The sequence below is a fragment of the Paracoccus tibetensis genome (assembly GCF_900102505.1).
Taxonomy (GTDB): Bacteria; Pseudomonadota; Alphaproteobacteria; order Rhodobacterales; family Rhodobacteraceae; genus Paracoccus; species Paracoccus tibetensis.
Genome location: NZ_FMVT01000002.1, coordinates 1 through 111,301 on the forward strand (window position 1 = coordinate 1; position 111,301 = coordinate 111,301).

107 protein-coding genes, 2 tRNA genes and 1 pseudogene (1 of these 110 cut by a window edge) are annotated in these 111,301 nt (G+C 68.8%); 31 read left to right on the forward strand and 79 right to left on the reverse strand.

The window, feature by feature from the left end; genetic code table 11:
* A pseudogene (locus BLP73_RS02770) lies at positions 1-267 on the reverse strand (transposase); the annotation flags it as partial.
* Positions 268-559: 292 nt separating this feature from the next.
* On the opposite strand from BLP73_RS02770, the gene BLP73_RS19685 reads away from it, so the two are divergent.
* Complete coding sequence (locus tag BLP73_RS19685) at positions 560-844, forward strand: helix-turn-helix domain-containing protein (protein ID WP_245686528.1); 285 nt, start codon at positions 560-562, stop codon at positions 842-844.
* Positions 845-1,484: 640 nt separating this feature from the next.
* Here the strand turns inward: BLP73_RS19685 and BLP73_RS02780 are convergent.
* The 4 genes from BLP73_RS02780 to BLP73_RS02795 all read right to left on the reverse strand — a co-directional run bounded on the left by BLP73_RS02780 (position 1,485) and on the right by BLP73_RS02795 (position 5,963).
* A tRNA-Val gene (locus BLP73_RS02780) sits at positions 1,485-1,559 on the reverse strand.
* A 63-nt stretch (positions 1,560-1,622) separates the two neighbouring features.
* Entirely contained in the window at positions 1,623-1,901 is a 279-nt protein-coding gene (locus BLP73_RS02785; RefSeq protein WP_090740097.1) for a DNA-binding protein, read from the reverse strand.
* Between the two features lie 148 nt (positions 1,902-2,049).
* Complete coding sequence (lon, locus tag BLP73_RS02790) at positions 2,050-4,467, reverse strand: endopeptidase La (RefSeq protein ID WP_090740099.1); 2,418 nt, start codon at positions 4,465-4,467, stop codon at positions 2,050-2,052.
* A 140-nt stretch (positions 4,468-4,607) separates the two neighbouring features.
* Positions 4,608-5,963, reverse strand: coding sequence for an ATP-binding protein (locus BLP73_RS02795; protein WP_090740100.1), 1,356 nt, complete (start codon positions 5,961-5,963; stop codon positions 4,608-4,610).
* A gap of 41 nt (positions 5,964-6,004) precedes the next feature.
* Between BLP73_RS02795 and BLP73_RS02800 the strand changes: the two genes are divergently transcribed.
* The 4 genes from BLP73_RS02800 to BLP73_RS02815 all read left to right on the forward strand — a co-directional run bounded on the left by BLP73_RS02800 (position 6,005) and on the right by BLP73_RS02815 (position 10,514).
* Positions 6,005-6,862: an MBL fold metallo-hydrolase gene (locus BLP73_RS02800; RefSeq protein ID WP_245686529.1), complete on the forward strand. Its 858-nt coding sequence runs from the start codon at positions 6,005-6,007 to the stop codon at positions 6,860-6,862.
* A gap of 60 nt (positions 6,863-6,922) precedes the next feature.
* Positions 6,923-6,997 (forward strand) — tRNA-Asn (locus BLP73_RS02805).
* 168 nt (positions 6,998-7,165) lie between these two features.
* Positions 7,166-9,340, forward strand: a complete 2,175-nt coding sequence (locus BLP73_RS02810) for a site-specific integrase (protein WP_090740103.1) — start codon at positions 7,166-7,168, stop codon at positions 9,338-9,340.
* A 649-nt stretch (positions 9,341-9,989) separates the two neighbouring features.
* Positions 9,990-10,514 carry an outer membrane beta-barrel protein gene (locus BLP73_RS02815; RefSeq protein ID WP_090740105.1) on the forward strand — a complete coding sequence of 175 codons (525 nt, stop codon included), beginning with the start codon at positions 9,990-9,992 and terminating at the stop codon, positions 10,512-10,514.
* A 194-nt stretch (positions 10,515-10,708) separates the two neighbouring features.
* Here the strand turns inward: BLP73_RS02815 and BLP73_RS02820 are convergent, their stop codons facing one another.
* The 13 genes from BLP73_RS02820 to urtA all read right to left on the reverse strand — a co-directional run bounded on the left by BLP73_RS02820 (position 10,709) and on the right by urtA (position 23,063).
* On the reverse strand, positions 10,709-12,343 hold the full coding sequence (locus tag BLP73_RS02820) for a phospholipase D family protein (RefSeq protein ID WP_245686530.1): 1,635 nt from the start codon (positions 12,341-12,343) through the stop codon (positions 10,709-10,711).
* The gene (locus BLP73_RS02825; RefSeq protein WP_090740108.1) at positions 12,336-12,734 is read right to left on the reverse strand and encodes a phage holin family protein; all 399 of its coding nucleotides are present in this window, start codon (positions 12,732-12,734) and stop codon (positions 12,336-12,338) included. Before BLP73_RS02825 ends, BLP73_RS02820 begins: the two co-directional genes overlap by 8 nt.
* Positions 12,735-12,792: 58 nt before the next feature.
* Positions 12,793-13,692 (reverse strand): hypothetical protein, encoded by a 900-nt coding sequence (locus tag BLP73_RS02830; RefSeq protein ID WP_139165875.1) that lies wholly within the window; start codon positions 13,690-13,692, stop codon positions 12,793-12,795.
* Between the two features lie 488 nt (positions 13,693-14,180).
* A complete protein-coding gene (locus BLP73_RS02835; protein WP_090740111.1) occupies positions 14,181-14,372 on the reverse strand; it encodes a hypothetical protein in 192 nt (63 codons plus the stop codon).
* 521 nt (positions 14,373-14,893) lie between these two features.
* Positions 14,894-15,367 carry a DUF427 domain-containing protein gene (locus BLP73_RS02840; protein ID WP_090740113.1) on the reverse strand — a complete coding sequence of 158 codons (474 nt, stop codon included), beginning with the start codon at positions 15,365-15,367 and terminating at the stop codon, positions 14,894-14,896.
* Between the two features lie 67 nt (positions 15,368-15,434).
* Positions 15,435-16,274 carry a c-type cytochrome gene (locus BLP73_RS02845; RefSeq protein ID WP_245686531.1) on the reverse strand — a complete coding sequence of 280 codons (840 nt, stop codon included), beginning with the start codon at positions 16,272-16,274 and terminating at the stop codon, positions 15,435-15,437.
* A gap of 194 nt (positions 16,275-16,468) precedes the next feature.
* The gene (locus tag BLP73_RS02850; RefSeq protein WP_090740116.1) at positions 16,469-16,819 is read right to left on the reverse strand and encodes an FmdB family zinc ribbon protein; all 351 of its coding nucleotides are present in this window, start codon (positions 16,817-16,819) and stop codon (positions 16,469-16,471) included.
* Positions 16,820-16,873: 54 nt separating this feature from the next.
* On the reverse strand, positions 16,874-18,103 hold the full coding sequence (fmdA, locus tag BLP73_RS02855; protein WP_090740117.1) for a formamidase: 1,230 nt from the start codon (positions 18,101-18,103) through the stop codon (positions 16,874-16,876).
* Positions 18,104-18,128: 25 nt separating this feature from the next.
* A complete protein-coding gene (urtE, locus tag BLP73_RS02860; protein ID WP_090740119.1) occupies positions 18,129-18,818 on the reverse strand; it encodes an urea ABC transporter ATP-binding subunit UrtE in 690 nt (229 codons plus the stop codon).
* 10 nt (positions 18,819-18,828) lie between these two features.
* The gene (gene urtD, locus BLP73_RS02865) at positions 18,829-19,578 is read right to left on the reverse strand and encodes an urea ABC transporter ATP-binding protein UrtD (protein ID WP_090740120.1); all 750 of its coding nucleotides are present in this window, start codon (positions 19,576-19,578) and stop codon (positions 18,829-18,831) included.
* Between the two features lie 9 nt (positions 19,579-19,587).
* Positions 19,588-20,793 carry an urea ABC transporter permease subunit UrtC gene (gene urtC, locus BLP73_RS02870; RefSeq protein ID WP_090740122.1) on the reverse strand — a complete coding sequence of 402 codons (1,206 nt, stop codon included), beginning with the start codon at positions 20,791-20,793 and terminating at the stop codon, positions 19,588-19,590.
* A gap of 8 nt (positions 20,794-20,801) precedes the next feature.
* Positions 20,802-21,728 carry an urea ABC transporter permease subunit UrtB gene (gene urtB / locus BLP73_RS02875; RefSeq protein WP_090740123.1) on the reverse strand — a complete coding sequence of 309 codons (927 nt, stop codon included), beginning with the start codon at positions 21,726-21,728 and terminating at the stop codon, positions 20,802-20,804.
* Positions 21,729-21,809: 81 nt separating this feature from the next.
* A complete protein-coding gene (gene urtA, locus BLP73_RS02880) occupies positions 21,810-23,063 on the reverse strand; it encodes an urea ABC transporter substrate-binding protein (protein ID WP_090740125.1) in 1,254 nt (417 codons plus the stop codon).
* A gap of 191 nt (positions 23,064-23,254) precedes the next feature.
* On the opposite strand from urtA, the gene BLP73_RS02885 reads away from it, so the two are divergent.
* Together BLP73_RS02885 and BLP73_RS02890 are read left to right on the forward strand one after the other, a co-directional pair.
* On the forward strand, positions 23,255-26,650 hold the full coding sequence (locus BLP73_RS02885; protein ID WP_090740127.1) for a hybrid sensor histidine kinase/response regulator: 3,396 nt from the start codon (positions 23,255-23,257) through the stop codon (positions 26,648-26,650).
* Entirely contained in the window at positions 26,643-27,542 is a 900-nt protein-coding gene (locus BLP73_RS02890) for a response regulator transcription factor (protein ID WP_245686532.1), read from the forward strand. The genes BLP73_RS02885 and BLP73_RS02890 overlap by 8 nt, the downstream gene beginning before the upstream one ends.
* 44 nt (positions 27,543-27,586) lie before the next feature.
* On the opposite strand, the gene BLP73_RS02895 is transcribed toward BLP73_RS02890, so the two are convergent.
* The gene (locus tag BLP73_RS02895; protein ID WP_175453214.1) at positions 27,587-28,027 is read right to left on the reverse strand and encodes an Lrp/AsnC family transcriptional regulator; all 441 of its coding nucleotides are present in this window, start codon (positions 28,025-28,027) and stop codon (positions 27,587-27,589) included.
* A 123-nt stretch (positions 28,028-28,150) separates the two neighbouring features.
* Between BLP73_RS02895 and BLP73_RS02900 the strand changes: the two genes are divergently transcribed.
* The gene (locus BLP73_RS02900; protein ID WP_090740130.1) at positions 28,151-29,212 is read left to right on the forward strand and encodes an ornithine cyclodeaminase; all 1,062 of its coding nucleotides are present in this window, start codon (positions 28,151-28,153) and stop codon (positions 29,210-29,212) included.
* A 34-nt stretch (positions 29,213-29,246) separates the two neighbouring features.
* Here BLP73_RS02900 and BLP73_RS02905 read toward each other — a convergent pair whose 3' ends face one another.
* The 5 genes from BLP73_RS02905 to BLP73_RS02925 form a co-directional block, all read right to left on the reverse strand.
* Positions 29,247-30,014, reverse strand: a complete 768-nt coding sequence (locus tag BLP73_RS02905) for an ABC transporter ATP-binding protein (RefSeq protein ID WP_090740132.1) — start codon at positions 30,012-30,014, stop codon at positions 29,247-29,249.
* A 9-nt stretch (positions 30,015-30,023) separates the two neighbouring features.
* Positions 30,024-31,136 carry a succinylglutamate desuccinylase/aspartoacylase family protein gene (locus BLP73_RS02910; protein WP_090740133.1) on the reverse strand — a complete coding sequence of 371 codons (1,113 nt, stop codon included), beginning with the start codon at positions 31,134-31,136 and terminating at the stop codon, positions 30,024-30,026.
* Positions 31,129-31,869 (reverse strand): ABC transporter permease, encoded by a 741-nt coding sequence (locus BLP73_RS02915; protein ID WP_090740135.1) that lies wholly within the window; start codon positions 31,867-31,869, stop codon positions 31,129-31,131. Before BLP73_RS02915 ends, BLP73_RS02910 begins: the two co-directional genes overlap by 8 nt.
* Positions 31,866-32,555 carry an ABC transporter permease gene (locus BLP73_RS02920; RefSeq protein WP_090740136.1) on the reverse strand — a complete coding sequence of 230 codons (690 nt, stop codon included), beginning with the start codon at positions 32,553-32,555 and terminating at the stop codon, positions 31,866-31,868. Before BLP73_RS02920 ends, BLP73_RS02915 begins: the two co-directional genes overlap by 4 nt.
* A 67-nt stretch (positions 32,556-32,622) precedes the next feature.
* On the reverse strand, positions 32,623-33,399 hold the full coding sequence (locus BLP73_RS02925) for a transporter substrate-binding domain-containing protein (protein WP_090740138.1): 777 nt from the start codon (positions 33,397-33,399) through the stop codon (positions 32,623-32,625).
* Positions 33,400-33,460: 61 nt separating this feature from the next.
* Between BLP73_RS02925 and BLP73_RS02930 the strand changes: the two genes are divergently transcribed.
* Complete coding sequence (locus BLP73_RS02930) at positions 33,461-34,375, forward strand: MurR/RpiR family transcriptional regulator (RefSeq protein ID WP_090740140.1); 915 nt, start codon at positions 33,461-33,463, stop codon at positions 34,373-34,375.
* Positions 34,376-34,414: 39 nt separating this feature from the next.
* Here the strand turns inward: BLP73_RS02930 and BLP73_RS02935 are convergent, their stop codons facing one another.
* From BLP73_RS02935 to BLP73_RS02955, 5 genes are all read right to left on the reverse strand, one after another.
* A complete protein-coding gene (locus BLP73_RS02935) occupies positions 34,415-36,514 on the reverse strand; it encodes a TonB-dependent siderophore receptor (RefSeq protein WP_090740141.1) in 2,100 nt (699 codons plus the stop codon).
* 115 nt (positions 36,515-36,629) lie between these two features.
* Positions 36,630-37,445, reverse strand: coding sequence for an ABC transporter ATP-binding protein (locus BLP73_RS02940; RefSeq protein ID WP_090740143.1), 816 nt, complete (start codon positions 37,443-37,445; stop codon positions 36,630-36,632).
* Complete coding sequence (locus BLP73_RS02945; RefSeq protein WP_217630628.1) at positions 37,442-38,479, reverse strand: FecCD family ABC transporter permease; 1,038 nt, start codon at positions 38,477-38,479, stop codon at positions 37,442-37,444. The genes BLP73_RS02940 and BLP73_RS02945 overlap by 4 nt, the downstream gene beginning before the upstream one ends.
* Entirely contained in the window at positions 38,476-39,501 is a 1,026-nt protein-coding gene (locus tag BLP73_RS02950) for a FecCD family ABC transporter permease (RefSeq protein WP_090740144.1), read from the reverse strand. Before BLP73_RS02950 ends, BLP73_RS02945 begins: the two co-directional genes overlap by 4 nt.
* Entirely contained in the window at positions 39,498-40,478 is a 981-nt protein-coding gene (locus BLP73_RS02955; RefSeq protein ID WP_090740704.1) for an iron-siderophore ABC transporter substrate-binding protein, read from the reverse strand. The genes BLP73_RS02950 and BLP73_RS02955 overlap by 4 nt, the downstream gene beginning before the upstream one ends.
* 114 nt (positions 40,479-40,592) lie before the next feature.
* On the opposite strand from BLP73_RS02955, the gene BLP73_RS02960 reads away from it, so the two are divergent.
* Genes BLP73_RS02960 through BLP73_RS02980 form a run of 5 tightly spaced genes read left to right on the forward strand, consistent with a single transcriptional unit; the run spans position 40,593 to position 43,979 of the window.
* On the forward strand, positions 40,593-41,615 hold the full coding sequence (locus BLP73_RS02960) for a siderophore-interacting protein (protein ID WP_090740146.1): 1,023 nt from the start codon (positions 40,593-40,595) through the stop codon (positions 41,613-41,615).
* On the forward strand, positions 41,612-42,289 hold the full coding sequence (locus tag BLP73_RS02965; protein WP_090740148.1) for a MotA/TolQ/ExbB proton channel family protein: 678 nt from the start codon (positions 41,612-41,614) through the stop codon (positions 42,287-42,289). The genes BLP73_RS02960 and BLP73_RS02965 overlap by 4 nt, the downstream gene beginning before the upstream one ends.
* The gene (locus tag BLP73_RS02970; RefSeq protein ID WP_090740149.1) at positions 42,286-42,681 is read left to right on the forward strand and encodes an ExbD/TolR family protein; all 396 of its coding nucleotides are present in this window, start codon (positions 42,286-42,288) and stop codon (positions 42,679-42,681) included. Before BLP73_RS02965 ends, BLP73_RS02970 begins: the two co-directional genes overlap by 4 nt.
* A 16-nt stretch (positions 42,682-42,697) precedes the next feature.
* Positions 42,698-43,066, forward strand: a complete 369-nt coding sequence (locus BLP73_RS02975) for a biopolymer transporter ExbD (RefSeq protein ID WP_175453215.1) — start codon at positions 42,698-42,700, stop codon at positions 43,064-43,066.
* A 1-nt stretch (position 43,067) separates the two neighbouring features.
* A complete protein-coding gene (locus BLP73_RS02980) occupies positions 43,068-43,979 on the forward strand; it encodes an energy transducer TonB family protein (RefSeq protein ID WP_090740152.1) in 912 nt (303 codons plus the stop codon).
* Between the two features lie 24 nt (positions 43,980-44,003).
* Here BLP73_RS02980 and pobA read toward each other — a convergent pair whose 3' ends face one another.
* Positions 44,004-45,170: a 4-hydroxybenzoate 3-monooxygenase gene (gene pobA / locus BLP73_RS02985; RefSeq protein WP_090740154.1), complete on the reverse strand. Its 1,167-nt coding sequence runs from the start codon at positions 45,168-45,170 to the stop codon at positions 44,004-44,006.
* An 87-nt stretch (positions 45,171-45,257) separates the two neighbouring features.
* On the opposite strand from pobA, the gene BLP73_RS02990 reads away from it, so the two are divergent.
* Complete coding sequence (locus tag BLP73_RS02990; protein ID WP_175453216.1) at positions 45,258-46,118, forward strand: helix-turn-helix domain-containing protein; 861 nt, start codon at positions 45,258-45,260, stop codon at positions 46,116-46,118.
* Here BLP73_RS02990 and BLP73_RS02995 read toward each other — a convergent pair.
* The 6 genes from BLP73_RS02995 to pcaD are packed head-to-tail and all read right to left on the reverse strand — an operon-like array spanning position 46,079 to position 50,659.
* A complete protein-coding gene (locus tag BLP73_RS02995) occupies positions 46,079-47,404 on the reverse strand; it encodes a lyase family protein (RefSeq protein ID WP_090740157.1) in 1,326 nt (441 codons plus the stop codon). The two genes, BLP73_RS02990 and BLP73_RS02995, sit on opposite strands and share 40 nt — an antisense overlap.
* Positions 47,401-48,243 (reverse strand): 3-oxoadipate:acetyl-CoA acetyltransferase, encoded by an 843-nt coding sequence (locus tag BLP73_RS03000; protein ID WP_090740159.1) that lies wholly within the window; start codon positions 48,241-48,243, stop codon positions 47,401-47,403. Before BLP73_RS03000 ends, BLP73_RS02995 begins: the two co-directional genes overlap by 4 nt.
* Positions 48,236-48,793: a protocatechuate 3,4-dioxygenase subunit alpha gene (pcaG, locus tag BLP73_RS03005; RefSeq protein WP_090740160.1), complete on the reverse strand. Its 558-nt coding sequence runs from the start codon at positions 48,791-48,793 to the stop codon at positions 48,236-48,238. The genes BLP73_RS03000 and pcaG overlap by 8 nt, the downstream gene beginning before the upstream one ends.
* Positions 48,793-49,506 (reverse strand): protocatechuate 3,4-dioxygenase subunit beta, encoded by a 714-nt coding sequence (gene pcaH, locus BLP73_RS03010; RefSeq protein ID WP_090740162.1) that lies wholly within the window; start codon positions 49,504-49,506, stop codon positions 48,793-48,795. Before pcaH ends, pcaG begins: the two co-directional genes overlap by 1 nt.
* Positions 49,503-49,889: a 4-carboxymuconolactone decarboxylase gene (pcaC, locus tag BLP73_RS03015; RefSeq protein WP_090740163.1), complete on the reverse strand. Its 387-nt coding sequence runs from the start codon at positions 49,887-49,889 to the stop codon at positions 49,503-49,505. Before pcaC ends, pcaH begins: the two co-directional genes overlap by 4 nt.
* Entirely contained in the window at positions 49,886-50,659 is a 774-nt protein-coding gene (gene pcaD / locus BLP73_RS03020; protein ID WP_090740165.1) for a 3-oxoadipate enol-lactonase, read from the reverse strand. Before pcaD ends, pcaC begins: the two co-directional genes overlap by 4 nt.
* Positions 50,660-50,742: 83 nt before the next feature.
* On the opposite strand from pcaD, the gene BLP73_RS03025 reads away from it, so the two are divergent.
* A complete protein-coding gene (locus tag BLP73_RS03025; RefSeq protein ID WP_090740166.1) occupies positions 50,743-51,636 on the forward strand; it encodes a LysR substrate-binding domain-containing protein in 894 nt (297 codons plus the stop codon).
* Here the strand turns inward: BLP73_RS03025 and BLP73_RS03030 are convergent.
* From BLP73_RS03030 to BLP73_RS03100, 15 genes are read right to left on the reverse strand one after another with little or no spacing between them, the layout of a single operon-like run.
* Complete coding sequence (locus tag BLP73_RS03030; RefSeq protein WP_090740168.1) at positions 51,633-52,397, reverse strand: SDR family NAD(P)-dependent oxidoreductase; 765 nt, start codon at positions 52,395-52,397, stop codon at positions 51,633-51,635. The two genes, BLP73_RS03025 and BLP73_RS03030, sit on opposite strands and share 4 nt — an antisense overlap.
* 2 nt (positions 52,398-52,399) lie before the next feature.
* Positions 52,400-53,965 (reverse strand): acyl-CoA dehydrogenase family protein, encoded by a 1,566-nt coding sequence (locus tag BLP73_RS03035; protein ID WP_090740170.1) that lies wholly within the window; start codon positions 53,963-53,965, stop codon positions 52,400-52,402.
* The gene (locus BLP73_RS03040; protein ID WP_090740171.1) at positions 53,962-55,263 is read right to left on the reverse strand and encodes a TRAP transporter large permease; all 1,302 of its coding nucleotides are present in this window, start codon (positions 55,261-55,263) and stop codon (positions 53,962-53,964) included. Before BLP73_RS03040 ends, BLP73_RS03035 begins: the two co-directional genes overlap by 4 nt.
* On the reverse strand, positions 55,260-55,772 hold the full coding sequence (locus BLP73_RS03045; protein ID WP_090740173.1) for a TRAP transporter small permease: 513 nt from the start codon (positions 55,770-55,772) through the stop codon (positions 55,260-55,262). The genes BLP73_RS03040 and BLP73_RS03045 overlap by 4 nt, the downstream gene beginning before the upstream one ends.
* Before the next feature lie 59 nt (positions 55,773-55,831).
* Positions 55,832-56,956, reverse strand: coding sequence for a C4-dicarboxylate TRAP transporter substrate-binding protein (locus BLP73_RS03050; RefSeq protein ID WP_090740174.1), 1,125 nt, complete (start codon positions 56,954-56,956; stop codon positions 55,832-55,834).
* Between the two features lie 31 nt (positions 56,957-56,987).
* Entirely contained in the window at positions 56,988-57,869 is an 882-nt protein-coding gene (locus BLP73_RS03055; RefSeq protein ID WP_281179906.1) for an amidohydrolase family protein, read from the reverse strand.
* Between the two features lie 9 nt (positions 57,870-57,878).
* Positions 57,879-58,331 (reverse strand): MarR family winged helix-turn-helix transcriptional regulator, encoded by a 453-nt coding sequence (locus tag BLP73_RS03060; RefSeq protein ID WP_090740176.1) that lies wholly within the window; start codon positions 58,329-58,331, stop codon positions 57,879-57,881.
* On the reverse strand, positions 58,328-59,107 hold the full coding sequence (locus tag BLP73_RS03065) for a crotonase/enoyl-CoA hydratase family protein (protein ID WP_281179907.1): 780 nt from the start codon (positions 59,105-59,107) through the stop codon (positions 58,328-58,330). The genes BLP73_RS03060 and BLP73_RS03065 overlap by 4 nt, the downstream gene beginning before the upstream one ends.
* Before the next feature lie 40 nt (positions 59,108-59,147).
* Positions 59,148-60,995 (reverse strand): feruloyl-CoA synthase, encoded by a 1,848-nt coding sequence (locus tag BLP73_RS03070; protein ID WP_090740179.1) that lies wholly within the window; start codon positions 60,993-60,995, stop codon positions 59,148-59,150.
* A gap of 58 nt (positions 60,996-61,053) precedes the next feature.
* Positions 61,054-62,352, reverse strand: coding sequence for a TRAP transporter large permease (locus BLP73_RS03075; RefSeq protein ID WP_090740182.1), 1,299 nt, complete (start codon positions 62,350-62,352; stop codon positions 61,054-61,056).
* A complete protein-coding gene (locus BLP73_RS03080; RefSeq protein WP_090740184.1) occupies positions 62,349-62,852 on the reverse strand; it encodes a TRAP transporter small permease in 504 nt (167 codons plus the stop codon). Before BLP73_RS03080 ends, BLP73_RS03075 begins: the two co-directional genes overlap by 4 nt.
* Positions 62,852-63,832: a TRAP transporter substrate-binding protein gene (locus tag BLP73_RS03085; protein ID WP_090740186.1), complete on the reverse strand. Its 981-nt coding sequence runs from the start codon at positions 63,830-63,832 to the stop codon at positions 62,852-62,854. The genes BLP73_RS03080 and BLP73_RS03085 overlap by 1 nt, the downstream gene beginning before the upstream one ends.
* 27 nt (positions 63,833-63,859) lie before the next feature.
* Positions 63,860-65,035, reverse strand: coding sequence for an NAD(P)/FAD-dependent oxidoreductase (locus BLP73_RS03090; protein ID WP_090740188.1), 1,176 nt, complete (start codon positions 65,033-65,035; stop codon positions 63,860-63,862).
* Positions 65,032-65,355 (reverse strand): 2Fe-2S iron-sulfur cluster-binding protein, encoded by a 324-nt coding sequence (locus tag BLP73_RS03095; RefSeq protein ID WP_090740190.1) that lies wholly within the window; start codon positions 65,353-65,355, stop codon positions 65,032-65,034. Before BLP73_RS03095 ends, BLP73_RS03090 begins: the two co-directional genes overlap by 4 nt.
* A gap of 11 nt (positions 65,356-65,366) precedes the next feature.
* The gene (locus BLP73_RS03100; protein ID WP_090740192.1) at positions 65,367-66,542 is read right to left on the reverse strand and encodes a cytochrome P450; all 1,176 of its coding nucleotides are present in this window, start codon (positions 66,540-66,542) and stop codon (positions 65,367-65,369) included.
* A gap of 99 nt (positions 66,543-66,641) precedes the next feature.
* On the opposite strand from BLP73_RS03100, the gene BLP73_RS03105 reads away from it, so the two are divergent.
* On the forward strand, positions 66,642-67,535 hold the full coding sequence (locus tag BLP73_RS03105) for a LysR family transcriptional regulator (RefSeq protein WP_090740194.1): 894 nt from the start codon (positions 66,642-66,644) through the stop codon (positions 67,533-67,535).
* Positions 67,536-67,550: 15 nt separating this feature from the next.
* On the opposite strand, the gene BLP73_RS03110 is transcribed toward BLP73_RS03105, so the two are convergent.
* Positions 67,551-68,609: a glycosyltransferase 61 family protein gene (locus BLP73_RS03110; RefSeq protein ID WP_175453217.1), complete on the reverse strand. Its 1,059-nt coding sequence runs from the start codon at positions 68,607-68,609 to the stop codon at positions 67,551-67,553.
* A 308-nt stretch (positions 68,610-68,917) separates the two neighbouring features.
* Here BLP73_RS03110 and BLP73_RS03115 point away from each other — a divergent pair, with 308 nt between their 5' ends.
* Positions 68,918-69,982 carry an acyltransferase family protein gene (locus BLP73_RS03115; RefSeq protein ID WP_175453218.1) on the forward strand — a complete coding sequence of 355 codons (1,065 nt, stop codon included), beginning with the start codon at positions 68,918-68,920 and terminating at the stop codon, positions 69,980-69,982.
* A 19-nt stretch (positions 69,983-70,001) separates the two neighbouring features.
* Here BLP73_RS03115 and BLP73_RS03120 read toward each other — a convergent pair whose 3' ends face one another.
* From BLP73_RS03120 to BLP73_RS03165, 10 genes are all read right to left on the reverse strand, one after another.
* Positions 70,002-71,351, reverse strand: a complete 1,350-nt coding sequence (locus BLP73_RS03120) for an enoyl ACP reductase FabMG family protein (protein WP_245686533.1) — start codon at positions 71,349-71,351, stop codon at positions 70,002-70,004.
* Between the two features lie 90 nt (positions 71,352-71,441).
* Positions 71,442-72,203, reverse strand: coding sequence for an ABC transporter permease (locus BLP73_RS03125; protein ID WP_090740203.1), 762 nt, complete (start codon positions 72,201-72,203; stop codon positions 71,442-71,444).
* On the reverse strand, positions 72,200-72,988 hold the full coding sequence (locus BLP73_RS03130) for an ABC transporter ATP-binding protein (protein WP_090740205.1): 789 nt from the start codon (positions 72,986-72,988) through the stop codon (positions 72,200-72,202). Before BLP73_RS03130 ends, BLP73_RS03125 begins: the two co-directional genes overlap by 4 nt.
* Positions 72,989-72,994: 6 nt before the next feature.
* Positions 72,995-74,002, reverse strand: coding sequence for an ABC transporter substrate-binding protein (locus tag BLP73_RS03135; protein ID WP_090740207.1), 1,008 nt, complete (start codon positions 74,000-74,002; stop codon positions 72,995-72,997).
* Between the two features lie 153 nt (positions 74,003-74,155).
* Complete coding sequence (locus BLP73_RS03140; protein ID WP_090740209.1) at positions 74,156-75,730, reverse strand: GMC family oxidoreductase; 1,575 nt, start codon at positions 75,728-75,730, stop codon at positions 74,156-74,158.
* A 10-nt stretch (positions 75,731-75,740) separates the two neighbouring features.
* Entirely contained in the window at positions 75,741-76,262 is a 522-nt protein-coding gene (locus BLP73_RS03145; protein WP_090740211.1) for a gluconate 2-dehydrogenase subunit 3 family protein, read from the reverse strand.
* A 53-nt stretch (positions 76,263-76,315) separates the two neighbouring features.
* Positions 76,316-76,711, reverse strand: coding sequence for a VOC family protein (locus tag BLP73_RS03150; protein ID WP_090740213.1), 396 nt, complete (start codon positions 76,709-76,711; stop codon positions 76,316-76,318).
* A gap of 89 nt (positions 76,712-76,800) precedes the next feature.
* Positions 76,801-77,094, reverse strand: coding sequence for a ribbon-helix-helix domain-containing protein (locus BLP73_RS03155; RefSeq protein WP_090740215.1), 294 nt, complete (start codon positions 77,092-77,094; stop codon positions 76,801-76,803).
* Positions 77,095-77,207: 113 nt separating this feature from the next.
* Positions 77,208-77,519, reverse strand: a complete 312-nt coding sequence (locus BLP73_RS03160; protein WP_090740217.1) for an ETC complex I subunit — start codon at positions 77,517-77,519, stop codon at positions 77,208-77,210.
* An 89-nt stretch (positions 77,520-77,608) separates the two neighbouring features.
* Positions 77,609-77,935 (reverse strand): hypothetical protein, encoded by a 327-nt coding sequence (locus tag BLP73_RS03165; protein ID WP_217630629.1) that lies wholly within the window; start codon positions 77,933-77,935, stop codon positions 77,609-77,611.
* Between the two features lie 75 nt (positions 77,936-78,010).
* Between BLP73_RS03165 and BLP73_RS03170 the strand changes: the two genes are divergently transcribed.
* Positions 78,011-78,289, forward strand: coding sequence for an I78 family peptidase inhibitor (locus BLP73_RS03170; RefSeq protein WP_090740219.1), 279 nt, complete (start codon positions 78,011-78,013; stop codon positions 78,287-78,289).
* Here BLP73_RS03170 and uvrB read toward each other — a convergent pair whose 3' ends face one another.
* From uvrB to coaBC, 10 genes are all read right to left on the reverse strand, one after another.
* Entirely contained in the window at positions 78,290-80,476 is a 2,187-nt protein-coding gene (gene uvrB / locus BLP73_RS03175) for an excinuclease ABC subunit UvrB (protein WP_090740221.1), read from the reverse strand. It lies immediately after the preceding gene.
* 54 nt (positions 80,477-80,530) lie between these two features.
* Positions 80,531-81,748, reverse strand: a complete 1,218-nt coding sequence (locus BLP73_RS03180; protein WP_090740709.1) for an NAD(P)/FAD-dependent oxidoreductase — start codon at positions 81,746-81,748, stop codon at positions 80,531-80,533.
* Between the two features lie 91 nt (positions 81,749-81,839).
* Positions 81,840-83,051 carry a cysteine desulfurase gene (locus tag BLP73_RS03185; RefSeq protein WP_090740223.1) on the reverse strand — a complete coding sequence of 404 codons (1,212 nt, stop codon included), beginning with the start codon at positions 83,049-83,051 and terminating at the stop codon, positions 81,840-81,842.
* Entirely contained in the window at positions 83,048-83,641 is a 594-nt protein-coding gene (locus tag BLP73_RS03190; protein WP_090740225.1) for a Yip1 family protein, read from the reverse strand. The genes BLP73_RS03185 and BLP73_RS03190 overlap by 4 nt, the downstream gene beginning before the upstream one ends.
* Positions 83,641-84,138, reverse strand: coding sequence for a hypothetical protein (locus BLP73_RS03195; RefSeq protein WP_090740228.1), 498 nt, complete (start codon positions 84,136-84,138; stop codon positions 83,641-83,643). The genes BLP73_RS03190 and BLP73_RS03195 overlap by 1 nt, the downstream gene beginning before the upstream one ends.
* Positions 84,135-85,460: a SufB/SufD family protein gene (locus BLP73_RS03200; protein WP_090740230.1), complete on the reverse strand. Its 1,326-nt coding sequence runs from the start codon at positions 85,458-85,460 to the stop codon at positions 84,135-84,137. The genes BLP73_RS03195 and BLP73_RS03200 overlap by 4 nt, the downstream gene beginning before the upstream one ends.
* The gene (sufC, locus tag BLP73_RS03205; protein WP_090740232.1) at positions 85,460-86,215 is read right to left on the reverse strand and encodes a Fe-S cluster assembly ATPase SufC; all 756 of its coding nucleotides are present in this window, start codon (positions 86,213-86,215) and stop codon (positions 85,460-85,462) included. Before sufC ends, BLP73_RS03200 begins: the two co-directional genes overlap by 1 nt.
* 78 nt (positions 86,216-86,293) lie before the next feature.
* Positions 86,294-87,814: a Fe-S cluster assembly protein SufB gene (gene sufB / locus BLP73_RS03210; RefSeq protein WP_090740234.1), complete on the reverse strand. Its 1,521-nt coding sequence runs from the start codon at positions 87,812-87,814 to the stop codon at positions 86,294-86,296.
* Positions 87,815-87,817: 3 nt separating this feature from the next.
* Positions 87,818-88,897: a cysteine desulfurase family protein gene (locus tag BLP73_RS03215; protein ID WP_090740236.1), complete on the reverse strand. Its 1,080-nt coding sequence runs from the start codon at positions 88,895-88,897 to the stop codon at positions 87,818-87,820.
* The gene (gene coaBC, locus BLP73_RS03220; RefSeq protein WP_090740238.1) at positions 88,894-90,123 is read right to left on the reverse strand and encodes a bifunctional phosphopantothenoylcysteine decarboxylase/phosphopantothenate--cysteine ligase CoaBC; all 1,230 of its coding nucleotides are present in this window, start codon (positions 90,121-90,123) and stop codon (positions 88,894-88,896) included. The genes BLP73_RS03215 and coaBC overlap by 4 nt, the downstream gene beginning before the upstream one ends.
* 213 nt (positions 90,124-90,336) lie before the next feature.
* Here coaBC and BLP73_RS03225 point away from each other — a divergent pair, with 213 nt between their 5' ends.
* Positions 90,337-91,851: a YifB family Mg chelatase-like AAA ATPase gene (locus tag BLP73_RS03225; protein ID WP_090740712.1), complete on the forward strand. Its 1,515-nt coding sequence runs from the start codon at positions 90,337-90,339 to the stop codon at positions 91,849-91,851.
* 160 nt (positions 91,852-92,011) lie between these two features.
* On the opposite strand, the gene BLP73_RS03230 is transcribed toward BLP73_RS03225, so the two are convergent.
* Positions 92,012-93,403, reverse strand: coding sequence for a hypothetical protein (locus BLP73_RS03230; protein WP_217630630.1), 1,392 nt, complete (start codon positions 93,401-93,403; stop codon positions 92,012-92,014).
* 98 nt (positions 93,404-93,501) lie between these two features.
* Positions 93,502-94,950: an IMP dehydrogenase gene (gene guaB / locus BLP73_RS03235; protein ID WP_090740240.1), complete on the reverse strand. Its 1,449-nt coding sequence runs from the start codon at positions 94,948-94,950 to the stop codon at positions 93,502-93,504.
* Between the two features lie 219 nt (positions 94,951-95,169).
* Between guaB and BLP73_RS03240 the strand changes: the two genes are divergently transcribed.
* From BLP73_RS03240 to BLP73_RS03260, 5 genes are all read left to right on the forward strand, one after another.
* Positions 95,170-96,282: an OmpP1/FadL family transporter gene (locus BLP73_RS03240; RefSeq protein ID WP_090740242.1), complete on the forward strand. Its 1,113-nt coding sequence runs from the start codon at positions 95,170-95,172 to the stop codon at positions 96,280-96,282.
* Positions 96,283-96,379: 97 nt separating this feature from the next.
* A complete protein-coding gene (locus tag BLP73_RS03245; RefSeq protein WP_090740244.1) occupies positions 96,380-97,243 on the forward strand; it encodes an ATPase in 864 nt (287 codons plus the stop codon).
* Position 97,244: 1 nt separating this feature from the next.
* Entirely contained in the window at positions 97,245-98,177 is a 933-nt protein-coding gene (locus BLP73_RS03250; protein ID WP_090740246.1) for a homoserine O-succinyltransferase, read from the forward strand.
* Positions 98,174-99,064 carry a polyphosphate kinase 2 gene (ppk2, locus tag BLP73_RS03255; RefSeq protein ID WP_090740248.1) on the forward strand — a complete coding sequence of 297 codons (891 nt, stop codon included), beginning with the start codon at positions 98,174-98,176 and terminating at the stop codon, positions 99,062-99,064. Before BLP73_RS03250 ends, ppk2 begins: the two co-directional genes overlap by 4 nt.
* A gap of 101 nt (positions 99,065-99,165) precedes the next feature.
* The gene (locus BLP73_RS03260; RefSeq protein ID WP_090740250.1) at positions 99,166-100,215 is read left to right on the forward strand and encodes an ABC transporter substrate-binding protein; all 1,050 of its coding nucleotides are present in this window, start codon (positions 99,166-99,168) and stop codon (positions 100,213-100,215) included.
* Between the two features lie 67 nt (positions 100,216-100,282).
* Here the strand turns inward: BLP73_RS03260 and BLP73_RS03265 are convergent, their stop codons facing one another.
* Positions 100,283-100,636, reverse strand: a complete 354-nt coding sequence (locus BLP73_RS03265) for a Rieske (2Fe-2S) protein (protein ID WP_090740251.1) — start codon at positions 100,634-100,636, stop codon at positions 100,283-100,285.
* Between the two features lie 43 nt (positions 100,637-100,679).
* Positions 100,680-101,792, reverse strand: coding sequence for a 4-hydroxyphenylpyruvate dioxygenase (gene hppD, locus BLP73_RS03270; RefSeq protein WP_090740253.1), 1,113 nt, complete (start codon positions 101,790-101,792; stop codon positions 100,680-100,682).
* Between the two features lie 131 nt (positions 101,793-101,923).
* Between hppD and BLP73_RS03275 the strand changes: the two genes are divergently transcribed.
* The 3 genes from BLP73_RS03275 to metH all read left to right on the forward strand — a co-directional run bounded on the left by BLP73_RS03275 (position 101,924) and on the right by metH (position 106,225).
* On the forward strand, positions 101,924-102,379 hold the full coding sequence (locus BLP73_RS03275) for an Lrp/AsnC family transcriptional regulator (RefSeq protein ID WP_245686534.1): 456 nt from the start codon (positions 101,924-101,926) through the stop codon (positions 102,377-102,379).
* A gap of 95 nt (positions 102,380-102,474) precedes the next feature.
* Complete coding sequence (locus BLP73_RS03280; protein WP_090740255.1) at positions 102,475-103,512, forward strand: homocysteine S-methyltransferase family protein; 1,038 nt, start codon at positions 102,475-102,477, stop codon at positions 103,510-103,512.
* Complete coding sequence (metH, locus tag BLP73_RS03285) at positions 103,505-106,225, forward strand: methionine synthase (protein ID WP_090740257.1); 2,721 nt, start codon at positions 103,505-103,507, stop codon at positions 106,223-106,225. Before BLP73_RS03280 ends, metH begins: the two co-directional genes overlap by 8 nt.
* A gap of 129 nt (positions 106,226-106,354) precedes the next feature.
* On the opposite strand, the gene BLP73_RS03290 is transcribed toward metH, so the two are convergent.
* Positions 106,355-107,788 (reverse strand): mannose-1-phosphate guanylyltransferase/mannose-6-phosphate isomerase, encoded by a 1,434-nt coding sequence (locus BLP73_RS03290; protein ID WP_090740259.1) that lies wholly within the window; start codon positions 107,786-107,788, stop codon positions 106,355-106,357.
* Between the two features lie 137 nt (positions 107,789-107,925).
* Here BLP73_RS03290 and BLP73_RS19305 point away from each other — a divergent pair, with 137 nt between their 5' ends.
* The gene (locus tag BLP73_RS19305) at positions 107,926-108,069 is read left to right on the forward strand and encodes a hypothetical protein (protein ID WP_175453219.1); all 144 of its coding nucleotides are present in this window, start codon (positions 107,926-107,928) and stop codon (positions 108,067-108,069) included.
* A 93-nt stretch (positions 108,070-108,162) separates the two neighbouring features.
* Complete coding sequence (gene gap, locus BLP73_RS03295) at positions 108,163-109,164, forward strand: type I glyceraldehyde-3-phosphate dehydrogenase (RefSeq protein ID WP_090740261.1); 1,002 nt, start codon at positions 108,163-108,165, stop codon at positions 109,162-109,164.
* Positions 109,165-109,217: 53 nt separating this feature from the next.
* Here gap and BLP73_RS03300 read toward each other — a convergent pair whose 3' ends face one another.
* Together BLP73_RS03300 and BLP73_RS03305 are read right to left on the reverse strand one after the other, a co-directional pair.
* A complete protein-coding gene (locus tag BLP73_RS03300) occupies positions 109,218-109,970 on the reverse strand; it encodes an SDR family NAD(P)-dependent oxidoreductase (protein WP_090740263.1) in 753 nt (250 codons plus the stop codon).
* A 56-nt stretch (positions 109,971-110,026) separates the two neighbouring features.
* Positions 110,027-110,329, reverse strand: a complete 303-nt coding sequence (locus tag BLP73_RS03305; RefSeq protein WP_245686535.1) for an antibiotic ABC transporter — start codon at positions 110,327-110,329, stop codon at positions 110,027-110,029.
* A gap of 168 nt (positions 110,330-110,497) precedes the next feature.
* On the opposite strand from BLP73_RS03305, the gene pyrC reads away from it, so the two are divergent.
* Positions 110,498-111,301, forward strand: partial view of a dihydroorotase gene (gene pyrC / locus BLP73_RS03310; protein WP_090740267.1) — the 5' portion only. Its footprint extends 240 nt past the window's final position; the window shows 804 of its 1,044 coding nt (coding positions 1-804); it begins with the start codon at positions 110,498-110,500; the stop codon falls past the right edge of the window.

Genomic DNA, 111,301 nt, shown 5'->3' on the forward strand with positions numbered 1-111,301 from the left:
CTTTGCATCCCTGGCGAAATACGCGGTGGCCTTTTTTAAGATGTCACGCTCCTCGGACACCCGCGCCAGCTCCCGCTTCAGTCGCCGGATCTCGGCATCCTTCTCTGTGTCACCCGACACTGCCTTCGCGAACTTGCGCTTCCAGGCATAGAGCGAGTGCGTGCTCACACCGAGCCGCTCCGAAACCTCCTTCGCCGGATAACCCCGTTCCGTGATCTGCGCGACAGCATCGCGCTTGAAGTCGTCAGTGAAATTCCCCGTGCCCATCATGGCCTCCTTGCCTCAAAGCTAGCGAAGAAGGCGTCCACGAAACATGGGGCTATTCAAACTGCCCATAGTCTTCATCGGTGCCGTCGGAAGAAAGCTCGTAACGATCGCGAAAGCGTGTGCAGAATTTGCCAGACATCAGTCGCCGCGACAGGCCGAGAGATAACAATGTCAGACCCGGAGGGTAGCGGCGCTCCGCGGTCATGGGCACTGACTGCATCTCTATGCGAGACGTGCACTTCTTTTAGGACGTCGCGTTGTTAAGTCTTCATGAACTCCCCACCCGACCAGCATGAACGCGCGCAGTATCTTGATGTTGCAACCAACGGAGCAACAGCAACACGCGACCCTTCCCTACGAGACCAGCGCGGCCGCCATCTTCATCGCAGCGCGCATCCACGACCTGGCTTTTCGCAAGAGCCAGGCGGGAATCGCTGCGGAGGCGGGATTTCCCAATGCAAACATGATGACCTTCCTGAAGAACGGTCGCAACAAGATCCCCCTCGACCGGGTGCCATCACTCGCCAAGGCACTCGAAATTGACCCGGCCTACCTGATGCGTCTCGCGCTCGATTAGGCAGTGGGCGCGACTGCAGCGAAGGCGATCACAGAGATCTTCGGGACGCCGGCTACGGAGAACGAGCAGGGGTGGTTGGCTGAGATCCGGACTGCCTCTGGCAATAGCGATCCGCGCCCTTACTGCAAGGTCCCGCGCTGCGCTCCGGGGCATCTTCGGGAAGTAAATCGAGAGAAGCACATGCCACGCGTCGTCTCTCGTCCTGCTGACGACTGGCGAGGCGAAGAAGCACGTGCAGCTTAGCAGATCATCTACACGGGCGGTGACTTGGTCCACACGGGATGAGGGGGCGGACGCGAACAAGCTTGCCGTTCCTGACAGTCGGCTTTGTGGCATAGACTTGGGCCATGTTCAGCCGGACAGCAGACAGAAGTAGCTCTTCGCGAAGCAGGGTTGCAGTTGGCTACAGTAGTTGATGAGAACGGATCACCGGCCACTATTGACGCGACGTCGCACGGACGGTTCGCAGCAAGCTACACCGTTACAAACCAGCTGATATCTAGTTGATTTTACTGGCGCATTCTCAATGTCCAGCCTCACCTTCCCTACTCTACCAAGATGACAGGTCCGGCGATGCGCTGTTTCGGCATGGCCGCAGGCGCCTTATCGATCAAGGAGCCGTGGTGACATCATGAGGAGATGGTGGGTGATGAGGGATTTGAACCCCCGACATCTTCGATGTGAACGAAGCGCTCTACCACTGAGCTAATCACCCGTGACGCGGCTTCTAGCGCCTGCCGGAGGCGGTTGCAAGACCGAGTTCGCCACGTCCGTCAGGTCAGCTGGCGCGGCGGCGCAGGCGCAGCGTGATGACCTGTCCGCCGCGGGCGTCGCGCTCCAGCGCGATGCGCGCCCGGCCGAGCGGCGGCACGGCAAGGGTCTGCCCGCTCTCGAGAACCTCGCCCAGTTCCGCCAGCGTCGCCTCAATGATGTGGCGCGCCTCGGCGCGACGCGCGCCGGTCCGGGCGAGCACCCGGTCGACGAATTCGCGCTTCTGCACCACCTGCGCGACATGGGGATCGCTTCCGCCGCCTGTCACAACCCTGTCCGATTCCACCGTTGACGCCCCCCGGATGTTCAATGGCTTTAGCGTAAGGCAATTTGACGTAACGTCAACGATCAACAAATGTCTATCGGCGGAACTTCGACATGAATCGGCCGGGGCGTGTGTGCCCCGGCCGGTCCTTCAACTTCCAGCACATGTCTCAGTGCGCGACGGCGCTGCCCGAGGTCTCGTCGCGGCGATGCGCGGCGGTGCGGGCCTCTTGCGCGGCCTCCTCGGCGGCCTCGTCCCATTCGACCGGCTCGGGCATCCGTACCAGCGCGAGCTTCAGCACCTCGCGCACATTGCCGACCGGGATTATCGTCAGCCCCTCCTTCACGTTGGCGGGGATGTCGGCCAGGTCCTTCTCGTTGTCCTTCGGGATCAGCACCGTCTTGATGCCGCCGCGCAGGGCCGCGAGAAGCTTCTCCTTGAGCCCGCCGATCGCCAGCACGTTGCCGCGCAGGGTCACCTCGCCGGTCATGGCGACATCCTTGCGGACCGCGATGCCGGTCATGACCGAGACGACCGACGTCACCATGGCGATGCCCGCCGACGGGCCGTCCTTGGGCGTCGCGCCCTCGGGAACGTGGACGTGGATGTCGCGCTTGTCGAATTCCGGGGGCTTGACCCCGATCTCGGGCGCGACCGAGCGGACGAAGCTGGAGGCCGCGTCGATCGATTCCTTCATCACGTCGCCCAGTTTCCCGGTCGTCTTCATCCGGCCCTTGCCCGGCAGGCGCAGCGCCTCGATCTGCAACAGATCGCCGCCGACCGAGGTCCAGGCAAGGCCCGTCACCACGCCGACCTGATCCTCCTTCTCGGCCAGGCCGTAGCGGTGGCGCCGCACGCCGAGATATTCCTCGGCCTTCTCGGGCGTCACCTCGACGGACTTGGCCCGGCCCTTGAGGATCTCGGTCACCGCCTTGCGCGCGAGCTTGGCGATCTCGCGCTCGAGCGAGCGGACTCCGGCTTCCCGCGTGTAGTAGCGGATCACATGGGTCAGCGCCTCGTCGGTCACGCTGAACTCGCCCTTGCGCAGACCGTTCGCGGCGATCTGCTTGGGCAGCAGGTGGCCCTTCGCGATCTCGCGCTTCTCATCCTCGGTATAGCCCGAGAGCGGGATGATCTCCATCCGGTCCAGCAGCGGGCTGGGCATGTTGTAGCTGTTGGCCGTGGTCACGAACATCACGTTCGACAGGTCGTATTCCACTTCCAGATAGTGGTCGACGAAGGTCGAGTTCTGTTCGGGATCAAGCACCTCCAGCATGGCCGAGGCCGGATCGCCGCGGAAGTCCTGGCCCATCTTGTCGATCTCGTCCAGGAGGATCAGCGGGTTGGTGGTCTTGGCCTTCTTCAGCGCCTGGATGATCTTGCCGGGCATCGAGCCGATATAGGTCCGCCGGTGGCCCCGGATCTCGCTCTCGTCGCGCACGCCGCCAAGCGAGATGCGGATGAACTCGCGCCCCGTCGTCTTGGCGATCGACCGACCGAGCGAGGTCTTGCCGACGCCCGGAGGGCCGACCAATGTCAGGATCGGGCCCTTCAGCTTCTGGCTGCGCGCCTGCACGGCCAGATACTCGACGATCCGCTCCTTGACCTTCTCCAGCCCGAAATGGTCGGCATCGAGGATGGCCTCGGCGCGCGGCAGGTCCTTGCGGGTGCGCGACTTCACGCCCCAGGGCAGCGCCAGCAGCCAGTCGAGATAGTTGCGGCTGACCGTCGCCTCGGCCGACATCGGGGACATCGACTTCAGCTTCTTCAGCTCGCCCTCGGCCTTGTCGCGCGCTTCCTTGCTGAACTTGGTCGCGGCGATCTTCTCTTCCAGCTCGGCCAGCTCGTTCTGGCCGTCCTCGCCATCGCCCAGTTCCTTCTGAATGGCCTTCATCTGCTCATTCAGGTAGTACTCGCGCTGCGTCTTCTCCATCTGGGTCTTGACGCGCGACTTGATCTTCTTCTCGACCTGAAGGACCGACATCTCGCCCTGCATCAGGCCGTAGATCTTCTCGAGCCGCTCGGCGATGTCGAGCGTGTCCAGAAGCTCCTGCTTGCGGTCGAGCGCGATGCCCATGTGGCCGGCCACCAGGTCCGCCAGCTTGCCCGGATCGCGCGCCTCGGCGACGGCCGAGACGACCTCTTCGGGAATGTTCTTGCGGATCTTGACGTAACGCTCGAATTCCTCGGTCACAGTGCGCAGCAGCGCGGTGGCGCTGGCCTCGTCGCCAAGCGTCTCCTCCAGCGTCTCGGCCGTGGCCTCGAAATGATCGTCATTGGCGACGAAGCCGGTGATCTCGACCCGCTCGCGCCCCTCGACCAGCACCTTCACGGTGCCGTCGGGCAGCTTCAGCAGCTGCAGCACATTGGCCAGAACGCCGGTGCGGAAGATCCCGTCCTCGGCCGGCTCGTCCACGGCCGCGTCCCTCTGGGCCGCGAGAAGGATCGGGCTGTCCGATTCCATCACGGCCTCCAGCGCGCGCACCGACTTCTCGCGGCCGACGAAGAGCGGCACGATCATGTGCGGGAAGACGACGATGTCCCGAAGCGGCAGCACCGGATAGGTTCCGGAGGTGAATTCCGTCATGTTCTTTCCTTTCCTGCCCGAAGCCGTGGCCCCGTCATGGCAACGCACGACCCCTGCGTCACGCCAATTTATGACGCCACCCCGTTCCGTTCAATATGACGGGTAGAATACACGCGATCTCACCAAACCTAGCGGCGAATCTAGCGCGGAATGACGATCTCGGCCCTCAGCCCGCCAAGCCGCGCCCCCCGCCCGAGCCGCAGCTGCCCGCCATGCGCCCGTGCCACGTCCGAGGCGATGGCGAGGCCCAGCCCCGCCCCCTGCCCGCTCGCGCGCCGCCGCGCCGGATCGAGCCGCGTGAAGGGCCGCATCACCGTGTCGAGGCTGTCCTCGGGAATGCCCGGCCCGTCATCCTCGACCCCGATCCTGAGGCTGCGCGGGCCGACGGCGGCATCCACCTCGACCTGCGTGCCGTAGCGCGCCGCGTTGCCGACGAGGTTCTCGATCGCCCGCCGCAGCATGTCGGGGCGGAAGACGGCGCGCGCATCGGCCGCGCCCTCGAACTGCACCAGCCGCGCCGGCTGGCCCGCCCGTTCGGCATCGGCCAGCACGTTGTCCAGAAAGCCCGCGATCTCGGTCGGCACCGGCGGGCTGTCATGCGCCTCGTCGCGCGCGTAGTCGAGAAAGCCGTCCACCATCCGGTTCATCTCGGCAATGTCGGCCTCCATCGCGGCGATGTCCTCAGCGTCGGGCGGCATGTCGGGCGCGATCATCGACAGGCCCAGCTTCAGCCGCGTCAGCGGCGTGCGCAGGTCGTGGCTGATCCCCGACATCATCAGCTTGCGCTGCTCGTTCTGCCGCTCCAGCCGGTTGCGCATGTCCAGAAAGGCCGTGCCCGCGCTGCGCACCTCGACCGCCCCCGCCGGGCGATAGGGCACGATCCGCCCCTTGCCGTACTCCTCGGCCGCATGGGCGAGGCGCCGGATCGGTCGAAGCTGGTTCCTGAGGAAGATCGTCGCGATCCCCGTCATCAGAAGCGAGGTCACGATCATCAGCACCAGCAGCTGGTGCGGGTTCGAGGCGCTCACGCGCCGCCGGTCGAAGGACAGCGAGAACGGACCGAAATCGCCCTCGATCACGACCTGCACCCGCTTGTCGTCGCTGGCAAGGTCGATGGACAGGATCTCGGGCAGCGCCTCGCGCAGCACCTCGATCACGACCCGGCCCGAGAAGTCGTAGAAGCGTCGCTGGTCCCCCTCGAGCGGCTCGGCCGGAAGCCGCAGCGTCAGCCCGAGCGGCGCCGCGATCGTCTCGCCCGCCAGGGTGGCGACGGCCGAATTCTCGGCCCGCTCGATCCGCCGCGCCACGAAGGCCAGCTCGCGCGCCATGCTGGCGCTCATCTGGCGGGTGACGCCCTCGAAATGGCGCTGCAGGAAGGTGACGCTGACGACCAGCGTGATCACGAAGACCGGCAGGAACAGGATCAGCGCAGCCCGGCCGTACAGCCCGCGCGGGACGATGTTCCGGGCCCAGCCCGTGTCGATCGGGTTCGGCATTGGCAACCTCCTGACGCCGCGGCTAGGCTATCCCGATGGACATGGCAGTGAAAGACCTCGTGCGGGTGCTGGCGCCCAATCCCTCGCCCCTGACGGGGCCGGGCACGAACACCTTCGTGATCGGCGCGGCCGAGCGCGTGGTCATCGACCCGGGGCCGGACCATCCCGGCCATCTTGCCGCGGTGATGGAAGCGGCCGGCGGGCGCGTCAGCCACATCCTCGTGACGCACCCGCATCTCGACCACTCCGCCGGCGCCCGGCGGCTGTCGCAGATGAGCGGCGCGCCGGTGCTGGCCTTCGGCGGCGTCGAGGACGGCCGCTCGCCCGTGATGCGCCGGCTCGCCGGCACGGGCCTGGTGGGCGGCGGCGACGGCCTTGACGCGGGCTTCGATCCCGACCAGCGGCTGGCCGACGGCGCGCTTCTGACCACGCCGGCCGGCAACATCGAGGCACTGCACACGCCGGGCCACTCGGGCGCCCATCTCTCTTTCGCCTGGCGGGACGTGGTCTTCACCGGCGATCTGGTCATGGGCTGGAGCACGACGCTGATCTCGCCTCCCGACGGCGATCTCACCGACTACTTCCGCTCGCTGGCGCGGCTCGAGCATCACGGCGCGGCGATGTTCCTGCCGGCACATGGCGAGCCGGTCCCGGACCCCGCCCGCCGCATCGCCGAACTGACGACCCACCGCCGCCAGCGCACCGCCCAGATCCTCGCGGCACTTACCGAGGCGCCGGGCGACGCCGACAGCCTCGCCCGCCGGATCTACGACCTTCCCCCGTCCCTGCACCCCGCCGCCAGCCGCAACGTCCTGGCCCACCTGATCGCGCTCCACGCTCTGGGAGCCGTTGAAACAGAACGAGAAATCACGGCGCGCAGCTTTTTCTCGTCTGCATGACGAAAATGGCGCCGATCCCTCTGGACGCCCCCTGAACCGCTTGCTATATCGCCCCCGTGTTCCGGCGTAGCTCAGCGGTAGAGCAGTTGACTGTTAATCAATTGGTCGTAGGTTCGATCCCTACCGCCGGAGCCAAGACTTCCGCAAGGCCCTGATCTCGAAAGAGAAGTTCGAGCTCCCTGACGGGAGCCCGGCCCGCTTTGCACAAGTCCTTGCACAGACCCTTGCACAAAGGGGCGTGCGGACCGCCCGCAGACGGGTCTGGCCTGGCCGACGAGAGGCACCTCCAACGCCGGAGGATCCATGCCCAAGTCCCTTCCCCATCTTGAACTCAGGCCGACCGGCTTCTTCTGGCGGCGGCGCGTGCCTGTGGCGGTTCTGCCACGCTATTCAACTTCCGTTTTCTGTTTCCCGCTGAAGACCAACCTCCTGCGCGAAGCCGCAGCTGTCGCCGCTCGCATCACCGCGATCGCCGACATCTGCTTCCGCGCAGAGATCGACGTGCCGCCCGAAGTGATGACCCGCCTGCTCGTGACCTATGCCCGCCTCGAGATCGAGACGGCCGACAGGATCCGTGCCCTCACGGGACCTCGGAGCCGGGCGGCGGCCGAGGCGGCACTCGCAGTCGAGGCCGCCACACGTGCATCGCTGCGCGACTCGCTGCTGCTCTGCGAGCGCGATCCCGCCTTCCGGGCCATCGAGTCGACCGCCCGCCACCTCGGCCTTGTGATCGAAGGGCACGACGAGGACCTGCCCATCCTCGCGGACAGGATGATGCGGCTCATGATCGAGACGAGCGAGGAACGGGAGCGCCGCACGCGTGGCGTGTTTTCTGATCGCCAGCCCTATCTGGAACTGGCGCTCGGTGGACTCTCAGTCACCGGTGCCGACGCTGCCGTGTCTCGTTCAGATGCGCCGGCTGCCGCCTTGCAACCGGCGTCGCATCCAACCTGCTCCACCGCGCCCGTGCCGCAACTGGCAGAGGAGCAGGATGGCGGGGCGGTCGCCGGTCCGGCGACGCTCATGACCCCTGCGAGTGGCGGTACGCCCGCAGCCATCTTAGAGCCCATCTCGGCCATCCTTGACGCCGCGGCACCCGGCGATCCGGTGAAGGATGCCTCGGGCGAGATCCTTTACGCGGATGCCGAGGGACTGGTCCGCTTCACGCCGGCCCGCTGCAAAGAGGACAGTGGCGAGCCGACGCTGCTCGAGATCTTCGACAGCTGGTTCGAAGCGCAAGCTCAAGGCATCGTTCAGCAGGGCGCGCTGCAGATTGTCGACCGGACCGTGGCCGCCCGGTTCGGTCGGAATGCCGACACCACGATGTCCACCCGGAAGATCCTTGCCGCGACCATCGGCGCGCGCCGGGTATCGGAACTGGGATCTGCGGATTGGCAGAACTTCACCACGCTCCTGCTGCGTCTTCCGGCATGTCATGGAAAGTCTCTTCGCGAGCGCGGCAAGTCCTACGACACCCTGGCGGCGGAGGCAGACGCCCGCGACCATGCCGCGCGCGCCAGGGCGGCAGCGCGGGCACGCAAGGAGCGGATGACCCCCGCGCAGGCCGCCGCGCTCGCAGATGAGGGGATGACGCCGCGGCTCTCGCCCCGGACGGTCCAGCGCCACCAGATGACGCTGGCCAGCGCCATCGATCACGCAGTTTCGCATGGCCATGTCACCATGAACACGTTCCGACCCTTCGTGCTGAAGGACAGGACGGTCGCAAAGCTGAAGAAGGGCGCACCTGACACCAAGCGCAAGCTCTGGGGCGACGAATTCAAGCAGCTGCTCGCGACGAAGGTCTGGAATTCGAGGAAGACGAGGATCGACGGCGCCCTTTACTGGGCCCCGCTCATCGCGCGGCTGCACGGGCTGCGCTCGGAAGAGATCCTGCAGCTCCACTGCGACAATATCCTTTCGATGGACGGGATCTGGATCTTCGACATCCTTCAGGGGACCGGGCAGAGCCTGAAAAGCAACAACGCCCGCCGCCTGATCCCGCTCCACTCGCAACTCATCGAACCGGGTTTCCTCGAGCTCGTGGCGCACCAGCGGCAGCAGGGTCAGGTCAGGCTGTTTCCTGAAGCTGTCCGTGGTCGGAGCGCCAAGCTCAGCTACACGTCGAACTTCACCAAGAGGTTCACCTATTACCGCCGCGCTCAGGGCATCTACGACCAGCACATGGACTTCCATGCTCTCCGCGGCACCTTCAACACCTTCATGACAGGATCGAAGACGCCCGATACAGCGCGCCGATATCTGATCGGCCATGACAACCCGGACGTGGGAATCAAGCACTACCTGCCTGAAGGTTTCTCCCTGGCAACACTCCGGGACTATATCGAGGAACAGCGCATCGACCTGTCGATGGTGACAAGACGCTTTGCGGGAGTCCGGAAGTCGCGGCAGGGACCCGTGCTTGCCATCGCCGATGGCATGCCCGTGGATCAACCTTGCGACGCTCGACAGGCATCGTGACGCGGACACAGCTTGGCGCGCATGACCTGATGCAAGACGGAAGGCCACTCGCGTGTGCATGATCACCCCGCGACAGGCGCTCATGTTCGCCTTCGGGCAGTTGCGGAGGTTGATCTTTCCGGGCGCGATGCCGGCCGCGGGCGCGGTGCATATCGGGCCGGACCCGACCGAGGGCGGTGTGTCGGATCCCTGCGATGGAGCATTGGTGGTCTGCGCCAGACCTGCAGATGCCAGCATGCCGCCGCGACCAGCGTGGTCACGAACGAGCGAGACGTGTCCTGTCCCTTCTGTGGATGCGGAATCATCCGCCCGAATCGAGCATCGTTCAAGAAGTTGATGGTGCACGGAAACCGCGCGGTGCACGCCCGGCAGCGCGCGGAGGCCGCGCCCGGCCGGCAGTGGCGAAGGACCGGACGGCGTCGCGCCTTGATGCGCCGAGAAGACACCACGAGCATGGCGCGCGGTAGGCGGGCGCGGGCTCCGGAGCGACGCTGGAGCCAGCTTCCCTACCGCGCCGAGATGATGCAGCGGGCTTGCGAAATTGGCGACTGGAGCATCCCGAATTTTGGTAGAATGGATCATCGGGGGCATCTTCAGCAGACCCCGACTTCAGCCTTGTGATGATGGTAACGATGAACTGGAGCAGTGAATGACAAAGCTTCTTGCAAAGGGCGCGGCCCTTCTGGCCCTCTGCGCCACGCCGGCAATGGCCAACGACTGGTCAGGCTTCTACGCCGGCGCGGGTGCGGGCATGATCGAGGTGGACACGACCGTCGAGGGCGTGAAGGAGAGCGACCCGTCCTACGGCATCCACGGCGGCTATCGCCATGATCTGGGGCAATGGGTTGTCGGCGGCGAGATCGAGCATGACTGGACCGATGTCGAGCTCATCCCGGGGGCGATCACCGCGGATCGGGTGATGCGCCTCAAGGCGACCGCTGGCTACGATTTCGGGCCGGCTCTCGTCTACGTGGCAGCCGGCACGGCGAAGGTGAATGTCGACGGCCTCGGCGACGATTGGGGCGGATTCTATGGCCTTGGCGCGGCCTATGCCGTCGGGGCGCGAGCCAATGTCAGCCTGGAGCTGCTCGAGCACAACTTCTCCGACATCGGCGGCTCGGGCATCGATGCCGACGCCTGGAGCGGCAATCTTAGAGTGTCCTGGAAGTTCTGAGATCCTCCGGCCGGACTGGCGTGTGACGGCCGCCAGATTCCGGCCCACGAGAAAGGCGTGATCCTGCGCGCGATCCTCGGCTTGCTGAGGCAAGCCGAGACAGCCGCCATGGCCTCGGCGGAGCGGGTGGTGCGGTGATGCGGCCCGGAGCCCTACCCTCGCGGCTCTGTCGGCGTCGAGCTCGTGGTGCGAGCCTACAGCATCCACTCCACCGGTAACCAGCTTCCGACCCACACGAAGAGGCGGCGGCCCAGGCTGGCATTCGGCTCTTGGCGGTGGACGATTTGCTCCCCGGCAGGCCCGGTCTCGCGCCACTCGATCCGGCCCTCAGGAGTGGCGCCAACCTCGTAGAAGAGGCGGGGGTCGTCCAGCGCGCGCCCCAGGCTTTCAGCGATGCTCGGACTTGCCACCAGGACGCCCATCTCGGTGTTCAGCGCGGCCGAGCGCGGGTCGAGGTTAAACGACCCGATGAAGATGCGCGTGCCGTCGATGGCAAAGGTCTTGGCGTGCAGACTGGAACTGGACCCGGTGAGGATGCGGGCCAGGCTAAAATCGACATCGCCCTGCCCCTGCCCCGGCTGCGCGCGTAGCTCTTGCACCTGAACACCCTCGCGCACCAGTCGTTCTCGATAGTTCATCCAGGCGGCGTGAACGATGGGCACGTCCGTCGCCTCGAGCGAGTTCGTGACAAGCCGAACCTGCCGACCCTCGGCCGCGAGGTCGCGGAAGAGGGCGCTGCCGGTCCGCCCCGGAATAAGATAGGCAGACACCACGTCGATCTGCTGCTCGACCTCGGTCACCAGGTCCGCAAGCTTGCCGATCAGCAAGTTCTGCTGCGTGGCCCGGCCCAAGCCCTTGGCGGGATCGTCGCTGACCAGCACCGCATCCGTCCATTCCAGAATATCCTCGCCAGCCATGAGCGATTGCAGAAGGGGCGCAGCCGCAATCGCGGCAAGATATTCCGAGCCAAGAACTGACTGCCGCGCCGTCTCTGCAGCCCGTGCCAGCGCCTCGGTCCCCGTAGTTGCCGGCGGCAGGATCAGGTCCGCCGGGTAGGACGAGGCGCTGGACCAGTAGCCGTCGAAATCGGTCGACACGTCCCGTGCGATGGGACCGACGCCCAGAACATCCAGATCGAAATAGGCTACCCCGCTGCCATAGGCGAAGTAGATGTCACCGATGTTGCGCCCGCCAAGGATCGTCGCCACGCCATCGGCGGTCATCGACTTGTTGTGCATCCGCCGGTTCAGGCGCGGAAAGTCGAACCCGTAGGACAGCAGCTTCGGGCGCCTGAGAGTGAAGGGATTGAAGATCCGCACCTCGATGCCCGGATGCGCATGGAGCGCGGCCAGCACCTCGTCGAGGCCCGGTATGCCGTTGTCGTCCAGCAACAGTCGGACGCGCACCCCACGATCTGCCGCCGCCCGCACTTCGTCCAGCAGCAGCCATCCCGTCGTGTCGGTTTGCCAGATGTAATACTGCACATCCAGCGACCTCTCGGCCGCGCGGGCCAGAAGAACGCGCATCGCCAGCGCGTCCCGCCCATCCGCCAAGGGCGCCACGCCGCTGAGGCCGGGGTGGCGTTCGATCATGGGGATCACCGCCGATCCGAGGCGGGTGTCGGTGCTGGCGGGAATGGCCATGGACGCGGCCAGCCCGTCTCGGATCGGCAGAGGATGTGTCAGTCGCAGCGCCAGCAGCCCTCCCGCCACAAGGAGAAGCAGGAGCAGCAGCGCCATCACCCCACGCGCCACGCGCCCGCGCGGCTTGAACGGGCGTCCGACAGCCGGCGCCGCCCCGCCCCCGTCAGGAGGCGTCGGCTTATGCACGTCCCCGCGCACCGGGCGCGTGGCCCAGGCTCTTGAAGACATAGATCGGCAGCAGGATCGTGGCGATCAGGCTGCCCAGCCAGACCAGCAGCGTGGCGGCCAGCCAGTTGGAGATGCCTCCGATCTCCATCGCGGACAGCAAACGGTCGGTGATCCACAGGCCAACGAAGATGGTCACCAGTGCGATGCCTCCCATCACCTGCGGCAAGCGCTTGGCCGCCATCCTGGAGATGAGCGGCCCGAGGACCGCCTGCAGAACCGAAAAGAGGATCACGACCAAAAGGAACGAGAGGACGTCGATGCGAAAGCCTGGCAGGATCGTCGCTGCCAGCAAGAGCCCGACCGCATTTGCGGCAAGATACGCAAGCGTCGAAAGGAGCATTCGAACCATGCTACTACCTCCTGCACATGACTAAACATACATCAAGAACCGGCATCGGGCCACTGATTCAGCGCGATCGCGACCCATTTGTCGCCCGATGCACGTCATTCGGGCCGCTGCGCGGCTCCAGCCACAGCCGGTCCAGGACCAGACCGGCCAGCACGACGATCCCGAGGGCAGCTGCGACCGCCTCGGCCCGGAACAGCGCGTCCCGCATCGTGGGAGCGGTTCCCAGCAGGACGGAGAGCGTGGTCATGGCCGGGCCGATGGGCCGGGCATGCAGCATGAAGCGCAGGCCAAGGACGGCCGCTGCAATCGCCAGCGCGACCCGCAGCAGTCCGGGCGGATGCACCGCCTCGATCAGCAGCGCGGCACTGACCCCGAGCGCGGCGCCGGTCCCGTAGCGCATCAGGGGCGCGCGCCGCTGCCCGAACGGCACGAGCGCCCGCGACATGAACAAGACCGCAATCCAATGCCCGTGCTGCGGCGCGCGCAGCCCAAGGATCAGCGAAAGAGTCACCCCGAGGCTGAGAAAGAGAGCAAGGCGCAGCCCCTGGGCCCGCGACAGCCTCTGCGGGGGGATGACCGACCAGAGGGCAAGATGGCCCATGACGACGGCGCCGGTGGCGGCCCCCAGTCCCGCCATCGCCAGCGCCGGCAAGCCGGTCGGGGCCCCCGAGGCGAAGACCAGCGTGACTCCGAGCATGACGATGATCGCGATCCGGGTGCCGCGCGCCGCGGCCTCGATTCCCGCCGCCGCGCACAGTGCCGCGCACAGCAATGCGTAGGCCCACCAGCCGGGCCAGACCAGAGCAAGCGCCAGCGCCGCGACCAGCCCCGCCCCGCCCATTGCCGCACCGCGCATCCCGGCCGCCGCACCGCCGAAGGCGCAGCATGCAAAGCCGGCCAGCGCCGCGACGGCGCCAGTCGGTCCGGCGAGGACATGGCACGGGATCGCAAGCGCCAAGGCTGCCCCCGCGATGACAAGGCAATGGCGCCAGGGCAAAAGTACGTCTGCCGTGCTTGTCCGTGCTTGCTGCATCCCCACCTCAAGCCAGCTGCGGTCGCGACTTTGCAAGGGTCCGCCGACTCCGCGTCGATTTCAACAGCGTTGCTCCGCGCGAGGCAGTCGCAAAGACTGGAGCAGATCCCGGACGGACGGGCGTCGCCCTGTCACAGCCGGATCGACTTCAGGCCAAGATGGTCCCGGAGCGGCGCCCGAGGTTCTGCCGCGTCTCGAACCCGGCCACAGTCCCGACCTGCGAACGAGAGGTCATCGTGCAAGCAGGCGCTCTATCAAGGACCGTGCAGCGCGCATCTGAACCCCGGCATGCGTCCGCAATTCCTCGCCGCCATGGCGACAGAAGCCCCGGCAGGCGCGCAGGTTGCCTGCCGCCTTAGGTGGACTGCGGATGAAGAACGACTGCAACCCGGTGCGGGTGAGCGCGATCCGAATCAGAAAGCGGGAAGCTCGATCCGCAGCCCGCGGGTCTTGCGGAATTTCTCGAGGGCCTCCGCCCGCCGGGGGTCCTCGCGCGCCTCATCCTCCAGCCGGCGCAGAACAGCGGCGTTCAGGCTGGACGCCCGCGCCACCAGGCTGTCGATATCGGCCATGAAGGTATCAGCCTCGGCAAGCTCGCCGGCCATGAAGAGCCGGGCATCTCCGTCTGCAAGGCGCCGCTCCTCGCGCGCGAGGCGCCCGAGATCGCTTCATTGCAATGCACGATGTTAGACAAATCAGGTGCATCTGGTCGCCAGAGCTTGAAACTTGCGCTTGACACCAAGGCATTGCAAGGAAGTGCAAAAATCTCTCGGACCCTACCGCCGGAGCCGAAATCGAAGTAAGTTGCTGCCTCTGTGCAGGATTACGAGACTGGGCGTCTCAACTCGAAGACTTCGTGCTTATCTAGCTGCGCAAGGCGTCCGTAGCAGTGTATTCCCAGACTCGAAGATAGGGCTGACTCCCGCCTCTGACGTGCACACTTGCGGCTCTCGGTAATCTGCCGCGGCTCTTAGTTCGCGCCTGGCGCCAACCGCTGAGATCGTTCCTCTGCTTCTCGCTGCACATTCACGTCCCAACCAACGCGAAGCTTGACGAGCCGCCTCGCCAAGACGGCCGCCCTGATCTTCGCCGCAGGTGCGACGCCTACCATGGCGAGCATGCCTTCCTACCAGTGCCGCGTCCCGGGCGCGCCCTTGATGTTGCCCTCAAGATTGGGCGTGACCCACCCGCCGTAGAAGTCGCCCGGCTGCGGCGCGACTTGCAGATTTCCCACCCATGCTTCGTCCACCAGTCCGGCATAGAAGGCGACATGGCCCGCGAGCGCGGCGTATGCTGCGGCAGGGCGATCATAGGCCCATGCCGCGCGTGGGGCCGCCGCGCCCTTGACCAGCACGTCATAGTAGCGCGCGGTCCCCTTCCATTCGCAGAAGCTCGTCCCCGGTGCCGGGCGAAGCGTGGCCATCACGTCGTCGGGCGGCAGGTAGTAGGTCGGCGCGTGATGCGTCTCGAGCACACGCAGGGCGCGGGTCGTCTCGGCCACTGTGGCGCCGCCGAGGACGATCCTGATCCGCTGCGGGACCGGCTCCAGTCTCGGCGGGCGCGGATAGGACTGGACGTTCTCGCGCGGAAGGTCCGTCATGCGGCGGCTTCCCCGGCGTGGCACGCGCGCACCCCTACCGCGATCCCGACATCGGCGAACCTGACCATCATTCCGGGGACGGCAGCGGCTGAAGGCTTCGAAGGTAGAGGATCACGGCATCGACATCCTGATCCGTCATCTTCGCGAAGTAGTCGTAGGGCATCGGCGGCATCATCCGCTCGCCGTTCGGCCGGATGCCCTGGGTGATCATGGCCTTCAACTCCGCGTCCGAATGATCCGCGAGACCGTCCTCGGGATGAGGCGTCAGGTTGGTCGCCACCGCGAGGCCCCAGGGGCCCTCGAACTGGAACCCGCCCGCGAAGGGATGCGTCTCGATCATCGCCCCCTGCGGGCCCGGCGCGGAATGGCACTCGACGCAGTGCGAGACGGGGCCCGCCAGATAAGCCCCGTATTCGATGCTGACGCCTTCGACCGGGTGGGTGACCGTCTCGACCGGCGGGCCGTAGGCGGGCGGAAGCGGGATGTTGTAGACGCTTTCGGGCTGCTGTCCCTCCACCTCCGGCACCGTTCTCAGATAGGCGACGATCGACAGCAGGTCGTCGTCCGACAGGCCGCGATAGACCGCGAACGGCATCGGCGGCCCGATCAGCGTTCCGTCCGGCCGCACGCCTTCGCGAATGGCTTTTGCCAGTTCGGCGTCGGACCATCCGCCGATCCTTGCGGCCGGGGTGATGTTCGGAGCGTAGGCCCGGAAGGCCGGACTGTCGACCACCAGTCCGCCCCCCAGCAGACGCGACAGGTCCGGCCCGTCCCTACCAGTGGCCGTATGGCAGTTGCCGCAGGCGGCAGGACCGGTGACGAGATACTCCCCCCGCTCGACCGACGGCGCCGCAGAGGCGGCCGGGCAGTTGAGCAGGGACAAGGCTGGAAGTGCGGTCAGGAACAAGCAACGCATGATGCTCAAGCCTCACAGATGGCCGTGACGACGACGGCAAGGCGAAGTGTATCACGTTCTGCTGGGAATGCACGCGCTGCATCCGGCGCATGGGCTGCCTTGTGCAACGATTTCAGCCATCAGCGACTGGACCCGCACGTCCGTTCCGGCGGCACGCGGGTCCGGCTTCCGGCCGCATGGCGTCGCTAGTGCGAGATCATCCAGGGGCGCTTGGCGGGGAAGGACTTCGAGCCGTCCGGGCGGTAGAACGTGCCGGACGATCCCTTGCTGCCGGCTCCGGAGCAGCAGCCGCAGCCCGGGCCGTGGGCGGCGCCGCCGCCCTTGCTCAGACGGCGGGGGCTGTCGGCGCTGCGCTCGTTGGTGGCGAAGGCGGCGCGCCGGCCGCCGTCCATGCGCGCCAGGATCGGCGCCGTCAGCAGGGCGCGCGGGCTGCTTGTGCCGCAGGACGGGCAGGCCGAGGGCTGGTCGTAGTCCGCCATCGCCGCGCGGGCCTCGAAGGGGCCGCAGGCGGCGCAGAGGTAGTCATAGCTGGGCATGGCAAGCCTTTTCGTTGATTGAGGCGCGGCGGGCGCTGCGACCCGCCGATGGCGTCACAGATCGGGCGCGAGGGGGACATCCACAGATCCGTCGAGATGCATGACCGGCCCCGAGGAGTTGGGCATCATGTCATGGGCGAAGATGTCGGTCGGCAGCCACAGGGTTGCGCAGGCGTTCGGGATGTCGACCACGCCCGAGATGTGCCCCTGGACGGGCGCTGTTCCGAGGATCGCGTAGGCCTGTGCGCCGGTATAGCCGAACTTCTTGAGATACTCGATCGCGTTGAGGCAGGCCTGCCGATAGGCGACATGCACATCCAGATAGTGCTGCGTCCCGGACTCGTCGACCGAGATCCCCTCGAAGATCAGGAAGTCGTCGTATCTGGGGGCCATCGGGGACGGCTTGAAGATCGGGTTGCGGATGCCGTATTTCGCGCAGCCGTCCTTGATCAGGCTGACCTTCAGGTGAAGCCAGCCGGCCATCTCGATGGCGCCGCAAAAGGTGATCTCTCCGTCTCCCTGGCTGAAATGCAGATCGCCCATCGAGAGGCCGGCACCCTCGACATAGACCGGGAAGTAGATCGTCGAGCCGCGGGACAGGTCCTTGATGTCGCAGTTGCCGCCATGCTCGCGCGGGGGCACGGTGCGCGCGCCCTCGGCGGCAGCCTTGTCGCGGGCCTCGCCGGTCAGCGCGCCCATATGGGCCGACTGCGTGTTCGGAAGCGCCGCCAGCGGCGGCACCCGCGCGGGGTCGGTGTCGAACAGGGCCTTCTCGCGGCTGTTCCACATGTCCAGCATCTTGCGGTCGGGCAGGCAGCCGATCAGCCCCGGATGGATGAGGCCCGCATACTTCACCCCCGGCACGTGGCGCGAGGTGGTGAACATGCCGTGGAAGTCCCAGATCGACTTCTGGGCCTGCGGGAAATGGTCGGTCAGGAAGCCGCCGCCGTTCTTCTTCGAGAAGAAGCCGTTGAAGCCCCACTGGCTTTCCTCCTTGGCGCCGATGTCGAGGATCTCGACCACCAGAAGATCGCCCGGCTCGGCGCCCTTGATGCCGATGGGGCCGGACAGGTAGTGCACCTGCTCCAGCTCGACATCGCGCACGTCGGCGGCGTCGTCGTTGTTGGCGATCTGCCCGCCGGTCCAGTCGTAGCACTCGATCTTGAACTCGTCGCCAGGCTCGACCCAGACCGCGATGGGGATGTCGGGATGCCAGCGGTTGTGGATCTTCTCGTTGGTGTGCGGGCTTTCCGCGAGGTCCACGGAGATGAGGGTATCGGCCATTCTTGGATTGCCTCCTGTTGGCGGGTCAGACGGAAAGGAAACGGGCGACGCGGGCCTCGTCGAGGCCGGCGCGCGGGGCGTCGTGGACGATCTGGCCGTTCTCGATCACCATCACCCGGTCGGCGACGTCCAGCGCGAAGCTGAGCACCTGCTCCGAGATCAGGATCGACAGCCCGCGCTCGTCCCGGATGCGCCTCAGCGTCCGCGCCATCTCGCGGATGATCGAGGGCTGGATGCCTTCGGTCGGCTCGTCCAGCAGCAGCACCTTTGGGTCCGAGGCGAGCGCGCGCGCGATGGCCAGCTGCTGCTGCTGGCCGCCCGACAGGTTGCCGCCGCGCCGCGCCTTCATCTCGCGCAGGACGGGGAACAGCTCGTAGATGTCACCCGGCACCTGGCGACGGCCGGTCACCGTCAGGCCCGTCTCGACATTCTCCTGCACGGTCATGGCCGAGAAGATCATGCGGCCCTGCGGCACATAGGCAAGACCATGTGCGACCCGCTGGTGGGGGCGCATCGCGCCGATCGGCGCATCCCCAAGCAGGATGTCGCCCGCCTTCACCGGTACGATGCCCATCAGCGTCTTCATGAGCGTTGTCTTGCCCATGCCGTTGCGGCCCATGATCACGACGATCTCGGCCGGGGCGACCGGCAGATCGATGCCGTGCAGCACCTCGCTTTCGCCATAGGCGGCGCGCAATCCGTTCACGTTCAGCATGATCGCCCCCTTAATGGCCCAGATAGACTTCGATGACGTCGGGATCGGCCTGCACATGGGCCATCGAGCCTTCGGCCAGCAGCTTGCCGCGGTGCAGGACCGTGACGCGGGTGGCGATCTCCTCGACGAACTTCATGTCGTGTTCGACCACGATCACCGAGCGGTCCGCGATGATCCGGTTCAGCAGCTCGGCCGTCTTCACGCGCTCGGCCACGGACATGCCCGCGACCGGCTCGTCCAGCATCAGCAGCTGCGGGTCCTGGATCAGCAGCATGCCGATCTCCAGCCACTGCTTCTGGCCGTGGCTGAGATGGGCGGACTTCTGGTCGAGGTGATCGGACAGGAAGATCACCTCGGCCACCTCCTCGATGCGCTCGCGCACCTCGGCGGTGCGGCGGAAGGCCAGCGCGCCGAAGACGGAGTAGCCGCGCGGATAGCTGATCTCGAGGTTCTCGAAGACCGTAAGGTCCTCGTAGACCGACGGGGTCTGGAACTTGCGGCCGACGCCTGCATGCACGATCTGGTCCTCGCGCATCTTCAAAAGCTCCATCCCCTTGAACTCGACCGAGCCCGAGGTGGCGCGGGTGCGGCCGCAGATGAGGTCCAGCACCGTCGTCTTGCCGGCACCGTTCGGCCCGATGATGACGCGGCACTCGTTGGGGGCGATGTAGAGGTTCAGCCCGTCCACCGCCTTGAACCCGTCGAAGGACACGGTTAGGTCCTCGACCGACAGGATCAGCCTGGGGTTCTCAATGCTCATGCTTGCACCTCATTCGGCCGGGGCCGCTGCGGGCGACGTGCCGGCGGGACTTGCTGGAGGCATCGGCTTTTTCGGCGCTGCTGCGGGGCTCGGGACCTGCGGTGGCACGGGGCGCCTGCGCAGCCGTGCCGGCAGTGGCGCCACATGGCGGTTCCAGAGGCCGGCTAGCCCCTCGGGAAAGAATAACACCACCGCGATGAAGAGGCCGCCAAGGCCGAACTGCCACAGCTCGGGGAAGCTCTCCGAGAAGCCGGTCTTGGCCAGGTTGACCAGAAGGGCACCCCAGACCGCGCCAAGGATCGAGTGGCGCCCTCCCACGGCGCAGAAGATCACCATCTCGATCGAGGGCACGATGCCGACGAAGCTGGGCGACATGAAGCCGACCTGGAGCGTGAACATGGCCCCGCCGATGGCCGCGAAGGCCGCGCCGACGCAGAAGACGAAGATCTTGAAGGCGGCAACGTCGTATCCGGAGAAGCGGACGCGGTCCTCGCGGTCGCGCATGGCGATCAGCAGCCGGCCCGCCTTGGAGCGGCGGATGAACTGCGCGATCCCCAGGCAGGCAAACAGCAGGACGCCGTTGACGAGATACAGCACCTCCTTCGCGTCGTCGGTGCGGATGTCCCAGCCCTTGAGCGTGCGCAGGTCGGTGATGCCGTTCACGCCGCCTGTGTATCCCTGCTGGCCGATGATCAGGATCGTCAGGATCGCGGCGATGGCTTGGGTGATGATCGAGAAGTAGACCCCGCCCACCCGCCGGCGGAACATCGCCATCCCGATGACGAAGGCGAATGCGACGGGCACCGCGACCACGGCGACGAGGGTGAAGGTCAGCGAATGGAACGGCTCCCACCACCACGGCAGCGCCGTCACTTGGTTCCAGTCCATGAAGTCGGGAATGCCCGGCGTGGACTGGATGGCCGTGGCCTCGGGAGTCGAGGCCTCCAGCTTGAGAAACATTGCCATGCAGTAGCCGCCAAGGCCGAAGAAGACGCCCTGCCCCAGGCTGAGGATGCCGCCGGCGCCCCAGCACAGCACCAGCCCCACCGCCACGAAGGCATAGGTCAGGTACTTGCCGTAGAGGTTCAGCCGGAACGGATCGAGGATCGCCGGCAGGACCAGGAAGATCAGGATCGCGAGGATCGCGGCGCCTGCCAGTTCGGTCCGGGTCAGGAAGCCGCGAGTGGGCGAGGCTGCAAGGGTGGTGTCACGCATGGTTCGCCTCATTTCCGCAGCTTGAGGGTGAACAGGCCCTGCGGGCGCAGCATCAGCACGCCGACGACGGCCAGCAGCGTCAGGACCTTGGCCATCGAGCCAGAGAGGAAGAATTCCAGGAAGGACTGCGTCTGGCTGATCGTGAAGGCCGAGGCGATGGTGCCGAGCAGGCTGGCCGAGCCGCCGAAGACGACCACGAGGAACGTGTCCACGATGTAGAGCTGTCCCGAGGTGGGCCCGGTCGAGCCGATCATCGTGAAGGCCGAACCGGCGACGCCCGCGACCCCGCAGCCGATGCCGAAGGTCAGCCGGTCGGTCCTTCCGGTGTTGATGCCGGTCGCTTCGGCCATGGTGCGGTTGGCCATGACCGCACGCACCTGAAGGCCCCATTGCGACCGGTAGAGCAGCAGGTAGACCCCGGCCGCGATGACGATCGTCAGCACCATGACGAAGAGCCCGCTGATCGGGACCTCGATCATGTTGGTCAGCGGCAGCGAGCCCATCATCCAGGACGGGACGGTCACGCCGACCTCGCGGGCGCCGAAGACGCTGCGGTAGGTCTGCTGGAGGATCAGCGACAGGCCCCAGGTCGCCAGCAGCGTGTCGAGCGGCCGGTGATAGAGCCGCCGGATCAGCGCCCATTCGACCACCATCCCCAAGGCTCCGGCCACCACGAAGGCCAGCGCCATGGCGACGAAGAAATAGATCCCGAAGAGGCCCGGCAGCCAGGTCTGGAACAGCCCCGACATGAGGTAGGTGACGTAGGCGCCCAGGATCATGAACTCGCCATGGGCCATGTTGATCACGCCCATCTGGCCGAAGATGATGGCCAGCCCCAGTGCCATCAGCACGAAGACGGAAAACAGGATCAGGCCGGCAAATCCTTGCATGGCAAAGATCGATCCCAGCTCGCCCCAGCTGTAGTCGGCAAACATCGCGCACCTCGCGTCGGGGAATGGGGCGGATGCCGGAGGCCGGCACCCGCTGTCGAACGGCGCTCGCCGGAGGGTTCGCGCCTACTGGTAGCCTTCCGGGAAGGGGTCCGGCTCGACCAGTTCGGCGGTCTCGAAGACGACCTCGTACTGGCCGTCGGGCATCGCCCGCCCGACGCGGGTCTTCGACCACAGGTGGTGGTTCTCGTGGACCTTCACGTAGCCTTCGGGCGCGGTGTCCATCTCGATCCCGGGGCTCGCCTCGCGGATGCGGTCGATGTCGAAGCTGCCGGCCCGTTCGACGGCCGCCTTCCAGAGCCACGGCCCGAGATAGGCGGCCTGCGTCACGTCGCCGATGACGATGTCCTGGCCCCACATCTCCTTGAAGGCCTGCACGAAGGCGGCGTTGTTGGCGTTGTCCAGCGACTGGAAGTACTTCATGCAGGCATAGGCGCCGGCGATGTTCTCTCCGCCGATGCCGAGAATCTCGTCCTCGGTGACCGAGATGGTCAGCAGCAGCGGCGCCTCGCGCGTCAGGTCGATCCCCGCCGCCTGCAGCTGCTTGTAGAACGCGACGTTCGAGCCGCCCACGACGATCGCGTAGATGACGTCGGGCTTGCGCAGCTTGATCTTGTTGATGACCGAGTTGAACTGGGTGTGGCCAAGCGGATAATACTCCTCGCCGACCACCTCGAGCCCCAGCTTCTCGATGTGCTTGCGGGCGATCTTGTTCGACGTGCGCGGCCAGATGTAGTCCGAGCCGAGCAGGTAGAAGGACTTCGCGCCCTTTGTCTGGGTCACCCAGTCAAGCCCCGCGAGGATCTGCTGCGTGGCTTCCTGGCCGGTGTAGATGACGTTCGGGGACTCCTCGAGCCCCTCGTAGAAGGTGGGGTAGTAGAGCATCCCGTTATGCTGCTCGAAGACCGGCAGCACCGCCTTGCGGCTGGCCGAGGTCCAGCAGCCCATGACCGAGGCGACCTTGTCGTTGACCAGCAGCTTGCGCGCCTTCTCGGCGAAGGTCGGCCAGTCAGATGCGCCGTCCTCCTGGATGAACTTGATCTGCCGCCCGAGCACGCCGCCCTGCGCGTTGATCTGCGCGATGGCGAGCTTCTCGGCCTGGACCGATCCCGTCTCGGAGATCGCCATGGTGCCGGTGACCGAATGCAGAATGCCCACCGTCACCTCGGTGTCGGTGACCGCGAGGCCGGTGGTGTTGACCGTGGCCGTGGGGAAGTCGGCGGCCTTCAGATGCTTGGGCAGGAACAGCGCCGCAGTCAGCGCGGCTGACCCGGCAAGGAAGCTGCGGCGGGATGGCGGAGAGGGTGGTTTGGGGGGCATGGCGGGCTCCTTCTGGATGGCCGGCGCGGTGGGAAAACCGCGCCCTGACCCTCAGCCTGCAAGGAGATGCCGCACCGCGACATACGTCGAATGACGTATGCCGACTCGCAGTTTTGCCGCTACGCTGACGACCGTGCCACAACCCGCGCGCCAGCCGGAAAACTGCGCGGGAACAGGAACAGGGGACCCGGATGGCAGAGGCCTTCCAGGCGACGCGAGAGCGGCGGCAGTACAGCCGTTGGGTCGCCGACGAGACCATCGAGGACTTCGCGCTGCGCTTCACCGCGCGCCGCGCCCGGCGCTGGTCCCACGGGCGGGTGGCGAACACGGCCATCGGATCGATCTCGTTCCTCGCGCTGGAGGCCATCGGCGCGGCCGTCACGCTGAGCTGGGGGTTCGACATCGCGGTGGCGGCGATCCTGTGGGGCGGGCTGATCCTCTTCGTCACGGCGCTGCCGATCAGCTACTACGCCGCGCGCTACGGCGTGGACATCGACCTTCTGACGCGCGGGGCGGGCTTCGGCTATCTCGGCTCGACGCTGACATCGCTGATCTACGCCTGCTTCACCTTCATCTTCTTCGCGCTGGAGGCCGCGATCCTGGCCACGGCGTTGAAGCTGGTCTTCGGCATCCCGGTGTCGATCGGCTACGTCCTGTCGTCGCTCGCCATCATTCCGCTGGTGATGCACGGCTTTCGCCGGATCTCGGCCTTTCAGGCCATCACCCAGCCCGCGTGGATCGTGCTGCACGTGCTCCCGTTCCTGCTGATCGGGCTGGGCGATCACGACTTGCCAGACTGGACCGGCTTTGCCGGGCAGGCAGGCGGCACGACGCCGAGCGTCCTGGCCTTCGGCGCGGCCTCCGGCGTGGTCCTGGCGCTGATCGCGCAGGTGGGCGAGCAGGTGGACATCCTGCGCTTCCTGCCCGAGCCGCGCAGCCGGCGCGAGCACCTGCGCTGGTGGCTGGCGGTCCTGTCAGCCGGCCCGGGATGGGCGGTGCTGGGCACGGTGAAGATGCTGCTGGGGTCGTGGCTGGTCACGCTTGTGCCCATCGCCGCCGTCAGTTCGAACCTGAGCGAGGCCATCGATCCGACGCAGCTATATCATGCCGCCTTTTCCCTCGCGCTTCCCGAGCCGGCGCTGGCACTGGCGCTGACGGGCATCTTCGTGATCCTGTCGCAGCTGAAGATCAACGTCACGAACGCCTATGCCGGCTCGATCGCGTGGTCCAACTTCTTCTCGCGCATCACCCATGCTCATCCGGGCCGCGTCGTCTGGCTGTTCTTCAACGTGGCAATCGCGCTGCTGCTGATGGAACTTGGCGTCTTCGCGGCGCTCGAGGTGACGCTGTCGGTCTACTCGCACGTCGCCCTGGCCTGGATCGGCGCGCTCTTCGCGGACCTGACGGTGAACAAGCCCCTGGGCCTGTCCCCGCGCGGGATCGAGTTCCGCCGCGCACACCTCTACGACATCAATCCGGTGGGAACAGGCGCGATGTTCGGCGGCACGCTTCTTGCCATGCTGGCCCATACCGAATTTGCAGGCGCGCAGATCGAGGCGCTGTCGCCCTTCGTGGCGCTCGTCAGTTCAGGCGTGCTGGCCGTGCTGATCGCGTGGGCGACCGGCGGGCGCTACTACATCGCCCGGCCGGCGCCCGTCTTGGAGGGGGACTCCGTCCAGTGCTGCCTTTGCGAGTACAGCTTCGACCGCGAGGACATGACGAACTGTCCCTTCTACGCGGCGCCGATCTGCTCGCTCTGCTGCTCGCTCAACGCCTCCTGCGGCGATGCGTGCAAGCCCGAGGCGCGGCTGGACAACGTGCTGCGCCGCTTGGGCGAGGCGCATCTTCCCGCGCGCCTGATCGACGTCCTGGATCAGCGCCTGGTCCGGTTCGGCGTCGTGACCATGATGCTGGTCGCCGCCGCGGGGGGTGTCGTGCTGGTCATCCGCCAGACGGCCGCAGCAGGCGATCTGGCCGCGCTGGACGCGGCGCTGGCCCTGATCCTTGCCAGTTCCGTCATCATCATCGGCATCGCGGTCTGGCTGTTCCTGCTGACCGGGGAGGCAAGGCAGGCAGCCCTGCGCGACAGCGAGCGGCAGACCGAGCGGCTGCGGCGCGAGATCCGCGCCCATGAACGCACCGACCGCGCCCTGCAGGCCGCCAAGGAGCAGGCCGAGGCCGCCAGCCAGGCCAAGACCCGCTACATGGCGGGCCTCAGCCACGAGCTGCGCACGCCCCTGAACGCCATCTACGGCTATGCCCAGATCCTGGACGCCGACGCCCGGATGCCGCCGGACCGGCACGAGGCGGTGCGGGCGATCCGCCGCTCCAGCGAGCATCTGGCAGGTCTGATCGAGGGGCTTCTGGACATCTCGAAGATCGAGGCGGGCCGGCTTGAGCTGACGCGCACCCGGGTGAACCTGCCCGACCTCCTGCGCCAGATCGTGGACATCTTCCGCGACAGCGCCCGCCGGCAGGGGCTGGACTTCCGGGTCGAGCCGCTGACGAAGCTTCCCGAATGGGTTCTGGTCGACGAAAAGCGCTTGCGCCAGATCGTGATCAACCTTCTGGCCAACGCCTTTCGCTACACGCGCGCGGGCGGCGTCACCCTGCGGATCGGCTGGCGCAACCAGGTCGCGACCATCGAGGTCGAGGACAGCGGCATCGGAATCACGGCCGAGGACCTCGAGCGGATCTGGAACCCGTTCGAGCGCGGCCGCGACCCGGCGCTGCCGCGCGGCACGGGGCTTGGCCTGACGATCACCCGGCTGCTGGTCGATGTTCTCGGCGGAGACATCAGCGTGACCAGCACGCCCGGGCGGGGCAGCCTGTTCCGGCTGAAGCTGTATCTGGCCGAGGCGCCCTCGCCGCGCGTGCACTCGGACCAGGTGCCGATGCGCGCGCAGGCGCAAAGCTACGACGGGCGGCGGCGGCTGGTGATGATCGTGGACGACGACCCAGCCCACCTGTCCCTGATGCAGACATACCTGCGCCAGCGGGGCTTCAACACGGTGACGGCCTCGCATGCCCTTGCCGCGCAGGACCTGCTGGGCGAGCTGCGTCCCGACCTGTTCCTGGTCGATATCGACATGCCCGGCCTCGATGGCTGGGGGCTGGTGCAATGGCTGCGGGTGAACGGCCATCCCGCCACGCCGGTCCTCATCCTCTCCGGCCATGCTCTCGAGGCGCAGTCGGGTGCGCCGGATCTGCGGCTGCATGACGGCTTCATCGCAAAGCCCCTCATCCTCGACGACCTGCTCTCGCGCATCGACGGGCTGTTGAAGCTGGAGCGTCATGCCTTGGACGCAGAAGCCGTGGCGGATCGCGCGACGGCCACTGCGCTGCTGTCCCCCTCGCCGCCCTCTGTCGCCGCGCAGGGCGCGCGACTGTCAACCGATGACCTGGCGGCCCTGCGGGAAATGGCGCGGATCGGCCACCTGCGCGGCCTCAGAACAGCTTTGGCCGCCGCAGCGCCGCCGGCCGGCCTGCGCGAGCAGCTGGACGCGGCGCTGGAGACCGCAGATTTCGAGAGGTTCCTGGATGTTCTTGACGAGCATGCCGACGACGCGGCCTATCTCCGTGACTGAGCGCGCGGCGGCGCAGGTGGCGCTTGTCGTCGACGACGATCCCGCATCGCTGATGATGGTCTCGGATGCGCTGGAGGCGGTGGGGATCACGACGCTGACCGCCCGCGACGGTCAGACCGCATTGCGCTTTGCAGAGCGTCTGGCGCCTGACATCGTCCTGCTGGACGCGATGATGCCGGGCCTCGACGGGTTCGAGACCTGCCGCAGGCTCAAGGCCCCGCCCCTGTCGCTGGACGCGCCGGTCATCTTCATGACGGGACTGACCGAGCAGTCGAGCGTCGTGCTCGGCCTTCAGGCGGGCGGCGTCGACTATGTGACCAAGCCGTTGCAGATGGACGCCCTGATCGCGCGCATCGGCGTGCACCTCGTCAATGCCTCGAGGCTCGCCAGCGCGCATCAGGCGCTGGAGGCGACGGGGCGTGGCGTGGCCGCCTTCTCGCGCGACGGCATCCTGACCTGGGCCTCCGCCCATGCGCAGGTGCTGCTGGCGGCCGATCCCGGTCTTCTGCACGACGGCCGTGCCGCGGCTGCATTCGCACGTTGGCTTGCAAGCCTCTCGGCGACCCCTCTCTCAGAGGCGGGCGCGCATCTGACCCCGGCGCTTGTCGTGGACTATCTTGGCACGACCCCGGCAAGCGATACCCTGGTGTCGGTCAGCGCGCGCGACCAGCGCTGTCCCCAGGAGATCCTGGCCACCCGCTTCGGCCTGACCGAGCGCGAGGCAGAGGTGCTGCTGTGGGTCACGCGCGGGAAGACCAGCGCGGATATCGGGCAGATCCTGGGCCTCAGCTGGAGAACGGTCAACAAGCACCTCGAGATGGTGTTCCAGAAGATGGGGGTCGAGAACCGCACCTCGGCCGCCGTCCTAGCGGACCGTGCCTTGTCCCGCTAGATCCGCAGGTCACACGCTTGGCCCCACGTCCCCCACCGCAAAGCCTAACCCAGACCACGTGACTGCGCGCGGCGCGTGCTGAGGAGAAGGTTCGTCTCGGACGTCACCACGCCGTCGAGGTTGCGGATGCGGCGCAGGACCTCGTCCAGTTCGGCCAGCGACTGCGCCGCAAGGTCCACCACCAGGTCCCACCGGCCGTTCGTCGAATGGACCGCCGTCACCTCGGGCATGCCCGCTAGGCGCGCCATGATGCGGTCGCCGCCGCGGCCCTCGATCCCGATCAGCATCAGCCCGCGCACCGGTGCGTCGGCCACGTCGCCGCGGGTGATGGCGGTGAAGCCCAGGATCTCGCCCTGCGCCTGTAGCCGCGCAAGGCGCAGCCGCACCGTCGCCCGGCTGACCCCGAGCCGCTGCGCCAGCATCTGCACCGATGCCCGCCCATCGCGCCGCAGCTCGGCGATCAGCCGCATGTCCACGTCGTCCAATTCGGCGCTCCTTTGTGCCAATCTGCGCCATTCGCTGCCCGATCCGGCAGAATGTCCAGTTGAAACCTGCCCGTCCTGCGCCCGATCCTGAGGCTGATGCCGCAAGCTTTTACAGGAGAGACCATGTCCCTGCCCTCGCGCCACGCCCTCGTGCCCTTTGTCAGCGTCGATCACATGATGCGTCTCGTCCTGCATATCGGGATCGAGCGGATGATGGTCGAACTGGCCGACGCGATCGAGGCCGACTTCCGCCGCTGGCCCGAGATCGACAAGACGCCTCGCGTCGCCAGCCATTCCGACATCGGCGTGATCGAGCTGATGCCGACCTCGGACGGGCAGCAATACGGCTTCAAATACGTGAACGGGCACCCGTCGAACACGCGGCGCGGGCTGCAGACCGTGACGGCGTTCGGCGTGCTGGCCGATGTGGCGACCGGCTATCCGGTGCTGGTCTCGGAGATGACGATCCTGACGGCGCTGCGGACGGCGGCGAGCAGCGCGATGGCGGCGAAGTGGCTGGCGCCCCGCGGCAGCCGGGTGATGGCGATGATCGGCAACGGCGCGCAGGCCGAGTTCCAGGCGCTGGCCTTCAAGGCCGTCTGCGGGATCGAGGAGGTGCGCCCTTACGACATCGACCCGGCCGCCACGCGCAAATGCGCGGCGAACCTTGCCGGGCGCGGGCTGCGGGTTGTGCCCTGCGCCACCGCCGAAGAGGCGATCCTGGGCGCGCAGATCGTCACGACCTGCACGGCGGACAAGCAATACGCGACGATCCTGACCGACAACATGGTCGGCGGGGGCGTGCATATCAACGCGGTCGGCGGCGACTGCCCGGGCAAGACCGAGCTGGCGCCCGCGATCTTGCACCGCGCCGGCATCTTCGTCGAATACCCGCCGCAGACGCGGATCGAGGGCGAGATCCAGCAGCTGGACCCCGACCATCCGGTGACCGAGCTGTGGCAGGTGATCGCGGGCACCGCGCCGGGGCGCCTGGATGCCGGGCAGGTGACGCTGTTCGACAGCGTCGGCTTCGCAATCGAGGATTTCAGCGCGCTGCGCTATCTGCACGCGCGGCTGGCGGGGACGGGGCTGTGGCTGGATCTGGACATGATCGCGGACCCGGACGATCCGCGCGATCTTTTCGGCATGATCTGCCGGGCCGAGACCGCGGCCACCGCCGCCTGAGGCCCGCGCTTCCCCTCGCCGGGGAGGCGCTTGCTCATGCGGCCTGCGCGGCAAGGAACCCCTGAAGCCGCTCGGTCGAGGGGCGGCGCAGCACCTCGCGCGGATCGCCCTCTTCCGCGATCACGCCCTGGTCGAGGAAGATCACCCGGTTCGAGACCTCGCGGGCGAAGTTCATCTCGTGCGTCACCACGATCATCGTGCGGCCCTCCTCGGCGAGGCTCCGCATCACCCGCAGGACCTCGCCCACCAGTTCGGGGTCCAGTGCGCTGGTCGGCTCGTCGAACAGCATCAGCTCGGGCTCCATCGCCAGGGCGCGGGCGATCGCGACGCGCTGCTGCTCGCCCCCCGACAGGAAGCCCGGATAGGCGGCGGCCCGATGCGCGACGCCGACGCGGGCGAGGTAGTGATCGGCCCGCTCGGCCGCCTCGGCCTTGGACAGCCCGTGGACGCGGATCGGGCCCAGCATGACGTTCTCGCGCGCGGTCATGTGGGACCAGAGGTTGAACTGCTGGAAGACCATGGTGACCCGGGCGCGGAAGGCGCGCAGCTGCGCCTCGTCCGCGACGACCAGATCGCCCAAGCGGTCGCGCCTGCAGGTCAGGGCTGCGCCGGCGAAGGCGATCTGCCCCTCGGTCGGATGCTCGAGGAAGTTGAGGCAGCGCAGGAAGGTGCTTTTCCCCGACCCCGAGGCGCCGATCATCGAGATGACGTCGCCTCGCCCGGCGGTCAGGCCAAGGCCGCGCAGCACCTCGCGCGTGCCGAACTTCTTGCGGATGCCCGAGGCTTCTAGAAGTGCGGTCATGGTCCCTCCTTACGGGCTGAGCAGCAGGCCGTCGCGGAACGGGACCTGCCCGGCGATCTTGCCGAGGCGCTTGCCGGCCTCGGCGATGCGGGTGGCGGGGCGGGCGTAGAAGACGCCCGAGGTGCTGGCGCGGACTGGCGTGACCTCGCCGCTTGGCAGGTCGGTGATCTCGGCGACGATGTCGCCCGCCGCCACCGTCTCGCCCAGGGCCACGGCGTATGAAAGCAGCCCGGCGACGGGGGCGAGCAGCGCCTCGGACCCCGCCAGCGGGGTGGGCGCGCAGGCGGGATCGGGCAGCGAGACCAGACCCGAGACGACGCCCAGATGCGTCAGGTAATCCACCAGCGCGTCCGCGTCCCCTGCCCCCAGCTTCCGGCAGACATCCGCGCGGCCGCGCAGCTCGACCGTCGCGCTGGCGCAGCCGAGCGGAATCGGACGGTCCGGGAAACGCGCGGCCAAGGCGGTCCAGGGGCCGGAGAGCGCCTCGTCGAAGGGGTGCCCGCCCGACACCTCGGCCAGCAGCACCGCCCGGCAGCCGGTCAGCGCGGCGAGGGGGGCCAGCCGCTGCCATGCGGCGGGCTGGGTGTAGAGGTGCATCTCGGCCTCGCCGTCGCAATGCAGGTCCAGCACCACGTCGGCACCGAGGGCGAGGCCCATCAGGTGGTGGCGCAGCACCTCGGCCGGGCCGACCGGGCGGCGCGCGGCCAGCGCGGCGGCCAGCGCCTCGCGAATGGCAGCGGTGTTGGCCGCCGGATCGTCCGTCAGGCGCGGCGCGACGGCCTCGGCCGCGTCGGCCGTCAGTTCGGGATAGTCGCGGTTGAAGTTGCGCCCGTCATAGAGATCGAAGCGCCCGGAATGATCGCCGTGCAGCACCTGCCCGAGGCCGAGGGGGTTGGCGAAGGGCACGACCGTGACATGGCCCGTCAGGCGGCCCGCCGCCTCGGCCTCGGCCAGCCGGTCAGCCAGAAGGCGCGCGGCCATCATGCCCGGCCCCTCGTCCGCGTGCAGGCCGCCCTGGACATGGACATGCGGCCGGGCGGCCGGATCGCCATAGGACAGGGTCAGAACGTCGTGGCGGCTGCCAGCCCCCCGTCCGGGGAAGGAGAAGACGCGTTCACGCATGGAGAGGGGCCTTTCGGGGTTCGGCCTGCGCCGGTGTCGCGCTGGCGCGCGGGTCGAGGTGGCGCAGGAAGTGACGTTCCAACAGGCGGAACATCGTGGTCAGAAGGACGGTCAGTCCCAGGTAGAACAGCGCGGCCAGGCCGAAGCTTTCGGGGATCACCAGGTAGTTGGTGTAGACGTCGCGGCCCACGCGCAGGATCTCGACGATGGTGACGGTGCTGGCCAGCGCGGTCGCGTGCATCAGCTGCACGATCTCGTTGCCGTATTGCGGCAGCGCGCGGCGCCAGGCACCCGGCCAGAAGACGTCGCGGAAGACCTGCGCGCGCGTCAGGCCCATGGCGCGGGCAGCCTCGATCTCGCCCGGCGGCGTCGTGCGGATCGCGCCCGCGAAGATCTCGGCCGTGTAGGCGGTGGTGTTCAGCGTGAAGGCGAGCCAGGCGCAGAACCACGGATCGCGCAGCAGCGGCCAGAGCGCGCTGTTCCGGATCAGCCCGAACTGCGGCAGGCCGTAATAGATGATGAAGAGCTGCACCAGCAGCGGCGTGCCGCGGATCACATAGGTGTAGCCGAAGGCCGGCCAGGACAGCCAGCGGCTGCGCGCGGCGCGGGCGACGGCCAGCGGCACCGCCAGCAGCAGTCCCGTGATCGCCGAGGCGATGAGCAGGATCAGCGTCATCTGCAGCCCGTCCCAGAAGACGGGCAGCATCTCGCGCACGAGGGTCCAGTTGATCATCGCGCCGCCTCCGCCCGCACCCCGCGCGAGACGCGCCGGTTCAGCGCCCCGAGCGCCAGGATCGAGACGGTGGTCACGCCAAGGTAGATCACGCCGATCAGCGCGTAGAAGGTGAAGGGCTCGCGCGTGGCCGCCGAGGCCAGCGAGGCGCGGTGCACCATGTCGTCGAGCCCGATGATCGAGACAAGCGCAGTGGCCTTCAGCAGCACCAGCCAGTTGTTGGTGAAGCCCGGGATCGCATGGCGGATCATCTGCGGCAGCACGATGTCGCGCAGCACCTGCCCCCGCGTCAGGCCGATCGCGTGGCCCGCCTCGGCCTGCCCGCGGGGGATGGCGAGGATCGCGCCGCGGAAGGTCTCGGTCAGGTAGGCGCCGAAGACGAAGCCCAGGGTGATGGTGCCGGCGGCGAAGGCGTTGACGTCGACATAGCCCCAGCCCTGCGCGGTGGTGAAGCGATTGAGAAGGATCTGCCCGCCATAGAAGACGATCAGCATCAGCAGAAGGTCGGGCAGCGCGCGGATCACCGTCGTGTAGGTGCCCGCCACCGCCCGCAGCACGGGCGAGGCCGACAGCTTGGCGGTGGCCCCCATGAGCCCGAAGACCGAGGCGACGGCCAGCGAGACCAGCGCCACCGACAGCGTGATCCGCAGCCCGTCGAGGATCATCGGCAGATAGCCGTGGAACATGCTCGTTCCTCCAGGTTCGGCGCCTGTGTCCGGGAAGCGGCGCCCCGCGGCCGGGGCGCCCGTGGCGTCAGTTGCGGGCGTGGGGCGGGGTGATGTCGAAGTCGAAATACTGCTCCGCCATCTGCGCGTAGCGCCCGTCCTCCATGATCGCGGCCAGTGCCTCGTTCACGCGGCCGCGCAGGTCTTCGTCGCCCTTGCGCATGGCGATGCCGACGCCGCCGTCCACGCTGTCGGTCAGGGTGATCGTCTCGCCGACCTGCGCGAAGCCCTCGCCTTCGGGCGTGTTCAGGAACGCCTCGGCCGACACGACCGAGGAGCCGAAGGCGATGTCGCCGCGCCCCGCGGCCAGTTCCAGATAGACCGCCGGCTCGCGGTCAACGGCCAGGATGCGGCTGTCCGGGTAGGTCGCGGCCAGATACTGCGCGCGCGGGCTGTTGCGCAGCACGATGATCGTCTTACCGGCCAGCTGCTCGGGGCTGTAGCCGTCGAAGGCGCCCTCGGCCGCGACGAAGCGCGAGGGCACGTCGTAATAGGGGTCCGAGAAGTCAACGACTTCCTTGCGGGCGTCGGTGATCGTCATGGAGGCCACGATCATGTCGAACTTGTTGGCCGACAGTGCCGGGATCATCCCGTCCCATTCCTGCTGGACCAGCGTGCACTCGGCCTGCATCTGCGCGCAGACGGCCGCGGCGATGTCGATGTCGAAGCCCGACAGCGTTCCGTCTGGCGCCACCTGGCTGAAAGGCGGATAATTGCCCTCGACCCCGATGCGGATCTGGTCCTGGGCGAGGGCGGGCGCGGCGCATGCGAGGGCAAGCGCCATTGCGACGATCTTCGTGCGCATGGCAGTCTCCTGTTGAACGATTGGTCTTGTTGTGGCTGATTAACTTTCATGAGTGTGAAAAATGAAAAATGATCCGTCAACAAGATTTTCGTCCTGGTCGGCCGGCGCGGCGCGGCACTTCGCGGAAAGCGCGCTTGGCCGGCAGGTCGCCGCGCGGCTGAGCGCCGGCTCGCGCTCGCAGCAGGGCCTGTCGGACTTCGTGCTGCGCGATCCGGTCTTCGTCGCCACGCACGGGATCGAGGACGTCTCGCGCGCCTCGGGCATCTCGGCCAGCACCATCAGCCGCTATGTCCGCGAGTTGGGGGTCGAGAATTACGCCGCCTTCCGCGCCGAAGTGGCCGAACGCGTCCACGCGCTGATCGCGCCCATCGCCAAGCTCGAGGATCGCCTGGCCGAGGGCGGCGCGGCGGCACCTGCCGCGACCTCGCTGGCCTCGGCGCAGGCGCAGATGGAGGCGCTGAGCGATCCGGCGACGCTGGAGGCGCTGCGCGAGGCGGTGGCGATGCTGCGCGGGGCGCGGCAGGTCTGGGTAATGGGCTTCGGCCTCTCGGCGCATCTGGCCGCGATCCTGGCCCTCGGGCTGCAGCCCTATCGCGACGGCATCGTGAACGTCGTGCAGTTCGGCGGGACCGAGGTCGCGGCAGGGCGCCTGATGTCCGCGGCCGAGGGGGATGTCGTCGTGGCGATCTCGTTCCCGCGTTATTCGCAGGACGTCACCGATCTGGCGCGCATCGCCCGCGGCATGGGCAGCCGCATCCTGGCGCTGACCGACTCGCCCGCCGCCCCGCTGGCGCGGCAGGCCGATCACCTGCTGCTGGCCCCGGCGCAGCATCCGGTGCTCAGCTCCTCCTGCCTGCCGGGCCTCGCGCTGATCGAGGCGCTGCTTTCCGAGTTCCTCCTGTCCGATCCCGCCCATGTGGAGCGGGCGGGCCGGCTGGCGGCCGTCATGTCCGCCTATCTTGCAGGCGACGGCTGACCGCCGGCGCCCGCTGTCTCCTCTCCGCCCGAACTCCGGTCAGAACCGGCTGCGCAGCGTCAGGGCGATCTCGCGGCCGGGGTTGTAGTAGTCCGCGCTGCCGCGGCCGACGACGTGCTTCTCGTCCGTCAGGTTGTGGACGTTCAGCGACAGCTGCGCGCTCTCGGTGATGTCGTAGCTGTAGGCGGCGTCCAGCAGCAGGGCGGCCTCGCTGCGGCCGTTGTTGTTCTGGGTGTTGTAGAAATAGCTTCCCGTGTAGCGGGCACCGAGGCCGAAGGTCATGTCGCCCCGCGCCCCCGCGCCCGCCAGCCGGTAATCCACCCAGAGGGAGGCGGCGTGGTTCGGCACCGAGCCCATCTCGTTTCCGGTCACGTCGATGCCGAAGACCGGGTCCGAGCGCAGCACCTCGCTGTCGGTGTAGGAGTAGCTGGCCGTCAGCGTCACCTCGGGCGTCAGCTCGGCCTTGGCTTCGAGATCGAGGCCGCGGACGCGGATCTCGCCCACCAGCTCGCGGTCGAAGGTGTCTGTGTTGACCACGGTGATGTTCGTCTTGCGAAGATCGTAGAGGGCGGCGCTGAAGAGGGCGTTCATTCCCAAAGGCGCGTATTTCACCCCCAGCTCGTACTGATCGCCGCGCTCGGGCTCGATGCCGATGGCGGGCGGGGCGACAGATTCGGCATAGCTCGCATAGGCCGAAAGCTCGGGCGTCGCCTTCCAGGTCAGCGCGGCGCGCAGCGAGGTCTCGGCGAAGTCGTCGCGGCTGTCGGTGCCGGCGATGAAGCTCTCCTCGCGCAGGTCCAGCCGGTCGTGGCGCGCGCCGAGCGTCAGGATGTAGCGGTCGTCCAGCGACAGGTTCTGCTGGGCGAAGATCGCCTTGTTCGTGGTGCTGCCGCGCCGGTCGAGATAGGGCACCAGGCTGTCCGGTCGTCCCGAATAGACCGGATCGCGCGGATCGATCGGCGTCGCCGCCGCGAAATACGAGGTCTGGCGCGAGGTCACGTCCCGGTATTCAAGACCCGCCAGCGTGCTGCTGTCGATGCGCCCCAGCTGGCGGTCGTATTGCAGGATGACGTTGCCCGCCCGCTCTTCGGCATTGCCGTCGGTGGCGATGTAACCGCGCCCGACAGGGAAGCTGCCGTCCTCGCCCGCGATGTAGACATAGCCGTAATCGTCCGACGTGTTGCTGCCGCGCAGGTTCGAGCGCAGGGTCAGCCCGCCCCCGAGGTCATGCTCGACGATCACCGTCGCCGTGTTGCGCGCGACGTCGAGATAGTTGAACTCCGGCTCGCCAAGGAAAAGCCCGCGGTCATAGTCCCCGCCGCGCGGGTAGCCGCCGCTGTTCGGCGTCGCGTCCTGCGTCAGGCGGTCCACGATCAGGCTGACCGAGGTCACGTCGCTCGGCTGCCAGGTCAGCCCGCCCATCAGGAAGCCGGCATCGTCGCGCGAGAAGTCGTATTCGCGGGCCGCATCCTTCACCCTGCCCGTCAGCCGCCAGGAGAGCGTCGCATCCGGCGTCAGCACATCTCCGACATCGAAACCCAGCTCCTTGCGGTCATGCGAGCCGACGGTGGCTGAAAAATCGCGCAGGCGCTCGGCCCGCGGGCGCTTGGTCACGAAGTTGACCGAGCCGCCGGGATCGGCCACGCCGAAGAGGGTCGAGTTGGCGCCGCGGATCACCTCGACGCGGTCATAGGCCAGCGGCTCCTCGCGGATGCCACGCATCGAGCCGAGCGTGATGCCGTCGCGATAGGTCGAGGCCTGGAAACCGCGGAGCAGGAAGTAGTCGTTGCGGTCGTCGGTGCCGTAATAGTCGGTGATCGTGCCGGCCGAATATTGCAGCACGTCCTCCAGCGTGCGGGCGTCGCGCCGCTCGATCTCGGCGCGGGTGATGACCGAGACCGAGGCCGGGGTGTCGAGGATGCTAGTCGCCACCTTGCCTCCCACCGCCATCTCCTGCGCCACGATGCTGGTCGCGTCGTCGTCGGTGCCCGCCGCCTCCAGCGTGATCTCGGGCAGGCGGATGACCGGCGAAAGGCGCGTGCCGGCGGCGTCCTGCGCCAGGACGGGCGAGACGAGAGCGATGGAGGCGCAGCAGCAAAGCAGGATGCCGCGGCGGTGCCGCAGGTTCTGGAGGGACATGGCGATTCCTTAGTGAAACGATCTGGATTGGCTTTATGTCCGCATCAAGACGGCGACAAGCTGCACTGACTGCAAACCACGGCCGCCGTTGCTGAAAGGTGACAGATTCAGTCGCCTACTCGGCGGCTGTCCGCGCAAGCCGGTGTCGGCCGATGGGCAGCATCATCGGGCGGCCCGAGACAGGGTCGCGCATCACCTGCGCGCTCAGGTCGAAGACCTCGCGGATCGTGGCGCTGGTCAGCACCTCGGCCGGGCTGCCTTGGGCATGGACGCGGCCGCCGCGCAGCGCGATCAGGCGGTCGGCGTAGCGGGCGGCCAGGTTCAGGTCGTGCAGCACCATCACGATCGTCGTGCCGCGCCGCGCATTCAGATCGCAGAGCAGGTCCAGAAGCTCGATCTGGTGCGTCACGTCGAGGAAGGTGGTCGGCTCGTCCAGCAGCAGCAGATCGGTCTCTTGCGCCAGCGCCATCGCGATCCAGGCGCGCTGGCGCTGCCCGCCCGACAGCTCGTCCACCGCCCGCTCGGCCAGGTCCGCGATCTGCGTCGCCTCCAGCGCCGCCGCCACGGCCGCATCATCCGCCGGCCCCCATCGCGAGATCAGCCCGTGATGCGGATGCCGCCCCCGGCCGACGAGGTCCGCCACCGTGATCCCCTCGGGCGCGATGGGCGACTGCGGCAGAAGGCCGAGGACCCGCGCCAAGGCCCGCGTCGGCATCTTGTGGATCGCCTGCCCGTCCAGCGTCACCTGCCCTCCCTGCGGCCGCAGGAGCCGCGACATCACCCGCAGCAGCGTGGACTTGCCGCAGGCATTCGCCCCGACGATGGCCGAGATGCGACCGGGCAGCAGGTCGAGGTCCAGCCCCTCGATGATCCTGCGCTCGCCGTAGCCGGCCGAGAGGCTGCGGACCTGAAGCTGGTGATGAGCGGTCATGACGAGCCTCCGGTGCGGTTCGCGCGGATGATGAGCCACAGAAGGAAGGGCGCGCCGAGCGCCCCGGTGACGACCCCGACCGGGTAGCGCGCCGGCAGCAGGAACTGGCCGGCATAGTCGGCGCCAAGGACGAGCACCGCCCCGACCAGCGCCGCCGGGACCAGGACCGAGCCGTGCGGACCGGTGATCCGAAGCGCGATCGGCCCGGCGAGGAAGGCGACGAAGGCGATGGGCCCGGTGATCGAGCTGGCGACCGCGATCATCCCGACCGCGCCCAGCATCACCGACAGCCGCACCGCCGCGACGCGCACGCCCAAGGCGGCCGCCATGTTGTCACCCATGCGCAGCATCTCGAGGTCGCGGCGCCGCGACAGGATCAGCCCGCCGCACAGCACGAGCGCGGCCAGAAGCGGGCCGGCCTGCTCGATCCGGGCGGCGTTCAGGCTGCCGCTGAGCCAGCGCATCGCCTCTTGCAGCGACCAGGCGGGCGCGCGGGCGAGGGCATAGGCGATGAAGCTGTGGATCATGGCCGAGATGCCGATGCCGACAAGGATCAGCCGCGCGCCGGTGACGCCGTTTCGGAAGGACAGAAGGTAGATCAGCAGCGCGACGCCCATCCCGGCGGCGATGGCGAGCACCGAGACGGCGGCCCCGTCCATCCCCAGGAAGACGATGGCGAAGACCGCCGCCGCGCTGGCCCCGGCGCTGACGCCGATGATGTCGGGGCTGGCCAGCGGGTTGCGCAGCATCACCTGGAAGGCCGCGCCGCCAAGGCCGAACGAGGCGCCCGCCAGCACCGCGACCACCGCCCGCGGCAGGCGCAGCTGGCCGACGGTGAAGCCCGCGCCCGGCACGTCATGGCCGGCCAGAACGCGCAGCACCTGCGACGGCGGGGTGAAGCTCTGCCCCAGCATCAGCGTCAGGGCGAAGGCGCCAAGAAGCAGCGCGGCCAGCGCCAGGGTGACGGCGCGGCGGCGGGCGCTGCGGGACCGGCGGCCGGCGGCGAGGCCGGCGATCAGGGTGGCCCCGCTCACAGCTCGCGCACCCGCTGGCGGCGGACGATCCAGATGAAGACCGGCGCGCCGATGAGCGCGGTGACGATGCCGACCTCCAGCTCGGACGGGCGGGCAATGAGGCGGCCGGCGATGTCGGCGGCCAGCAGCAGTCCTGCCCCGCCAAGCGCCGAGGCGGGCAGCAGCCAGCGGTGATCGACCCCCAGCAGCAGCCGCGCCAGGTGCGGCACGACCAGCCCGACGAAGCCGATCGGCCCGCAGGCGGCGGTCGCGGCGCCGCTCAGCAGGATCGCCGCCAGTGCCGCCGCCGCCCGCGCCAGCGCGACCTTCTCGCCAAGGCCCGCCGCCAGATCGTCGCCGAGCGCCAGCAGGTTCAGCTTGCGCGCCGAGAGCATGGCAATCGCCAGCCCCGCCAGCAGGAAGGGCAGGACCAGCCAGATCCGCTCCATCGTCGCGCCGCCGACGCCGCCGACCTGCCAGGACCGGATGCCGCCCGCGATGTCGGCCCGCGGCAGGACCACCGCCAGCGTCAGCGACGAGAACGCGACCGAGGTCGCCGCCCCCGCCAGCGCCAGCTTCAGCGGCGAGGCCCCGCCCCGCCCGAGCGAGCCGACCGCATAGACGAAGCCCGCCGTCACGCCCGCGCCGAGGATCGCGAGCCACACATAGCTGGACGCCGCGCCGATCCCGAACCATGCGACGCCGATGACCACGGCCAGCGCCGCGCCGTTGTTGATCCCGAGGATGCCAGGATCGGCCAGCGGGTTGCGCGTGACGCCCTGCATGATCGCGCCGGAAAGGCCAAGCGCCGCCCCCGCCAGCGCCGCCAGCGCCGTGCGGGGAAGCCGCACCGTCACCGCCGCCTGCCCGATGGTCTCGGCCCGTCCCGCAAGGCCCGCCAGCAGATCCGCCAGCCCCACGCCGCGCGTGCCGATGGCGACCGAGGCCAGCGCCAGCAGCCCGACCAGCCCCGCCGCGGCCAGCAGAACGGTGCCGCGGGCGGGGCGCGCGCGGGGCGCGGGGTGGATCGCGGCCGCGCTCATTCGCCGGCGCGGGCGGCTTCGGCCAGAAGGCCGACGTAAGCGTCCAGCACCCAGGGGATCGACAGCGGCGTCGGGTTCGCGCCCGTGCCGACCGCGTCGCTGCCCAGCATCACCAGCGCGTCCTTCTCGACCGCCGGCATGTGCCGCGCGAGGGGATCGGCCCGCAGCGCCGCCCGCAGATCGGGCCCGCCATAGGTGACGAAGATGTCCACGTCGTCGAAGCTGTCGATCAGCTCGGCGCTGACCTCGCCAGCATACTGGCCGGGGCGCGTCGCCGCGCGCACGCTCTGCGGCATCGCAAGACCCAGGTCGGCGAAGAACTTCACCCGCGTGTCATTGGCCGAGTAGAAGCGCATCACGCTCAGGTTGGTCGTGTCGAGATGGGTGATGAACATCGCCGACTTCCCCTCCAGCGCGGGATGCGCCGAGGCGGTCTCGGCGATCTGCGCCTCCAGCCGGGCGATCAGCGCCGCGCCCTCGGCCTCCAGCCCCAGGCCCGCGGCGTTCAGCGCGATCATCTCGCGCCAGTCGGTGGACCAGGGCGAGTCTGGATAGGCCACAACCGGCGCGATGCGCGACAGCGTGTCGTAATCGGCCCGGCTGAGGCCGGAATAGGCCGCCAAAATCACGTCAGGCGCGCTGGCCGCGACGGCCTCGAAGTCGATCCCGTCGCCCTCGTCGAAAAGCGGCGGCGCCTCGGCCCCCAGCTCGTCCAGCCTCGCCTTGACCCAGGGCAGCAGCCCGTCGCCATCTTCGTCCCCGAAGCCCGCGGCCGCGAAGCCCACCGGGACGATGCCAAGCGCCAGCGGCACCTCGTGATTGGCCCAGGCCACCGTCGCCACGCGCTGCGGCGGCGCGGGAATGACCGTCGTGCCGAAGGCGTGCTCGATCTGGATCGGGAAGGCGGCAGCCGGAGCGGCGGCGAGGCTGGACAGGGCTGCGGGCAGCAGGATCGCGAGGCTGGACAGGCGCATCATCATACCTAAGTTTTTTTCTCACCTTTCACCAGAAGATGCCATTGTCAACGCGCCGGGCTTATGTTTACAGAAATAGTCGGGCAGCCACGGCGCTGCCGCCGCAAGAGGTGAGCGATGTCCCAGATCAGCATGCACCGCGCCGAGGGTGTGGTTTCCTCGGCCTCGGGCGCGGCCGTCGCGGCCATCCGCGCCCGCGCCCTGTTGTGGGAGGCGCCGTGCGAGGAGCACCCGGACCGGCTGGTCATCTCGCTCTGGGGCGGCAAGGTGGCGCTTCAGGCACAGCAGGGCGATCTGCGCGTGACGCTGGAAGGCGTCGAGCCGCGGCAGATCGGGCTGTTGCAGGACATGGTGACCGAGGTCCTGTCCGAGGCCGGCCTGCGCGTCGCGTGGGACCGCGTCGATGCGGGTGCGCTGGCCCCGGGCCTGTCGGTGATGACCGTGCTGCGCGTCAGCCAGCCGAGCCCCGGCTTTCTGCGGGTGCGCCTGCAAGGCCCGGATGCGGCGCGCTTCGGCCTCAACGGGCTTCACTTCCGTCTGCTGCTCCCCCGCCCAGGACGCGCGCCGGTCTGGCCGCGCATCGTCGCCAGCGGGCGCACCGAATGGCCGTCCGGCCCCGACAGCCTGCACCGGCCCGTCTACACCGTCGCGGCGCAGGCCGGCGACTGGATCGACTTCGACATCTTCCGCCACGCGAACAGTCCCACCTGTGACTGGGCCCTCTCGCGCCCCGAAGGGTCGGAGGTCGCGATCATCGGCCCGGGCGGCGGCTGGTGCCCGGAGGGGCCCCGGCTGGCCCTTTTCGGCGACGAGACCGCCCTGCCCGCCATCCGCCGCATGCTGGCCTTGGCGAAAGGCGAGGTTCGCGCCCATCTGCGCGCCGATCCCGCCGATCTGGGGCCGCTGGCGGGCGATGCCCGCGTCACCCGCTGCAAGGACCTGATCGGGGCGCTGGAGGCAAGCGAGATCCCGGCCGACAGCCATGTCTGGTTCGCCACCGGCAGCGCCGAGGCCCGGGCCGCCCGGCAACTGCTTCTAGCCCGCGGGATCGCCCGCACCAGCTTCGATGCCATCGCCTACTGGGATGCGCCGGATGCCGAGCGTCCCGCCGCGCCCAAAGTGAAGGAAGACCGCACATGACCTCGCTTCTGGACAGGCTCGCCAGCCTGCCCCTCTTCGGCCTCATCCGCGACGGCGGCTGGACGATGTGGCTCATCGCCGCGCTGTCGGTCATCACGCTGGCCATCGTGCTGTGGCGGCTCTTGGCGCTGTGGCGGCTCGGGGTCTGGGGCGGGCGCCACGCGCGCCGCGCGCTTCAGCTCTGGTCGGCCGGGCGCACCGCCGAGGCGATCGCCGCGGTCCGCGGCCGACCCTCGGCCCGCGCCCGCGTCGCGCAGGCCGCCATCGGCACCGCGCTCGACCCGCGCTTCGACGAGGCCGCCGCGCGGGAAGAGACCGCCCGCGTTGCCCGCGGCACCCTCTACCGCGCACGCGAGGGGCTGCGGGCGCTGGAGCTGATCGCGACCATCGCGCCGCTGCTGGGCCTGCTCGGCACGGTGCTGGGCATGATCGCCGCCTTCCAGGTCCTGCAAAGCTCGGGCAACCAGGCGGACCCGGCCGCGCTGGCCGGCGGCATCTGGGTCGCCCTGCTGACCACCGCCGCCGGCATGGCCGTCGCGATCCCGGCCGGGGTGGCGCTGTCCTGGTTCGAGAGCATCGCCGACCGCCTGCAGGCCGATCTCGAGGATCTGGCGACGCGCATCTTCGTCGCCGCCCCCACCGCGCCCGTGCCCCTGCGCGAGGCCGCGGCATGAGCCTTCACGGCTTCGATCTGGGCCCCCGGCGGCGCGCGCGGCGCATGTCGCTGACGCCGATGATCGACGTCGTGTTCCTGCTGCTGATCTTCTTCATGCTGGCCTCGCGCTTCGGGATGGACGCGGTCCTGCCCATCGCGGGCGGCGCCGAGGGGGCGGCCAGCGACTGGCAGGGCGCGCCGAGGCTGGTCGACATCGCCCCGGCCGAGCTGACGCTGAACGGCGCCGTCATCGCGCCCGAGGCGCTGCCGCTGGCGCTGGCCCCGCTTCTGCCCGAAGCGTCATCCCCGGTCATCCTGCGCCCGCGCGCAGGGGCGGACCTGCAGCGCCTGGTCGATGTCATGGACCTGCTGACGGCGGCGGGCCTGACGAACCTCATCCTCATCGAGTAGCCCGATGCGCATCGACATGCCCCCCCGGCGCCCGCGCGGCGAGACGATCATCCCGATGATCAACGTGGTCTTCCTGCTGCTGATCTTCTTCCTGCTGACCGCCCAGATCGCGCCCCCGACCCCCTTCCCGCTGACCCCGCCCGCCAGCAGCGCCGAGCTTCCCGGCGCGGCGCGCGATGTCCTCTTCGTCTCGGCCGACGGCACGCTGGCATGGAACGAGGCGCGGGACGCCGCGGTTTGGCCCGCCATCGCCGCACGGACCGAGGAAGGCCCGGTCGAGATCCGCGCCGATGCGGGCCTTGCCGCCGCGACGCTCGCGGCGCATCTGAAGCGGCTGCGCGAGGCCGCGGGCACCGAGGCGCGCCTTGTCGTGAGCGGAGGCTGAGATGCGGCGCATCCTCGAGACCGCGGGCCTTTTCACCATCGCCGCCGCGCTGCATGTCTCGGCCGCCGCGATCATGCTGCCCGAGCAGCTGAAGCAGGGCGAGCCGACCGAGACACCCTCCGACGCGCCCTCCGCCGCGGTCGCCGCGGGCGGCGCCGAGATCGAGGCGATGGTCGAGGCTTGGGACGCCCCGCCCGAGGCCGAGATCGTGCAGGACCTGCCCGCGCCGCTTGCGCAGCCAGAGGCTGTCCCGGATCAGCCGGCCCCTGCCCCCGAAGCCCCTCCCCCGCCTCTGACCGCGCCTGCCATGGCGCAGCCGGTCCCGGCGCCGGCACGGCCGAATCTGCCCGAACCACCCGCCCCGCCCCGGATCGATCCGGCCCAGCTTGACCTTCCCGAGCTGCGCGACCTCTCGCCGCCGCAGGTCCAGCCGAGGCTCGCGCTCGACGTGTCGGCCCGCCCCGAGCGGCGCCCGGACCGCCGCCAGGCCCGCGCCGCGCCGCAACCGCAAGCGCAGCCGCAGGCGCAGGCGCAGGCGCAACCGCAACAGCCCGCCCGGCAGTCGCAGGCCGGATCAAGCCAGTCCGCGCCCCAGGCCGGCAGCGGCGGCGTGAGCGCGAGCGAGCGCGCCAGCCTGATGTCCCAATGGGGCGCCCAGATCCGCAGCTGCATCAACCGCAGCGCCCGCGCCCCCCGCGGCCTGCGCGGTGGCGGGCAGGTCGTCCTGTCGCTCAGCATCGGCCGTGACGGCGCCGTGCGCGGCGTCGGCCTTGCCGCCTCCTCGGGCCAGCCGGCGCTGGACAAGGCCGCGACCGAGGCCGCCCGCCGTGCCGGCCGCTGCCCGGCCGCGCCCGCGGGCCTCGCGGAACCCGCCTATGCCTTCGAGCTGCCGATCAGCCTCGCGAGCCGGTAGCGCAGCCCGCGCGCCGGTCTGCGCCTAGAACGCAAGGCCGGTGTAATTCTCCGCGAAGGCCTTCCGTGCAGAGGGGGAAGTGTGCAGCATGTCCAACTCGGCCTGCTGCATCCGATGGTCAAAGGCATCGTGGCCGGGGAAGCGGTGCATCATCGTGGTGACGGACCACGAGAAGCGCATCGCCTTCCAGACCCGGCGCAGGGCGCGGTCGGAATAGCTATCGATCCCGCCCGTGTCGCCTGCATGGGCCGCGATCAACCCCTCGGCAAGATAGCCCACATCGGAGGCGGCGAGGTTCAGCCCCTTCGCCCCGGTCGGCGGCACGATATGCGCGGCGTCGCCGCAGAGGAACAGCCGCCCCCACCGCATCGGCTCGGACACGAAGCTGCGCAGCGGCGCGATGGATTTCTCGATCGACGGCCCGGTGACCAGCCGGCCGGCCACCGCCTCGGGCAGGCGGGCGCGCAGCTCGGTCCAGAAGGCGTCGTCGGACCAGTCCTCCACCCGGTCGGTCAGCGGCACCTGGATGTAGTAGCGCGACAGGCGCTCGTTGCGCATCGAGGCAAGCGCGAAGCCGCGCGGATGATTGGCATAGAGCAGCTCGTCCAGCAGCGGCGGGGTGCGCGACAGCACGCCGAGCCAGCCGAAGGGGTAGACCTTCTCGTATTCCCGGCGCTCGCCTTCCGGAATCGCGGCGCGGCTGACGCCGTGGAAGCCGTCGCAGCCCGCGATGTAGTCGCCGTCGATGCGGTGCTGGCGGCCGTCCTTGCGGAAGGTGACATAGGGCGCCTCGCCGCGCAGATCGTGCAGCGCCACGTCCTCGACGCCATGCACATGCGTCGCGCCGATGGCATCCTGCGCCGCGTAGAGATCGCGCGTGACCTCGGTCTGCCCGTAGACCATCACCCGGTGCCCGCAGCTTTCGGTGAAGTCGACGCGGAACATCTGCTGGTCATGGGCGAGGTAGCAGCCGTCATGGGGATGGCCCTCGGCATCCATGCGCGCCCCGACGCCGGCCTTGCGCAGCAGCTCGACCGTGCCATGCTCCAGCACCCCGGCGCGGATGCGGCCGAGGACGTAGTCGCGGCTCTGCCGCTCGAGCACGACGGTCGCAATGCCCGCGCGGTTGAGCAGCTGCGACAGCAGCAGGCCCGCCGGGCCGCCGCCGATGATGATGACCTGGGTGCGCATGTCCGTCTCCTCCTGCGCCTTCGTTCATAGCAGGGGGCGGCGGCGCGTCCGATGGACGGATCGGGCAGATCATGGCACTCTTCGGCCATGACGGCACCCGATCCCATTCCCGCCTGGCAGCTTTACGGCGAGCACACGCCCTTTCCCGACATCCTGCACCTGGAGCGGATCGTGGACCGGGCGGCGGGGCTGGACTGGCGCATCAACCCGCACCGCCACGCCCATCTGGCGCAGGTGTTCCTGCTGGAGCGTGGGCAGACGGCCTTTACCGTGGATGGACAGACAAGGCAGGTGCCGACGCCCGCGCTGCTTTTCCTGCCGCCGGGAACGGTGCACGGCTTCGCCTTCTCGGCCGGGACCGAGGGCTGGGTGCTGACGCTGCCCGCCGCCGCGCATCCCGATCTTTTCGGCGAGGGGGCCGAGTTGGCCCTGCTGACAAGCCGGCACTTTTCGGCCGCAGCGCCCGCGACGATGGCACAGCGGTTCGCGGCGCTGGCGGAAAGCTGGCAGGGCACGGGGCCGCTGCGCCAGACACGGCTGCGGGCCGAGGTGACGCAGCTCTTCTGCGAGATCTTCGAGGCCGAGGCGCGCCACCGCCGCCCTGCCTTGCCCGACCCGCGCCTTGCCGCGTTCCTCGACCTCGTCGCCCGCCATCACGCCGAGCAGTGGAGCGTCGCGCGCTATGCGGCCACGTTGGGCATGTCCGTCCGCAACCTCGCCCGCATCTGCCGCGAGGGGGCCGGACAGGGACCGCATCAGCTGGCCGAGACGCAACTGATGCGCGAGGCCTGCCGGCTGCTCGCCTATACCCGGATGCCGGCGCAGCAGGTCGCCTTCCACCTCGGCTTTCAGGATCCCAGCTACTTCAACCGCCGCTTCCGCCGCGCGATGGGCGTCTCGCCCGGCGTCTACCGGCGGCGGCTGGAGGAGGGTCCGGCGGCAAGCTGAAAGGCCCGCGCCTCGTCCGGCGCCGTGCCCAGCATCCGCCTATCGAGCACGCCGCGCCAGTCCATGCCGGGCCATTCCGCCGCGGCCAGCTCCAGCAGGTCGCGCTGCTCCGCGAGCGCGCGCCGGCTGAGCGCGCCGACCTGCGCCGCCGCCTGCTCGCGCGGCAGCAGCCCGGTCTCGGCCAGGGCGAAGGTCAGCGCCTCGGCTTGGATCGTGCCGTGGCCGGCGTTCAGATCGGCCGCCATCGCGGCGGGATCGGGGGCAAGTCGCGCCAGCACCTCGGCGGCGCGCAGCAGCATCGCGCCCGTCCCCATCGCCACCTGCGGCAGGACCAGCCATTCGGTGAACCAGGCCGCGCCGTCCCGCTGCTGGCGATGGACCCCGGTGCCCTGAAGCACGGCCGCCGCGCCGAGCGTTGCGCGTGACAGCGCCGCCAACGCCGAGGGACCGACCGGGTTCTGCTTCTGCGGCATGGTGGACGAGCCGCCCGCGCCCTCGATCCGCACGAGCCCCAGGCCGGATTGCGTCATCAGCAGCAGGTCCTCGGCCATCTTGCCCAAGGATGCGGCCAGCCCCGCGGCCCAGCTCGCCAGCGCCACGATCCCGGCACGGTCGCTGTGCCAGCTGCGGCCGGGATCGCCGAGGTTCAGCGTTTCGGCCAGCGCGGCGCGGACCTCAGGCCCGGCCTCGCCCATCGCCGACAGCGTGCCCGCCGCGCCGGAGAGCGAGACACGCAGCAGCCGGGGGCGCAGCGCGTCCAGCGCCTGCGCGTGCTCCAGCAGCGGCCAGCCCCAGCCCGCCGCCACGGCGCCGAAGCTGGTTGGCACCGCGACCTGCCCGTAGGTCCGCGCGGCCATCGGCAGATCGGAATGATCGGCCGCCAGCCGCGCCAGCGCCGCCGTGAGATCCGCCAGCCGCTCCTCCCAGAGGTCCAGCATCTCGCGCAGCCGCAGGGCCAGCGCGCTGTCCATGATGTCCTGGCTCGTCGCGCCCCAATGGAGATATTGCGCCGCGTCGCCCCCGATCGCCATGCGCATGGCCTTTACAAGACCCGGCACCGGCACGCCATCCTTCGCCGCGGCCGCGGAGAGGCTTTCGGGCGCGACCCGCAACCCGGCGCAGGCGGCGGCGATGGCCGCGCCGGCCTCGGCCGGGATCAGGCCGACCCGCCCCTGCACCTCGGCCAGCGCCGCCTCGACGCGGATCATGGCGGCAAGCTCGGCCTCGGGGGCCAGCAGCGCTTCGGTCTCCGGGTCGCCGAAGAGACCGGCGTGCAGCGGGTTCATGCGTCCGCCGGCTGCTTCAGCCCGAGGATGTCCCGCGCCTGCTGCCAGGTCGCCACCGGCCGGCCGTTCCGCGCGCAGATCTCGGCCGCGCGCTTCACCAGCGCCGCGTTCGAGGGCGCCAGCGTGTCGCGATCCAGCCGCACGTTGTCCTCCAGCCCCGTGCGCGCATGGCCGCCCGCGCCGATGGCCCACTCGTTCAGCGTCAGCTGATGCGCGCCGATCCCGGCGGCGCACCACGGGGCATCCTCGCCGAAGAGGCGCTTCACCGTTCGGATGTAGTAGTCGAAGACGTCTCGATCCACGGGCATCGCGTTCTTCACGCCCATCACGAACTGCACATAGGGCCGCGTCTTGAGCCGTCCGTCCTTCCACATCGTGTGGGCGTGCAGGATGTGGCTGAGGTCGAAGGCCTCGATCTCGGGCATGACGCCGTGGGTCGCCATCTCGGCGGCCAGCCAATCCACCAGGTCCGGCGCGTTCTCGTAGACCCGCGTCGGGAAGTTGTTCGAGCCGACCGCGAGGCTGGCCATGTCGGGGGCAAGCCGCAGCATCCCGCCGCGCTCTCTACCCGCGCCAGAGCGGCCGCCGGTGGAGAGCTGCACGATCATGCCCGGACAGTGCTGGCGGATGCCCTCCAGCAGGCGGGCGAAGCGGTCGGGATCGGCGGTGGGCCTCCCCTCGTCGTCGCGGACATGGGCGTGGACGATGCTGGCGCCGGCCTCGAACGCCTCGTGGGTGGACTCGATCTGCTCGGGGATCGTGATCGGGACGGCCGGGTTGTTCGCCTTGGTCGGCAGGCTGCCGGTGATGGCGACGCAGAGGATGCAGGGATCAGACATCGAGGAACACCGTCTCTTTCTCGCCTTGCAGATGGATGTCAAAGTTGTAGGCGCCGCTCTCGCCGGTGGCGATCAGGCTTTCGCGGCGGTGGGGCTGCTCGATCAGGTTCAGGACCGGGTCGGCGGCGTTGTCCGCGTCGGGGAAATACATCCGCGTCTGAAGGCCCACGTTGATCCCCCGCGCCACCAGCCACAGCGACAGATGCGGGGCATGGCGGCCATGGGCGCCGGGGCGGATCGTGTTCAGCGTGAAGACGCCCGTCTCGAAATCGGGGACCACGCGGAACCAGCCGCGGAAGTCTTCGGGGCTGTCAGCATAGCGCCCGGAGGCATCGGCCTGCCACACCTCGATCAGCACGTCCTTCACGGGCGCGCCCATGCCGTCGATGACGCGGCCGGTGACGGTGATGCGCTCGCCCGGCACGCCCTCGGGGACCGGGTCGAAGCCCAGCTCATGCTCGTAGATGTCGAAGCCCGCCGCCGCCGGGGCGAGGCCGATATGGACATAGGGCCCCGCCGTCTGCGAGGGCGTTTCCTTGAGGTAATCCATCAGTTCCCCTCCGGCCGGTTCTCGAAGAAGGTCGAGCGGCGGCCCCTCAGCACGATGTCGAAGCGGTAGGCGAGGCAGTCGAGCGGTTTCGCCTCGTTCAGATCCAGAGGCGCGATCAGCGCCTCGATGGCGCGGGGATCGGGGATCGACTTCACAATGGGGCAATGGGCGATCAGCGGGTCGCCCTCGAAATACATCTGGGTGATGAGGCGCTGGCCGAAGCTGTGCCCGAAGACCGAGACGTGAATATGCGCCGGGCGCCAGTTGTTGACCCAGTTGCGCCAGGGATAGGCGCCGGGCTTGATCGTGCGGAAGGCATAAGCGCCGTTTTCGTCGGTCAGGGTGCGGCCGCAGCCGCCGAAATTCGGGTCGATGGCGGCCAGATACTGGTCCTTCTTGTGCCGGTAGCGCCCGCCCGCATTGGCCTGCCAGATTTCGACCAAAGTGTGCGGCACGGGGCGGCGGTTCTCGTCCAGCACGCGGCCGTGGACGATGATCCGCTCGCCCACCGGATCGCCGCCCTGCGCGTAGTTGGTGATCAGGTCGTTTTCGCCCGGCGCGATGTCGCCATGGCCGAAGCGGGGGCCGCTGAGTTCCGAGGCCGTGGCGTCAAGCGACAGCATGGCCTGACGCGGGCTGCGCGCGACCGAGGTCTTGTAATCGGGCGCAAGGGCCGGCGGGTGCCACGTGCGGTCGCGTTGATAGAGGGTCACTGGCTGTCCTCCCGGTCGGCCTCGGCGAAGATTTCCTTCGCCAGCTTGATCGCGTGGTTGGCGCGGGGCACGCCGGCATAGATGGCGACATGCAGCAGCGCCTCCATCACGTCCTCGCGGCTGGCGCCGGTGTTGGGGATCGCGCGCAGGTGCAGCGCCAGCTCGCCATCGTTGCCAAGGCCTGCCAGCAGCGCAATCGTCATCATCGACCGCTCGCGAAGGCTGATCGTGTCCCGCGACCAGACATGGCCCCAGGCCGCGTCGGTGATGAGGTCCTGGAAGGGCCCGTCGAATGGGGTCGAGGCCGCCTGCGCGCGGGCGACATGGCCGGCGCCCAGGACGCGGCGGCGGGTGGCGGTGCCGGTGTCGGAAAGCTGGCTCATGCGTGCCTTTCGAGGAAGGGGATCAGGATGGCGGCCATCGCGGCCGGGGTCTCGACGCAGGGCAGGTGGCCGGCGCCGTCGATCAGGTGGAACTCGGCGCCCGCGATCAGGTCGGCCGTCGCGCGCACCAGATCGGGCGGCGCGGCGCCGTCCTGCGAGCCTGCGATGACCAGGGTCGGCAGGCGCAGGGCGCGGGTCGCCCCGGTCTGGTCGCTTGCGGCGAGGGCGCGGCAGGCGGCGATGTAGCCGGGCGCGCCCGTGCGGGCGAGCATGTTGCGCCAGAGCGCCAGCTGGGGCGAGGCGCGGAAGGGGGCGGCGAACCAACGCTCCATCACAGCATCGGCGATGGCTTCGGTGCCGCCCGCCTGGACCGCCGCGATGCGCTGGTTCCAGCTGTCGGCGTTTCCCAGCTTGGCGGCGCTGTTCGACAGGACCAGCGCGCGCACGAGGTTCGGCCGCTCGGCCGCCACGACCTGCGCGATCAGCCCGCCGATCGAGCAGCCGACCAGCGTCACCGGCCCGCCCGCCGCCTCGATCACGGCCACCGCGTCGGCGGCGTGGGCCGCGATGGTGCTGCCGTCCCAGAGGTCCGACAGGCCGTGGCCCTGCTTGTCGTAGCGGATGACCCGGAAGCCGGACAGATGCGGCATCAGCCCATCCCAGAGCCGCAAATCGGTGCCGAGCGAATTGAGCATCAGCAGCGCCGGCGCTCCATCAGGGCCGTCGATTCGGATATGCAGCGCACCGCCGGGGCGCATCAGGGCTTGCATGGGCTCTCCTCCTTTCCATAACCTAGCACCGAGGAAACCGCGCCGATAATGCAAAATCGGCCCTGATCCATAACCGCAGGCTCATGCATCCCGCCATCAAGCTGCGCCATCTCCGCGCCTTTCTGGACATCGCCGCCAGCGGCAGCCTGACGGCGGCGGCGCGGGCGCAGGGGATCACGCAGCCCGCCCTCAGCCGCAGCCTTGCCGAGCTGGAGGACCTGCTGGGCGCGCCCCTGTTCCTGCGGCAAGGACGCCGGCTGCATCTGACCGAGGCCGGGGCGGCCTTCCGCGAGGCCGCCGCCCGCGCGCTGCAGATGCTGGACGCCGGCGCGGCGGCGCTGCGTCCCGGTGCGGGGGCCGGGCGGTTGCGGGTCGGCGTCCTGCCCACGGCGGCCGGGCAGCTTTTCCCGCGAGTCGCTTTGGCCTTCGCCCAGCGTGCGCCTCAGGTGACGCTGGCGGTCGAGACGGGGCCGCATTCGCATCTGGTGAGCCTGCTGCGTGCGGGCGAGATCGAGCTGATGATCGGCCGCCTTCCCGAGCCCGGCGACATGGCCGGGTTGCGTTTCGATCACCTCTACGAGGATCGGATCGCGCTGGTCTCGCGCGCGGCCCATCCGCGGATCGGGCAGCCGGCCGAGGCGGCGCTGGCGGCCTGCCCGCTGATCCTGCCGCCGCAGTCCGCGCTGATCCGCCGCGCGGTCGAGGATTACCTGCTGGCCCGCGACATCCGCGCCGCGCCGATGATCGAGACGGCGGCACTGGCGGTCGGGCGCGGGGTGCTGGCCGGCTCGGACGCGCTGTGGTTCATCTCGCACGGGGTCGTCGCCGACGAGTTGGCGCGGGGGGTGCTGGTCGAATGGCCGACGGGCGCGGCGGCACTGGCGGGCGCGGTGGGCCTGACCCGGCGGCAGGCTGACACAGCCAGCCCCGCCTTGGAGCTGCTGGTCCGGCTGACGCGGCGACTCGCGCGGACCTAGCGCGGCGCCAGCCGCACCGCGCCGTCGAGGCGGATGATCTCGCCGTTGAGGACCGGGTTCTCGGCGATGTGCTGGACCAGCATGGCATATTCCTCCGGCCGGCCCATGCGGGCGGGAAAGGGGATGCCGGCCTCAAGCGAGGCGCGGACCTCGCCGGTCAACCCGGCGCTCATCGCGGTCTCGAAAATCCCCGGCGCGATGGTCATGACGCGGATGCCGACGCGCGCCAGTTCCCGCGCGGCGGGCAGCGTCAGTGAGGCGATGCCGCCCTTGGAGGCCGCATAGCCCGCCTGCCCGATCTGCCCGTCCTGCCAGGCGACCGAGGCGGTGTTGACGATCACCCCGCGCGCGCCGTCCGCATCCAGCGGCTCGGCCGCCGCCATGCCGCGGGCGGCGATGGCCAGCACGTTGTAGGTGCCGATCAGGTTGACGTTGATCGTGCGCGCGAAGGCATCAAGGTTCAGGTCCCCGTCCCGCGGCAGGATGCGGCCCGCCGTGCCGATCCCGGCGCAGTTGACCACGATGCGGGGCGTGCCGAATCGGTCGGCGGCGGCGGCGAAGGCGGCCTCGATGGCAGCGGGGTCGGTGACATCGGCCCCCTGCCCCAGCCCGCCGATTTCGGTAGCAACGCGCCCCGCCGCCTCGGCATCGCGGTCCAGCACGACCACCTTTGCGCCCTGCGCCGCCAGCCGCCGGGCCGTCGCCTCGCCGAGCCCGCTGGCCGCGCCCGTGACCAGCGCCACGCTGTCGTTGATCTGCATGTTCAGGACCTTTCTTCGAATGACATGGCGGCCCACGCCTCGGCCATGTGCAGCGCCAGCCGCTGCGGCGCCGTGGCGAGGAACGGGCGGGGGTCGTCGAGGCGCATCGACAGCCAGGCCTGCACCGCGACCCAGCCCGCCCGCATCGCTGGATCGGCGGCGGCCAGTTGCGCTGGGCGGGACGCTGCGCGCAGGTCTTCGGCGAAGGCGGCGAAGACGTCCAGCAGCGCCAGCCGTTCGGGCGAGGCAGCGCATTCGGCGCGGGCGCGGGACAGGAACACCTTCAACCCGCCGGCGCTGAGCGCCTGCCGCAGCAGGAAATCCTGCGCCTGCATGCCGGTCGTGCCCTCGTAGATCGCAAAGACGCGGGCGTCGCGCAGGGCCTGCTCGACGGGATGCTCGCGCGTGTAGCCCGCCCCGCCAAGGACCATCATCGCGGTGCCCGCCGCGTCCGAGGCGAGTTCCGCCCCGAAGGTCTTGACCAGCGGCAGCGTCAGCGCACAGAGGCGGGCGTCATCCTTGCCCGGCAGATCCGCCAGCACGGCCGTCTCCAGCAGCGCGAGGCGGAAGAGGTCGATCCGCGCGGCCAGCCCGTCCAGCTGGCGGCGGATGTCGGGATGGGTCGCAATGGGCACTGGCGGGGCGTCCGGGGGGCCGCCTTGGCAGCGCTCGGCGGCGTAGGCGCGGGAATGGGCGAGGCAGCGCAGCGCGACGCCGAGGCCCTGCGTTCCGACCGTCAGCCGCATCTGCCGGATCATGGTGAAGAGCTGCGGCAGGCCCCGCCCCTCGGTGCCGATCAGGCGGGCGGGGGCGTCCTCGAACAGCAGCGCGCATGTGGGCGAGGCGTGAAGGCCCATCTTCTCCTCGATCCGGGTGCAGGTGACGCCGGGGCCGCGCTCGACCAGGAACAGGCTGAGGCCGCGGGTGCCGGGCGCGTCCGTGCTGCGAGCGAGGACGCAATGGCCGATGCGCTCGGTCAGGTCGTGGTCGCCGAACGAGATCCAGATCTTCTCGCCGCCGATCCGCCAGCCGTCCGGCGTGCGCACCGCCCGTGTGCGGATGCGCCCGACATCCGAACCTGCGCCGGGCTCGGAGATGCAGATGGTCGCCGTCCGCTCGCCTGCGGCCAGCGCCGGCACCCAATCGTCCCGTGTTTCGAGGTCTCCATGTTCGGCCAGCAGCCGCGCCGCCGCGCGGGTGCTGCCGGCGGCCATCATCAGCGCAGGGGAAGCGCGCTCGAAGGCCGGGTTGACGGCGGCGAAGACCGCCAGCGGCAGACCCGCACCGCCAAGCGCCTCGGGCAGTTCCAGCGCCAGCCAGCCGCCGTCAGCAAGGGCCGCGAAGGCGTCGCGTGAACCGGGCGGCAGGGTCACGCGCCCATCCGCCAGCCGCGCCCCGATGCGGTCGCCCTGCGCGTCTTGGGGCCAAATGACGGCGGCGGCGAGGCGGGCGGCCTCGTCCAGGATCGCGGTCAACGTGTCGTCGTCGGGCCGCCCCTCCAGCGCGGACCAGCCCGGCGTGCGGGCCAGCGCGTCCAGCATGGCAGCGTTTTCCTCCGCCCAGCTCATAGCAGCGCGGGCAGGAACATGACGATGGCCGGGAACAGGATCACCAGCGCGACCACCACCAGATCGGCGGCGATGAAGGGGGTCACGCCCCGGAAGATCTGGCCGGTGGTGACGTATTTGCCCGCGACCCCGCGAATGACGAAGCAGTTCATCCCGACGGGCGGCGTGATCATCCCGATCTCGAGCAGTTTGACCAGGAGGACGCCGAACCAGACGAGGTCGATCCCCTCGGCACGGAAGACCGGCAGCAGGACCGGCAGGGTGATGAGCATGGCGCCGAACGGCTCCATGAACATGCCGAGGATGAGGTAGATCACCACCACGATCAGCATCAGGTGCAGGAAGCCGAAATCCGCATTGCTGACGAAAGAGGCGATGTAGCTGGACATGCCGGTCAGGCCGAGAAAGCGCGTGAACATCGCCGCCCCCACCCCGATGATGAAGAGCGAGGCCGAGGTCAGCAGCGTCTCGGTCAGCGCGTCCCGCATCACGGTCAGCGTCAGGGTTCGCGTCAGCGCGGCGATCAGGATGGCCCCGCCCGCGCCGATGGCCCCTGCCTCGGTCGTGGTGAAAAGGCCCGAGAAGAGGCCGCCGAAGACCATGGCCATCAGCGCCAGCACCGGCCAGACCTTGACCAGCGCCTGGCCCATTGGCAGCACGTTGCCCTGCGTCGGGCGCGGGGGCGCGATGTCGGGACGCAGCCAGCAGGTGATCAGCACGACGATGCAATACGAAAGCGCCGTCAGCAGCCCCATCGCGATGCCGCCGAGGAACACGCGCAGGACCGAGGTTTCCGCGAAGACCCCATAGACGATCATCAGGATCGAGGGCGGGATCAGCGCGCCGAGCGTGCCGCCCGCCGCGATGGCGCCGGCCGCGAAGCTGGGGGCGTAGCCGGCGCGCACCATCTCGGGGATGGCGATGCGGCCCATCGTGGCGGCGGTGGCGAGCGAGGAGCCGCAGACCGAGGCGAAGCCCGAGCAGGCGAAGATGGCCGAGATTGGCAGCGCGCCGGGAATGCGGCGCAGGACGGCCTTCGCAGCCTCGAAAAGGCCCGTGGTCATGCCCGAGTGATAGGCGATGAAGCCCATCAGCAGGAACATGGGCACGGCCGACAGCGTCCAGTTGGCGACGAAGGAAAAGGGCGTGTTGGCGATGATGCCGATGGCGGGCTCGATCCCCAGCATTGCCGCGACGCCGCCGAAGGAGACGGCGATCATCGCCAGCGCGACGGGCACCCGCAGGGCCAGCATCACGAAGAGGACGGCGATGCCGACGAAGGCGGTGGTGATGCTCATGCGGCGGGCTCCATATCGTCCGCGGCGGGCTCGGGCCAGATCGCGCGCAGCGTCGTGACCAGCGCGGCCAGCGCGAGGCCCACGGGCGGCAGCCAGTAGGCAGGCCAGGTCACCACGCGGACGCCGTTCGTCAGGATGAAGCTGCCATTCGCGCTGTTGGTCAGCGCCGTGCGCAGCGTGACCCAGGCCAGCACCGCGTAGATCACCGCCGAGATCACCGTCACCATCCGGTCCGAGACCGCCTGCACCCGCGGCGGCAACATCCCGTGGACGACATCAATGCGGACCATGCCGCCTTGCCGCTCGACCCAGGCCAGCGGCAGGAAAGCGAGGCCGACCATGTAGTAATGCGTCACGATCTCGTAGGTGGCGGGGATGGGCGTGCCGCGCAGGCTGCGCAGCGCCACATCGACCGAGACATGGACCAGCAGCGCCAGCACCGCCAGCCCGCCGATGGCGGTCAGCAGGGCCAGAAGCCCGGATTGCAGGTGCCGGATGGCAGGGGGCATGGCAGCCTCGCGGAATGGGGGGCGCCGTGCGGCGCCCCGTGATGCGTCAGGCCTGCGGATCAGCCGCCATAGGTCGCGAAGTCGACCTGCGACCAGACCTCGTCCTGCAGGCGGGCGGCGATTTCGGCCGGCTCGAGCCCGTCCACGATCCCCTCCCACTTCTCCAGAAGGCTCAGGAAACGCGCGACGTGGTCGCTCGCGTCGTCGATGCCGAAGTTCTCTTGCGCGAGGCGGATCGCGGTCTCGCGCTCGGTCGCGGCGAACTCCTCGACCGCCTGGATCAGCGAGGCGTCGGCCTCGACAAACTCGATGCCGGCGCCTTCGGCGGCCTCGATGGCCTCGGTCGGCATGTCATAGCCCCACCGCTGCGTCATGTCGGCGTTGGCGAGGTTCGCGGCCTCGGCCAGCGCCTCCTTGTCCTCTTGCGACAGGCTGCCCCAGGTCGCCGAGGAGACGGTGAAGTTCGACGTCGCCTGATAAAGGCCGAGCGGCAGTTCCGTCACATGCGTCACCAGCTCGATCAGGCGGAAGCTCTGCAGGTCCGCGACCGAGGCGATGGAGCCATCGATGACGCCCTGGCTCATCGCCTCGAACGTGTCGTTGACCGAAATCTGCGCCGGGGTGGCGCCGAAATGCTCAGCGAGGCGTGCCCAAGGCGCGCCGCCGGTGCGCAGGCGCATCCCGCGCAGGTCCTCGGCGGTTCGGACGGGGCGGGTGGACAGGATCTCGTAGACGTCCGAGGTCCCCGAGCCCAGATAGACCAGGTTGAAGCGGCGCAGCTCGTCTTGGCAGGGCTCGCAGGTGACGATGAATTCGGTCATCGCGGCGCCAGCGGCGTGGGGATTGCCGGGGATCAGCGACAGCTCGCCCGCCAGCGCCATGAAGGGCAGCTCGGCCGGGTAATAGAGAGGCAGGAGGTTCCCGATCTCGACGATCTGGCTTTGCAGCGCGTCCTTCATCTGGCCGAGGCTGGCGACCTCGGGCCCCAGGATCGTGGCGCCGAGGCGGCCGTCCGAGGACTCCGCCAGATAGCCGAGGAAGTTCTGGTACATCACCCCGTTCGAGGGGTGGCCCGGCGGCGTGCCGGGGGCGGCGCGCAGGGTGCGGTCCTGCGCGGCCGCCGGCAGGGCCAGGGCGGTGGTCACGGCCAGCGCCGCAAGGGCGCGTCTCGTCAGGGTCGTCATCGGTCAACTCCTCCCAAAGTTGGTGAATATGTCAGAGCTTCAGCAGCTTGCGCGCATTCTCCTTGAGGATCAGATCGCGCACCTCGTCGCGGAACGGCGCCTTGGCGAAATCGGCCATCCAGCGGTCCGGCGTGATCGCCGGCCAGTCCGAGCCGAAGAGCATCTTGTTCTTGAGCAGCGTGTTGGCGTAGCGGACGAGGATCTCAGGGAAATACTTGGGCGACCAGCCGCTGAGGTCGATATAGACGTTCGGCTTGTGCTGGGCGACGGCCAGCGCCTCTTCCTGCCAGGGAAAGGACGGGTGCGCGAGGATGATGGGCATGTCGGGGAAATCGACGGCCACATCGTCCAGATGCATCGGATTCGAGTATTTCAGCCGCATCCCCATCCCGCCGCGCATCCCCGAGCCGACGCCGGTCTGGCCAGTATGGAACAGCGTGATCGCGCCCTCATCCGCGATCGCCTCCAGCACCGGGTAGATGGCACGGTCGTTGGGGAAGAAGCCCTGCATCGTCGGGTGGAACTTAAAGCCCTTGACGCCGAAGTCGCGCACCAGCCGCCGCGCCTCGCGCGCCCCTGCCCGCCCCTTGGCCGGGTCGATGGAGGCGAAGGGGATCAGGATGTCGTCATTCTCGGCGCAATGCTGGGCGACCTCCTCGTTGGAATAGCGGCGAAAGCCGGTCTCGCGCTCGGCATCGACGGGGAAGATCACGGCGGCGATGCGGCGCTCGCGGAAATAGGCGGCGGTCTGCGGGACGGTCGGCAGCATCCCCTCGCCGCCCGCCGGGTTCTTGAAATAGCGCGCCATCGCGGCTTGGAAATCATTGTAGCCGTCGTCGCGATGGGTGCAGCAGGGCTCTTCCGCGTGGGTGTGGATGTCGATGGCGATGATGTCGTCGAGGTTGATCGGCATGGGCCCCTCTCAGAAGGCGAGCTTGCGCAAGAGCGCCAGCAGCGTGTCGTATTCGTCTTGCGCCAGGCCGATGGAGTCGGCGGACGAGACGCCAAGGAAGGTCTCGCGGTGGCGGGCCAGATGGGCGCGGCCCGCATCCGTCAGGTTCAGCGTGACCGAGCGGCGGTCGCCCTGCGGCACCAGCCGGCTGACGAGGCCCGCATCGATCAGGCGCTGGACGACCTTGGTCATGTGCGCGGGCTTGATCAGCAGCGTTCGCGCGGCGACGCCCTGCCGGATGCCGGGATTGAGGTCCAGAAGCCACAGCAGCGTCATCTCGCCGGGGCGGACATCCGTGCCCTCGAAGGCGGCGAAGAAGCGGTCGTAATGGCGCACCTGCGCCAGCCGCAGCAGAAGGCCGAAGATGCTGGGCAGCTCGCCCAGCTCGGGCGCTTCGTCCAGGTGGCGCTGATGGGCGGTCACGCCGCGCCTCCGGGTCGGGCGACCTTGGCGGCGCGCTTCTCGAGAAAGGCGTTCAGGCGCTCCTCGGCCTCGGGCGAATGAGCGGTGAAGGCCGAGACGAAGCTTTCCACGAACAGGCCGTCCGAGGCGGCCATGTCTGCGATCCGCGGCAGGGCATGGATGATGGCGTAGTTCGACATCTCGGCATTGGTGGCGGCCTGGGCGGCCAGCTCCACCGCCCGCTCCAGCGCGCCGCCGGCGGGGGTGCGAGCGCTGACGATGCCCCACAGCTCGGCCGTGGCGACGTCGATGCTGCGGCCGGTCAGCATGAGGTCGGTCATCCGCGCGACGCCCATCAGCCGCGCCGTGCGGACCGAGGCGCCGCCGCCGACGAAGATGCCCCGCTGGCCTTCGGGCAGGGCGAAGAAGGCGGTCTCGTCGGCGATGCGGACATGGGTGGCCGAGGCCAGCTCCAGCCCCCCGCCGACCGTCGCGCCGTGCAGCGCCGAGAACCACGGGATGCGGCCCAGCTGGATGCGGCCGAAGACGTCGTGCCAGCGGCGCGAGTTCAGCATCCCCTCGAAGGGCGATTTCTTCACATGCTCGCCCAGATCCAGACCAGCGCAAAAATGCGGGCCGTGGCCGAAGATGACGGCGGCTTTCGCCTCGGCCTCGGCGCGGGCGATCAGGCCCTTCAGTTCCTCCAGCACGGCGTCCGAGATGGCGTTGCGCTTGGCGGTCCGGTTCAGGCCCAGCAGCGCGACGTCCCCGCGCATCTCGAAGGTGATATGGCTCACGGCAGCTCTCCGATTGTTGGCGGTAGTATCCGTGGAAACACTATCCATGTAAAGCATCTTCGGGAGCTTTCGGCAGGATCACCTCGGCCCCGTCCGATGCCAGCCTTTCCGCCAGGTCCGGCCGGCCGTTCCGCACGGCGCGCTGGTTGACCGAGCCCTTGTCCGTCACCTCGCCCTTCTCAAAGCTCAGGGGCTGGTCGATCAGCATCGCGCGAGTGATCCGCAGCGACATGCCGCGGTTCGTGGCGTTGTAGGCCGCCAGCCGCTCGGCCAGCGCGCCCCTCAAAGTCGGATGGGCCAGCAGCGCCGGCTCGTCCAGGCTCGCGCCGCCGGGCACAAGCCGCTCGATGGCGGGGCGGAAGGGGACTAAGAGGGCGGAGAGGGCGTCCTGCCCCTCGCCCAGGATCACCGTGTCGCGGATCAGCCCGCCCATCGCGTCGATCAGCTTGGCGCGCAGCGCGCCGACGCCGACCCAGGTGCCGGTGGACATCTTGAAGTTCTCGGCCACGCGGCCGTCGAAGAAGAAGCCCTTGGACGGATCGCCCGGCACCGCGAAGCGCAGCGCGTCGCCGAGGCAATAGAAGCCCTCATCATCGAAGACCTCGGCGGTCAACTCGGGGTTGCGCCAATAGCCCGGCGTGATGTTCGGGCCCTTCACGCGGGCCTCCCACTTGTCCTCGACAGGCACCAGCTTCAGCACCAGATCGCGCGCCGGCAGGCCGACATTGCCCGCCTCGCTGGCCGGGTCGGTGTTGAAGATGGCGAAGGGCGCGGTTTCGGTCGAGCCGAGGCCGCTGGTCAGAAGCACCCGCTGGCCGTGCAGCTGCTTCGACAGCCCGTCCAGCTTGTCCCAGGTGTGCCGCCCCATCGCGGCGCCCGCGTAGAACATCACCTTGAGGTCGTGGAAGAAGTTGCGGGCGAGGGCGGGGTCGGCCTCCATCGCCTCGGCCAGCATCTCGTAGCCGAAGGGGACGTTCCAGTACCAGGTCGGGCGGATCTCGCGCAGGTTGGCGATGGTCTGCCCGAACGCCTCGCGCGTCGGGCGCCCGCCGTCAATATAGAGCGTGCCGCCGTTATAGAGCGTGACGTTGAAGACCTTGTTGCCGCCCGCGACATGGTTCCAAGGCGACCAGTCCAGCACCACCGGCGGCTCGTCGCGCAGATAGGCGAAGCAGTCGGTCGATTGCTCGGCGTTGGCGCACAGCATCCGCTGCGTCGTGATCACGGCCTTGGGCGTGCCCGTGGTGCCCGAGGTGAACATGAACTTCGCCACCGTGTCCGGCCCGGTCGCTTCATGCGCCTCGCGCAGCGAGGAGCCGGGCGTCGTGGCCAGCAGCGCGTCCAGCGTCAGCGTGACTGGGCCCGCACGGCCGATGACGGGCAGCCCCGCCAGCACGCCGCCAAGCGCGGCGGAAAAAGCGTCCGCATCCTCGGCATAGACCGCGCCCGGCGTGATCTGGTCGCGCACGGCGGTCAGCTTGCCCAGCTCGCCCGATGCCAGGGAATAGGCCGGCGAGATCGCCGCCGAGGGGATGCCCGCATGCTGCGCGCCAAGCGCCACCAGCGCATGGCCGACCGAGTTGCGCGACAGGATCAGCAGCGGCCGCTCGGGCCCGAGGCCGAGGTCCAGAAGCCCCTGCCCGATCGCCTGCACATGACCCGCCAGCTCGGCATAGGTGACGCCGTGCCAGGCGCCATTCTCATTTCGCTCGGCCATCCACAGCCGGCCCGGCGCGGACTCCGCCCAATGCGCGATCCGGTCTGACATCCGTGCGGGATAGACGCCAAGCGCGTCCTTCTGCCAGACGAGGATCGCGCCGTCCGCCCGTTCCTCCCACTCGATCTGGGGCGTCCACAGGCGCACAGGCCGGATCGTCGAATCAGTCATGCAGCATCCTCCCACAGATAGTATACACAGAAACTATCTCTGCGTGTAGGAAAAGCGGTCACATCATTCCCGGCAGCCACAGGGCGATCTGCGGAACGGCGATGATGATCAGCAGGCACAGCAGCATGGCGAACCAGAAGGGGGTGACGCCGCGGAAGATCTCGGACAGGGGGACGTTGCGGGCGACGGACTTCACGATGAAGACGTTGATCCCGACGGGCGGCGAGATGAGGCCCATCTCCAGCGTCAGGACGACCAGCACGCCGAACCAGATCGGGTCGATCCCCAGCTGCAGGATCACCGGCATGAAGATCGGCAGCGTCAGGACCAGCATCGCCAGCCCCTCGAGGAAGCAGCCCAACACCAGGTAGATCGCCAGGATCACCAGCAGCGTGCCGTAAAGGCCCAGATCCAGCGTCACCAGCATCCCGCTGACCTCGGCCGGCAGGTGGCTGAGGGCGATGAAGGGGTTGATCAGATGCGCCGCGATCAGGATCAGCATGACCGAGGCGGTGGTCACGATGCTGCTGCGCGCCGCCTGCCAGAAGCTGGCCAGCGTCAGGCTGCGGCCGAGGGCGCCGATCAGGATGACGAGGGCGGCGCCGACGCCCGCGGCCTCGGTCGGCGAGAAAATGCCGCCATAGATGCCGCCGATGGTCACCAGCACCACGGACAGGATCGGGATCGCGCCGACGAAGGCGCGGCCCTTCTCGGCCATCGTGGTGGCGGGACCTTTCGGCCCCATCTCGGGCCAGATCCAGCAGAGCAGCATCACTGTCAGGATGAATAGCGTCAGCAAGAGGATGCCGGGCAGCACGCCCGCCATGAAGAGGCGCCCGATGCTCTGCTGCGTCAGGATCGCGTAGATCACGAAGCCGGTCGAGGGCGGGATCAGGATGCCGAGCGTCCCCCCCGCCGCGACGACGCCGGTCGACAGGCGCGGGCTGTAGTTGAAGCGGTCCATCTCGGCCAGCGCGGTCCGGCCCATGGTCAGGGCCGAGGCGACGGACGAGCCGGACAGCGCCGCGAACCCGCCGCAGCCGATGACGGTCGCCGAGGCGAGCCCGCCCCGGATCTGGCCGATGCAGGCATAGGCAGCGTCGTACAGCTTGCGGCTCATGCCGGTGACGCTGGCGACGTTGCCCATCAGGATGAACAGCGGCACCACGATCAGCTCGGCATTCGAGGCGAGCGCGAAGGTTTCCGAGGACAGGAGGCCCATCGCGGCGGGCAGGCCGTTCAGCAGCCAGATGCCGGAAAAGCCCACCGCGAACATGGCGAAGGCGACCGGCACGCGGATCAGCAGCAGCACCAGCAGGATGACGAGGCCGAGCGTGCCGGCGAGGACCGGGCTCAAAGCGCGCCCTCCGCCGATTTGCGCGGCGCGCCCGCCAGCAGGAGGCCGGCCCGCATCAGCAGCGCCAGCACGGTGACGCCCGAGAAGGCGACCACAGCATACTGGAACCACGCCAGCGGCAGGCGCAACAGGTTCGTCGAGAGGTTCAGCATCTGGCTCAGCTGCGCGCTGTTCCAGATCGCCCAGGCAATCAGCGCGAAGATCACCGCGCCGAGCAGCGCCGAGGCGATGTCGATCACGCGGTTCAGCCACTCGGGGAAGGACCCCTCGAAGATGTCGACCACGATATGCCCGTCCAGCCGGTCGCAAAGCGCCATGCCGCCGAAGACGATCAGCACCATGGTCATCGTCACCATGTCCTGCGCCCCGTAGAGCGGGCGCCCGAAGTTGCGCCCGATCACGTCCACCAGGATCACGCCGACGACGAACAGAAGCCCCGCCGTGCCGACAAAGGCGGACAGGCCGATCAGCCTGTCCGTCCAGCGCGTGAGCGCCTCCATCACTGCCCGCGCATCGCGGCCAGCGCCGCCTCGCCGCCGACATCGGCGATATAGGCGTCGGTCACCGGCGCCAGCGCGGCGTCGAAGGCGGCGATCTCGTCCTCGGACAGGTCGATCACCGTGGTGCGGTCCGAGGCGCGGGCGGCGTCGATCCCGGCATCGGCGGTGGCCTTCCATGCCTCTTCGGCGCGGCGCGACAGCTCGGCGCGCATCTCGGTGTCCAGCGCGGCCTTCGCCTCGTCGGGCAGGCCGTCATAGGCGGCCTTGTTCATCACCGTGAAGAAGCTGAGCCGGCCGAGGTTCGCGCCGAGTGACATGGTCCCCACGACCTCGTCCAGCTTGAAGTCCGACATGACCGAGGCGCCGCTGACCAGCCCGTCGATCAGGCCGGTCTGGAGGCCGTTATAGACCTGCGTGATCGGCAGCTGCACCGGAGTCGCGCCGAGCGCCTCGATGGCCTCGGCCGCGGCGGCGCCCGAGACGCGGATCTTCAGGCCGCGCAGGTCCTCGGGCGCGCGGATCTCGCGGTCGCGCATCATCAGGACGTTCGGCTCGGAGCCCCAGAGGGCCAGAACCTCGGTCATCGGGAATTCACTCGCCAGCTCGCCCTCGAAGGCGCGCCACATCGCCTCATGCGCGGGCTGGTCCAGCTCCAGCGCGCCGGGCAGCTCGACGATCATGCTTTTGGGGAATTGCGACGAGGTGTAGCCGGGCAGGCCCCAGCCCATCTCGGCCGTGCCCTGCACGACGCGGACATACTGGTCGGCCGGGCCGGCGCCCAGCTCGCCGCCATGGAAGGCGCGCAGGGTCACGGCGCCGCCGGTCCCCTCTTCCAGCGCCTCGGCCAGAGGCTCGATCTGCGAGGCGGTGATCGTGTGCATGGGCGCGGCCCAGTTGGCATAGCGCAGCTCCTGCGCGTGGGCCGAAACCGTCAGCGCCAGGGCGGCGGCCGAGGAAAGGATCAGGGTCTTCAGGGTCATGATGTCCTCCCAAACATCTTGTGGTGGTCAGGCGGCGGTCTTCAGGACCGCGGCCTTCAGCTCGTCCAGGCTGACGGGCGCGTGGCCAGCCAGCAGCCGGCGCGCCCGCATATGCGCGCCTGCTTTGTTCACCGTCTCGAGCGCCGCAACGCCGATCGCATCGACGCGGGCGACGATCCCGTCGGCGAGGATCTCCTCGTGCGCATCGGCTCCCGCAAGCCCCGCGATCTGCAGCTTGCGGTCGCCCTGATCGGACCAAAACCACGGCACGGCGGCGTAGGACGCCGTAGCACCCTTGGCGATCTGCGCCGCGATGAGCCTTGCATGATCGGTCGCCGCCTGCACGCTTTCCAGCCGCACCTGCCGACCGCTGCGGGGGTCCGGAAAGCTGGCGCAATCGCCAAGCGCGAAGATCGCGGGGTCCGAGGTCCGCAGCTGCGCGTCGAGGCGGATGCCGTTCTCGACGGCAAGCTCCGCGGCCTCGGCCAGCTCGGTATTGGGACAGACGCCGGCGGCCAGCAGCACCGTGTCGGCGGGGACATGGGCGCCATCGGCCAGCGTCACGCCGGTTTCATCGACCGCCACGGCGGGCTGGCCCAGATGGACCTCGGTGCCCCAGTCATGGTGCAGCATCGCGAAGTAGCGCGACATCAGCGGCGAGACGACGCGCGCCATCAGCCGCTCTGCCGCCTCGATCACCGCGACCTGATGGCCCAGCTTGCGGGCGGCGGCGGCAAATTCCAGACCGATGAACCCGCCCCCGATCACCGCGACGCGGCGGGTGCTCGCCAGAACCTCGCGCAGACGCCCGGCGTCAGCGAGGGTGCGCAGGTCCAGCGCCCGGTCCAGCCCCGCGATCGGCGGGCGCAAGTTGCGGGTGCCGGTGGCGAGGATCAGGCGGTCGTAATCCAGCCGCCCGCCGGGCAGCACGACCCGACGCGCGTCGCGGTCTATGGCCTCGACCGTGGTCGAGTGCAGGTAGGTGATGTCCTTCGCCGCGAAGAAGCTTTCGGGCCGCAGGACCAGCGCCTCGGCGTCGCCCGCGGCCAGATAGGCCTTGGAGAGCGGCGGGCGCTGGTAGGGCAGGCCCGGCTCGGCGCCGATCAGGGTAACGGGGCCGGTGTAGCCCTCCTGCCGCAGGCTGATGGCAGCCTGAAGACCGCCCTGCCCTGCGCCCACGATGATGACGCCCGGCTGGCTCAAAGCTGCTCCTCGGGCAAGTGGACGACGAGGCCGTCGAGGTCCGCCGTCAGCTTGATCTGGCAGGACAGGCGCGAGAGGGGCGTGACCTCGGAGGCAGCGCCCTCCAGCATGTCGTCCTCACCGTCCTCGCGCGGGCCGGTGCGGTCGGCCCAGGCCTCGTCCACATAGCAATGGCAGGTGGCGCACATCATCGCGCCGCCGCATTCGCCGACAATGCCGTCCACGTCATTCGCCACGGCGGCCTTCATCACCGACGTGCCCTCGGGCGCGTCGATCTGGGTCTGGCTGCCGTCGGGTGCGACGAAGGTAAGCTTGACCATGGAATTCTCCTTCAGTTCAGGACGACCGGCAGGTTGATCGGGCCGCGGAAGCCGAAGCCGCGCCACTGGACCGCCTGCCGGTCGGGGAGGGTCATGTTCGGGAAGCGGTCGAAGAGCATCGGCAGGATGATCTTGCCGACCGTGCGCCGCGCGACATGGGCGCCGGCGCAGTGGTGCGGGCCATTGCCGAAGGACTGGTGGGGGTTCTTGTCGCGGAAGACGAAGAAGTCCTCGCCGTTCTCGAACAGCTCCTCGTCCCGGTTGGCGGATGCCTGGATGGTCATCACCGTCTCGCCCTTGGGGATCTCGAAACCGCCCAGCTCGGTGTCGGCGGTGACGAGGCGCGAGCTGGCCTGGATAGGCGCCACCCACCGGATGGCCTCCTCGAAGGCAGCGCTCCAGGCGCCCTTCGCCTTGACCTCGGCCAGCTGCTCGGGTTTGTCCAGCAGACCGAAGATGGCGGTCGCCATCGCGTCGCGCGGCTCGTTGATGCCGCCGCCGATTGCGATCTTGAGATTCGCGCGGATCTGGCTCAGCGGGATCGGGTTCTCGGCCGTCAGCATGACCGAGAAGGCCGACCCGTCCGGCTCGGCGATGCGCTGCGGGGCAAGGCGCGCGAACAGCGCGTCCATCTGGTCATTCGCCTCGTCCGAGGCCGCGAAGGGCTCGGGCCGCCAGCCGAAGTTGCCGGCCCCGTCGATCAGCCGCTGCGACCAGCGCTGCATCTCGTCATCCGTCGCCTCGGGGATGCCGAGGATATGGGCGAGGATGCGCGCCGAGAGCGGGCCGCAGAGGGTCGCGAACAGGTCCACCACCTCGCCCCGCGGCAGGCGGCCGATGTAGTCGGCAGCGAGCTGCTCGTAAAGCGGGCCCCAATCGCTGTTGATCCGCTTGGGCGTCAGCGCCGGGTTGATCGCCCGCCGCTCGGCCAGATGCGCGTCGCCGTCCTTGCGCATCAAGGTATGGGCGCGAAAGGCCGGCTTCATCGGCGTGTTCGGATCGTCGCTGCTGAAGAGGATGGGGTCGTCCTTGACCAGCTTGGTCAGCGCCGCCTTGGTCAAAAAGGTCCGCCGCGCCGAGGCGACGCGCAGCACCGGCGCTTCGGCGCGCAGGCGGCGATAGATCGGATACGGGTCCAGCGTCAGCTGATCCAGCGTGATCTCGGTATCCAGCGGTGCAAGCGCCATGGGTCCCCCTTCTCCTCCGGTGCAGACAATAGCCAAGCGGCCATTGCCGAACCAGCCGATAGGTTTATTATCTGCCATCAACAGATTTGATGGTGCCACATGACGCTGGACCCCCGCATGCTGGACTTCACCGCGCTCGAGACGCTGCGGCTGGTCCATGACCTCGGCTCGTTCACGGCCGCGGCCGAACGGCTGGACGTGAACCAGTCGGCGGTCAGCTACACCATCGCCAAGTTGCGCGGCTGCTTCGGCGATCCGCTTTTCGTGCGCGAGGGCGGACGGCAGGTGCCAACCGAGCGATGCGAGCAGCTTCTGGCGGGCGCCCGGCAGATGCTGGACCTTCTGGACAGCATGGCGCAGGCCGACCGTTTCGCTCCGGCCAGCGCCACGCAGACCGTCACCATCGCCTGCAACTACTACGAGCGCATCCTGCTGATCCCCCGCATCGTCGCCGCCCTACGCGCCGAGGCGCCGGGCATGTCGGTCCGGGTCATCAACGCGCTCGGCGACGGGCACCACCGCCTGCTCTCGCGCGAGGCGGATGTGCTGGTCGGCCCCTTCGGGCGCAGCGAGTCGGGCTTCCACACCCGCCGCTTCCATGCCGAGGAATATGCCTGCCTGATGGACCCCGCCCACCTGATGGCCGGCAGGCCGTTGACGGTCGAGGACTATTTCGCCCTGCGCCACGTGCTGATCGACTATGGCGGCGGCTGGAAGTCGGCCTATCTGCAGGAACTCGAGGCGGCCGGGCATCGCCTGACGCCGACGCTGACCGTTCCCAGCCCGGCCGGGCTTGCCGAGCTGCTGTCAGGCTCGAACCTGGTGGCCACTGTCCCCCGGCGCCTCGGCGCGCGGATCGCGGACCGCCTCGCGATGAGCGACTGCCCCTTCCGCGGCCGGTTCGACCTTTGCGTGGTGTGGACGGCGCGCACCAATGCCTCGGCGATGCACCGATGGCTGCGCGAGGTGATCCTGGCCAACTGCACCGGCTGACCCGGCGCGGCGCGCTCAGGCCGTGGTTTCGGTCAGCCCCATGAGGTCGAGGCTGTCGTTCAGGTCCGCGATCGAGACCTGGTAGCCCGCCGGCGTCGGATCGACCACCATGAACCCGTAGCGCAGCCCGGCGGCGGCGCAGTAGCCGACCTGGGTCATGGTGCAGCGGTCGCCCTGCACGAATGTCATGAGCCGCGCCCCTGGCTGCATGCTGAAATAGAGATGGTTCAGGTGGCTGCCGTCCACGCTGACCACGAACTCCGCGTCGCGGAACCGGGCGTAGATCTGCTCTGCCGAGGCGCCGGCAAGGTCGAAGACCTCGAAGCCACGGCGCCTCAGGGTGGCGATGACGGCGTCCTCGTTGGCGACAAGCCGCACGGCACCCGTCGCGCCGCGACGGAAGTAGACGCGCCGCCCCCCTGCCCGACCACCACCAAAGGATGCCTCGAGCCGGCGGCGCATCTCGGCATAGCGCCGGCGCTTGCTGCTGCCCTGCGAAAAATCATCGTAGATCGTCAGCCGGTCCACCCGAAGCAGGTCCCATGGCTCGGGCGCAAGACCAAGCGCCGCGGAATATTCGCCGGCATGCGGCCATGCGGCCGGCTTCGTCAGCAGCAGCGCCTCGTCCTCTTGCCGCAGAAGCGCGGTCGCGCAAGAATCCTGTAGCCAGTGTCCGAAGAACTGGTGGCTGACGCCGGACATGCAGTAGATCGCCTGCGGCACCCGCCTGATGTGGCGCGTGGCGATGAAGGAGGGCTGCAACTCCTGGATGCGCAGCGAGCCTCCTTGATGTTCCACCCCCGCCGCATGAACAAGGCAATCCTCGAGCACGTAGCGAACCACCGGCATGTGAACCAGGTCGTCCCGCGTGGCCAGCGACAGCTCGTAGTCGCCGGAGGGCTTCCCTGCCGCCCCTGCCCGCGCCTTCTCCAGCTGGCTGGGCAGGAAGGCGGGCGGAATGTGGCGCTCGCGCTCCTCCGCCTGCTCGATCACCGTTTCGACCGCCGCGGCTGCCAGGTCCCTGGTCCGGACACGCCGGGCCGCCAGCTTGTTCGTCAGGGGTCGCAGTCGCATCGACAAGGCGCTGTCGCGCCGAAGGACCTTGTTCATCTTCACACTCGCCAAACCAACCGCCTCCATCTGTCGGCTTGGCAGCCTTACTGGCAAGAAATTTCAGCATCTTTTTGAACTTGTGGTTAATGCGGGGTGCCGCGCATGGCGTCGCCAGATGTCCTCCGAGCGACTGCACCCGGGACCGCCGCACGTCCCGGACTTAGGTCAAATCAGAGGCAAGCTTCGTTATCGCCGAAGGACCTTTGCAGATATTCATCGTCCTGGAAGTCACGCCGGTCGCGCGCCGCGCTCAGGATATGGAAGACGCCATGCAAGCTCTGCCGGATGCGGTTCAGGCGCGGGTCAACTATGACAGCTTCGATGGGCTGCGGGGCGTCACCGCCCTTGCCGTCGTCATCTACCACATGGCGCCGCTGGCCGGGACGGGGCAGATCATGCCGCATGGCTATCTGGCGGTGGACCTCTTCTTCGTCCTGAGCGGCTTCGTGATCGCCGAGGCCTACGGCCCCCGGCTGAGGGCCGGGATGGGGCTTCGCAACTTCATGGCCGTCCGGCTGATGCGCCTCTACCCGCTGTTCTTCCTTGGCCAGGTGCTGGGCTTCGCGGTGATGGCCGTCACCGGCCATGACCCGGCTGCCTTGGCGCAGGCCTTCGCCGCGGGCGCGCTTTTGCTGCCGCTGCCGGTTTCCTTCGGCGAGATCGAGCTGATCTATGCGCTGAACTCGCCCTCGTGGTCGCTGTTCTTCGAGCTGGCGATCAACCTGGCATTCGTCTTCCTGGTCCTCGTGACGCGGAGGAGGCTGGTGCAGCTGATCCTGCTCAGCGCGCTGGCCCTGGTCGCCACCGCCCTGCGCTACGGTAGCCTGGACGTCGGCTGGAACCTTGGCAACTTCGCGGGCGGCGTGCCGCGGGTGGCTTTCTCGTTCCTCGTCGGCATGGCCCTGGCGCGCAGCGCGCCGGCGATGCGGACCGGAAACGGCGTGCCGCTGGTGCTGATCCTCGTGGTGCTGACACTTTTCGTCATGCCGGTCACGGCGTGGTGGTTCGACCTGCTGACCGTCGTTGTCGTCCTGCCGGCGGTGGTCTACGCGGCGGCGTCCCGGCAGCCCACGGGCTTCGTCTCGCGGATGAGCCGGCAGCTGGGCCGCATCTCGTACCCCGTCTACATCATCCACGCGCCGCTGCTGCATCTGGGCGACTGGCTGATCCGCACGTGGCATGTGCCGCCGGCGCTTCACGGGCTGGCCTGGGCCGCGGTCCTCGCGATCATCCTGCTCCTGTCCGAGCTGGCGGTGTCGCATTACGACCAGCCGGTGCGGCGCGGCCTGCCGCGCGTGCTGGACCTGATGCGCCGGCCGGGCCGGCCGGCCTGAACCGGCCGGCGCCCGCGCCTCAGCCGCGCGCGTCCGCGATCAGCTGGCGCGCGACCTGGTCATGGTTGATCCAGAGGACCGGCCCTGCGGGCGCGCCGAGCTCGTTAAAGATGATCCGCCCCGTCGCCGCCACGACATGCTGGCTGAGCAGGTCGCTGATCTGGGCCTTGGCGCTCTCGTGCAGCGCGAGGACATCGGCCGAGGTGCCGACGGTCAGCTCGGCCTGTTCGGGGCTGTTGGCGCGCGGCCACGAGGCCGGGTCGAAGAACGGCTGCATCGTCTCGTGATCCAGATAGGCGGTGACCTTGGCGAGCAGGTCGTCCAGCTCGGCCCCCTCCTTCAGAAGGTCCGCGCAATCCTGCCAGAGGCTCTCGGTCCAGTCGCCGCCGCCCTCCTTCTTCAGCGCCAGCAGCAGCGGCATCAACGACAGCTCGATCCCGGCGAAGACGTCCGAGGAATTCGTGCGGATCTCGGGGCAGTTGAAGACCGTGGCCATCACGCCTTCGGCCCAGGCCTCCTCGGCGATCCGCTCGAGCCGCATCTTGGCATAGCCCTGCGTGTAGTTCGGGTAGGTCTGCCAGCGGTAGCCATCGCCGATCAGCACCTCGGTCCCGTGATAGCCGTAGGCGCTGTAGCGCACCTGCCCGCCCGAGGCCGTGATGCGCGCGCGCAGCGCCGCGCTGCCCTCGATGAGATAGGCGAAGGTGTTGGCCGAGACCTCGTCGAAGTTCTGCAGCAGCATCTTGCCGAGATCGCTGTTGACCAGGTCGTCCGAGGACATGTGGCGCGCGCCGCGCCCCTTGTAGATGCGGTTCGCGATGACGAGGAACACCTTGGACTTCGGGATGCCGCCCGCCATGGTATGGGCGAAGATCACGTTGCGCCCGTCCGGGATCATCCCGTCAAGCTCGGCCATCACCTTGTCGAGCGTGGTCCTGAACCGCTCGACGCCGCGCTGCCGGCACGCCTCGACATGCGCCCAGTCCAGCTTGTCGTCCTTCCAGGTCTCGATCGTCATGCGGTTCAGCAGTTCGGTCGGCGTCGGGCTGCCCTCGGGCGCGTCCTGGTCGAACCCCGCCATCAGCGGCGCGTTCACGATGCGCCCGCCGAGATTCGCCTCGGCCTCGGCCAGCTCCGCCTCGGTCAGCGCGCGCAGGCGGCCGGCCTCGTCGCGGCGGCCGACGGTGATGCCGAGGATCTGCATCCCGGCCTTGCGCGCCTCGTCCACAAGCCCCGTGGCGTAGCCTCGTCCGAAAAGCTCGCCGAAGAGGACGAAGACGTCGCCTTCCCCGAACAGCGTGTTCTCGTTCATGGCGGTCTGCGGCGTGGGGCGCTTCATGGGGTCCTGCGGCGTTGCTTCATGTGACATGGCTCTGGCCCTAGCAGAGTCCGAGACGGAAGACACCACGTCACAGACGCTGCTGCAAGAGCATCCGGCGGAAGGGCGGGCGCAGCCGGGTCAGGCGGGGCTGCGATCCGCCCAGCCCGCGAAGACCCGCTCGAGCGCGACGACGATGTAGTAGAGCACGATCCCCAGGAAGGCCAAGGCGATCAGCACCGCGAACATCAGCGGGTAGTCCGAGTTGATGCGCCCGCTGTCGAACAGCGCGCCGAGGCCGCGTCCGTGGGGCGAGACGATCTCCATCAGGTTGGTGCCGATGAAGGCCAGCGTCACGGCGACCTTCAGCGCGCCGAAGAACTCGGGCAGGGTCTTCGGCAGCGCGATCTTCCAGAAGATGGTCAGCTTGCTGGCGCCGAGCGAGCGCAGGATGTCGCGGTATTCCGGCTCCAGCGTCGAGAGGCCGATCGAGACCGAGACGGCGATGGGAAAGAAGCTGATGAGGAAGGCGATGAGCACCGTGTTGAAGTCGTGCTGGCCGACGAACATCAGCGCGATGATCGGCACGACGGTCGCCTTCGGGACGGCGTTGAAGCCCACCAGCAGCGGGTAAAGGGCGTCGCGCATGGTGCGCGAGAACCCCATCACCACGCCGAGCGCCGTGCCGAAGATCACGGCAAGGATCAGCCCGGCGACGGTGCGCCAGAGGGTCTGCCAGCCCATCTCGATGAACAGCCAGCGGAAGCGCCAATAGGCCGGCGGCAGGTCCGAGGGCGCGGCCATGCGGTAGCGCGGCCAGCCGTTGAACCAGACGAGGAACTCCCAGAACAGCAGGAACAGGACGATGGCGACCAGCGGGACGGCGATCTTGCGGGCGCTCATGCGGCGGCCTCGTGCCGGCCCTGCGCGATCTGGATCTGGTGGCGCAGAAGGTTCAGCCGGTCGGCCGCCTCGGGCGTATAAAGGTCGTCCAGCGTCCGCCCGGTCCCGCCCGGCACGTCCATGCGGTATTGCGCCGTCGCGGGGCGGCCCGAGAGGACGATCACCTCGTCGGCCAGGAAGATCGACTCGCGCAGGTCATGGGTGATGAGCAGCGTGGTGAACGGCTCCTCGCGGCGCAGGGCGTGCATGGTCTGCCACAGATCCTCGCGCGTGAACGCGTCGAGCGCGCCGAAGGGCTCGTCGAGGATCAGCACCTCGGGCTTGTGCACGATCGCGCGGCAGAGCGAGGCGCGCTGGCGCATGCCGCCCGACAGCTCGGAGGGGCGCTTGGCCTCGAAGCCCTCGAGGCCAACCAGCGCCAGCAGCTCGCGCGCCCGTGCCTCGCGGTCCCGGCGCGCCATGCGTGGGGCGACGATCTCCAGCGGCAGGATCACGTTGTCGAGGATCGAGCGCCATTCCAGCAGCACCGGGTTCTGGAACGCCATCCCCACGGTCGAGCGGGGGCCGCGCACCGGCTCGCCGTGCAGGAAGACCTCGCCCCGGTCGGGCTTCATCAGCCCCGCGATGAGCCGCGTCAGCGTGGACTTCCCGCAGCCCGACGGCCCGACGACGGCGCAGAACGCCCCCGTCGGGATTGCCAGCGACAGATCGTTCAGCACGGGCAGCGGGCCGGCAGGCGTCTTGTAGGCATGGGTCACATGCCTGATCTCGACCGTGTTCTGCATCCCTCGTTACTGCATCGACAGGCTGCCGTCATCCGGCAGCCAGGCATCGCTGAAGTAGAGCGCAGGATCGGGATCGTTCTGGAACTCGTAGGTCAGCTTGATCTGCTCGACCGCGTTGGCCATCCGGTCCGGGTCGATATTGCCCATCCCGTTCTCCATGACCCAATCGGTCATGACGTTGGTCTCCATCGCCAGTTGCAGACGCTCCAGCTCCAGCGCGGCATCCATGCCCGGGTTGCGGCCGGTCAGCGCCTCGATGGCGGCCTCGGGATCGGCGGCGGTCGCCTTCCAGCCCTCGGCCACGGCGCGCAAGAAGCCGGTGACCGCCTCGGGGTTGGCCTCGGCGAAGTCCGTGTTCACGATGACCGCGTTGCCATAAAGGTCCACGCCGTGATCGGCCATCAGGATGACCGAGATGTCATCCTCGGGCACGCCGAGCCGCTTGGTGTTCAGGAACGAGGTGAAGGAGAAGCCCGTCACGGCCGCGACCTGCCCCTCGGCCAGCATCGGCTCGCGGGTCGGAAAGCCCACCGGCTCGACCGTGATCTGGTCCATGTCCAGATCGTTCTCGGCCGCGAAGATCGGGAACTGCGCCCAGGCTCCGTCGGGCGGCGGCGCGCCGAGGGTCTTGCCCATCAGGTCCGCCGGCGCCTCGACGCCGAGCGACTTGCGCCCGATCACCGCGAAGGCGGGCTTGTCGTAGATCATCATCGCCGCGATCACCGGCGCGCCGGGGTTCTGGTCGAGGAACCGCACGAGGCTGTTGATGTCGGCGAAGCCCACCGGGAAGGCGCCCGTCGCGACCTTCGGGATGGCGTCCAGCGAGCCTTCGCCCGCCGTCACCTCGACCGACAGCCCCTCGGCCTCGAAAAGCCCCTGGTCGACGGCGACGAAATAGGGGGCCGACGGGCCCTCGAAGCGCCAGTCGAGCGCAAAGGGCATCGCGGTGTCGGCCAGCGCCGCCCCCCCGAGCAGAAGCGTGGCGAGGGCCGTGGCGACGGGTTTGAGCAGCATTCGGGAACCTTCCTGAGGGACGTCTTTTGCCGCTATCGTGGGCAGAGCCGCCGGACGCGTCAAGCGCCGAGGCCCTTGTACCAGCCGTGGTTCCGCCGGACTGCCTCCAAATGTAGCAGATCGGCCGGCGCCGCGTGGCGCCGGCCGGAGGTCTTACAGATTGCCCGCCGACATCTCGCGCGCGATGTGGTCGGCCTGCCGGATCGCCAGCGCGACGATGGTCAGGGTCGGGTTCTCGGCCGCGCCGGTGGTGAACTGGCTGCCATCGCTGACGAAGAGGTTCGCGATGTCGTGGGTCTGGCCCCACTTGTTCACCACCCCGTCCTCGGCCCGCTCGGACATGCGGTTGGTCCCGAGGTTGTGGGTCGAGGGATAGGGCGGCGTCGGCAGCGTCCGCGTGGCGCCCATCGCGCGGTAGATGGCCTGCCCCCGCTCGTAGGCGTGGTTGCGCATCGCCACGTCGTTCGGGTGGTCGCTGAAATGGACGTTGGCGACCTTGAGGCCGAACTTGTCCACCGTGTCAGACAGGGTGACGCGGTTCGTCTCCTGCGGCATGTCCTCGCCCACGATCCACATGCCGGCCATGTTCTCGTACTGATCGAGCGCGCTGGTGAACTCGCGCCCCCAGCTGCCGGGGTCGAGGAAGGCCGCCATGAAGGGGATGCCGAGGCTCAGCGTCTCCAGCTCGTAGCCGCCGACGAAGCCGCGCGAGGGGTCGTGATGCGCCTCGTCCTGGATGATCCCGGCCATGGTCGTGCCGCGCCACATCCGCACGGGCTTCTCGAAGATCCCGTAGACCGAGCCGGTGGTGTGCCGCATGTAGTTGCGCCCCACCTGACCCGAGCTGTTCGCAAGCCCGTCCGGGAACATGCTGGAGGCGCTGTTCAGCAGCAGCCGCGGGCTCTCGAAGGTGTTGCCCGCCACGGCGACGATCCGCGCGGCCTGGAACTGGAGGTTGCCGTCCTTGTCGAAATACTCGACGCCGGTGACGCGGCCCTCGTCATTGTGCAGGATGCGGGCGACATGGGCATGGTCGCGCACCTCGAGATTGCCGGTCGCCTCGCCCTTCGGGATGTCGGTATATGCGGCCGACCACTTGGCGCCCCATTTGCAGCCCTGGAAGCAGAAGCCGGTCTGCTGGCAGGCCGGGCGCTCGTCGTTGTCGACGGAGTTGATCGCCATGTGCCCGGTCGAGACGCGGCTGTAGCCGACGGCCTTCGCGCCCGCCTCGAAGACCTTGTAGTTGTTGTTGCCCGGCAGGCCGGGGAAGTTGCCGGTGCGGGTCACGCCCAGCTTCGCCTCGGCCTTCTCGTACCAGGGCGCCATCTCGGCATGATCGATCGGCCAGTCCAGAAGGTTCGCCCCCTCGACCGCGCCGTAGGTGGTCAGCGCCTTCCACTCATGCTCCTGAAAGCGGATCGAGGCACCCGCCCAGTGGGTCGTCGTGCCGCCCACGGCCTTCACGATCCAGGCCGGCAGGCCGCTGAAATCGCGCGCCACGCGCCAGTCGCCGCTGGTCGTGCGCGGGTCGGTCCAGGCCAGCTGGCCGAAGCTTTCCCATTCGTCGTTGATGTAGTCCTCGGGCAGGTAGCGCCCGCCCGCCTCCAGCGCCACGACCTTGACGCCCTTCTGCGCCAGCTCGTTGGCCAGGACCCCGCCGCCCGCGCCGGTGCCGATGATGACGACCACGCTGTCGTCGGTCAGTTCGAATTTTGCCGCCGTTGCCATGTCCGCCTCCTCAAAGCCAGTCGATGTCGTCGAAACCGCGGTACATGTAACCGCCCTGCGAGAAGCTCTCGCCCTCGTATCCGAAGATCGGCCACACATCTTTCTGGTTGTAGAGCCCGGTCACGAGGCCCCCGCGCACCGTCTGGAAGAAGTCGCTCTCCTCGATGCTGCGCAGGATGGCGACGCGGTCGGCTTCCCACCCGGCGCCAAGGTAGCTGTCGAACCCCGCCTCGCGGGCGGCGGCGTCCAGCGCCTCGATCCCGGCGGCGACCATCTGCGCCTGTTCGGGGCTGTCGTAGCCCTTGATCGCGACGGCGTAGAAGCGGTCGCCGATCCGGTCGTGGGGATAGATGTCGCGCGCCATCTGCAGCAGCGTCGCCATCTGCTGCTCGGTGACGTTTCGCACCTCGACGGCCCAGGCTCCGTTGGGCGCGGCGATGAAGCCGGCCCCCGTGACGGCCAGCGCCCCGGCCGCCACGGCGCGGCTCAGCAGCGCGCGCCGGGTCAGCCCCTGTTTCCTCAGTTCCTGCATGGGTCCTCCTCCCCTTGATTGTTGCGCCCGGCCCTCCCCCAAGGGCAGGCGCGTTACTTGTAGCGGCCTGCCCTTTGCAGGACCTCGATCTCGTACCCGTCCGGGTCCTTGATGAAGAAGAAGCGGGCGATCACCTCGCCGCCGGGCGCGAAATCGACCAGCTTGCGCGGCGCGAAGCCGGCATCCAGCATGCGCGCATGTTCCGCGTCCACGTCATCGACGGAAAAGGCGACATGGCCGTAGCCGTCGCCGAGGTTGTAAGGCTCGGTCCGGCCCTTGTTCACGGTCAGCTCCAGCTCGGTCGCGCTTTCGGCGTTGGCGAGGTAGATCAGCGTGAAGCTCTCGAAATCCAGCCGCTCGGCGACCTTCAGGCCGAAGGCGCGGTCGTAGAAATCGACCGAGGCCGCCTCGTCCAGAACGCGGATCATCGAGTGGATATACTTGGCCATGAGGCCCCCTTGTCGTGACTGTCCTGAGAATCAGCCTAAGGGGCGCGGGCGCGGCAGGGGTAGTATCAGGCTACTACAGGCGCGAAATCCTACTCGGCCGCGATGGCGGTGATGCGCGGCGCCTGTTCTTCGCCAAGGTGGATCGTGCAGGCGCAGCGCAGAAGCGAGGTGAAGTTGCGGGCCTCGCCATGCAGCTCGAGCACCTCGGCATGCAGCTTCGAGATGAAGGCCGGGGTGCTGACCCCCTCGCGCGCGGCGATCTGGTCGAGGATGCCCCAGAAGGCCCGTTCCAGCCGGATCGAGGTGGACTGCCCGTTGAGGCGCAGCCGGCGGGTGACGGTCTCGTAGCGGTCGGGATGCTGTCCTGCGAAGATCTGGCACATCAGCTTGATCTCTGGCCTTGGGTCCGGGCGACCAGATTGCGCCGATCCCGCGCCAAAATCAACGCCGCCCGGACGGGACGGCGCTCACACTTTCGTCGCTGGAGGGGGCGGCCTCAGTGGGTCCAGGGCATCCGCCGGTCGGTCGCGAAATTCTCGCCATAGCCGCGCGGGCGCACGTTCGGGGCGCGGCGGTGCGGCACCTGCACGACATAGTCCAGCTTGTGCTCGCGCGCGTAATCCTCGGCCTGCTTCAGCGTGTCGAAGCGCAGACGGACCTGCGCCTGCGTGTCGCGGCTGCTGGTCCAGCCCATCAGCGGGTCCAGCTCGCGCGAATCCTTGGGCGGGAACTCCAGCACCCATTTCCGGCTGCGGGCGCTGCCCGACTGCATCGCGTTGCGGGAAGGCTGGTAGATGCGCACGGTCATGCGGCTCGTCCTCTGGCTGATCCGACCGAGTTATGTGGAAAAGCCGCGTCCGGTTCAAGCCCCCTGGCCGCGGATGCGGCGCCGCCGCGTCAGTCGGCCGCCTGAGGCGCAAGCCGCACCGAGGGCGTGAAGGCGCCCGACAGCTCGGCCGCGCCGCCCTGCTTGTCCATGACGCAGACCATCACGGCGCCCGCTTCCGGTCCTTCGCTCACGTGCAGCAGCGCGATCCCGTAGCTTTCGCTGCCGAAGGGATCGACCGAGATGTCGGCCGCCGCACCCTCGGGCAGAAGGGCGAGGCAGGCCGCCTCGGTGCGGTCGCGGAACTCCTGCCACGCCTCTTCCGTTGAGGCGAAAGCCGCGCCGCCGGCCGCTGCCACGATACCTGCCGCCAGAAGACCCTTGATCCGCATCGACATGCTGCCGCCCCTTCCGAAAAGACCGACGGTGAAGCTGGCACAGAACCGGCTCCGACATCAAGAAGGTGATCCGAGATGACACGACACCTGCGCCACCTGCCGCCCCTGCTTGCCGCGACGCTGCTCGTCTCGGCCTGCGCGGCTGGCCCCTCCTACACCGTCGCCGCCACGCGATGCGATCCCGCCCAGCACCAGGCGCTGGTCGGGCGCAACATCGGCGAGACCTTCCTGCCCCCCTCGCTTCGCGTGCGCGAGATCTCTCCGGGGCAGATGGTCACGCAGGATTACGACCCGGCGCGGCTGAACATCTTCATGGACGTGAAGGGCTGGATCGGCCGCGTCAGCTGCGGCTGATCACCCCCGCCGCTTCGAGCGCTTGTTGCCGCCCCGCTGGCCGGCCCGTCCGGCCGTCGAGCGGCCCGAGCCGCGCATCGCGACCTCGGCCGCTTCCTCGACGGCTGACTGCCGCGCCATCGGGTCGTCCGAGATCGCCAGGTCCACCGCCTCTAGCCGCTTTACCTCGTCGCGCAGGCGCGCGGCTTCCTCGAACTCCAGGTTCTCGGCGGCCTTGCGCATCTGCTGGCGCATCGCGTCCAGATGCGCCGCGAGGTTCGCGCCGATCAGGGGCTTGTCCACCTTCGTCGTGATGCGCGACTGGTCCGTGTCGCCCTGCCAGAGGCCCGCCAGCACATCGTCCACGTTCTTGCGGACGGTCTGGGGCGTGATGCCATGCGCCTCGTTATAGGCCATCTGCTTCTCGCGCCGCCGCTCGGTCTCGGCCATGGCGCGTTCCATGCTGCCGGTAATGCGGTCGGCATACATTATCACCCGGCCCTCGACGTTGCGCGCCGCCCGGCCGATGGTCTGAATGAGCGAGGTTTCCGAGCGCAGGAAGCCTTCCTTGTCCGCGTCCAGGATCGCGACCAGCCCGCATTCGGGGATGTCCAGCCCCTCTCGCAGGAGGTTGATCCCCACCAGCACGTCGAAGGCGCCGAGGCGCAGGTCGCGCAGGATCTCGATCCGCTCGATCGTGTCGATGTCGCTGTGCATGTAGCGGATCTTGATGCCCTGCTCGTGCAGGTATTCGGTCAGGTCCTCGGCCATGCGCTTGGTCAGGGTCGTGACCAGCGTGCGGTAGCCGGCGGCCGTCACGCGGCGCACCTCGTCCAGCAGGTCGTCCACCTGCATCTCGACCGGGCGGATCTCGATCTGCGGGTCCAGAAGCCCGGTGGGGCGGATGATCTGCTCGGTGAAGACGCCGCCGGTCTGGTCCATCTCCCATTGCGCGGGGGTGGCCGAGACGAAGACGGATTGGGGCCGCATCGCGTCCCATTCCTCGAACTTCAGCGGGCGGTTGTCCATGCAGCTGGGCAGGCGGAAGCCGTGCTCGGCCAGCGTGAACTTGCGCCGGAAGTCGCCCCGGTACATCGCGCCGATCTGCGGAACCGAGACGTGGCTCTCGTCGGCGAAGACGATGGCGTTGTCGGGGATGAACTCGAACAGCGTGGGGGGCGGCTCGCCGGGGGCGCGGCCGGTCAGGTAGCGGGAGTAGTTCTCGATGCCGTTGCAGACGCCGGTCGCCTCCAGCATCTCGATGTCGAAATTTGTGCGCTGCTCCAGCCGCTGCGCCTCCAGCAGCTTGCCCTCGTCCTGAAGCTGCTTCAGGCGGCCCTGAAGCTCGGCTTTGATGCCCTTGACCGCCTGCTGCAGCGTCGGACGCGGGGTGACGTAGTGGCTGTTGGCGTAGATGCGGATCTGCTTGAAGCTGTCGGACTTCACGCCGGTCAGGGGATCGAACTCAGTGATCGCCTCAAGCTCGTTGCCGAAGAAGTCGAAGCGCCAGGCGCGGTCCTCGAGGTGGGCGGGCCAGACCTCGACCAGATCGCCGCGCACCCGGAAGGCGCCGCGCTGGAAGCTGGTGTCGAGCCGCTTGTACTGCTGCGCGACCAGCTGGCCCAGGAACTCGCGCTGGTCGTAGCTCTGCCCGACGATCATGTCCTGCGTCATGGCCGAATAGGTCTCGACCGAGCCGATGCCGTAGATGCAGCTGACCGACGCGACGATGATCACGTCGTCGCGTTCCAGAAGCGCCCGAGTCGCTGAGTGGCGCATCCGGTCGATGGCCTCGTTGATCTGCGATTCCTTCTCGATATAGGTATCGCTGCGCGGGACGTAGGCTTCGGGCTGGTAGTAGTCGTAGTAGCTGACGAAGTATTCCACCGCGTTGTCGGGGAAGAAGCCCTTGAACTCGCCGTAGAGCTGGGCGGCCAGCGTCTTGTTCGGCGCAAGGATGATGGCCGGGCGCTGCGTCTCCTCGATGACCTTCGCCATCGTGTAGGTCTTGCCGGTGCCGGTCGCACCCAGCAGGACCTGGTTCTGCTCACCCTCCAGCACTGCAGCCGCCAGCTCCTTGATCGCGGTGGGCTGGTCGCCCGCCGGCTTGAACTCGGACTGCATCACGAAGCGCTTGCCGCCCTCCAGCTTGGGGCGGGTGACCTCGATGGGGCGCATCACCGGGGCGTTCGTGTTGTTGTGACCCATGAGGTTCCTGATCCGTTCGAGGCTGCCCCAAAGATGTGTCTGCCGGGCCGGAAGTCAACCGCGCGAGAGCCGTGCGGGTTGCAGTTCCGTCCAGCCCTGCCCGCCCGACAGCTCGTCCGCGAGGATCTCGGCCGTCACCGGGCCGAGGGTGAAGCCTTGGTGCCCGTGGCCGAAATGCGCCCAGAGGTTCGGCTGGTCCGGCACCCGGCCCACCAGAGGCAGCATGTCCGGCATGCAGGGGCGGCGGCCGGTCCAGGGCTCGGCCTCGACCGGGGCGCCGATGTCGAACAACTCGCGCGCGGCCTTTTCGCCATGTTTCAGCTGCGGGGGCGAGAGGCGCGGATGGGGCGTCAGCTCGGCGGCCGTCGCGATCCGAAGGCCCCGGCGCATGGGCGACAGGACGACCGAGTTGCCGAAATCCGCGATCGGGTGATGGGGCGGCATCTCCATGTGGTAGTGCCGGTGATAGCCGCGCTTGTAGACCATCGGCACCTTGAGCCCGAAGCGCTGCGTCAGCATGGGCGACCACGGCCCGAGGGCGATAACGGCATGTTCGGCCTCGACCTCGTCCGCGACCCAGGCCGCGCCCTTGCGGTGCAGGTCCCCGGCGTCACCGTTCACGATCCGCCCGCCGCGCTTCTGGAAGAGCGCCGCGTAGGAGGCGACAAGTCCGCCCGGATCGGCGCAGTTCCAGCTGTCAGACCAATGCGTCGCGCCCTCGACCTGCACCTTGATCGCGGGCTCCAGCGCGCGCAGCTGCGCCCCGTCCAGCAGTCGCGCCTCCACACCGAACTCGGTCCGGAACCGCTCGGCCGTGGTACGGGCGGTGTCCATCTTCGCGGGCGTGCGGTGCAGCTCGATATAGCCGTTCTTGCGGATGATGTTGCCGGCGCCCGCCGCCTCGATCAGCGGGCCGTGGCGGTCGGTGGACTGCCGGATCAGCTTGCCCCAGGTGACCGAGGCCCGCCGATGCGCCGCCGGCAGCGAATTCATCGCGTAGCTCCAGATCGCGCCCAGCTGCGAGACCAGCCCCGCCGGCGTCCACTTGACGTCGAAGCCCCGGCCCATCGCGATCTGCAGCAGCGCCCCGGGGGCCAGCGGCATGGCATAGGGCTCGACGGCTTCCGTCTGGATCAGGCCGGCATTGCCGTAGCTGGTCTCGCGCCCCGGCACGCCCCGTTCGACGATCGTGACGTCATGCCCCCGCGCCTGAAGGGCCAGCGCCGTCGAGACGCCGACCATGCCCGCACCCAAGACCAGAACCTCGGCCATCGCCGCCTCCATCACCGTACCGGCTCAGCGATGCGGCGGAATGCGTGAGGGGACAAGTATTCTTCGGCGACGGCCAGAATCTTTGCAAGATTCAGGCGAAAAGCTCTCGGCAGAAGGTCAAACCTTCGACCAGCGCGTCCACTTCTGCCTTCGTGTTGTACATGCCGAAACTGGCGCGGGCGCTGGCGGTGACGCCGAAGAACTCCATCAGCGGCATGGCGCAATGGCTGCCCGCACGGACGGCGATGCCCTTCTTGTCGAGGATGGTCGAGATGTCATGCGCATGCGCCCCCTCCATCGTCATCGAGAAGATCGCGCCCTTCTCGGGCGCGTCGCCCTGAATCTGCAGCCAGTTCAGCTCGCGCAGCCGGTCGCGCGCATAGTCGCGCAACCCCCGCTCATGCGCGGCGATGTTCTCCATCCCCAGGTCCATCATGTAGTCCAGCGCAGCGCCCAAGCCGATCTGGTTGACGATGCCGGGCGTGCCCGCCTCGAAGCGCAAGGGCGGGTCGGCATAGGTGACCTCGTCGCGCGCCACGGTGCGGATCATGTCGCCGCCGCCGAGGAACGGGCGCATCTCGGCCTGCCGCGCGCGGCTGATCCAGATCGCGCCCGAGCCTGAGGGACCATAGAGCTTGTGCCCCGTGATGCAGAAGAAATCGCAGCCGAGCGCGCCGACATCGACGGGCATGTGCACGGCAGACTGGCTGCCATCGACCAGCACCGGCACGTCGGTGCCGCGCGCGATGGCGGCGACATCCACCACGGTGCCGGTGACGTTCGACATATGGGTGACGGCGATCAGCTTCGTCTTCGGGCCCACGGCGGCCAGCACCTTCTCGGGCGGCAGGCTGCCATCGGGCTCGGGCTCGACCCATTTCAGGACCACACCCTGCCGCTCGCGCAGGAAATGCCAGGGCACGATGTTGGCGTGATGCTCCAGCACGGACAGCACGATCTCGTCGCCCGCCTGCATCCGCGGCGCGGCCCAGCCATAGGAGACGAGGTTGATCGCCTCGGTCGAACCCGAGGTGAAGATCACCTCGTCCTCGTGCGGGGCCTTCAGGAAGCGGGCAATGGTCGCGCGCACCTTCTCGTAATTGTCGGTGGCAAGGTTCGACAGGAAGTGCAGGCCCCGGTGGACGTTGGCGTATTCGCCCTCGTAGGCGCGGGTGATCGCGTCGATCACGCAGCGCGGCTTCTGGGCGCTGGCGCCGTTGTCCAGGTAGACCAGCGGGCGGCCGTTGACCTGCCGGGACAGGATCGGGAACTCGGCACGAACGGCGTTGACGTCGAAGCTCATTGCGGCATCTCCGGCAGAAGGCCAAACGAGGCCGCGAAGAAGGACATGATGAAGCCCATCGCCAGAAGCGTGGCGAACATCACCAGCAGGATCTTCGGCCCGCTGGAAAAGCCGTGCAGCGCCTTCACGAACTGCACGGTCAGCCAGAGGAACAGCGCGATGGCGATGATCCCCATGATCGCCGCGGCGCCCGGCAGGACCAGCGACAGGACGATCTGGACGACCTGCACGATCAGCAGGATGACCTCGATCCAGACGGCCAGCAGCAGCGCGTCCTCGAACCGGCCGTGGCCGCCGAACATACGCCCGACACCCGCCATCAGCCAGGCGCCGATGACGATGGCCGCCAGCTGGAAGCCGGCCAGGACCAGCGGCTGCTGGCTGAGGGCGAAGGTCGGGACCTCGGCGTCCTCGGGCACCGGGAAGAGCTGCGCCGAGACGAAGGCCAGGATGCCCGAGACCGAGACCGCCAGCAGCAGCCCCATCCAGCGCGCCGACATCGGCCAGCCCTGCGACAGAAGCAGATGCGCGGCCTCCTCGGGGTTGCGGAAGGTGAGCCGGACCAGCCCCTTGAACATGTCGGTCGTCATCAGTTCCGCCTTGCCAGCGCCGCAATCCCGGCGCCCCAGATGAAGAGAAAGCCGAGGCCCGCGACCACGCGCGTCAGCGTCAGCGCCGGACCCGGCCCGATCATCCCCGCGACCAGCCCCGAGAGCAGCATCGCCGGCGCGACGGCCAGCAGGGCCCAGAACAGCGCGAGCCGGCTTTCCCGCGGCGCGAGCCTTCTGGGCGCGGCGCGCGAGATCAGCGCCACGAGGCCCGCGACCCCGTAGGCCAGCAGCGGCATGATGAAGATCACCGCCATCAGCGAGCCTGCCATCCGCGCGTCCAGCGGGATCGAGGGGTCGATCTGCGCCGCCCGCGCGTTCATCGGCGCCTGCGCGATCAGGAAGATCAGCATGGCCAGCATCAGGACCGCGATCAGCACGCGGTCCGGCATGCCAGCGAGGCCCCGCACCACCCGGCGCGGGGCCCACCAGCTTTCCAGCACGCGGTGGACCATCCCGGTCCCCGCGGCTGGCGTCATATCGCGGCCTGATCCGTCAGCCATGCGTCCAGGGCTTCGTTGATCTCGGATCGCAGCGCCTCGTCCTCGACCTCTTCCAGCGCGTCGGCGAGGAAGGACAGGACCAGGAAGACGACGGCGCGCGCATGCGGCACACCGCGCGAGCGCAGGTAGAACAGCGCGTCCTCGTCGATCGCGCCCGTGGTCGAGCCGTGCGAGCACTTCACGTCGTCGGCGTAGATCTCCAGCTCGGGCTTGGCGAGGAACTGGCTTGCCTCGTCCAGCAGCAGCGCCTGGCTGATCTGGTAGCCGTCGGTCTTCTGCGCGCCAGGCTTGACCAGGATCTTGCCCTGGAAGACGCCGGTCGCGCCGTTCTTCAGCACCTTCTTGAAGACCTGCCGGCTTTCGCAGCGCTCGGCCCCGTGGGTGATGAAGATGGTGTCGTCGTGGTGGAAGGGCGCGGCGGATGCATCGCCCAGAGCGGCGGCCGCGATATGCGCCACCGCGTCGTCGCCGGCGATGTCGATGACGCCCTCGTGGCGCATCTGCGTGCCGCCCACGGCCAGCGAGAAGCTCTTGAACTGCGCCTCGGCCGCGACGCGGGCGAAGATGTGCGCGACCCCGGTCTTGGCATCCCCGGCGCGCTTGGCCGCGATGTGGTGGAAGCGGGCGCCCTGCCCCAGATCGGCCTCGATCACCCCGTTCGAGCGGGCGCCGGTCGCCCCCGTCTCGAGCAGCGTCAGCTCGGCCCCCGGCTCGAGACGGATGGTGTGGTGCCACATCGCGTCCGCCTCGGCGCTGCCGCGGCGGTGGATGATGTGGATGGGCCGGGCGGGCTTGCCCGTCACGCGGATCAGCAGCCCGTCCGTGGCGAAGCCGGTGTTCAGCGCCGCGAAGGGCCGGCGCACCGGCTTTTGCCCGGCGGCTTCCAGCGTGCCGTAGAGGCCCGCCGCCCAGTCCGCGCCGTCCGCAAGGCGCGAGATCTCGACCCCGTCCAGCGCCAGCGCATCCGAGGCATCCGCATCGAAGACGCCATCCACGAAGACCAGCCGCAGCCGCTCGGTCGTGCCGAACAGGGGCGAGTCGCCGGCGCCGCTCAGCGGCAGCGCCGTGGGGCGAGGCGCGTTGAACGGACGCGGGTCGGTGTAGCGCCAGTATTCGTCGCGCGGGCCAGGCAGCCCCATCTCGCGCAGCCGCGACAGCGCATCCTGGCGGGCGGCGGCGAGCGTGTCCTGCGGCAGCGTCAGCTCGGCCAGCCGCGCGTCCAGCGCGCCGGCGGGCTTGGGGGCGCCGGCGACCTCGGGGGTCTGCTGCACCTTGGTCTGGAGGGCCGTGTCAGCCATCAGCCGGCCTCCGCCAGAAGATCGCCGTAGCCGTTCTCTTCGACTTCCAGCGCCAGTTCCGGCCCGCCCGACTTCACAATGCGGCCGTTCGACATGATGTGCACCACGTCCGGCTGGATGTGGTTCAGAAGGCGCTGGTAATGCGTGATCACAAGGAAGCTGCGGTCGGGCGAGCGCAGCGCGTTCACGCCTTCGGAGACCAGCCGCATCGCGTCCACGTCGAGGCCCGAGTCGGTCTCGTCCATGATGCACATGCGCGGGGCCAGCATGGCCATCTGCAGGATCTCGTTGCGCTTCTTCTCGCCGCCCGAGAAGCCCACGTTCACCGGGCGCTTCAGCATGTCGGGGCTGATCTGCAACTCGGCCGCCTTGGCGCGGACCTCCTTCAGGAACTCGCCCGAGGACAGCTCGGTTTCGCCCCGCGCCTTGCGCTGCGCGTTCACAGCGGTCCGCAGGAAGGTCATGTTGCCGACGCCGGGGATCTCGACCGGGTACTGGAACGCGAGGAACAGGCCGGCGGCGGCGCGTTCCTCGGGCTCCATGTCCAGCAGGCTCTCGCCGTCCAGATGCGCCTCGCCCTCGGTCACCTCGTAGCCGTCGCGACCCGACAGGACATAGGACAGCGTGGACTTGCCCGACCCGTTCGGCCCCATGATCGCATGGACCTGACCGGCGGGGACCTCAAGCGACAGACCCTTCAGGATCTGCTTGTCCTCTTCCTCAAGCTTGACGTGCAGGTTGTTGATTTTCAGCATCTTTCCCTCAAACGGCGAAGGCGCCGCTGCGGGCGCCGTGTGGGCGGGGGGCCGGGCGCTGTGCCCGGCCGGAATGGATCAGCCGACCGAGCCTTCCAGCGAGATCGCGACAAGACTCTGGGCTTCCATCGCAAATTCCATCGGCAGGGCCTGCAGCACCTCGCGGCAGAAGCCGTTCACGACCAGCGCGACCGCCTCTTCCTCGTCCATGCCGCGCGAGCGGCAGTAGAAGAGCTGGTCGTCATCAACCTTGGAGGTCGTCGCCTCGTGCTCGACCCGGCTCGAGGTGTTCTTGACCTCGATATAGGGCACGGTATGCGCGCCGCACTTGTCGCCGATCAGCAGACTGTCGCACTGCGTGTAGTTGCGGCTGTTCGTGGCGCGCGGGTGCATGGTGACCAGCCCACGATAGGTGTTCTGCGCCTGACCCGCCGAAATGCCTTTGGACACAATGCGCGAGCGGGTGTTCTTGCCAAGATGGATCATCTTGGTGCCCGTATCGGCCTGCTGCCAGTTGTTCGCGATGGCAATCGAGTAGAACTCGCCCTGGCTCTCGTTGCCGCGCAGGATGCAGGAGGGGTATTTCCAGGTGATCGCGCTGCCGGTTTCCACCTGCGTCCACATCACCTTGGCCCGGTCGCCCCGGCAATCGGCGCGCTTGGTGACGAAGTTGTAGATGCCGCCCTTGCCGTCCTCGTCGCCGGGGAACCAGTTCTGGACGGTCGAGTACTTGATCTCGGCATCTTCCAGGATCACCAGCTCGACCACCGCCGCGTGCAGCTGGGTCGTGTCGCGCTTGGGCGCGGTGCAGCCCTCGAGATAGCTGACATAGCTGCCCTTGTCGGCGATGATCAGCGTGCGCTCGAACTGGCCGGTGTTCTCGGCATTGATGCGGAAATAGGTCGACAGCTCCATCGGGCAGCGCACGCCCGGCGGGATGTAGACGAAGGAGCCGTCCGAGAAGACCGCGCTGTTCAGCGTCGCGAAGTAGTTGTCGGACTGCGGCACGACCGAGCCGAGATATTTCTTGACCAGCTCGGGATGCTCGCGGATCGCCTCGGAGATCGAGCAGAAGATGACGCCGGCCTTGGCCAGCTCGTCCTTGAAGGTCGTGCCGACGCTGACGCTGTCGAAGACGGCGTCCACGGCGACCTTGCGGCCCTCGGCGGGCGCGGCCTCGGCGCCCTCGACCCCGGCCAGGATCATCTGCTCGCGCAGCGGGATGCCCAGCTTGTCATAGGTCGCCAGCAGCTTCGGATCGACCTCGTCCAGCGACTTCGGCTTCACTTCCATGCTCTTGGGGCGGGCGTAGTAGTACTGGTCCTGGTAGTCGATCTTGGGATAGTTCAGCAGCGCCCACCGCGGCTCGGTCATGGTGACCCACCGGCGATAGGCTTCCAGCCGCCAGTCCGTCATCCATTGCGGCTCGCCGTTCTTTTCCGAGATCAGCCGGACGATGTCCTCGTTCACGCCCTTGGGCGCGTATTCCATCTCGATCTCGGTGTCCCAGCCATACTTGTAGCTGCCCATGTTCTGGACAGTCTCGACCGTTTCGCGGTCGACGCCTTCGCGCACGTCAAGATCGGTGGTTGCCGTCATCCTCTATCCTTCCTCGGTGGCCTTGGCGCGGGGTGCCCCGGCCATGCCATTCCTGTCGCGCCAGCGTGAATACGCGGTTTCCCACGCATCCGCAAATCGGTTCAGCTGATCCTCGTCCAAAGCCGGGCTTATGGAAATCCGGATGGCCGATTGGGCCTGCTGATCGTCATATCCCATCGCCTGCAGCACCCCGCTGGCCCGGACCTTGCCGGACGAGCAGGCCGAGCCTGCGGAAACGGCGAAACCCGCGAGATCCATCTGCATGACCTGCGTCTCGCCCTTCCAGCCGGATGTAAGAAGACAGGTCGTGTTCGGCAAGCGCCGGGCGCCTTTTCCTGCAACGATCAGCTCGGGAAAACGGCCCGTCAGCCGCGCCTCGAGCCGATCGCGGCGGGCAGCGACCTCGTCCCAGAGGCCCGCTTCCAGATCCGCTTGCGCGGCCCTCGCGGCGGCCGCGAAGCCGAGGATGCCGATGAGGTTCTCGGTTCCCGCGCGGCGCCCCTGCTCCTGCCCGCCGCCCTTGAGCATGGCGGACAGGTCGGTGCCCTTCCGCAGGACCAGCGCTCCGATGCCCTTCGGCCCGCCCAGCTTGTGCGCGCTGACAAGGCCGGCCGTCACGCCCAGCCAATTGAAGGCAAATGGGATCTTGCCGAAACCCTGGGTCAGGTCCGAGGCCGCCAGACCCTCGGGCAGGGCTTGGATCACGCCCGTCTCGCTGTTCGCCAGCTGCAAGGTGGCGCCTGCCGGCTCGTCCACCGTGACACGCCCGTCCTGGTCCACCGGCAGCACCGGCCGGCACCAAGCCTTGACCGCGTCGTGTTCCACCGGCGCGCAGGCAAGGTCGCGCCCGACCAGCACCATCGCCGCCGCCTCGGTCGCGCCCGAGGTGAAGACGACATCCGCCCCCTCGGCGCCCAAGGCGGCTGCGACATCCTCGCGCGCCCTTTCCATCGCCATCTTCGCCGCCCGCCCCTCGGCGTGGACGGACGAGGGGTTTCCCGCGACATCCATCGCCGCGATCATCGCCTCCCGCGCCTCGGGGCGCAGGGGGGCGGTGGCGTTCCAGTCAAGATAGGCCCTCATGCCAGCGCCTCGGCGATGCGCAGGGCGAGGCGCTGCGCCACCTCGGCCTTGGGCAGGCGCGGCCATTCCTCGGCGCCATCCGCGTGGATCAGGGTCACGGCGTTCTCGGTTCCGCCCATGATGCCGGTGGCGGGGCTGACGTCGTTGGCGACGATCCAGTCGCAGCCCTTGCGGGCCCGCTTGGCCGAGGCGTGGGCGATGACGTCATGCGTCTCGGCCGCGAAGCCCACGACCAGGGCCGGCCGCGCCGCGTGGTGCGACAGCCAGGCGAGGATGTCCGGGTTCTCGACCATCTCCAGCTCGGGCGGGCGGCCGCTGCCATCCTTCTTCATCTTGCGCTCGGCCGCCGCGGCAACGCGCCAGTCTGCCACCGCCGCGGCCATGACAGCCGCATCGGCCGGCAGTGCGGCCGCCACCGCCTCCTGCATCTGGAGGGCCGTCTCGACGCGGATTACCTCGACGCCGGCGGGCGGTGGGACCTGCGCCGGCCCGGTCACGAAGCTGACCCGCGCGCCGAGATCGCGCAAGGCGGCGGCGATGGCGGTTCCCTGCGCGCCCGAGGAGCGGTTCGCGATGTAGCGCACCGGGTCAATCGGCTCATGCGTCGGCCCCGAGGTCACGATGACGTGGCGCCCGGCCAGAAGGGCTGGCTGGACCTGCGCCTCGGGCAGCAGCTTCAGCGGGCTACCGGGAAGAGCCGCACGGATCGCCGCCACGATCGCCTCCGGCTCGGCCATGCGGCCGGGGCCGAACTCGCCGCAGGCCATCTCGCCCTCGTCCGGGCCCACGGTCAGGATGCCGTCGCCGCGCAGCGTGGCGAGGTTGCGCTGCGTTGCCGGGTGCTGCCACATCCGCACGTTCATGGCCGGCGCGATCAGCACGCGCTTGTCGGTCGCCAGCAGCAAGGTCGAGGGCAGGTCGTCCGCCATTCCCTGCGCCATCCGCGCCATCAGGTTCGCCGTCGCCGGCGCGACCACGACCAGATCGGCCCGGCGCGAGAGCTGGATATGCCCGATCTCGGCCTCGGCCGCGATGTCGAAGAGACCCTCATGCGCCGCCTCGCCCGCAAGCACGGACAGGGACAGGGGCGTGACGAACTCGGCCGCCGCGCGGGTCAGCACCGGCGTCACCGCCGCGCCTTCCGCCCGGATCAGGCGGATCAGGGCCGGCACTTTGGTGGCCGCGATCCCGCCGCCGACGATCAGAAGTATCCGCTTGCCCTGCATGGCCCGTCCTTTCGGTATGCTGGCTAGATAGCTGCACGCCGGCGGTGCCGCAAGGAAGCGGGGGCGCTGCCCCGTCGCCGGCTGGTTCTTGAACCAGTGGCGAACCGCCGGCAACCCCCGGGATAGTCTTGCACAGAAGATGGAGGGAGGGCGGGCGTTAACCGTTCCTTAAGCGCGTCACGTTAACCATCTGCCAGCAAGACGGAGAAGATGATGGTCGCGCTGGCCTATGGGGTCGCTTTCGAAGGGGTCGAGCCGCGGCTGGTCGAAGTGCAATGCGCGCTGAGCGCCGGGTTGCCGGGCTTCGGCATCGTCGGCCTGCCGGACAAGGCGGTGAGCGAGGCCCGCGAGCGGGTGCGGGCCGCCTTTGGCGCCCTCGCCATCGCGCTGCCCAACCGGCGCGTGACGGTGAACCTGTCGCCGGCGGACCTGCCGAAGGAGGGCTCGCATTTCGACCTGCCCATCGCGCTGGCGGTGCTGGCGGCCCTCGACATCGTCCCGCGCGAGGAGGTCGCGCGCTGCGTGGCCTTGGGCGAGCTGGCGCTGGACGGGCGCCTGGTCGAGGTGAACGGTGCCCTGCCCGCCGCGCTGGCGGCCTCCGAGGATGACCGGGCGCTGATCTGCCCGAAGAGCTGCGGCAACGAGGCGGCCTGGATCGAGTCTGTCCCTGTCCTCGGCGCCGCCAGCCTGCGCGAGGTGGTCGATCACCTGACGGACCGGGCGCCCCTGGCTCGCGCGACGCCGGGCGCCTTTGACGGCGCGGTGCGGCCGGGCTGCCTGTCGGAGGTGAAGGGGCAGGAACGCCCGAAGCGCGCGCTGGAGATCGCGGCCGCGGGGCGGCACCACATGCTGATGATCGGCCCGCCCGGGTCGGGGAAGTCGATGCTGGCCTCGCGCCTGCCCGGGCTCATGCCGCCGCTAACGCCGCGCGAGGCGCTCGAGACCTCGATGATCCACTCGCTGGCCGGCACGCTGCCCGAGGGAGGGATCTCGCGTCAGCCGCCGTTCCAGGAGCCGCATCACACGGCCTCGCCGGCCGCGGTGGTGGGTGGGGGCCGCGGCGCGGGGCCGGGGCAGATCAGCCTCGCGCATAACGGAGTTCTGTTTCTCGACGAGCTGCCCGAGTTCTCGCGGCAGGTGCTGGACACGCTGCGCCAGCCCATCGAGACGGGCGAGGTCGTCGTGGCACGCGCCAATGCCCATGTCCGCTATCCCTGCCGCTTCCTGCTGGTGGCGGCCGCCAATCCCTGCCGCTGCGGCCACCTGGCCGACGCCGCCCGCGCCTGCGCGCGTGCGCCGGGTTGCGGCAGCGACTATCTCGGGCGGGTGTCCGGTCCGCTCATGGATCGCTTCGATCTGCGGCTGGAGGTGCCGGCCGTCGCCGTCACCGATCTGGAGCTTCCGGCGCAGGGCGAGACCTCGGCCGAGATCGCCGCACGCGTCGCGGCAGCGCGCGAGATCCAGGCGAGGCGGTTTGAGGGGCTTGAAGGAGTGCGCGTCAATGCCGAGGCTTCGGGCGCGCTTCTCGACGAGATTGCGGCGCCCGACGCGGCCGGGCGCGAGCTGATCCACAAGGCGGCGGACCGGCTTGGGCTGACCGCGCGCGGCTATCACCGCATCCTGCGCAGTGCGCGCACGGTCGCGGACCTCGAAGGGAGCGCCAGGGTCCACCCCCATCACCTCGCCGAGGCGATCAGCTACCGGCTGCCCTTCGTGGCCGGGGGCTAAGCCAGCGGGCAGCCAGCGGGCGGCCGGGCGGCCCTTTCTTCTGCGGCGCGTCACAGGTCACGCGGCAGAGGGTGACCCGGTCCTCCACGCAATCGTCCGTCGCCTATCCCTTGATCACATGCACTCCGGTGACGAACGCTGCAACAGTGGTGGCGGCCCTCTAGAGGACCCGCCCCAGAAGGATCGCCCAGCCCGACATGATGACCCCGAGGACCAGCGCATAGGCACCGTTCCAGCGCAGGCCGGCCTGCCGCGCGGGTTGGCCCGACAGACTGCCGAGCAGCAGGACCGAGGCGGTGAAGGGCGAGGTCACGCCGCTGATCGCCCAACCGCCGGTGACGGCGACGACCAGCGCCGCCGGGTGAAGGCCAAGCGCCTCGGGGCTGGGCAGAAGCGGCAGGATCAGCGAGGCGGCGAGGATCGGGTTCATCCCCGCCTGCCCGGCCACGGGGATCAGCCAGACCAGCACGACCAGGATCACAGGGGCGGGCACGGCCGCCAGGTCGAGCCCCGCGCGGTCCATCACCGGCGCCAGCAGATGCGCGCCGAGATGGCCGATGAACGCGGCCATGAACAGAAGGACGATCTCGCCGCGATAGCCGGGCAGCTCCTGCGTGACGAAGCGGGCGACGCGCCGCGCCGTCCCGCGCGCGCTCGCCAGCTGCAGCGCGATCCATCCTAGCGCGAGGCAGGGCACGACCAGCATCACCGCGCCGACGACGCCCACGCCGCTTGCAACGTCCACCGCCGCGACCGCCGCGGCGATGATTGCCAGCAGCGCCAGCAGCGGCCAGAGGCTCGCCAGCCAGCCCGCCGCCTGCGGCAGCCGCTCGGGCGGCGGTGCGCTGAGCCGGGGCTTGAAAATCCAGTCCATCAGCCAGCCCGTGCCCATCACCAGCGCCGCGCTGACGAGGCAGGGCAGGATCACCCGGCTCCACGAGGCGCCCGGCACCAGCGTCGTCGCCAGCACGACCGAGAAGGCGACGGGCGACCAGCAGAGCGTCGCCGCGAAGCCGCGCTGGATGGCAATCAGCATCCGCCTGAGGCGGTGGTGGCGCAGCTCGGGGTCGGCAAGGCCGGCCGTCGCCTGCACCGCGAGCCCGCCCAGAAGCGAGATCGCCCCATACATCAGCACCAGCCCGAAGAGATGTCCCCCGGCCGTGAGCGCCAGGTAGCGCCGGCCGGGCGGCTGCTCGGCCAGGAAGCGTCCGCAGCTCAGGATCGCCTCGGACCCGCCCGCCGCGGCGCGGATCGTGCCGAGCGCGGTGAAGAGGGCCACGATGAAGGCCCCGCGGCCCAAGGCGTCCAGCAGCGCGGTCGCTCCGCCCTCTGTCAGGGCCAGCGCGGCGACGGTCTGGGCAAGGCCGATGGCGACGAAGATCAGGCGCGCGGGCGCGACATGCAGGCAGAAGCAGGCGAGCGCGCCGATGGCTGCGGCGGCCGCGGCCAGCTGCGCGGCAGCGGTGCCGAGGAACTGGCCGAGGATCACGCAGATCATCACGGCGATCGTCAGGACGCCGCCGAGGGCGAGGGACGGTTGCCGCTCTGTCACCACCGTCCCCTGCGTCCTGCCGCCCTGCCCCGGGACGTTCTGCCCGGCGCCACCCGAACCGCGCGCGGGCTGGCGGTTCCCCGGCGCCGTCGGGCAGGTCACCCGAGCCGGTAGTTCGGGCTCTCGCGGGTGATCTGCACGTCGTGGACGTGGCTCTCCTTGAGGCCGGCGCCGGTGATGCGGACGAACTGGCAGCCCTTGCGCATCTCCTCGACGGTCGCGCAGCCGGTATAGCCCATCGCCGCACGAAGGCCGCCGACCAGCTGGTGGATCACCGCGCCGGCCGAGCCCTTGTAGGGCACCTGACCCTCGATGCCCTCGGGGACCAGCTTGTCCGAGGCAGCGTCCTTCTGGAAGTAGCGATCCGCCGAGCCGCGCGCCATCGCGCCAAGGCTGCCCATCCCGCGATAGGACTTGAAGCTGCGGCCCTGGTAGAGGATCACTTCGCCCGGGCTCTCGTCGGTGCCGGCGATGGCGCTGCCGACCATCGCGCAGCTTGCGCCCGCCGCGATGGCCTTAGCGAAATCGCCCGAGAACTTGATGCCGCCATCCGCGATGATCGGCACCTCGCCCGCGGCCGAGGCCGCATCCATGATCGCCGTCAGCTGCGGCACGCCCACGCCTGCGACGATGCGCGTCGTGCAGATGCTGCCCGGCCCGATCCCGACCTTGACCGCATCGGCGCCCGCGTCGATCAGCGCACGCGTCGCCTCGGCCGTGGCGACGTTGCCGGCGACGACCTGCACCTCGTTCGAGAAGCTCTTGACCCGCTCGACCGCCTTGGCGACCCCGGCCGAGTGGCCATGCGCGGTGTCGATGACCACCATGTCCACCCCGGCCTCGATCAGCGCCTGGCTGCGCTCGAAGCCCTCTTCGCCCACAGTCGAGGCGGCGGCGACGCGCAGCCGGCCCAGATCGTCCTTGCAGGCCAGCGGGTTCAGCACCGCTTTCTCGGTGTCCTTCAGCGTCAGAAGGCCGGTCAGCTTGCCGTTGCCATCGGTGATCAGCAGCTTCTCGATCCGGCGCGCCTTCATCAGGCTGATCGCCTCGGCGCGGTCGGCAGGCTCGCGCAGCACGGCGAGGTTGTCGGCGGTCATCATCGCGCGGACCGGCGTGCGGTCGTCCTTGGCAAAGCGCATGTCGCGGTTGGTCACGATGCCGACGACGCGGCCGGCCTCGTCCACCACCGGAAAGCCGGTGACGCTGTAGCGCTCCTGCAGGGCCTTGGCGTCGGCCAGGGTCTGGTCCGCGCGCAGGGTGATGGGAGCGTAGACGATGCCGCTCTCGAAGCGCTTCACGCGGCGGACCTCGGCGGCCTGCTGCTCGGCCGTCAGGTTGCGGTGGATCACGCCGATCCCGCCCGCCTGCGCCATCGCGATGGCCATCCGGCTTTCCGTCACCGTGTCCATGGCCGAGGAGAGAAGCGGGATGTTCATGCGGATGGCGCGGGTGACATGGGTCGTCACGTCGGCCGTCGAGGGCATCACCGTCGAGGCGGCGGGAACCAGAAGCACATCGTCAAAGGTGAGGGCCTCGCGAATCTGCATGGGGGGCATCCTTGCGGCGATTTCGTTTGGCAGTTTCCCCTTTCACGGGCAGCGGGCTTTGTCCAGCCATCATCTGCGGCAGGCGAAGGCGTGTCCGGCAGGTCACGCGGCGGATGTATTCTTGACGCGGACGTTACGTCAGCGATGGCGGGGAATTGATCGATTGCTCGGTGCCGCTAGTCTGGTTTTGCGGGATCTCGGACCCGATGGGAGGAAAACATGAAAAAGATGACGACGGGGATCGCCGCGCTGCTGATGGGCACCGCCCCGGCGCTGGCGGGCGGGATCGAGCGGGCGCCGCAATCGCTCGCGGCGCTCTTCGAGCCTGGCAACTATGCGGAACTGAGCTTCGGCGGTGCGGACCCCACCGTCTCGGGCACGGACGCGGCCGGCTTCGACACGGGCGACGTGGCGCAGGGATACGGCTTCGTCGGCCTTGCCTACAAGCAGGAGGTCAGCCCGAACGTCTCATTCGGCGTGATCGTCGAGCAGCCCTTCGGCGCCGACGTCCGCTATCCCGACGGGCCTCCTGCAGGCAGCGGCTCGCCGGTGCTGGGCGGAACGGCGGCGCGCGTCGACTCGACGACCGTGACGGCACTGGCCCGCTACCGCATGGACAACAACATCTCGTTCCACGGCGGTATCCGGGCCTCGCGCGCAGATGCCGAGGTGACGCTGAGCGGCGCAGGCTACGGCGACATCTCCGGCTACAACGTCCGCATGGACCCCTCCTGGGGCACGGGCTACGTGATCGGCGCGGCCTACGAGATCCCCGACATCGCGGCCCGCATCTCGCTGACCTACAACTCGAAGATCACGCATGACTTCGACACGCGCGAGAACATCCTGCCGGGCGCCGTGACCACGACCGAGGTGAACACGCCACGCTCGATCACCCTGGAAGGGCAGACTGGCGTTGCTGCGGACACGCTGGTCTTCGGCTCGATCCGGTGGGTCAAGTGGTCCGAGTTCCAAGTGCGTCCCGCAGAGTTCTCTTCACTACCAGGTCTCTCGGCCGGCCTCGTCTCGCTTGAAGACACGACCACCTACACGCTCGGCGTCGGACGCCGGTTTACGGACAACTGGTCGGGCTTGGCCGCCTTCGTCTACGAACCGACGGGCGACGACCTCGTCTCGCCGCTGGCGCCCACCAATGGCCGCAAGGGCGTGACGCTGGCCGCGATCTACACGATGGACAACATCAAGATCACGACCGGCATCAACTATTCGAAGCTGGGCGATGCCCGTCCGCAGACGGGCGGGGCGCCGCGTGCCCAGATGGAGGACAGCGATCTCTGGGGCATCGGCGTCCGCGTCGGCTACAGCTTCTGATCGAGGCTCCGCGACCACGGCCCCGCCCTCACCGGCGGGGCCTTTTCTTTGCGCGGCCCGGCCATTACCTAGGGCCGCACGTCAGGAAGGGGCCGGAATGATCTATCGCAGCGCAGAGGAATGGCGGTCGGCCCCGGCCAAGCGCATCGTCCTGTTCGGGATGTCTGGCCTCGGCAAGACGCATCTTTCCTCGATGCTGCGGGGGACGGGCGAGTGGTTCCACTACAGCGTCGACTACCGCATCGGCACCCGCTACATGGGCGAATACATCGCCGACAACTTCAAGCGCGAGGCGATGAAGGTCCCCTTCCTGCGCGAGCTGCTGCTGTCCGACAGCGTCTACATCGCCAGCAACATCACATTCGACAACCTCGCGCCGCTGTCCACCTATCTCGGCAAGCCCGGCAGCCCTTCGCGCGGGGGCCTGCCCTTCGACGACTACTGCCTGCGCCAGAACCAGCACCGGCGGGCCGAGATCGCGGCCCTTCTGGACACGCGCCATTTCATGGAGCGGGCGGGCGGCATCTACGGCCTGCCGCATTTCGTCTGCGACAGCGGCGGCTCGATCTGCGAGGTGGTGGACCCCGAGGACCCGGCCGACCCGGTGCTGGATGCGCTGTCGCGCGATCTGCTGCTGGTCTGGATCAAGGGCAGCGAGGCGCACACGGCCGAGCTGGTGCGCCGCTTCGACCGCGCGCCGAAGCCGATGTACTACCAGCCCCAGTTCCTGGAACGCGCCTGGATCGCCTACCGGGTCGAGAAGGGGCTGGAGGAGGGCGAGGTCAATCCCGACGACTTCATCCGCTGGACCTATGCCCGCGCCCTCGCCCACCGCCAGCCGCGCTATGCCGCGATGGCTCGGCGCGGCGTGACGGTGCTGGCCGAGGAAGTCGCCGAGGTGACGCAACCTTCCGATTTCGACGACCTGATCGCGCGGGCCATCGCCCGCAAGGACCACTGACATGCCCATCACGCTGAACGAGAACCTGCCCGCCTACCGCATCCTCTCGGACGAGGGGGTGATGGTCATGAGCCCCGGCCGCGCGGCCACGCAGGACATCCGCCCGCTGCGGATCGGCCTTCTGAACCTGATGCCGAAGAAGATCCAGACCGAGAACCAGTTCGCGCGGGTCATCGGCGCCACGCCCCTGCAGATCGACTTCCAGCTCATCCGCATGTCGGACCACGAAAGCCGCAACACCGCCGCCGACCATCTCGCCAGCTTCTACCGCCCCTTCCGCGAGGTCGAGGCGAGCGGCGAGAAGTTCGACGGGCTCGTCATCACCGGCGCCCCGGTCGAGCACCTGCCCTTCGAGGAAGTCACCTACTGGGACGAGTTGACGCGCGTCTTCGCCTGGACGCAGAGCCATGTCCATTCCACCTTCGGCGTCTGCTGGGGCGGCATGGCGATGGCCTATCACTTCCACGGCCTGCCCAAGCACATGCTGGGCGGCAAGGCCTTCGGCTGCTTCCGCCACCAGAACCTCGCCCCGGCCTCGCCCTATCTGCGCGGTTTCTCGGACGATGTGCTGGTGCCCGTGAGCCGCTGGACCGAGGTGCGCCAGGAGGACATCGACGCCCGGCCGCGGCTGCGCACGCTGCTGGCCAGCGCCGAGGTCGGACCCTGCCTTCTGGAGGACACGGCGCATCGCGCGCTCTACATCTTCAACCACCTGGAATATGACAGCACCACCCTCAAGGAGGAATACGACCGCGACGTGGCGGCGGGGAAACCCATCGCGGTGCCGGCGAATTACTATCCGGGCGATGATCCCGCGCGCCCGCCGTCGAACCGCTGGCGCAGCCACGCGCATCTTCTCTACGGCAACTGGATCAACGAGATCTACCAGACCACCTGGTACGACATGAGCCGCATCGGAGAGCCCCAGCCATGACCCGCCCCGCGCCCGTCCCCGAACTGCCGCTGGTCGGCGCGATCTCGGACTACCTGGACCGCGACGCGCCCGAGGAGGTGCGGCGGGCCGTGCGCGAGGGGACCAAGCGCGAGATCCTGGACGAGAGCTTTCCCTATGACTGCATGATGCCGCGCGAGGATTACGACGCGGCGATGGAGCGCCTTCAGCTTCAATTGGTGCGGATGATGCATGGCGTCGCCGCACAGGGCCGGCGCGTGGTGGTCCTTTTCGAGGGGCGGGACGCGGCCGGCAAGGGCGGCACGATCGGGCGCATCCAGCAGAACCTGAACCCCCGCAACGCCTATGTCGTCGCCCTGCCGAAGCCGACCGAGCGCGAGGCGGGGCAGTGGTACTTCCAGCGCTACGTGGACTGGCTTCCGGCGGCGGGCGAGATGGCCCTGTTCGACCGCAGCTGGTACAATCGCGGCGTGGTCGAGGAGGTCTTCGGCTTCGCCACGACGGCGCAGCGCCGCACCTTCTTCCGCCAGCTTCCCGATTTCGAGCAGATGCTGGTCGATGACGGCGTGATTCTGGTCAAGCTGTGGCTGAACGTGGGCCGCGCCGAGCAGCTGCGCCGCTTCCTCGCGCGCGAGCGCGATCCGCTGAAGCAATGGAAGCTGAGCCCGGTCGATGTCGAGGGCCTCGGCAAGTGGGACGACTACAGCGCGGCCATCGCCGAGACGCTGAGCCTGTCGCATCTGCCCGTCGCGCCCTGGACGGTGATCCGCTCGGACGACAAGCGGCGCGCCCGCATCGCCGCGATCCAGACGCTGCTGCATGCCGTCCCCTTCGACGGGCGCGACCTGACGGCCATCGGCACGCCCGATCCCGTCATCACCGGCGGGCCCGAGATGCTGCGCATCTAGGCGGGTCAAGGCTTCGTGCACAGGCGCTTGCCGGCAGGTGCTTGCGCGGCGCGAGCACCGACCTTAGCCTTCGGTCAAACTGCAACAGGAAGGTCCGCCCCATGCGTCTTGCGCCCGCCTCGCTTCTGGCCGCGTCCACCGCCGCTTTCGCCCTGCCCGCCCTCGCCGCCGATCCCGAGCTGACCGTGCTCGATTGGGCCGGCTTCGATGTCCCCGAGATCTTCCAGGCCTATATCGACCAGCATGGGCAGGGGCCGACCTTCTCGTTCTTCGGCGACGACGACGAGGCGTTCCAGAAGGTCGCCTCGGGCTTCCGGGCCGACGTGGCCCATCCCTGCAGCCAGATGGTCGGCAAGTATCGCGACGCCGGCCTGATCGAGCCCTGGGACCCGGCGCGCATCCCCAATTTCGAGCAGATCGACGCGCGCTTCCTCGACAGCGAGGTCTTCCGCGACGACCAGGGCGTCTGGTTCATCCCGACGGACTGGGGCGCGACCGCCATCGCCTACAACACCGAGAACGTGCCGGCCGAGGATGTCCAAAGCCTTCAGGTCTTCGTGAACCCCGCCTATCAGGGCCGCACCTCGCTGCCCGACAGTGCGGACGATGTCTGGGCGCTCGGCTATCTGGCGACAGGCACCACCGATTGGGACGACGTGACCGACGAGCAATTTCAGGCCGCCGCCGACTGGCTGCGCCAGGCCCATCAGAACGTCGCGGCCTACTGGTCCGACCCCTCCGAACAGGCGCAGCTGATGGCCTCGGGCCTTGTGGACGTCGCGTGGTCGTGGAACGACGGCGTGGTCTATCTGCAGGGCGACAACTACCCGGTCGGCTTCCAGCGCGAGGCCGAGGAAGGCTCGTCGACCTTCTTCTGCGGCTTCGTGAACCTGGTGAACGGGCCGGGCAGCGAGGACAAGGCCTACGACTTCATCAACGCTTGGCTGGAGCCCTCGGCGGCCAAGGGCCTGCTGGACGCGATCGGCTACGGGCATACCTCGAACGCGGCCATGGCGACGATCGCGGACGAGCCGGCAGTGGCCGAGGGCCTGGCCGAGATCGACGTGCCGGTGCTGGCGCAGACCCCGAACGATCCCGAGCAGCGCCAGCGCCAGCTGGCCGAGTTCGAGCGGATCAAGGCCGGGTTCTGATCGGTGCTGCCGGACCGGGGGCTTCGCGCCCCCGGACCCCCGCGGGATATTTTTGCACAGAAGATGATCAGGCGGCGATCACGAGGTGGTCGCCGATCTGCGTGACAGGGACCGGGTCGAGGCCGCAATCGGCGCCGGCGATGGCCTCGCCGGTGGACTTGTCGAAGCTGGCGCCGTGGGCGGTGCAGAGGAGCCTCAACCCGTCCGCCGACAGCAGGTTCGTGCCGCGGTAGTCCAGCGGCAGGTACTGGTGCGGGCAGGCGTTGACATAGGCGCGGATGGTGTCGCCGTCGCGCAGGACCAGCAGCGGAAAGCTGCCGCGCGCGGTCGTGACGGTCAGGGGGTGGACGGTGGTGATCTCGGTGGCCGCGCAGATGCGGGTGCCGGGCACGGGCGCGCTGCTGTAATCGGTCCAGGCCATGATGGTGGGCGCGGCGGCCTCGGAGCCGCCGCGCCCCTCCTCCCTACTCGGCCGGCGCGGCGGTCAGGACGCCGCGGCGGATCTGGTCTTCCTCGATGGATTCGAAGAGCGCCCGGAAGTTGCCCTCGCCGAAGCCGTCGTCGCCCTTCCTCTGGATGAACTCGAAGAAGATCGGGCCGATGACGGTCTTCGAGAAGATCTGCAGCAGGATGCGCGTCTCACCCCCGCCCACGACACCCTCGCCGTCGATCAGAATCCCGCGCGCCTTCATGCGCTCGATCGGCTCCTCGTGGCCCTTCACGCGGCGATGCGACATCTCGTAATAGGTGTCGGGCGGGCCGGGCATGAACTCCATCCCCGCCTCGGCGATCTTGTCGGTGCCGGCGTAGATGTCGTTCGAGGCAATCGCGATGTGCTGGATGCCCTCGCCCTTGTACTCGCGCAGGTATTCCTCGATCTGGCTGTGATCGTCGGTCGACTCGTTGATCGGGATGCGGATCTTGCCGTCGGGCGAGGTCAGGGCGCGGCTGACGAGGCCGGTCTGCTTGCCCTTGATGTCGAAATACTTGATTTCGCGGAAGTTGAACGTGTCGTGGTAGAACTTGTACCACGTGTCCATGTTGCCGCGGATCACGTTGTGGGTCAGGTGGTCGAGGTAGTAAAAGCCGAAGCCCTCGGGGCGCGGGTTCGCCTCACCCAGCCAGTCGAAGTCGGCGTCATAGGCGCTGCCCGTCTCGCGGTAGCGGTCGATGAAGTAGAGCAGCGAGCCGCCGATGCCGTGGACGGCGGGCGCCTCGATAGATTTGCCGGGGCCGGTGTATTCCGTCGCGCCGAGGTCCAGCGCCCGCTTCAGCGCGACCTGCGCGTCCACCACGCGCCAGGCCATGGCCGGGGCGCAGGGGCCGTGCTCGTCCACAAACTCAGCGCCCTGGCTGCCCGACTCGGCGTTCAGCAGGTAGTTGATGTCGCCCTGACGGTAGAGGGTGATGTTCTTTGTCTTGTGCTTGGCCACGGGCGTGAAGCCCATCTGGCGGAAGATGCGGTCCAGCACCTCGGGCTGCGGATGGGCGTATTCGACGAACTCGAAGCCGTCGGTGCCGGCCGGGTTGGCCGCGCTGATGGTCGCCTTGGGGGCGTCGTGCGGGAACGGACCCATGCTGTATCCTCCTGTTCGCTTGGTTCATATGATCCCGCATCTGGCGTGCAAGAGGTGTGCAAAGGCGGCAAGTCAGCGAGCTGCCGCGCACGGAACTTGCAACATGACGCGAACGGATGCACGATCCGCGCATGGATCGCTTTGACGCCGCCCTCCTCGCCGCGCTTCAGCGCGACGGCGCCCTGACCAACGCGGCGCTGGCCGAGATCGTCGGCCTCTCGGCCAGTCAGGTCTCGCGCCGCCGGGCCGCGCTGGAAGGCGAGGGGATCATCGAGGGCTACAACGCCCGCCTCTCGCCCGCCCGCATGGGCCACGGCTTTCGCGCCATCATCCGCGTCAACCTGCGCGGCCACGGACAGGGGCGCGAGGAGGAGTTCGCCGCCTTCGTCGCCAGCCAGCCGATGATCCGCTCGGCCTTTTCAGTGTCGGGGGACGCGGACTACATCCTCGACATCAGGGCGCGGGACCTCGAAGGCTTCGCCGATTTCGTCCACCGCCACCTGCTGCCGCATCCGCAGATCGCGCAGGTCCGGTCCGAGATCGTGCTGAAGACGCTGAAGGACGAGCGCGGCGTTCCGCTGCCCTGACTTGAGCGGGTTTCATGATCTTCTGCCGCAATATGAATTTGCCGGCCGGCCCGCGCGCGCTTATATCACGGACTTCACGACGGAAAGGCCCCGCCATGCCCCTGCCCCTGTCCCCTGCCTTCAAGGCGCTGAACGACGCCGCCGCCAGCCGCATCCTGATCCTCGACGGCGCGATGGGGACGCAGATCCAGCAGCTGGGCCTGAAGGAGGACGACTATACCGGCCACGGCTCGGGCCATGTCTGCCGCCACCACTCGGACCATCCGCAGACCGGCAACAACGACCTTCTGATCCTGACCCAGCCCGAGGCGGTCGAGGAGATCCACTACCGCTATGCCAAGGCCGGGGCGGACATCGTCGAGACGAACACCTTTTCGGCCACGACCATCGCGCAGGCCGATTACGGGATGGAGGGCGCCGTCCACGACCTGAACGTCGAGGGCGCCCGCGTCGTCCGCCGGGCGCTGGACCGCGCCACGGCCGAGGATGGCCGCCCCCGCTTCGTCGCAGGCGCCATCGGGCCGACGAACCGCACGGCCTCGATGAGCCCGGACGTGAACGATCCGGGCTACCGCGCCGTGACCTTCGAGGATTTGCGCCGCGCCTATCTGCAGCAGGCGACCGGCCTCATCGAGGGCGGCACCGACATCATCCTGATCGAGACGATCTTCGACACGCTGAACGCCAAGGCCGCCATCTTCGCCTGCATCGAAGCGATGGAGGCGCATGGCCAGCGCATCCCCGTGATGATCTCCGGCACGATCACCGATGCTTCTGGGCGCACCCTGTCGGGGCAGACGCCGACGGCCTTCTGGCATTCGGTCCGCCACGCGAACCCTTGGACGGTGGGCCTCAACTGCGCGCTCGGCGCCGCCGCGATGCGCCCGCACCTAGCCGAGATGTCGGCGGTGGCGGACACGCTGATCTGCGCCTATCCGAATGCCGGCCTGCCCAATGCCTTCGGCCAGTATGACGAGGGCCCCGAGGACACCGCCCGCCAGGTCGCCGACTTCGCCCGCGAAGGGCTGGTCAATGTCGTCGGCGGCTGCTGCGGCACGACTCCCGATCATATCCGCGCCATCGCCGAAGCCGTGAAAGGCTTCGCCCCCCGGAAGGTGCCCGCTTATGCCTGATCGTTACCTGCGCCTCTCGGGCCTCGAGCCGTTCGTCCTGACCCCCGACATCCCCTTCGTGAACGTGGGCGAGCGGACGAACGTCACCGGCTCTGCCCGCTTCCGCAAGCTGATCAAGAACCGCGACTATGCCGCCGCGCTGGACGTGGCGCGCGACCAGGTCGAGAACGGCGCCCAGATTATCGACATCAACATGGACGAGGGGCTGATCGACTCGAAGGCCGCGATGGTCGAGTACCTGAACCTCATCGCCGCCGAGCCCGACATCGCCCGCGTGCCGATCATGATCGACAGCTCCAAGTGGGAGGTGATCGAGGCGGGTCTGCAGTGCGTGCAGGGCAAGCCCGTCGTCAACTCGATCAGCATGAAGGAGGGCGAGGAGCAGTTCCGCCATCACGCCCGGCTCTGCCTCGCCTATGGCGCGGCGGTCGTGGTCATGGCCTTCGACGAACAGGGCCAGGCCGACACCGCCGCCCGGAAGATCGAGATTTGCCAGCGCGCCTACAACATCCTGGTGAACGAGGTCGGCTTCCCGCCCGAGGACATCATCTTCGACCCGAACATCTTCGCGGTGGCGACCGGCATCGAGGAGCACAACAACTATGGCGTCGACTTCATCGAGGCCACGCGCTGGATCCGCCAGAACCTGCCCCATGCCCATGTCTCGGGGGGCGTGTCGAACCTCAGCTTCAGCTTCCGCGGCAACGAGCCGGTGCGCGAGGCGATGCACGCAGTCTTCCTCTACCACGCCATCCAGGCGGGGATGGACATGGGCATCGTCAACGCGGGTCAGCTGGCGGTCTACGACCAGATCGACCCCGAACTGCGCGAGGCCTGCGAGGACGTGGTTCTCAACCGCCGCCCCGACGGCACCGAGCGCCTGCTGGAGCTGGCCGAACGCTTCCGCGGCGACGGCGGCGGCGCCAAGCGCGAGAAGGACCTGAGCTGGCGCGAATGGCCCATCGAGAAGCGGCTGGAGCACGCGCTGGTCAACGGCATCACCGAATATATCGAGGCCGACACCGAGGAGGCCCGCCAGTCCGCCGAACGCCCGCTGCATGTCATCGAGGGCCCGCTGATGGCGGGGATGAACGTCGTCGGCGATCTCTTCGGCGCCGGCAAGATGTTCCTGCCGCAGGTGGTCAAATCCGCCCGCGTGATGAAACAGGCTGTCGCCGTCCTTCTGCCCTACATGGAGGAGGAAAAGCGCCTGTCCGGCGGCGAAGGGCGCGAGACCGCCGGCAAGATCCTGATGGCGACGGTCAAGGGCGACGTGCATGACATCGGCAAGAACATCGTCGGCGTCGTCCTCGCCTGCAACAATTTCGAGGTGATCGACCTCGGCGTGATGGTCCCGCCGCAGAAGATCCTGCAGGTCGCGCGGGACGAGAAGGTGGACATCATCGGCCTCTCCGGCCTCATCACCCCCTCGCTCGACGAGATGGTGCATCTGGCCTCCGAGATGGAACGCGAGGGGATGTCGATCCCCCTGCTGATCGGCGGCGCCACTACCTCCAAGATCCACACCGCGGTCAAGATCGCCCCCCGCTACATCCGCGGTCAAGCGGTCTACGTGACCGATGCCAGCCGCGCGGTCGGCGTCGCCTCGGCGCTCCTCTCCCCCACGCAGCGCGCGGACTACATCGCCAAGACCCGCGCCGCATACCTGGAAGTCGCCGAGCGCCACGAACGCGGCGAGGCCGCAAAGCAGCGCCTGCCGCTGGCCGCCGCGCGCGCCAACGCGCTGAAGATCGACTGGTCCGCCTATACCCCCACCACGCCCAGCTTCACCGGCACCCGCGTGATCGAGGACTGGGACCTGGCCGAGATCGCCCGCTACATCGACTGGACCCCCTTCTTCCAGACATGGGAGCTGAAGGGCGTCTATCCCCGCATCCTCGAGGACGAGAAGCAGGGCGAGGCCGCCCGCCAGCTCTTCGCGGACGCGCAGGAAATGCTGGCCCGCATCATCGAGGGGACGTGGTTCAAGCCCCGCGCCGCCCTCGGCTTCTGGCCGGCCAACGCGGTCGGCGACGACATCCGCCTCTGGACCGACGCGGCGCGCCGGACCCCCCTGACGACCCTCCACACCCTGCGCCAGCAGGTCACCAAGCGCGGCGACCGGCCGAACGTTGCCCTTTCCGATTTCGTGGCCCCCGAGGGCATCCCCGACCATGTCGGCGGCTTCGTCGTCACCGCTGGCCCCGAGGAGACCGAGATCGCCGCCCGCTACGAGCGCGCGAACGACGACTACGGCTCGATCATGGTCAAGGCCCTCGCCGACCGCTTCGCCGAGGCCATGGCCGAGATGCTGCACCAGCGCGTGCGCCGCGAGTTCTGGGGCTATGCCCCCGAGGAAGCCTTCGCGCCGGCCGAGCTGATCGCCGAACCCTATGCCGGCATCCGCCCTGCCCCCGGCTATCCGGCCCAGCCCGACCACACCGAGAAGCTCACCCTCTTCAAGCTGCTCGATGCCGAGGCGCACACGGGCGTCACCCTGACGGAAAGCATGGCGATGTGGCCCGGCAGCTCGGTCTCGGGCCTCTATATCGGCCATTCCGACAGCTACTATTTCGGCGTCGCGAAGATCGAGGAGGACCAGGCCCGCGACTACGCCGCCCGCAAGGGCTGGTCCCTGGCCGAGGCGGAACGCTGGCTCGCCCCCCTCCTCAACTACGATCCCGCCAAGCGCACGGCCGAAGCCGCCGCCTGAGCAAAGCGTGGCCGCCCCTGCTTTGGTCTCCAAATATCCCGGGGGGTGCGGGGGGCTGGCCCCCCGCCTCCGCCGGCCGCGCCAGCGGCCGGCAACAAGTCTCTCGACAGCCGCGCCAGCGGCCGGCGATCAATCCGCGCTGCTGCGGGAATAGACATCCTCGTAGCGGATGATGTCGTCCTCGCCCAGATAGCTGCCCGTCTGCACCTCGATCAGCACCATCGGCACCTTGCCGGGGTTCTCCATCCGGTGCACCGCGCCCAGCGGCACATAGATCGACTGGTTCTCGGTCACCAGCGTCACCGTCTGGTCCACCGTCACCCGCGCCGTGCCCGACACCACGATCCAGTGCTCGGACCGGTGCACGTGGCTCTGCAGCGACAGGGCCGCGCCGGGCTTCACGACGATGCGCTTGACCTGGAAGCGGTCGGCCAGCGCCAGCGTCTCGAACCAGCCCCAGGGCCGGTGATCGCGCGGAAAGGCCTCGGCCTGCTTGCGCCGCTTCTCCTTCAGCGAACTGACGGCCTTGCGCACCTCCTGCGCCCGGCCCTTGTCCGCGACCAGCACCGCGTCCGACGTTGCCACGACCACGAGATCCCGAAGCCCGATCCCGACGACCTGCAGATCCTCGCTGTCCGAGCGCAGCAGAACATCGTGGCAGTCGATCGCCGTGGAATGGGCATCGGCCACCACGCCGTCGGCCGAGGGCGCCGCCGTCAGCTCCTCGCGCCAGAGCGCGTCCCAGCCTCCAAGGTCCGACCAGCCCGAGGAGAAGCGCACCACCGACAGGTTCGCCGCCTTCTCCATCACCGCGTAGTCGATGGACTGGTCCTCGACGCCCTCCCACGGCCCGCGCGCGAGGCGCAGGAAGCCGAGATCCGGCACCGCGCCATCCACCGCCGCCTCGACTGGCTCGAGATATTGCGGCGCATGTGCCCGAAAAGACTCGATCATCGCCCGCGCCGAGAAGAGGAAGATCCCCGCGTTCCAGAGGAAGTTGCCCGCTGCCAGCATCCGCGCGGCGCTGGCGGCGTCGGGCTTCTCGACGAAGCGCGCCAGCGGCTGCGGCCCCTCGCCCGTGCCCGCCAGCTCCAGATAGCCGTAGCCCGTCTCCGGGCGGTCGGGGGTGATGCCGAAGGTCACGATCCGCCCCGCCCGCGCCGCCTCGGCGCCCGAGCGGACGGCGGCGGCAAAGCCCGCCGCGTCCGGGATGACGTGATCCGAAGGCGCGACCAGCAACAGCCGCTCCGGGTCCTCGGCCGCCGCCATCAGCGCCGCCGCGAGGATCGCGGGCGCCGTGTTGCGGGCCGAGGGCTCGATCACCACCTGCCCCGGCGCGATGCCCGCCTGCTCCAGCTGCTCCATGACGATGAAGCGGAAATCCGAGGCGGTCAGCACCATCGGCGCGCCGAACCCCTCGCCCGAGAGGCGCCGGGCCGAGGCCTGGAACAGCGTCTCGTCCCCCATCAGCGGCGCGAACTGCTTTGGGAACCGCTTGCGCGAGACCGGCCACAGCCGGGTTCCCGATCCGCCTGCCAGCAGCACCGGCGTGATTGTCTGCATCCTGTCCCCCGGCGCCACGCGCCTCTTGCCTCGATCAACCTGCATCAGGCCTGACATAATCGCGCCTGATCGCCAAGGGGAAGGCTTGCCGGACCGCCGCGGCGGGGCGATAAGTCGGCGGCAACGTCCGGGACGCCATGACAAACCAGATCGCCATCGCCCTCCTGATCCTGATCGCGCTTGTCCTTCTGGCAGATCACATGTGGCTGCACATGAACCTGCCGCTGTTCATCGCGCGCCAGACCGACCAGTTCATCGAATATCTCAGCTTCTGGCGCTGAAACCGTTAGCGCACCCAGCCATCTGGGCGTTTGCATCGCCCATTCTTGTTGGCTAGACGATGGGCAACCGTCATCTGTCGAGAAGGATTTCCCATGGCAGTCAAGGTCGCCATCAACGGCTTCGGTCGCATCGGCCGCAACGTCCTGCGCGCCATCATCGAATCGGGCCGCACCGACATCGAGGTCGTTGCCATCAACGATCTGGGCCCGGTCGAGACGAACGCCCACCTGCTGCGCTACGACAGCGTCCACGGCCGCTTCCCCGCCACCGTTACCGTCGACGGCGACAGCATCGACGTGGGCCGCGGCCCGATCAAGGTGACCGCAATCCGCAACCCGGCCGAGCTGCCCTGGGGCGACATCGACGTCATTATGGAATGCACCGGCATCTTCGCCAGCAAGGAAAAGGTGCAGCCGCACCTGTCCACCGGCGCCAAGCGCGTGCTGATCTCGGCCCCCGGCGACAATGCCGACAAGACCATCGTCTACGGCGTGAACCATGACACGCTGACCGCGGACGATCTGGTCGTCTCGAATGCCAGCTGCACGACAAACTGCCTGTCGCCGGTGGCCAAGGTGCTGAACGACACGATCGGCATCACCCGCGGCTTCATGACCACGATCCACAGCTACACGGGCGACCAGCCGACGCTGGACACGATGCACAAGGACCTCTACCGCGCCCGCGCGGCGGCCCTGTCGATGATCCCGACCTCGACCGGCGCGGCGAAGGCCGTCGGCCTCGTGCTGCCCGAGCTGAAGGGCAAGCTGGACGGCGTCGCCATCCGCGTGCCGACGCCGAACGTCTCGGTCGTGGACCTGACCTTCGAGGCAGCCCGCGACACCTCGGTGCAAGAGATCAACGACGCGATCCGCGCTGCAGCAGACGGCCCGCTGAAGGGCGTTCTGGGCTACACGGACGAGCCGCTGGTGTCCTCGGACTTCAACCACGACCCGCACAGCTCGGTCTTCCACATGGACCAGACCAAGGTGATGGAGGGCAAGCTCTGCCGCATCCTGACCTGGTACGACAACGAGTGGGGCTTCTCGAACCGCATGTCCGACACCGCGGTGGCGATGGGCAAGCTGATCTGAGCCTTGCGTCAGGGGAATTCAGAGGGGCGGCAGGGCGACCTGCCGCCCCTTTTCTATTCGGCGTAGATCATCCGGGCGGACATGCCGCCGTCCACGACGAAGCGTTGGCCGGTGACGAAGCCCGCCTCGTCCGAGGCGAGCCAGGCGACCAGCCCCGCGATGTCCTCGGGCCGGCCGACACGGCCGACCGGGTGCTGCGACTTGTCGGTATTGGAGTGCTCAGGCTCGGTTCGCCCGCTGCGCTTCTGCCAGGGGCCGGTCTCGATCCAGCCGGGCAGGACCGCGTTGGCGCGGATGTCGGGGCCGAGGCTGACCGCCAGCGCATGGGCCAGCGCCACCAGCCCGCCCTTGGCCGCGGCATAGGATTCCGTCTGCGGCTCAGATTGCAGCGCACGGGTCGAGGCCATCAGCACGATGCTGCCCTTCCGCGGGCGCAGCAGCGGCACGGCCCCGCGCACGCAGAGGAACGCGCCGGTCAGGTGGCTGTCCTGCCAGCGGCGCCAGTCGGCCAGCGACATCTCCTCGATGGGGCCGTTATACGGGTCGGCCACGCCGGCATTCGAGACCAGAAGATCCAGACCATCGCCGCCCAGCCACTCGGCCACCGCGCGAAAGCCGGCCATGACCGAGGCTTCTTCGCCCATGTCCACCTGCACCGTCAGCAGCTCGGCGTCATCCGCTTCAAGCTCGTCCAGCGCCTCGGCGTCCAGGTCGAAGGCGGCGACTCGCCAACCGTCGCCGCGCAGGCGCTGCACAATTCCCTTGCCGATGCCCTGCGCGCCGCCCGTGATCAATGCCGTCTTCATGTGATGCCCCCGCTTTTTCAAAGGGGCCAACCCGCCAGCGCGGAGGGCGTTCCGGCTCAGACCTTCACGCGGCCGAGGCGGCGGGAATTGGCGCGGGTGCGCTTGCCATAGGGGCGCAGGGCTGCGGCCATGACGCGCTCGGCGCTGGCGCCCTTGCCGGCGGCCGAGGCCATCGCGAAGAGCGATTCGCTCGCGGCGGCCTGCTTCTCGGCGACCATGCGGAACGGCTCGCCCGGGGCCTGCGCCATGAAGCCCATCATCCCGGCCATGCGAAGGCCGATGACCATCTGCGCCTCGATCGCCATCTGGGCGAATTGCATCACCAGCCGCAACTGCTCGACCGGAAGGTTCAAGGGCATGCCGAGTTTCATGAGCGTTCCAATCTGCTGTTGCGGACACCGAAGCGGGACCGACAACTTAACTAGGTGCAGCAGCAGCCGGGCGACAAGCCCCACCAACGGACATGGCGGGCGGAATCTTCGCGCGCCTTCTTGGCAAGCGCGGCGCGCCGGGTATAGAGGCAGGCCATGACCGACAGCATCACATTGCGCCGCCCCGACGACTGGCACCTGCATCTGCGCGACGGCGTGATGCTGCAAGCCGTTGCTCCGCACTCGAAAGACTTCGGCCGGGCGATCATCATGCCGAACCTGGTGCCGCCTGTCGTCACCGGCGCTCAGGCCGCCGCCTATCGCGACCGGATCGTGGCAGCCCTGCCGCAGGGTGCGGCGCTTCAGCCACAGATGACGCTCTATTTGACCGATGCGACGGAACCCGCCGACGTGGTGGCCGCCTTTCGCGCGGGCATCATCCGGGCGGTGAAGCTGTATCCGGCAGGCGCGACGACCAACTCGGCCTCGGGCGTGACCGACTTCGCGCGCGTCCAGCCGGTGCTGGAGGCGATGGCCGAGGCCGGCGTCACGCTGTGCGTGCATGGCGAGGTGACGGACCCGGCCATCGACATCTTCGACCGCGAGGCGGTCTTCATCGACACCGTGCTCGACCCCCTGCGCCGCCGCACGCCCGGCCTGCGCGTCGTGATGGAGCATATCACCACCGCCGAGGGCGTGGCCTATGGCCGCGCGGGCGGCGAGGATCTGGGCGCGACGATCACCACGCATCACCTCGTCATCAACCGCAACGCCATCCTCGCCGGCGGCATCCGCCCGCATTATTACTGCCTGCCGGTGGCCAAGCGCGAATCCCACCGCCTTGCCCTGCGCGAGGCCGCGACCTCGGGCGAGGGGCGCTTCTTTCTCGGCACCGACAGCGCGCCGCATACGGATGCCGCGAAACTTCAACCCTGCGGCTGCGCCGGCTGCTTCACCGCG

Bases quoted from the DNA above. Each gene is read 5' to 3' on its own strand.
- BLP73_RS19685 (WP_245686528.1), top strand. From the start codon at position 560: ATGAACGCGCGCAGTATCTTGATGTTGCAACCAACGGAGCAACAGCAA.
- lon (WP_090740099.1), bottom strand. From the start codon at position 4,467: ATGACGGAATTCACCTCCGGAACCTATCCGGTGCTGCCGCTTCGGGAC.
- BLP73_RS02795 (WP_090740100.1), bottom strand. From the start codon at position 5,963: ATGCCGAACCCGATCGACACGGGCTGGGCCCGGAACATCGTCCCGCGC.
- BLP73_RS02800 (WP_245686529.1), top strand. From the start codon at position 6,005: ATGGCAGTGAAAGACCTCGTGCGGGTGCTGGCGCCCAATCCCTCGCCC.
- BLP73_RS02810 (WP_090740103.1), top strand. From the start codon at position 7,166: ATGCCCAAGTCCCTTCCCCATCTTGAACTCAGGCCGACCGGCTTCTTC.
- BLP73_RS02815 (WP_090740105.1), top strand. From the start codon at position 9,990: ATGACAAAGCTTCTTGCAAAGGGCGCGGCCCTTCTGGCCCTCTGCGCC.
- BLP73_RS02825 (WP_090740108.1), bottom strand. From the start codon at position 12,734: ATGGTTCGAATGCTCCTTTCGACGCTTGCGTATCTTGCCGCAAATGCG.
- BLP73_RS02835 (WP_090740111.1), bottom strand. From the start codon at position 14,372: ATGGCCGGCGAGCTTGCCGAGGCTGATACCTTCATGGCCGATATCGAC.
- BLP73_RS02840 (WP_090740113.1), bottom strand. From the start codon at position 15,367: ATGACGGACCTTCCGCGCGAGAACGTCCAGTCCTATCCGCGCCCGCCG.
- BLP73_RS02850 (WP_090740116.1), bottom strand. From the start codon at position 16,819: ATGCCCAGCTATGACTACCTCTGCGCCGCCTGCGGCCCCTTCGAGGCC.
- fmdA (WP_090740117.1), bottom strand. From the start codon at position 18,103: ATGGCCGATACCCTCATCTCCGTGGACCTCGCGGAAAGCCCGCACACC.
- urtE (WP_090740119.1), bottom strand. From the start codon at position 18,818: ATGCTGAACGTGAACGGATTGCGCGCCGCCTATGGCGAAAGCGAGGTG.
- urtD (WP_090740120.1), bottom strand. From the start codon at position 19,578: ATGAGCATTGAGAACCCCAGGCTGATCCTGTCGGTCGAGGACCTAACC.
- urtC (WP_090740122.1), bottom strand. From the start codon at position 20,793: ATGCGTGACACCACCCTTGCAGCCTCGCCCACTCGCGGCTTCCTGACC.
- urtB (WP_090740123.1), bottom strand. From the start codon at position 21,728: ATGTTTGCCGACTACAGCTGGGGCGAGCTGGGATCGATCTTTGCCATG.
- urtA (WP_090740125.1), bottom strand. From the start codon at position 23,063: ATGCCCCCCAAACCACCCTCTCCGCCATCCCGCCGCAGCTTCCTTGCC.
- BLP73_RS02885 (WP_090740127.1), top strand. From the start codon at position 23,255: ATGGCAGAGGCCTTCCAGGCGACGCGAGAGCGGCGGCAGTACAGCCGT.
- BLP73_RS02900 (WP_090740130.1), top strand. From the start codon at position 28,151: ATGTCCCTGCCCTCGCGCCACGCCCTCGTGCCCTTTGTCAGCGTCGAT.
- BLP73_RS02905 (WP_090740132.1), bottom strand. From the start codon at position 30,014: ATGACCGCACTTCTAGAAGCCTCGGGCATCCGCAAGAAGTTCGGCACG.
- BLP73_RS02910 (WP_090740133.1), bottom strand. From the start codon at position 31,136: ATGCGTGAACGCGTCTTCTCCTTCCCCGGACGGGGGGCTGGCAGCCGC.
- BLP73_RS02915 (WP_090740135.1), bottom strand. From the start codon at position 31,869: ATGATCAACTGGACCCTCGTGCGCGAGATGCTGCCCGTCTTCTGGGAC.
- BLP73_RS02920 (WP_090740136.1), bottom strand. From the start codon at position 32,555: ATGTTCCACGGCTATCTGCCGATGATCCTCGACGGGCTGCGGATCACG.
- BLP73_RS02925 (WP_090740138.1), bottom strand. From the start codon at position 33,399: ATGCGCACGAAGATCGTCGCAATGGCGCTTGCCCTCGCATGCGCCGCG.
- BLP73_RS02930 (WP_090740140.1), top strand. From the start codon at position 33,461: ATGAAAAATGATCCGTCAACAAGATTTTCGTCCTGGTCGGCCGGCGCG.
- BLP73_RS02935 (WP_090740141.1), bottom strand. From the start codon at position 36,514: ATGTCCCTCCAGAACCTGCGGCACCGCCGCGGCATCCTGCTTTGCTGC.
- BLP73_RS02940 (WP_090740143.1), bottom strand. From the start codon at position 37,445: ATGACCGCTCATCACCAGCTTCAGGTCCGCAGCCTCTCGGCCGGCTAC.
- BLP73_RS02950 (WP_090740144.1), bottom strand. From the start codon at position 39,501: ATGAGCGCGGCCGCGATCCACCCCGCGCCCCGCGCGCGCCCCGCCCGC.
- BLP73_RS02955 (WP_090740704.1), bottom strand. From the start codon at position 40,478: ATGATGCGCCTGTCCAGCCTCGCGATCCTGCTGCCCGCAGCCCTGTCC.
- BLP73_RS02960 (WP_090740146.1), top strand. From the start codon at position 40,593: ATGTCCCAGATCAGCATGCACCGCGCCGAGGGTGTGGTTTCCTCGGCC.
- BLP73_RS02965 (WP_090740148.1), top strand. From the start codon at position 41,612: ATGACCTCGCTTCTGGACAGGCTCGCCAGCCTGCCCCTCTTCGGCCTC.
- BLP73_RS02970 (WP_090740149.1), top strand. From the start codon at position 42,286: ATGAGCCTTCACGGCTTCGATCTGGGCCCCCGGCGGCGCGCGCGGCGC.
- BLP73_RS02975 (WP_175453215.1), top strand. From the start codon at position 42,698: ATGCCCCCCCGGCGCCCGCGCGGCGAGACGATCATCCCGATGATCAAC.
- BLP73_RS02980 (WP_090740152.1), top strand. From the start codon at position 43,068: ATGCGGCGCATCCTCGAGACCGCGGGCCTTTTCACCATCGCCGCCGCG.
- pobA (WP_090740154.1), bottom strand. From the start codon at position 45,170: ATGCGCACCCAGGTCATCATCATCGGCGGCGGCCCGGCGGGCCTGCTG.
- BLP73_RS02990 (WP_175453216.1), top strand. From the start codon at position 45,258: ATGACGGCACCCGATCCCATTCCCGCCTGGCAGCTTTACGGCGAGCAC.
- BLP73_RS02995 (WP_090740157.1), bottom strand. From the start codon at position 47,404: ATGAACCCGCTGCACGCCGGTCTCTTCGGCGACCCGGAGACCGAAGCG.
- BLP73_RS03000 (WP_090740159.1), bottom strand. From the start codon at position 48,243: ATGTCTGATCCCTGCATCCTCTGCGTCGCCATCACCGGCAGCCTGCCG.
- pcaG (WP_090740160.1), bottom strand. From the start codon at position 48,793: ATGGATTACCTCAAGGAAACGCCCTCGCAGACGGCGGGGCCCTATGTC.
- pcaC (WP_090740163.1), bottom strand. From the start codon at position 49,889: ATGAGCCAGCTTTCCGACACCGGCACCGCCACCCGCCGCCGCGTCCTG.
- pcaD (WP_090740165.1), bottom strand. From the start codon at position 50,659: ATGCAAGCCCTGATGCGCCCCGGCGGTGCGCTGCATATCCGAATCGAC.
- BLP73_RS03025 (WP_090740166.1), top strand. From the start codon at position 50,743: ATGCATCCCGCCATCAAGCTGCGCCATCTCCGCGCCTTTCTGGACATC.
- BLP73_RS03030 (WP_090740168.1), bottom strand. From the start codon at position 52,397: ATGCAGATCAACGACAGCGTGGCGCTGGTCACGGGCGCGGCCAGCGGG.
- BLP73_RS03035 (WP_090740170.1), bottom strand. From the start codon at position 53,965: ATGAGCTGGGCGGAGGAAAACGCTGCCATGCTGGACGCGCTGGCCCGC.
- BLP73_RS03040 (WP_090740171.1), bottom strand. From the start codon at position 55,263: ATGAGCATCACCACCGCCTTCGTCGGCATCGCCGTCCTCTTCGTGATG.
- BLP73_RS03045 (WP_090740173.1), bottom strand. From the start codon at position 55,772: ATGCCCCCTGCCATCCGGCACCTGCAATCCGGGCTTCTGGCCCTGCTG.
- BLP73_RS03050 (WP_090740174.1), bottom strand. From the start codon at position 56,956: ATGACGACCCTGACGAGACGCGCCCTTGCGGCGCTGGCCGTGACCACC.
- BLP73_RS03055 (WP_281179906.1), bottom strand. From the start codon at position 57,869: ATGCCGATCAACCTCGACGACATCATCGCCATCGACATCCACACCCAC.
- BLP73_RS03070 (WP_090740179.1), bottom strand. From the start codon at position 60,995: ATGACTGATTCGACGATCCGGCCTGTGCGCCTGTGGACGCCCCAGATC.
- BLP73_RS03080 (WP_090740184.1), bottom strand. From the start codon at position 62,852: ATGGAGGCGCTCACGCGCTGGACGGACAGGCTGATCGGCCTGTCCGCC.
- BLP73_RS03085 (WP_090740186.1), bottom strand. From the start codon at position 63,832: ATGACCCTGAAGACCCTGATCCTTTCCTCGGCCGCCGCCCTGGCGCTG.
- BLP73_RS03095 (WP_090740190.1), bottom strand. From the start codon at position 65,355: ATGGTCAAGCTTACCTTCGTCGCACCCGACGGCAGCCAGACCCAGATC.
- BLP73_RS03100 (WP_090740192.1), bottom strand. From the start codon at position 66,542: ATGGCGCTTGCACCGCTGGATACCGAGATCACGCTGGATCAGCTGACG.
- BLP73_RS03105 (WP_090740194.1), top strand. From the start codon at position 66,642: ATGACGCTGGACCCCCGCATGCTGGACTTCACCGCGCTCGAGACGCTG.
- BLP73_RS03110 (WP_175453217.1), bottom strand. From the start codon at position 68,609: ATGCGACTGCGACCCCTGACGAACAAGCTGGCGGCCCGGCGTGTCCGG.
- BLP73_RS03115 (WP_175453218.1), top strand. From the start codon at position 68,918: ATGCAAGCTCTGCCGGATGCGGTTCAGGCGCGGGTCAACTATGACAGC.
- BLP73_RS03120 (WP_245686533.1), bottom strand. From the start codon at position 71,351: ATGTCACATGAAGCAACGCCGCAGGACCCCATGAAGCGCCCCACGCCG.
- BLP73_RS03125 (WP_090740203.1), bottom strand. From the start codon at position 72,203: ATGAGCGCCCGCAAGATCGCCGTCCCGCTGGTCGCCATCGTCCTGTTC.
- BLP73_RS03130 (WP_090740205.1), bottom strand. From the start codon at position 72,988: ATGCAGAACACGGTCGAGATCAGGCATGTGACCCATGCCTACAAGACG.
- BLP73_RS03135 (WP_090740207.1), bottom strand. From the start codon at position 74,002: ATGCTGCTCAAACCCGTCGCCACGGCCCTCGCCACGCTTCTGCTCGGG.
- BLP73_RS03140 (WP_090740209.1), bottom strand. From the start codon at position 75,730: ATGGCAACGGCGGCAAAATTCGAACTGACCGACGACAGCGTGGTCGTC.
- BLP73_RS03145 (WP_090740211.1), bottom strand. From the start codon at position 76,262: ATGCAGGAACTGAGGAAACAGGGGCTGACCCGGCGCGCGCTGCTGAGC.
- BLP73_RS03150 (WP_090740213.1), bottom strand. From the start codon at position 76,711: ATGGCCAAGTATATCCACTCGATGATCCGCGTTCTGGACGAGGCGGCC.
- BLP73_RS03155 (WP_090740215.1), bottom strand. From the start codon at position 77,094: ATGTGCCAGATCTTCGCAGGACAGCATCCCGACCGCTACGAGACCGTC.
- BLP73_RS03160 (WP_090740217.1), bottom strand. From the start codon at position 77,519: ATGACCGTGCGCATCTACCAGCCTTCCCGCAACGCGATGCAGTCGGGC.
- BLP73_RS03165 (WP_217630629.1), bottom strand. From the start codon at position 77,935: ATGTCGATGCGGATCAAGGGTCTTCTGGCGGCAGGTATCGTGGCAGCG.
- BLP73_RS03170 (WP_090740219.1), top strand. From the start codon at position 78,011: ATGACACGACACCTGCGCCACCTGCCGCCCCTGCTTGCCGCGACGCTG.
- uvrB (WP_090740221.1), bottom strand. From the start codon at position 80,476: ATGGGTCACAACAACACGAACGCCCCGGTGATGCGCCCCATCGAGGTC.
- BLP73_RS03180 (WP_090740709.1), bottom strand. From the start codon at position 81,748: ATGGCCGAGGTTCTGGTCTTGGGTGCGGGCATGGTCGGCGTCTCGACG.
- BLP73_RS03185 (WP_090740223.1), bottom strand. From the start codon at position 83,051: ATGAGCTTCGACGTCAACGCCGTTCGTGCCGAGTTCCCGATCCTGTCC.
- BLP73_RS03190 (WP_090740225.1), bottom strand. From the start codon at position 83,641: ATGACGACCGACATGTTCAAGGGGCTGGTCCGGCTCACCTTCCGCAAC.
- BLP73_RS03195 (WP_090740228.1), bottom strand. From the start codon at position 84,138: ATGACGCCAGCCGCGGGGACCGGGATGGTCCACCGCGTGCTGGAAAGC.
- BLP73_RS03200 (WP_090740230.1), bottom strand. From the start codon at position 85,460: ATGGCTGACACGGCCCTCCAGACCAAGGTGCAGCAGACCCCCGAGGTC.
- sufC (WP_090740232.1), bottom strand. From the start codon at position 86,215: ATGCTGAAAATCAACAACCTGCACGTCAAGCTTGAGGAAGAGGACAAG.
- sufB (WP_090740234.1), bottom strand. From the start codon at position 87,814: ATGACGGCAACCACCGATCTTGACGTGCGCGAAGGCGTCGACCGCGAA.
- BLP73_RS03215 (WP_090740236.1), bottom strand. From the start codon at position 88,897: ATGAGGGCCTATCTTGACTGGAACGCCACCGCCCCCCTGCGCCCCGAG.
- coaBC (WP_090740238.1), bottom strand. From the start codon at position 90,123: ATGCAGGGCAAGCGGATACTTCTGATCGTCGGCGGCGGGATCGCGGCC.
- BLP73_RS03225 (WP_090740712.1), top strand. From the start codon at position 90,337: ATGGTCGCGCTGGCCTATGGGGTCGCTTTCGAAGGGGTCGAGCCGCGG.
- guaB (WP_090740240.1), bottom strand. From the start codon at position 94,950: ATGCAGATTCGCGAGGCCCTCACCTTTGACGATGTGCTTCTGGTTCCC.
- BLP73_RS03240 (WP_090740242.1), top strand. From the start codon at position 95,170: ATGAAAAAGATGACGACGGGGATCGCCGCGCTGCTGATGGGCACCGCC.
- BLP73_RS03245 (WP_090740244.1), top strand. From the start codon at position 96,380: ATGATCTATCGCAGCGCAGAGGAATGGCGGTCGGCCCCGGCCAAGCGC.
- BLP73_RS03250 (WP_090740246.1), top strand. From the start codon at position 97,245: ATGCCCATCACGCTGAACGAGAACCTGCCCGCCTACCGCATCCTCTCG.
- ppk2 (WP_090740248.1), top strand. From the start codon at position 98,174: ATGACCCGCCCCGCGCCCGTCCCCGAACTGCCGCTGGTCGGCGCGATC.
- BLP73_RS03260 (WP_090740250.1), top strand. From the start codon at position 99,166: ATGCGTCTTGCGCCCGCCTCGCTTCTGGCCGCGTCCACCGCCGCTTTC.
- BLP73_RS03265 (WP_090740251.1), bottom strand. From the start codon at position 100,636: ATGGCCTGGACCGATTACAGCAGCGCGCCCGTGCCCGGCACCCGCATC.
- hppD (WP_090740253.1), bottom strand. From the start codon at position 101,792: ATGGGTCCGTTCCCGCACGACGCCCCCAAGGCGACCATCAGCGCGGCC.
- BLP73_RS03275 (WP_245686534.1), top strand. From the start codon at position 101,924: ATGGATCGCTTTGACGCCGCCCTCCTCGCCGCGCTTCAGCGCGACGGC.
- BLP73_RS03280 (WP_090740255.1), top strand. From the start codon at position 102,475: ATGCCCCTGCCCCTGTCCCCTGCCTTCAAGGCGCTGAACGACGCCGCC.
- metH (WP_090740257.1), top strand. From the start codon at position 103,505: ATGCCTGATCGTTACCTGCGCCTCTCGGGCCTCGAGCCGTTCGTCCTG.
- BLP73_RS03290 (WP_090740259.1), bottom strand. From the start codon at position 107,788: ATGCAGACAATCACGCCGGTGCTGCTGGCAGGCGGATCGGGAACCCGG.
- BLP73_RS19305 (WP_175453219.1), top strand. From the start codon at position 107,926: ATGACAAACCAGATCGCCATCGCCCTCCTGATCCTGATCGCGCTTGTC.
- gap (WP_090740261.1), top strand. From the start codon at position 108,163: ATGGCAGTCAAGGTCGCCATCAACGGCTTCGGTCGCATCGGCCGCAAC.
- BLP73_RS03300 (WP_090740263.1), bottom strand. From the start codon at position 109,970: ATGAAGACGGCATTGATCACGGGCGGCGCGCAGGGCATCGGCAAGGGA.
- BLP73_RS03305 (WP_245686535.1), bottom strand. From the start codon at position 110,329: ATGCCCTTGAACCTTCCGGTCGAGCAGTTGCGGCTGGTGATGCAATTC.